Origin of the sequence: Streptomyces sp. NPDC014991 (genome assembly GCF_043080665.1) — a bacterium.
GTDB lineage: Bacteria > Actinomycetota > Actinomycetes > Streptomycetales > Streptomycetaceae > Streptomyces.
In genome coordinates, this window is record NZ_JBIBVY010000019.1 from 56,908 (window position 1) to 157,543 (window position 100,636).

The 100,636-nt window shown below is 69.7% G+C and carries 85 protein-coding genes and 16 pseudogenes (1 of these 101 cut by a window edge); 52 read left to right on the top strand and 49 right to left on the bottom strand.

All coding sequences use genetic code 11. The annotated features are described in order from the left end of the window. Positions 1–125: pseudogene (gene tpg, locus ACF1BE_RS26350) on the bottom strand (telomere-protecting terminal protein Tpg); its annotated part reaches 138 nt to the left of the window's first position; the annotation flags it as partial. 393 nt (positions 126–518) lie between these two features. On the opposite strand from tpg, the gene ACF1BE_RS26355 reads away from it, so the two are divergent. Further along, a complete protein-coding gene (locus tag ACF1BE_RS26355; RefSeq protein WP_392201497.1) occupies positions 519–731 on the top strand; it encodes a cold-shock protein in 213 nt (70 codons plus the stop codon). A gap of 365 nt (positions 732–1,096) precedes the next feature. Here the strand turns inward: ACF1BE_RS26355 and ACF1BE_RS26360 are convergent, their stop codons facing one another. The 4 genes and pseudogenes from ACF1BE_RS26360 to ACF1BE_RS26375 all read right to left on the bottom strand — a co-directional run. Continuing rightward, on the bottom strand, positions 1,097–1,246 hold the full coding sequence (locus tag ACF1BE_RS26360; RefSeq protein WP_392201498.1) for a hypothetical protein: 150 nt from the start codon (positions 1,244–1,246) through the stop codon (positions 1,097–1,099). A gap of 470 nt (positions 1,247–1,716) precedes the next feature. Then, a pseudogene (locus ACF1BE_RS26365) lies at positions 1,717–1,869 on the bottom strand (SDR family oxidoreductase); the annotation flags it as partial. A gap of 876 nt (positions 1,870–2,745) precedes the next feature. Then, a complete protein-coding gene (gene coaD / locus ACF1BE_RS26370; RefSeq protein ID WP_392201499.1) occupies positions 2,746–3,174 on the bottom strand; it encodes a pantetheine-phosphate adenylyltransferase in 429 nt (142 codons plus the stop codon). 1,379 nt (positions 3,175–4,553) lie between these two features. Then, positions 4,554–4,961 (bottom strand): annotated as a pseudogene (locus ACF1BE_RS26375) (transposase); the annotation flags it as partial. 292 nt (positions 4,962–5,253) lie between these two features. Between ACF1BE_RS26375 and ACF1BE_RS26380 the strand changes: the two are divergent. The 3 genes from ACF1BE_RS26380 to ACF1BE_RS26390 are packed head-to-tail and all read left to right on the top strand — an operon-like array spanning position 5,254 to position 9,558. Continuing rightward, a complete protein-coding gene (locus tag ACF1BE_RS26380) occupies positions 5,254–5,604 on the top strand; it encodes a hypothetical protein (RefSeq protein WP_392201500.1) in 351 nt (116 codons plus the stop codon). Between the two features lie 4 nt (positions 5,605–5,608). Continuing rightward, positions 5,609–8,185 carry a substrate-binding domain-containing protein gene (locus ACF1BE_RS26385; RefSeq protein ID WP_392201501.1) on the top strand — a complete coding sequence of 859 codons (2,577 nt, stop codon included), beginning with the start codon at positions 5,609–5,611 and terminating at the stop codon, positions 8,183–8,185. Next, complete coding sequence (locus ACF1BE_RS26390; RefSeq protein ID WP_392201502.1) at positions 8,185–9,558, top strand: extracellular solute-binding protein; 1,374 nt, start codon at positions 8,185–8,187, stop codon at positions 9,556–9,558. The genes ACF1BE_RS26385 and ACF1BE_RS26390 overlap by 1 nt, the downstream gene beginning before the upstream one ends. Positions 9,559–9,572: 14 nt before the next feature. On the opposite strand, the pseudogene ACF1BE_RS26395 reads toward ACF1BE_RS26390, so the two are convergent. Both ACF1BE_RS26395 and ACF1BE_RS26400 read right to left on the bottom strand, forming a co-directional pair. Further along, a pseudogene (locus ACF1BE_RS26395) lies at positions 9,573–10,307 on the bottom strand (ADP-ribosylglycohydrolase family protein); the annotation flags it as partial. A gap of 12 nt (positions 10,308–10,319) precedes the next feature. Further along, the gene (locus ACF1BE_RS26400) at positions 10,320–10,463 is read right to left on the bottom strand and encodes a hypothetical protein (RefSeq protein WP_392201503.1); all 144 of its coding nucleotides are present in this window, start codon (positions 10,461–10,463) and stop codon (positions 10,320–10,322) included. Positions 10,464–10,667: 204 nt separating this feature from the next. Between ACF1BE_RS26400 and ACF1BE_RS26405 the strand changes: the two genes are divergently transcribed. Beyond that, a complete protein-coding gene (locus ACF1BE_RS26405) occupies positions 10,668–11,486 on the top strand; it encodes a maleylpyruvate isomerase family mycothiol-dependent enzyme (protein ID WP_392201504.1) in 819 nt (272 codons plus the stop codon). 654 nt (positions 11,487–12,140) lie between these two features. Here the strand turns inward: ACF1BE_RS26405 and ACF1BE_RS26410 are convergent. Then, positions 12,141–12,349: pseudogene (locus tag ACF1BE_RS26410) on the bottom strand (cold-shock protein). 799 nt (positions 12,350–13,148) lie between these two features. On the opposite strand from ACF1BE_RS26410, the gene ACF1BE_RS26415 reads away from it, so the two are divergent. Beyond that, positions 13,149–13,427 carry a GlsB/YeaQ/YmgE family stress response membrane protein gene (locus tag ACF1BE_RS26415; protein ID WP_373910058.1) on the top strand — a complete coding sequence of 93 codons (279 nt, stop codon included), beginning with the start codon at positions 13,149–13,151 and terminating at the stop codon, positions 13,425–13,427. 789 nt (positions 13,428–14,216) lie between these two features. On the opposite strand, the gene ACF1BE_RS26420 is transcribed toward ACF1BE_RS26415, so the two are convergent. Continuing rightward, on the bottom strand, positions 14,217–14,822 hold the full coding sequence (locus tag ACF1BE_RS26420; RefSeq protein WP_392201505.1) for a dihydrofolate reductase family protein: 606 nt from the start codon (positions 14,820–14,822) through the stop codon (positions 14,217–14,219). A 122-nt stretch (positions 14,823–14,944) separates the two neighbouring features. After that, positions 14,945–15,904 carry a helix-turn-helix domain-containing protein gene (locus tag ACF1BE_RS26425; RefSeq protein ID WP_392201506.1) on the bottom strand — a complete coding sequence of 320 codons (960 nt, stop codon included), beginning with the start codon at positions 15,902–15,904 and terminating at the stop codon, positions 14,945–14,947. A gap of 255 nt (positions 15,905–16,159) precedes the next feature. Between ACF1BE_RS26425 and ACF1BE_RS26430 the strand changes: the two genes are divergently transcribed. The 3 genes and pseudogenes from ACF1BE_RS26430 to ACF1BE_RS26440 all read left to right on the top strand — a co-directional run bounded on the left by ACF1BE_RS26430 (position 16,160) and on the right by ACF1BE_RS26440 (position 19,083). Continuing rightward, positions 16,160–16,711, top strand: coding sequence for a nitroreductase/quinone reductase family protein (locus ACF1BE_RS26430; protein WP_392201507.1), 552 nt, complete (start codon positions 16,160–16,162; stop codon positions 16,709–16,711). 236 nt (positions 16,712–16,947) lie between these two features. Next, positions 16,948–17,929, top strand: a pseudogene (locus ACF1BE_RS26435) (aldo/keto reductase). A gap of 188 nt (positions 17,930–18,117) precedes the next feature. Further along, positions 18,118–19,083 carry a MerR family transcriptional regulator gene (locus tag ACF1BE_RS26440; RefSeq protein ID WP_392201508.1) on the top strand — a complete coding sequence of 322 codons (966 nt, stop codon included), beginning with the start codon at positions 18,118–18,120 and terminating at the stop codon, positions 19,081–19,083. 49 nt (positions 19,084–19,132) lie between these two features. Here the strand turns inward: ACF1BE_RS26440 and ACF1BE_RS26445 are convergent, their stop codons facing one another. Further along, the gene (locus ACF1BE_RS26445; protein WP_392201509.1) at positions 19,133–19,786 is read right to left on the bottom strand and encodes a hypothetical protein; all 654 of its coding nucleotides are present in this window, start codon (positions 19,784–19,786) and stop codon (positions 19,133–19,135) included. Positions 19,787–19,868: 82 nt separating this feature from the next. On the opposite strand from ACF1BE_RS26445, the gene ACF1BE_RS26450 reads away from it, so the two are divergent. Both ACF1BE_RS26450 and ACF1BE_RS26455 read left to right on the top strand, forming a co-directional pair. Beyond that, positions 19,869–20,888: a hypothetical protein gene (locus tag ACF1BE_RS26450; protein ID WP_392201510.1), complete on the top strand. Its 1,020-nt coding sequence runs from the start codon at positions 19,869–19,871 to the stop codon at positions 20,886–20,888. Between the two features lie 387 nt (positions 20,889–21,275). Further along, a complete protein-coding gene (locus tag ACF1BE_RS26455; protein WP_392201578.1) occupies positions 21,276–23,597 on the top strand; it encodes a GH92 family glycosyl hydrolase in 2,322 nt (773 codons plus the stop codon). Between the two features lie 132 nt (positions 23,598–23,729). On the opposite strand, the gene ACF1BE_RS26460 is transcribed toward ACF1BE_RS26455, so the two are convergent. After that, positions 23,730–23,987 (bottom strand): hypothetical protein, encoded by a 258-nt coding sequence (locus tag ACF1BE_RS26460; RefSeq protein WP_392201511.1) that lies wholly within the window; start codon positions 23,985–23,987, stop codon positions 23,730–23,732. Between the two features lie 539 nt (positions 23,988–24,526). Between ACF1BE_RS26460 and ACF1BE_RS26465 the strand changes: the two genes are divergently transcribed. Both ACF1BE_RS26465 and ACF1BE_RS26470 read left to right on the top strand, forming a co-directional pair. After that, on the top strand, positions 24,527–26,020 hold the full coding sequence (locus ACF1BE_RS26465; RefSeq protein ID WP_392201512.1) for an alpha/beta hydrolase: 1,494 nt from the start codon (positions 24,527–24,529) through the stop codon (positions 26,018–26,020). A 55-nt stretch (positions 26,021–26,075) separates the two neighbouring features. Further along, a pseudogene (locus tag ACF1BE_RS26470) lies at positions 26,076–26,390 on the top strand (hypothetical protein); the annotation flags it as partial. A 130-nt stretch (positions 26,391–26,520) separates the two neighbouring features. Here the strand turns inward: ACF1BE_RS26470 and ACF1BE_RS26475 are convergent. Together ACF1BE_RS26475 and ACF1BE_RS26480 are read right to left on the bottom strand one after the other, a co-directional pair. Beyond that, on the bottom strand, positions 26,521–27,387 hold the full coding sequence (locus ACF1BE_RS26475; protein WP_392201513.1) for an LLM class F420-dependent oxidoreductase: 867 nt from the start codon (positions 27,385–27,387) through the stop codon (positions 26,521–26,523). Positions 27,388–28,790: 1,403 nt separating this feature from the next. After that, on the bottom strand, positions 28,791–29,585 hold the full coding sequence (locus ACF1BE_RS26480) for an oxidoreductase (protein WP_392201514.1): 795 nt from the start codon (positions 29,583–29,585) through the stop codon (positions 28,791–28,793). A 153-nt stretch (positions 29,586–29,738) separates the two neighbouring features. Between ACF1BE_RS26480 and ACF1BE_RS26485 the strand changes: the two genes are divergently transcribed. Continuing rightward, complete coding sequence (locus tag ACF1BE_RS26485) at positions 29,739–29,870, top strand: hypothetical protein (RefSeq protein WP_392201515.1); 132 nt, start codon at positions 29,739–29,741, stop codon at positions 29,868–29,870. Between the two features lie 237 nt (positions 29,871–30,107). Next, positions 30,108–30,350 carry a hypothetical protein gene (locus ACF1BE_RS26490; RefSeq protein WP_392201516.1) on the top strand — a complete coding sequence of 81 codons (243 nt, stop codon included), beginning with the start codon at positions 30,108–30,110 and terminating at the stop codon, positions 30,348–30,350. On the opposite strand, the gene ACF1BE_RS26495 is transcribed toward ACF1BE_RS26490, so the two are convergent. Together ACF1BE_RS26495 and ACF1BE_RS26500 are read right to left on the bottom strand one after the other, a co-directional pair. Further along, positions 30,347–33,433: a GDSL-type esterase/lipase family protein gene (locus ACF1BE_RS26495; protein WP_392201517.1), complete on the bottom strand. Its 3,087-nt coding sequence runs from the start codon at positions 33,431–33,433 to the stop codon at positions 30,347–30,349. The two genes, ACF1BE_RS26490 and ACF1BE_RS26495, sit on opposite strands and share 4 nt — an antisense overlap. A 560-nt stretch (positions 33,434–33,993) precedes the next feature. Further along, a pseudogene (locus tag ACF1BE_RS26500) lies at positions 33,994–34,272 on the bottom strand (hypothetical protein); the annotation flags it as partial. On the opposite strand from ACF1BE_RS26500, the pseudogene ACF1BE_RS26505 reads away from it, so the two are divergent. Then, a pseudogene (locus ACF1BE_RS26505) lies at positions 34,260–34,916 on the top strand (transposase); the annotation flags it as partial. The pseudogenes ACF1BE_RS26500 and ACF1BE_RS26505 overlap by 13 nt on opposite strands. Before the next feature lie 63 nt (positions 34,917–34,979). Here the strand turns inward: ACF1BE_RS26505 and ACF1BE_RS26510 are convergent. From ACF1BE_RS26510 to ACF1BE_RS26525, 4 genes are all read right to left on the bottom strand, one after another. Further along, entirely contained in the window at positions 34,980–36,434 is a 1,455-nt protein-coding gene (locus ACF1BE_RS26510; protein WP_392201518.1) for an RNB domain-containing ribonuclease, read from the bottom strand. A gap of 702 nt (positions 36,435–37,136) precedes the next feature. Beyond that, entirely contained in the window at positions 37,137–37,454 is a 318-nt protein-coding gene (locus ACF1BE_RS26515; RefSeq protein ID WP_392201519.1) for a hypothetical protein, read from the bottom strand. Then, a complete protein-coding gene (locus ACF1BE_RS26520; RefSeq protein ID WP_392201520.1) occupies positions 37,451–38,224 on the bottom strand; it encodes a heavy metal-responsive transcriptional regulator in 774 nt (257 codons plus the stop codon). Before ACF1BE_RS26520 ends, ACF1BE_RS26515 begins: the two co-directional genes overlap by 4 nt. A gap of 396 nt (positions 38,225–38,620) precedes the next feature. Then, the gene (locus ACF1BE_RS26525) at positions 38,621–39,148 is read right to left on the bottom strand and encodes an RNA-binding S4 domain-containing protein (protein WP_392201521.1); all 528 of its coding nucleotides are present in this window, start codon (positions 39,146–39,148) and stop codon (positions 38,621–38,623) included. Positions 39,149–39,371: 223 nt separating this feature from the next. Between ACF1BE_RS26525 and ACF1BE_RS26530 the strand changes: the two are divergent. From ACF1BE_RS26530 to ACF1BE_RS26555, 6 genes and pseudogenes are all read left to right on the top strand, one after another. Continuing rightward, positions 39,372–39,682: pseudogene (locus ACF1BE_RS26530) on the top strand (FAD-dependent oxidoreductase); the annotation flags it as partial. A 594-nt stretch (positions 39,683–40,276) separates the two neighbouring features. Next, on the top strand, positions 40,277–41,167 hold the full coding sequence (locus ACF1BE_RS26535; protein WP_392201522.1) for a glycoside hydrolase family 19 protein: 891 nt from the start codon (positions 40,277–40,279) through the stop codon (positions 41,165–41,167). A 62-nt stretch (positions 41,168–41,229) separates the two neighbouring features. Next, positions 41,230–41,550 (top strand): Helicase associated domain protein, encoded by a 321-nt coding sequence (locus tag ACF1BE_RS26540; protein ID WP_392201523.1) that lies wholly within the window; start codon positions 41,230–41,232, stop codon positions 41,548–41,550. Between the two features lie 53 nt (positions 41,551–41,603). Beyond that, a complete protein-coding gene (locus tag ACF1BE_RS26545; protein WP_392201524.1) occupies positions 41,604–42,437 on the top strand; it encodes a helicase associated domain-containing protein in 834 nt (277 codons plus the stop codon). Beyond that, positions 42,352–42,642 carry a hypothetical protein gene (locus ACF1BE_RS26550; protein WP_392201525.1) on the top strand — a complete coding sequence of 97 codons (291 nt, stop codon included), beginning with the start codon at positions 42,352–42,354 and terminating at the stop codon, positions 42,640–42,642. Before ACF1BE_RS26545 ends, ACF1BE_RS26550 begins: the two co-directional genes overlap by 86 nt. A gap of 298 nt (positions 42,643–42,940) precedes the next feature. After that, positions 42,941–43,198 (top strand): hypothetical protein, encoded by a 258-nt coding sequence (locus ACF1BE_RS26555; RefSeq protein ID WP_392201526.1) that lies wholly within the window; start codon positions 42,941–42,943, stop codon positions 43,196–43,198. Between the two features lie 57 nt (positions 43,199–43,255). On the opposite strand, the gene ACF1BE_RS26560 is transcribed toward ACF1BE_RS26555, so the two are convergent. From ACF1BE_RS26560 to ACF1BE_RS26570, 3 genes are all read right to left on the bottom strand, one after another. Beyond that, complete coding sequence (locus tag ACF1BE_RS26560) at positions 43,256–43,420, bottom strand: hypothetical protein (RefSeq protein ID WP_392201527.1); 165 nt, start codon at positions 43,418–43,420, stop codon at positions 43,256–43,258. A 109-nt stretch (positions 43,421–43,529) separates the two neighbouring features. Further along, positions 43,530–43,790, bottom strand: a complete 261-nt coding sequence (locus tag ACF1BE_RS26565; RefSeq protein ID WP_392201528.1) for a hypothetical protein — start codon at positions 43,788–43,790, stop codon at positions 43,530–43,532. Positions 43,791–44,200: 410 nt separating this feature from the next. Further along, on the bottom strand, positions 44,201–45,256 hold the full coding sequence (locus tag ACF1BE_RS26570) for a DUF6424 family protein (RefSeq protein WP_392201529.1): 1,056 nt from the start codon (positions 45,254–45,256) through the stop codon (positions 44,201–44,203). A 540-nt stretch (positions 45,257–45,796) separates the two neighbouring features. On the opposite strand from ACF1BE_RS26570, the gene ACF1BE_RS26575 reads away from it, so the two are divergent. The 6 genes and pseudogenes from ACF1BE_RS26575 to ACF1BE_RS26600 all read left to right on the top strand — a co-directional run bounded on the left by ACF1BE_RS26575 (position 45,797) and on the right by ACF1BE_RS26600 (position 48,533). Further along, positions 45,797–46,135, top strand: coding sequence for a lasso peptide biosynthesis B2 protein (locus ACF1BE_RS26575; RefSeq protein ID WP_392201530.1), 339 nt, complete (start codon positions 45,797–45,799; stop codon positions 46,133–46,135). Position 46,136: 1 nt separating this feature from the next. Continuing rightward, complete coding sequence (locus ACF1BE_RS26580) at positions 46,137–46,352, top strand: hypothetical protein (RefSeq protein WP_392201531.1); 216 nt, start codon at positions 46,137–46,139, stop codon at positions 46,350–46,352. A gap of 293 nt (positions 46,353–46,645) precedes the next feature. Continuing rightward, positions 46,646–47,107: pseudogene (locus tag ACF1BE_RS26585) on the top strand (asparagine synthase-related protein); the annotation flags it as partial. A gap of 109 nt (positions 47,108–47,216) precedes the next feature. Beyond that, on the top strand, positions 47,217–47,342 hold the full coding sequence (locus tag ACF1BE_RS26590; protein WP_392201579.1) for an SDR family oxidoreductase: 126 nt from the start codon (positions 47,217–47,219) through the stop codon (positions 47,340–47,342). Between the two features lie 149 nt (positions 47,343–47,491). After that, positions 47,492–47,884, top strand: a complete 393-nt coding sequence (locus tag ACF1BE_RS26595) for an ester cyclase (protein ID WP_392201532.1) — start codon at positions 47,492–47,494, stop codon at positions 47,882–47,884. Between the two features lie 85 nt (positions 47,885–47,969). Further along, a complete protein-coding gene (locus tag ACF1BE_RS26600) occupies positions 47,970–48,533 on the top strand; it encodes an SDR family NAD(P)-dependent oxidoreductase (RefSeq protein ID WP_392201533.1) in 564 nt (187 codons plus the stop codon). A gap of 471 nt (positions 48,534–49,004) precedes the next feature. On the opposite strand, the gene ACF1BE_RS26605 is transcribed toward ACF1BE_RS26600, so the two are convergent. The 6 genes and pseudogenes from ACF1BE_RS26605 to ACF1BE_RS26630 all read right to left on the bottom strand — a co-directional run bounded on the left by ACF1BE_RS26605 (position 49,005) and on the right by ACF1BE_RS26630 (position 54,294). Beyond that, entirely contained in the window at positions 49,005–49,472 is a 468-nt protein-coding gene (locus ACF1BE_RS26605) for a hypothetical protein (RefSeq protein WP_392201534.1), read from the bottom strand. Positions 49,473–50,028: 556 nt separating this feature from the next. Continuing rightward, on the bottom strand, positions 50,029–51,018 hold the full coding sequence (locus ACF1BE_RS26610) for an ornithine cyclodeaminase family protein (protein WP_392201535.1): 990 nt from the start codon (positions 51,016–51,018) through the stop codon (positions 50,029–50,031). 107 nt (positions 51,019–51,125) lie between these two features. Further along, a pseudogene (locus tag ACF1BE_RS26615) lies at positions 51,126–51,284 on the bottom strand (IS5/IS1182 family transposase); the annotation flags it as partial. Between the two features lie 637 nt (positions 51,285–51,921). Next, entirely contained in the window at positions 51,922–52,149 is a 228-nt protein-coding gene (locus tag ACF1BE_RS26620) for a hypothetical protein (protein ID WP_392201536.1), read from the bottom strand. 32 nt (positions 52,150–52,181) lie between these two features. Beyond that, the gene (locus tag ACF1BE_RS26625; protein ID WP_392201537.1) at positions 52,182–53,051 is read right to left on the bottom strand and encodes a hypothetical protein; all 870 of its coding nucleotides are present in this window, start codon (positions 53,049–53,051) and stop codon (positions 52,182–52,184) included. A gap of 292 nt (positions 53,052–53,343) precedes the next feature. Next, on the bottom strand, positions 53,344–54,294 hold the full coding sequence (locus ACF1BE_RS26630; RefSeq protein ID WP_392201538.1) for a hypothetical protein: 951 nt from the start codon (positions 54,292–54,294) through the stop codon (positions 53,344–53,346). 134 nt (positions 54,295–54,428) lie between these two features. On the opposite strand from ACF1BE_RS26630, the gene ACF1BE_RS26635 reads away from it, so the two are divergent. Further along, positions 54,429–54,665 carry a hypothetical protein gene (locus ACF1BE_RS26635; RefSeq protein WP_392201539.1) on the top strand — a complete coding sequence of 79 codons (237 nt, stop codon included), beginning with the start codon at positions 54,429–54,431 and terminating at the stop codon, positions 54,663–54,665. A gap of 175 nt (positions 54,666–54,840) precedes the next feature. On the opposite strand, the pseudogene ACF1BE_RS26640 reads toward ACF1BE_RS26635, so the two are convergent. After that, positions 54,841–55,043 (bottom strand): annotated as a pseudogene (locus ACF1BE_RS26640) (LysR substrate-binding domain-containing protein); the annotation flags it as partial. A 397-nt stretch (positions 55,044–55,440) separates the two neighbouring features. On the opposite strand from ACF1BE_RS26640, the gene ACF1BE_RS26645 reads away from it, so the two are divergent. Then, positions 55,441–56,004 carry a hypothetical protein gene (locus ACF1BE_RS26645; protein ID WP_392201580.1) on the top strand — a complete coding sequence of 188 codons (564 nt, stop codon included), beginning with the start codon at positions 55,441–55,443 and terminating at the stop codon, positions 56,002–56,004. Positions 56,005–56,084: 80 nt separating this feature from the next. Here the strand turns inward: ACF1BE_RS26645 and ACF1BE_RS26650 are convergent. Continuing rightward, positions 56,085–56,284: pseudogene (locus ACF1BE_RS26650) on the bottom strand (transposase family protein); the annotation flags it as partial. A 686-nt stretch (positions 56,285–56,970) separates the two neighbouring features. Here ACF1BE_RS26650 and ACF1BE_RS26655 point away from each other — a divergent pair. Next, the gene (locus ACF1BE_RS26655) at positions 56,971–58,218 is read left to right on the top strand and encodes an ROK family transcriptional regulator (protein WP_392201540.1); all 1,248 of its coding nucleotides are present in this window, start codon (positions 56,971–56,973) and stop codon (positions 58,216–58,218) included. 78 nt (positions 58,219–58,296) lie between these two features. Here the strand turns inward: ACF1BE_RS26655 and ACF1BE_RS26660 are convergent, their stop codons facing one another. After that, complete coding sequence (locus ACF1BE_RS26660; RefSeq protein WP_392201541.1) at positions 58,297–58,425, bottom strand: hypothetical protein; 129 nt, start codon at positions 58,423–58,425, stop codon at positions 58,297–58,299. Between the two features lie 174 nt (positions 58,426–58,599). Between ACF1BE_RS26660 and ACF1BE_RS26665 the strand changes: the two genes are divergently transcribed. Genes ACF1BE_RS26665 through ACF1BE_RS26675 form a run of 3 tightly spaced genes read left to right on the top strand, consistent with a single transcriptional unit; the run spans position 58,600 to position 61,555 of the window. After that, positions 58,600–58,800, top strand: a complete 201-nt coding sequence (locus ACF1BE_RS26665; RefSeq protein ID WP_392201542.1) for a lasso RiPP family leader peptide-containing protein — start codon at positions 58,600–58,602, stop codon at positions 58,798–58,800. Between the two features lie 17 nt (positions 58,801–58,817). Beyond that, positions 58,818–60,698 (top strand): albusnodin/ikarugamycin family macrolactam cyclase, encoded by a 1,881-nt coding sequence (locus tag ACF1BE_RS26670; RefSeq protein WP_392201543.1) that lies wholly within the window; start codon positions 58,818–58,820, stop codon positions 60,696–60,698. After that, complete coding sequence (locus ACF1BE_RS26675; RefSeq protein ID WP_392201544.1) at positions 60,695–61,555, top strand: lasso peptide biosynthesis B2 protein; 861 nt, start codon at positions 60,695–60,697, stop codon at positions 61,553–61,555. The genes ACF1BE_RS26670 and ACF1BE_RS26675 overlap by 4 nt, the downstream gene beginning before the upstream one ends. Before the next feature lie 180 nt (positions 61,556–61,735). Here ACF1BE_RS26675 and ACF1BE_RS26680 read toward each other — a convergent pair whose 3' ends face one another. Together ACF1BE_RS26680 and ACF1BE_RS26685 are read right to left on the bottom strand one after the other, a co-directional pair. Continuing rightward, a complete protein-coding gene (locus ACF1BE_RS26680) occupies positions 61,736–61,894 on the bottom strand; it encodes a hypothetical protein (RefSeq protein ID WP_392201545.1) in 159 nt (52 codons plus the stop codon). A gap of 442 nt (positions 61,895–62,336) precedes the next feature. After that, positions 62,337–62,624: a hypothetical protein gene (locus ACF1BE_RS26685; RefSeq protein WP_392201546.1), complete on the bottom strand. Its 288-nt coding sequence runs from the start codon at positions 62,622–62,624 to the stop codon at positions 62,337–62,339. 436 nt (positions 62,625–63,060) lie between these two features. Here ACF1BE_RS26685 and ACF1BE_RS26690 point away from each other — a divergent pair, with 436 nt between their 5' ends. The 3 genes from ACF1BE_RS26690 (at position 63,061) to ACF1BE_RS26700 (ending at position 67,044) form a co-directional block, all read left to right on the top strand. Further along, positions 63,061–63,588: a DUF488 family protein gene (locus tag ACF1BE_RS26690; protein WP_392201547.1), complete on the top strand. Its 528-nt coding sequence runs from the start codon at positions 63,061–63,063 to the stop codon at positions 63,586–63,588. Between the two features lie 718 nt (positions 63,589–64,306). Continuing rightward, entirely contained in the window at positions 64,307–64,834 is a 528-nt protein-coding gene (locus ACF1BE_RS26695) for a DUF4232 domain-containing protein (protein WP_392201548.1), read from the top strand. A gap of 284 nt (positions 64,835–65,118) precedes the next feature. Then, positions 65,119–67,044 carry a trypsin-like serine protease gene (locus tag ACF1BE_RS26700; RefSeq protein ID WP_392201549.1) on the top strand — a complete coding sequence of 642 codons (1,926 nt, stop codon included), beginning with the start codon at positions 65,119–65,121 and terminating at the stop codon, positions 67,042–67,044. A gap of 480 nt (positions 67,045–67,524) precedes the next feature. Here ACF1BE_RS26700 and ACF1BE_RS26705 read toward each other — a convergent pair whose 3' ends face one another. Further along, complete coding sequence (locus ACF1BE_RS26705) at positions 67,525–68,379, bottom strand: endonuclease/exonuclease/phosphatase family protein (protein ID WP_392201550.1); 855 nt, start codon at positions 68,377–68,379, stop codon at positions 67,525–67,527. Positions 68,380–68,451: 72 nt separating this feature from the next. Beyond that, positions 68,452–68,738: pseudogene (locus ACF1BE_RS26710) on the bottom strand (alpha/beta hydrolase); the annotation flags it as partial. A 340-nt stretch (positions 68,739–69,078) separates the two neighbouring features. Between ACF1BE_RS26710 and ACF1BE_RS26715 the strand changes: the two are divergent. After that, positions 69,079–69,894: a class I SAM-dependent methyltransferase gene (locus ACF1BE_RS26715; RefSeq protein ID WP_392201581.1), complete on the top strand. Its 816-nt coding sequence runs from the start codon at positions 69,079–69,081 to the stop codon at positions 69,892–69,894. A 616-nt stretch (positions 69,895–70,510) separates the two neighbouring features. On the opposite strand, the gene ACF1BE_RS26720 is transcribed toward ACF1BE_RS26715, so the two are convergent. The 3 genes from ACF1BE_RS26720 to ACF1BE_RS26730 form a co-directional block, all read right to left on the bottom strand. After that, the gene (locus ACF1BE_RS26720) at positions 70,511–71,209 is read right to left on the bottom strand and encodes a hypothetical protein (RefSeq protein ID WP_392201551.1); all 699 of its coding nucleotides are present in this window, start codon (positions 71,207–71,209) and stop codon (positions 70,511–70,513) included. Between the two features lie 13 nt (positions 71,210–71,222). Further along, positions 71,223–76,157, bottom strand: coding sequence for a ricin-type beta-trefoil lectin domain protein (locus ACF1BE_RS26725; protein ID WP_392201552.1), 4,935 nt, complete (start codon positions 76,155–76,157; stop codon positions 71,223–71,225). 317 nt (positions 76,158–76,474) lie between these two features. Next, complete coding sequence (locus tag ACF1BE_RS26730; protein ID WP_392201553.1) at positions 76,475–76,603, bottom strand: hypothetical protein; 129 nt, start codon at positions 76,601–76,603, stop codon at positions 76,475–76,477. A gap of 255 nt (positions 76,604–76,858) precedes the next feature. Here ACF1BE_RS26730 and ACF1BE_RS26735 point away from each other — a divergent pair, with 255 nt between their 5' ends. Beyond that, complete coding sequence (locus ACF1BE_RS26735) at positions 76,859–78,391, top strand: gamma-glutamyltransferase (RefSeq protein WP_392201554.1); 1,533 nt, start codon at positions 76,859–76,861, stop codon at positions 78,389–78,391. A 140-nt stretch (positions 78,392–78,531) separates the two neighbouring features. On the opposite strand, the gene ACF1BE_RS26740 is transcribed toward ACF1BE_RS26735, so the two are convergent. Together ACF1BE_RS26740 and ACF1BE_RS26745 are read right to left on the bottom strand one after the other, a co-directional pair. Continuing rightward, positions 78,532–78,876: an EF-hand domain-containing protein gene (locus tag ACF1BE_RS26740; protein WP_392201555.1), complete on the bottom strand. Its 345-nt coding sequence runs from the start codon at positions 78,874–78,876 to the stop codon at positions 78,532–78,534. Between the two features lie 508 nt (positions 78,877–79,384). After that, positions 79,385–79,744 (bottom strand): excisionase, encoded by a 360-nt coding sequence (locus ACF1BE_RS26745; protein ID WP_392201556.1) that lies wholly within the window; start codon positions 79,742–79,744, stop codon positions 79,385–79,387. Between the two features lie 173 nt (positions 79,745–79,917). On the opposite strand from ACF1BE_RS26745, the gene ACF1BE_RS26750 reads away from it, so the two are divergent. The 6 genes from ACF1BE_RS26750 (at position 79,918) to ACF1BE_RS26775 (ending at position 84,835) form a co-directional block, all read left to right on the top strand. Further along, a complete protein-coding gene (locus ACF1BE_RS26750; protein ID WP_392201557.1) occupies positions 79,918–80,784 on the top strand; it encodes a Clp protease N-terminal domain-containing protein in 867 nt (288 codons plus the stop codon). A gap of 466 nt (positions 80,785–81,250) precedes the next feature. After that, positions 81,251–82,051 (top strand): hypothetical protein, encoded by an 801-nt coding sequence (locus tag ACF1BE_RS26755; RefSeq protein WP_392201558.1) that lies wholly within the window; start codon positions 81,251–81,253, stop codon positions 82,049–82,051. Positions 82,052–82,693: 642 nt separating this feature from the next. Beyond that, positions 82,694–83,080, top strand: coding sequence for a sortase-dependent protein (locus ACF1BE_RS26760; protein ID WP_392201559.1), 387 nt, complete (start codon positions 82,694–82,696; stop codon positions 83,078–83,080). Then, positions 83,077–83,730, top strand: a complete 654-nt coding sequence (locus tag ACF1BE_RS26765; protein WP_392201560.1) for a class F sortase — start codon at positions 83,077–83,079, stop codon at positions 83,728–83,730. The genes ACF1BE_RS26760 and ACF1BE_RS26765 overlap by 4 nt, the downstream gene beginning before the upstream one ends. 132 nt (positions 83,731–83,862) lie before the next feature. Further along, entirely contained in the window at positions 83,863–84,354 is a 492-nt protein-coding gene (locus ACF1BE_RS26770) for an RNA polymerase sigma factor (protein WP_392201561.1), read from the top strand. Next, positions 84,338–84,835, top strand: coding sequence for a hypothetical protein (locus tag ACF1BE_RS26775; protein ID WP_392201562.1), 498 nt, complete (start codon positions 84,338–84,340; stop codon positions 84,833–84,835). Before ACF1BE_RS26770 ends, ACF1BE_RS26775 begins: the two co-directional genes overlap by 17 nt. 88 nt (positions 84,836–84,923) lie before the next feature. Here the strand turns inward: ACF1BE_RS26775 and ACF1BE_RS26780 are convergent, their stop codons facing one another. The 4 genes from ACF1BE_RS26780 to ACF1BE_RS26795 form a co-directional block, all read right to left on the bottom strand. Further along, positions 84,924–85,184, bottom strand: a complete 261-nt coding sequence (locus ACF1BE_RS26780) for a DUF4440 domain-containing protein (protein WP_392201563.1) — start codon at positions 85,182–85,184, stop codon at positions 84,924–84,926. Between the two features lie 114 nt (positions 85,185–85,298). Then, entirely contained in the window at positions 85,299–86,099 is an 801-nt protein-coding gene (locus ACF1BE_RS26785; RefSeq protein ID WP_392201564.1) for an inositol monophosphatase family protein, read from the bottom strand. Between the two features lie 190 nt (positions 86,100–86,289). Next, on the bottom strand, positions 86,290–87,156 hold the full coding sequence (locus tag ACF1BE_RS26790) for a hypothetical protein (protein WP_392201565.1): 867 nt from the start codon (positions 87,154–87,156) through the stop codon (positions 86,290–86,292). Positions 87,157–87,625: 469 nt separating this feature from the next. After that, entirely contained in the window at positions 87,626–87,862 is a 237-nt protein-coding gene (locus tag ACF1BE_RS26795; protein ID WP_392201566.1) for a hypothetical protein, read from the bottom strand. A gap of 731 nt (positions 87,863–88,593) precedes the next feature. Here ACF1BE_RS26795 and ACF1BE_RS26800 point away from each other — a divergent pair. Both ACF1BE_RS26800 and ACF1BE_RS26805 read left to right on the top strand, forming a co-directional pair. Then, positions 88,594–89,835: an Ig-like domain-containing protein gene (locus tag ACF1BE_RS26800; protein ID WP_392201567.1), complete on the top strand. Its 1,242-nt coding sequence runs from the start codon at positions 88,594–88,596 to the stop codon at positions 89,833–89,835. A gap of 305 nt (positions 89,836–90,140) precedes the next feature. Next, a complete protein-coding gene (locus ACF1BE_RS26805; protein ID WP_392201568.1) occupies positions 90,141–90,590 on the top strand; it encodes a hypothetical protein in 450 nt (149 codons plus the stop codon). A 324-nt stretch (positions 90,591–90,914) separates the two neighbouring features. Here the strand turns inward: ACF1BE_RS26805 and ACF1BE_RS26810 are convergent, their stop codons facing one another. After that, entirely contained in the window at positions 90,915–91,496 is a 582-nt protein-coding gene (locus tag ACF1BE_RS26810) for a bacteriocin fulvocin C-related protein (RefSeq protein ID WP_392201569.1), read from the bottom strand. A 430-nt stretch (positions 91,497–91,926) separates the two neighbouring features. Continuing rightward, positions 91,927–92,091, bottom strand: a pseudogene (locus tag ACF1BE_RS26815) (FG-GAP repeat protein); the annotation flags it as partial. Positions 92,092–92,580: 489 nt separating this feature from the next. Here ACF1BE_RS26815 and ACF1BE_RS26820 point away from each other — a divergent pair. Next, a complete protein-coding gene (locus ACF1BE_RS26820) occupies positions 92,581–93,753 on the top strand; it encodes a peptidase M6 (protein ID WP_392201570.1) in 1,173 nt (390 codons plus the stop codon). Positions 93,754–94,048: 295 nt separating this feature from the next. On the opposite strand, the gene ACF1BE_RS26825 is transcribed toward ACF1BE_RS26820, so the two are convergent. Next, positions 94,049–95,464: an FAD-dependent monooxygenase gene (locus tag ACF1BE_RS26825; RefSeq protein WP_392201571.1), complete on the bottom strand. Its 1,416-nt coding sequence runs from the start codon at positions 95,462–95,464 to the stop codon at positions 94,049–94,051. 76 nt (positions 95,465–95,540) lie between these two features. Between ACF1BE_RS26825 and ACF1BE_RS26830 the strand changes: the two genes are divergently transcribed. After that, positions 95,541–96,191 carry a TetR/AcrR family transcriptional regulator C-terminal domain-containing protein gene (locus ACF1BE_RS26830; RefSeq protein ID WP_392201572.1) on the top strand — a complete coding sequence of 217 codons (651 nt, stop codon included), beginning with the start codon at positions 95,541–95,543 and terminating at the stop codon, positions 96,189–96,191. Here ACF1BE_RS26830 and ACF1BE_RS26835 read toward each other — a convergent pair. Further along, a complete protein-coding gene (locus tag ACF1BE_RS26835) occupies positions 96,184–96,312 on the bottom strand; it encodes a hypothetical protein (RefSeq protein WP_392201573.1) in 129 nt (42 codons plus the stop codon). The two genes, ACF1BE_RS26830 and ACF1BE_RS26835, sit on opposite strands and share 8 nt — an antisense overlap. 332 nt (positions 96,313–96,644) lie before the next feature. On the opposite strand from ACF1BE_RS26835, the gene ACF1BE_RS26840 reads away from it, so the two are divergent. The 3 genes from ACF1BE_RS26840 to ACF1BE_RS26850 all read left to right on the top strand — a co-directional run bounded on the left by ACF1BE_RS26840 (position 96,645) and on the right by ACF1BE_RS26850 (position 100,476). Then, positions 96,645–97,280, top strand: a complete 636-nt coding sequence (locus ACF1BE_RS26840; RefSeq protein WP_392201574.1) for a LysE family translocator — start codon at positions 96,645–96,647, stop codon at positions 97,278–97,280. A 348-nt stretch (positions 97,281–97,628) separates the two neighbouring features. Then, positions 97,629–97,802: a CsbD family protein gene (locus tag ACF1BE_RS26845; protein ID WP_392201575.1), complete on the top strand. Its 174-nt coding sequence runs from the start codon at positions 97,629–97,631 to the stop codon at positions 97,800–97,802. 457 nt (positions 97,803–98,259) lie between these two features. Then, positions 98,260–100,476: a glycoside hydrolase family 9 protein gene (locus ACF1BE_RS26850; RefSeq protein ID WP_392201582.1), complete on the top strand. Its 2,217-nt coding sequence runs from the start codon at positions 98,260–98,262 to the stop codon at positions 100,474–100,476. Positions 100,477–100,636 lie beyond the last annotated feature (160 nt).

Sequence of the window (100,636 nt, forward strand, 5' to 3'; positions counted from 1 at the left end):
GTCCTGGGCGTCGAAGAGGCGGGCTGCGTGCTGCGAGCCAGGGCGATGGTGAGGTGGCGGATGCGGGCGTCATCGCTGCTGCCGGGCGCGGCGGTGAAGCCGAAGCGAGCGCGGATGTCGACCACTGTGAGCAGCCGCTCCCACGGCAGCCGGTCAACCGCATGCCGGCCAGAGAGCGGCAGCCACGTGGTCACCTCGTGACAGCAGACCAACCCGCGTCCACAGCACATGACCAGGCAATCAACAAGCGAACGAGGCTGACGCACAACCGCTGCCACCAGCACGCCCACTCGACCCCCGTGCCACCCGCTCCGGCGGACTGAGCGGTGCCGGCCTCTCGTCTGTGCGGGTGTTCTCTGACAGATGACCTTGACCGTTTGTCAGGTGAGTTTGACCGCTTGGTTCCGATAACTTCCGGCTGTCGTGCCTATCCCGGATCCCTATCCAACAGTCGGCGATGATCAGCTCGCCGGGGTGTCACGCACGTCCGGCTACAACACGCGATTCGAGGAGTAGGCATGGCCGAGCGGCAGAACGGCACCGTGAAGTGGTTCAACGACGAGAAGGGGTTCGGCTTCATCACCCCGGAATCCGGTCCGGACCTCTTCGTGCACTTCAGAGCGATCCAAGGGGCCGGTTTCAAGAGTCTCAAAGAAGGTCAGAAGGTGACCTTTGTCGTTGTGCAGGGGCAGAAGGGTGCACAGGCAGACGAGGTCCTCCCCGAGGGCTGACAGGGCATCAAGATCGCTTGACAGACGGTCAAGATTGACTGTCAGAGGGCAGCGGGCCCCGGGCGCTCGTCGGCGAGCCGGGCCCGGTGGCTTGCAATTTCCAGTGCTGACCGCCTCGCTCAGCTCCGCTTCCTGGAACGCGTCCAGGAGCGGACCTCGCGCGCACCCGCCGGTGGATCGCGGACGAGGAGCGCCGCCAGGTCGAGCGGCGCCAAGGCGAGCAGCGCCGGCCCCCGGTGCCGGACTGGCTCGCGCAGTACGGCTTGAGCCGCCGCACCGTGGACCTGGTCCACGGCGGTCACTGCTGGGCGGCGGCACAGAGCGGCCGGACCCGGTGTACGTCGGTCATCGCGGTGCCCTCCTGCTCAGGCGGTCGGGTAGCGGTCGGCGCGCGGGGTGTTCTCGGTGAGCCAGCGGCGCAAGCTGTGCGTACCCCCGCGTGCGGTGCGGTCGTGGCGCTCCTTGACCGTGGTGTGGTGCTGGCCCAGTCCCTCACCCAGGTCCCGCCACGACACGACGCCGCCGGCGCTGTCGGGCCTTCGTCGGCAACCAGTTCTCCGGCGGCCATGTCTCCTTCGCCCGCGCGAGGTTCCAGGGCAGCACGGTCGACTACTCCAGCGCAGTCTTCTCCGGCAGCACGGTCTCCTTCGAAAGCGGACGCACCGCTCGACGGTGCGCTGTGAGATGCCGCGGGTGGACGCCTGCTGGACGGCTCGCTCGAGGCCGTCTCCGATGAGACCCATGGGGCTCTCCGTCCGTGATCGACGTACGGGGCTGTGGCGGCCGTTCAGGGCGCTTGTGGGCGCGTGCAGGGGCGCGATTCATGACATGAAGCAGTCTCGTGACCTGTTGGTTTTGTGGCTGTCTCGTAGCTCGGCCGGAGGGCCCGTCTCACCATCGTGTCATTTCCTTTTACGGTGGGGGCGAGGTGACCTCGCCCCCACCGTCGTAGGAGTCAAGCCGCCGTCACCGGCGCCTTCCCCGTTCAGAGTGTCCTGACCGTGCCGCCGTCGATGACGTGATCGGTGCCGGTGATGTATGCGACGTCAGACAGAAGGAACACGATCAACGCCGCCCCTTCTTCGGGTTCGGTGATCCGACCGGTGGTGATGTCGAAGGCGTCCGGGATCCGCTCAAGCCCTTGACGCGGTGCCGGACGCGGCGAAGACAACCAGGTCCCACACGTCGTAGACAGTGCCGACAAGCACGCCATGAATGCTCAGCGGTCGGCCGCCGGAGCGGCTGGGCGGGGCGACGGTCACAGGCGGCTGGACCCTCATGCCGAGCAGGATCGGGGGAAGCGGGCCCGTGTGCCATCACGCTGACCCGACACCCTGCCCGTGGACGGAACTTGCATGACTGACCAGCCGAAGCAGGTCGGCGGCGGACGCCGCACGACCAAGCTCGCCGAGCTCACCGACGACGTCCTGTTATGAGGCAAAGAGAAGAAAACACCCGGCTCGGCCACGATGTGACGGGCCGCGGTACCCACCGAGCAGCGCACCCCCACCACCAACGCTGCCGACAGCACCGAGGAACAGTCGCTACAACTATGCGGTGTGCAGAACAAGCCGACCACCGACATCACCCGACGAATCCCTGCACAGTCCCGGTAACACCACCGCCCCAACCGCGGCACCCAGGAAACGCGCCCCGCCGCCGGACGCCGCGTGCTCGGGGCCGGTCCCGCCACGCCGGGGGATGACCACGACGGTGACGGGCACGGTGACACCGGGCGGTGACCGGCGCTGCCGCTGCCCGGAGTCCCGCAGGGCCGAAACCTGCGGGCGCTTGCCCTCGCGATGCCCGGAGCCGCGGAGCGTCGGCCGGCCGGTGCCCGCGTTGGCGAGCGCGACACCGAGGGTGAGGCGCTTTTACCCATGGCGGGACCGCCCGCGACGACGATGACGTTGCCCGGCCGCATCTTGAGCACGGTGCGCGCGGCCCACCACATAGGGCACGGCCTTAGGAACCCTCGCTGTCGCCCCCACCTGCGGGAAGCAGCTCGCTCAAATCATCGTTCGGGACACGGTCCTATTTGACTCATCCCGGTGACGAGGGTGGATGAGATGTGGGCCAGGGCGGGGTCAGCAGCGATGAAGCACGTTTCGACTCCTGCCAGCTCGCGGTTCATGCGGGCCATCGGCATTTCGTAATCCAGGTCGCGAACGCCGCGGACTCCGCGGACGACGACGTCGATTCCGACTCGGCGGCAGTAGTCGACCAGCAGGCCGCCGGTGTAGGAGTCAACCGTGACGTTGCTCAGATCAGTTGATGCCGCGCGGAGCCGGTCCAGCCGTTCCGTGATGGGAAAGCGGCCGGTCTTGTTCGGATTGAACATCACGCACACGACGACCTCGTCGAACAGGAGGGCAGCGCGCCGGAGTACGTCCTGGTGCCCCTGAGTGACCGGGTCGAAGGATCCTGGGAAGAGGGCTCGCATGATCAGAAAGAGTAACAAGCGGTCGCTCCCGGTAGTGAAGTGCCAGGGCAGCCAGCCCCGCACCCTATCGCCAGTCCTGCGCTCTTCAGCGGTGCCGCTAGCCGGTGGCCACGTAGTCGCCGCTCACCCAGCCCCGCCGCCCGTCGGGGAAACCGGCGTACCGGCCGGCTACGACTCCCCCGTACGCCCGCCACACGTCATCGGACGTGATGCCCCAGCACTCGGCGTAGAAGTCGGTGTTCTTCGCCAGGACGGCCAGGGAACGCTAGCTGGTGCCCTTGCCCACACGCAGGTGCACAGGGGCGGTGGTGTGCAGTGACGCTTCGGCCCCGCGGTGTTGCACGCCCGGGGCTTGGATGATGCGGAGGCCACGGGGGCCGACGAGATCGTCACCACGGTGGCGAGGACAGCGGCCGTCACAGCGGCCACACCGATGAGTCGTCGGATCACGCCCCGCCAACTCCCACCCGGGGCACCGATCGGCCTGCGCGGCTTCTACCGCATGTACGTGCTGCCCGGACTACTCCTGCCGCACACACCGACACCATCAACCTCTCCCGGCCAGTTCACCCTGGGCCCAACCGTCCGCCTCCAGCCGTTCTACGACAACCTCTACGAGACGCTCATGGAACAGCTCACGGAAAACCCGGGCTGTCCAGCATCCCCAGGACTTCATCCAGACGCCCGGCCGGGTGGGCCGCAAGACGGTTCACAGGGACTGTGCGCGGCTGGACCGCAGCCGTGTCACCGGCCTTCAGTGGTGGTGGAGCCGGATGAAAGGCGTCGGCCCAGTGTCTGTCCCCCTCAGGGTTGGCAGCATCAGCTTCGGCGCCTCCCAGTCGAGTGGGCACGCCTTCAGGTGAACACCCACTCCGGCCACCTACGAGCACCCCCATAGTCCGCCGGGAATACACGTTCGGCTGACGTCGGGCCAGGGGTGCGCGCCTGTTGACGAGGAGTGACAGCGCGACCAAATCCTTCGAAGAGCTCATCGGGGTCATGGATCGCGTAGAGACAGATGGGGGCAACGCGCTGTTTCCTTCCTATGCGTCCCCACGTTCACCTCCCGATCCCGAGCCATGGGTAGACCGGCAAGAAAGCCGGGCGCAGCGAGGGCGATGCCAGTCACATGCAGTGGGCGAGCCATCGATTTGCAGGCCGGCGCATCCGGCCTCGCCGAGGACTGTCGTCCCCGGGGCCGCACAGGGTTGGTGCAGGCACTGCCAACGCCCGTACCGGGGGCCGCGCGACGCGAAGTCGCCTTCGACCGAGTCAAGGGGTGCGCCAAGACGTCACGATCGCGCCGTCGGCGCCACCGCGAGGCGCGTGCGCCGCAGGCGCACACCCGATCGACCACCGCTAGAAGTTGTCTTCACATGTCAAGCCCACATCAGAAGCGAGGCGAGGGTGACGGCTGCCTGGTAGGACTCGGCGGTCTTGTCGTAGCGGGTGGCCATGCCACGCCATTGCTTCAGGCGGTTGAAGCAGCGTTCGACGACGTTGCGCCGCTTGTAGAGCTGCGCGTCGAAGGCAGGCGGACGTCCGCCGAGGAAGCCGCGCCGGAGCCGGTTGCGGACCTGATCAGCCCGCGGGACGGTGTGGGCGATGCCTCGCCACCTGAGCCAGGTCCGGACGGCCCGGGAGCTGTGTCCCTTGCCGGCCAAGGCGTGGTCCGGCCTGACGCGAGGCCGGCCCGGTCCGGTGCGCGGCACCCGTATCACTTCCACGACTGCAGTGAACTGAGTGCAGTCGTTGACGTTCCCGCCGGTCACGGCAAAGGCGAGCGGACGTGGACCAGGGCGGCGGGTTTGAGGCGGTGTTCCTCGACCCGGTGGGGCAGCCGGTGCAGCAGCGGTGGGCGGATACCGCCATGACCGTGGCGCTCGGAAACTTGCCGCCGATGTCGGCGTTCCCGGCCGTGCCGGTCAGGCGCTGGGGCCCGGCCGGCGCAAGGGCGCCCTGGACCGGTTACGGAAACAGCTGCTTCACTTGCCGGCGCAGCCGCTCAAATCCTGAAGCAACCCTCCCAGAACCACAACGACGGTGCCCTAATGGTGAGTTGGGGCTAAGGGGGACGGTGTGGCCGATCAGGAGATCCGGGTACGGCTGGACGGGACCGCGGACACGCGGGATGTGGGCGCCCTGAAGGCATGGCTCGCACGCGAGGAACCACTCGAAGAACGGGTGCGTGCGGGCGAGTTGCGTATCGGTGAGGGGCAGCCCAGCGAGCCGGAGCCGGGCACGCCGATGGGCATGGGCTCCGAGATCGTCGTGGTGCTGGTCGGCTCCGCGGCCGGACCCGTCTTCAACCAGCTGGTCCAGGACATCAGACGTGCCGTGGAGGCGTGGCGGAGCAACCGGCGCGAAGTCGAGCGCGGGGAATCGCCCGAGGTCCGCGTGGACGTGGTGACTCCCGACCACGACGGGTGACCCGATGGCCGCCTACGACCCGCGCGGTAAGGTGAACCGGGCGCTGCTGGTCGGCGTCTCCGAGTACGACCTCACCGTGCCGCCGCACGGCGTGCCCGGCGATCTGCCGGCCGTCAAACACAACCTCAACCGGCTGCGTGACGTACTGCCCCGCGGCCGGATCTTCGGCGAGGACGAGATCCGGGTGCTGCGGTCGCCCTCCCTGGACCGCTTCAATCGGGTGCTGCGCACCACCGCCGACGAGGCCGACGGCCTGCTGCTGGTCTACTTCGCCGGCCACGGCGCGATCCCCAGCGCGGGCGACGAACTTTTCCTGCAGATGCGCAACGCGAGCGTGGTCGCGGGCGGGCAGGCGGTCTTCGCGGGCGCGGAGATGTTCACCACCGTGCTGACGGTGCTCGCCGCGGGCCGGGCCGAGCGGATCGTGGTGATCCTGGACTGCTGCTTCGCGGGCAATGCTGGCTGGATCTGGGAGAACTTCCGGGACAAGCGGCGCGTACTGCTCCAGATGAGCGTGCAGGCCAACCACCTCATCGACGCGGGCGACGGCTCTGCCCCGACCCCCTTCACCCAGCAGCTCGTCGACCTGCTGGACCGGGACGGCGAGGTGTGGTTCGGGGAGCTGGCCGGTGCGCTGCGGCGGCGGATGGGCGCGGCCGGCCACCACACCGTGCGCGGTGACCCCTGGGAGCCGCGCGGGCGGGCCGAGCCCGACGAGGACGTCCTGCTGTCGGCGCGGGCGGTGCCGCCCCCGCTCCGTGCCGCGGTGCCCGCACCCGGTGCCGCGCCCGGTCGTTCACCGCGACGGCGCTGGGCGGCCCTGCTCGCCCTGTTACGCCGGGTCGCCGGTGCGGTCGCCGGCCGGCTCCGCCGGTGGTGGCCCGGCCGGGGAACCGCGGCCCGCCTCGCCCTGGTGCTGGCGCTCGCCGCCATCGGCCTCGGCTCGTACGGCATCTACACCCTCGCCGCCGGCAGCCGCTCCTGCGCCCCGCCGCTCGAACTGCGTGTCCTGACCGACCCTGACTTGGAGTCCACCGTCCGTACGGCGGCTGACGCCTATCTGACATCGGACGCCAACACCACCGGCGACGGCTGCCGGCGCAGCGGCATCACCTTCTACAGCGCGGGCTCCGCCGCCGCGGTCACCGCGCTGCACCGGCAGTCGTCGCAGTGGCGCGACCCCCTCGACGAGGACACCGATCCGCAGCGGGACGTCGGACCGCAGCCCGACATCTGGATCCCCGCCTCGGCCGCCGACGCCGGCCGGGTGACCGACGGCCAGGACCCCCACTCCGTCGTCACGCTGACCCCGGACACCGGGCCGCTGGCCTACTCGCCGCTCGTGCTCGCCGTGCCGCAGCGCATCGCCGCCGCCGAGCCCGCCCGCACCGACCAGGGACTGTCCGACCTGATCAAGGACCTGCGCAGCCGCCACCGCGACGCCGCAGTGCGCCGCCCCGACCCGGAGTTCACCGACGCGGCGCTGCTCGCCACGGTGGGTCTCTACCAGCACTCCGACACCGCCGGCACCGGCGAGGAACTGGTCCGCGAGCCGGGCCCGCCCTCGCCGACCGCGGCCGACCTGCTGTGCACGCTGCCCGACGACGACGCCGTCGACAACCGCACCGCCGCCCTGGTCCCGGAGTTCCTGCTCAAGACAGGCGTCGGCTGCGACCGTACGACCCGCAGCCCGCGGATCGCCGAGTACCCCGACGACACCTCCGGCGTCGAGCCGACCTATGTGCGGGTCGGCTGGCGGGACGCCGACCGGGACGCGCAGGCCCGGGACACGGCGGCCGAGGACTTCCACGGGTGGCTGACCGGGAGCGGGGGCCGGGCCGTGTTCGCGGCGGACGGCTTCCGCACGCCCACCGGTGACCGCGGCCTGCTGGACCCCCGCTCCCCCGGGCCCGGCGTGCAGCCCACGCCGGGGATGCTGCCCGCGCCCCTCGCGCACAAGTCGCTGGACGACACGCTCGCCTCCTACCGGAGCGCCAACGGGGCCGGCCGGGTGTTGTTCCTGCTGGACAACTCCGGTTCCATGGGCGCACTCTGGCAGGGACCGAGCGGTGGCCCCGGCCTGCTGAAGCAGTCCCTGGGCGGCCTCTCCGAACAGGACGACGAGTACGGGGTGTGGACCGTCTCCGGCCTGGCCGCCGGCGACTCCCACAGACAGCTGCTGGACTTCGCCTCGCACAAGCGTGCGGCCGCCGAAGGCGCCATCGAGCACGGGGCGAGGATCAGGGACGCGGAGGCCGACCCGGCCGCCGCGCTGCTCGCCGCGCTCGACGACATGGCGCACCGCAGCGCCGACGACCAGCGGCCCCGGCTGATCGTCTACGTCACCGACGACGAGGACGACAACCGGCTGGCCGGCGCCCGGCTGGACGCCGTGGTGAAGAAGGCGCGCGCGGTGAAGGTGCCGGTGGCGATGGTGTCGCTGGTGGGCGGCGGCTGCGGCCGGGACAAGCCTGACGAACAGGTGTCCGACGCCAGCGGCGGGCGCTGTCTGGACGCCGACACGGATCTCGGCGCGGGGCTGCACGACGAGGTCGCGCGCACCGGCACGGGGGAGGACTGATGACCCAACGACAGCGAGGGCAACGACGGCGGTGGGCGGCGCTGGCGGCGCTGGTACTGGTCGCCGGCTGCGGCGGCGGGCACACCGTGCGGCAGCCCTCCGACGAGCGGGAGTCCGGCGAGATCGTGGTGGCGAGCGGGCGGGACGTCACCGGCAAGGGCGGCATCCGCGAGCAGCTGATCGACGCCTGGAACCAGCGGCAGCAGCGGACCGGCTCGCCCTACCGGGCCCGGCTGGTCGAACTGCCCGGCAACGCCGACGAACAGCGCAGCCAGCTGCTCGGCGCCCTGCAGTCCTGCAGCGCCGACTACGACGTGGTCAATCTGGACGTGACGTGGGTGCCGGAGTTCGCCGCCGCCGGCCTCATCCGCGCGCTGCCCGCCGACACGATCGACGACGACGTCATCAAGTCCGTTGCCGGAACGGCGAGTTGGCGCGGCGAAGTGTATTCGGTGCCATTCAACAGCGATGTGGGGCTGCTCTACTACCGGCCCGATTTGCTGAAGCGGGCCGGGGTGCAGCAGACCGACCTGAGCAAGGGCATCGACTGGGAGCAGCTGCAGACCCTCAGCAGTGACGTGAGCAAGGAGCTGCCCGCGGTGAAGGGCTGGACGACGCAGCTCTCGGCCTACGAGGGCCGTACCGTCAACGCGGTCGAGGCGTTCGCCTCCGCCGTCCCGGAGTTCGAGCTGACCGACGGTGACGGCCACTACGACGGCTCCGAGGGGGAGTTGAAGGACGGCATCGCCGAACTGCGCTCCCGCACGAGGGCGTACACCCTTCCCGGGGCCTTCCACTCCGACGAGACGAGTTCGCTCGGCGACTTCGCGGACGGCAAGACGGAGTTCCTGCGGCACTGGCCCTCCGCCTACCGCACCCTCTACCAGTCGTTCACCACCCACCAATTGGGGGTCGCGCCGCTGCCCGGGCGGGCGGTGCTCGGCGGGCAGAACCTGGCGGTCACCAGCTCCTCCGAACGGGCCGGCAAGGCCGCCGACTTGATCGCCTACCTCACCGGATCGGGCAGCGAACGCTGCCTGCTGGACGCCGGGTTCGCGGCGACCCGGACCTCGGCCTACCAGGACGACCGTGTGACCTGCCCGGCCGGCGGCGCCCCGACGCCGTCCGCCTCGGCCACCGGCGAGAGCGCCGACCGGATGCCGCGCGACTCCGCCGGGCGTCCCGCGTACGCCCGCCACATTCTGATGCCGGCGCTGCGCAGGGCGGTCCAGCGCCCGCGCACCCCGCTCTACGGCGCCTTCACGCAGACGTTCAGCGCGCAACTCGGCACGCTGTTCGCGGAGAACGCGCCGAGCAACGCGGAGCTCGCGAAGCGGCTGGACGCGGCGCTGCGGAAGGCGCTGCCCGGCTGACCGGCCCGTACCGCTCAGTCCGTGAGGCAAGCCAGCGCGCCCGAGACCAGCGTCCGTACGCCCGGCGCGACCGTCGACAGGTCGGGGGCGAAGCGGGGACTGTGGTTGCTATCGCCACGCCCGGCGACCGTGAACCACAGACCCTCGTGCAGGTCGTCGAGGTGCCCCGCCGCACACCACAGAGCGTAGGGGACGGTGTCGGGCCCGGACATCCGGTAGCCGGAGCCCAGGACCTCCGCGGCGTGCCGGACCGAGATGCGCTCCGGCATCCGGGCCGCGACCCGCACTGCCGATCGGACGTCGCTGTCGGGGAGCCGTTCAGCGACTGCCTGGAGGAAGTCCAGCCGGGCCGGGGTGTGCCCGCCCCGGCTACGGGTTGCCAGCGCTGCGGCGAGAGCGACCGCCACCGCCGCGGCGACCGCCTCTGGGTGGTGGTGCGAGACCGCAGCCTGGCGGGCGGCTTGCTCGGCGACCACGTCGAGGTCAGCGGCGTGCCAAGCGCCGAGCGGAGCGGCGCGCATGGCGGCGCCTTTGCCCCAGGAGCCCTGGCCACCGAACTGTCCGGCGACCACCTGCCGCCAGGGCTCGCCCGCGCCGATGCGACGGAGCACGTCATGCATCGAGGCTCCGTAGCCGCGGTGCGTGTCGTCGGCATAGGCCGCCGCGAAGCGCAGGGCGAGACGGTCCTGGTCAACGGTGCCGCCACTCTCGGCGAGTTCCCGGACGAGAACGAGTGCTTGGGCAGTGTCGTCGCTCCACCGTCACAGCGCTTCGGGGGGCAGCGTCCGCGCCTCCAGGGCTGCCTGACCGTCCCGGCGCAGGATGCCGAACCAACGGTCACCGAAGGCGTCACTGAAGGCGCGCCCGTGCAACGAGTCCAGCACAGCGGTAGGCGTGTTGATCACCGGGGCAGTATCACAGCGGGACGGCGCCCCTGCATCCCGATTCTGACGCGCACGTGCGACAAGCACCGAACGGTGTGTCGTGCTTTCTCGGGCTGACCTGCCCCTGCGTCGCTCTGCTGCAGCCGGGTGGACGATGCATCCGAGGCCGACTTGCCTTTGAGTGCACTCCAGCCGCCACACTGATCGTCACCGGAATCCGTACCCGTGACAGAACGGCGGCAGCAGATGGCGACGACCAGCAAGGCGGGGCATCCCCTGCCGTACGACACCTACCGTGAGGAGATCGAGCGGGAGACCCGCCGGTTCGCCGACGCGGTGCGCGGCGCCGGCCCCGCGGGTGCCGTGGCCTCCTGCCCCGACTGGACACTGGCCGAGCTCACCCGGCACGTGGGCTCGGTGCAACGCTGGTTCTGCACTCTGCTGTCCCGGCGTGTGCAGGAGTTTCCCCGCAGCCGGGACGTGGAGCTGGGGCTGCCCGACGACCCGCGGGACTACCCCGACTGGGTGGCGGCGGGAGTGCCCGACGTGGCGGCCGTGCTGCGGGACACGGACCCCGACGCGCCGATGTGGACATGGGGCGAGGACCGGCATGCGCGGTTCTGGGCGCGCCGGATGCTGTTCGAGACGCTGGTGCACCGGGTGGACGCGGAGTGTGCCGTCGGCCGGGAGCCGGACGTCGACCCGGTGTTGGCAGCGGACGGAGTTGACGAGTTCTTGGTGAACCTGCCATACGCGGGGCTTTTCGCGCCTGGGGTGACGAAGCTGCGCGGCGACGGCGAGACAATCGCGTTCGGGTGCACTGATGCGGCTGGTGAGGAATGGCGGGTGCGGCTGGAGCCGGTCGGTATCCGGCTGCTGTCCGGCGGGGTTGCCGAGTCCGGGCCGGACACTGCGGCGGTACGGGGGCAGGCGGCGGATCTTCTGCTGCTGCTCTACGGCCGACGGTCGTACCAGGAGACGGTCTTCGACGTCTCGGGGGACGCCACGGTCCTCGACCGCTGGTTCGACCACACGGCCTTTTGATCCGGACGGCCTGCCGGAACGCCGTACGGGTGCCCTGCGCGGTCACCGCGCGGCGGTACTCGTCCGGCCGGTGGGCCGGGGCGGTGCCGAAGACACTCAGGCGGCGGGTGCCGCGATGTCGTCCTGCAGTCGATCGCCGCTGAAGGTCAGCAGGTCGTCGTGGAGGCGTCCCAGGAAGTCGCAGGGTGGCAGGGAGCATCAGGAGTCAGGTGGTGCTCCGACCTGGTTGCGGGGGGAGGGACCGCAGCGGGCGGGTGCGCCGGTGGCCGGCGGGTGCGCCGGTGGCCGTTGGCGCAGATCCCGATTCAGGCCGCCGACCAACCTGGGCCATGCCGAACACCAACCGCCCGCCCCAGCACCGCCACACAACAAACGACCACTGAACTGCCCCAATCACAGCAGAGATGGCACAACCTGATCGACGCAACGCGGCTACCTGAAGCCCTGCGGATCAGAGCGCCGCCCCGGAAGCAGCACGCCTCGGCACGGCTTGCCCGTGACTCCAGACCAACCGATCAGCCCAGACCGAAACACCCGCTCCTGATCACACACCGCTTCTTGACGCGGTAGCTGTACGCCATTGCATGCGGTGCCTCCTGACGACGGGCGGGGACGTCTTGGTGCAGGCCGTCGCCGACGCCGAGCGCGGTGGGCTCAACCCTCCGCGATGACCTCATCCCGCCTGCATGCCCTCCTGGCCCTGCACCGCGACGGAGGTCACCCTCTGGCCTTCCCATGGGCCTTCGAAGGCGTCGCTCTCGATCGACCTGAAGTACGAAGAGGTCGGGGCCGCTTTCGGGGGTGAGGAAGCTGAACCCCGTAATGCGGTTGATAGTGACCCGCCGACCTTGTCGGGGACCGATTCCGCGGGCGGACTGCATGGCCAGGCGTTGGTCAAGCTTCGGTGGCACACCCTCGAGGTTCGCTGACACAGGACAGCGGCTGAACAAGCGCTCCAACGTCTGCTGCCGCATGGTCACCGGTCCGGACGCGGGCAGCCCTCAGGTCGGTCCGGGCGGTGCGCAGCCCGTAGCCCAGGTGCGCGGCGACGTCCTCGGCGCTCGCGACCGGCTCCCGCTCGAGCAGAGCTGCAACGGCATATGCCCTCAGGACTATAACGGCCCAGTGCGCGCGGTCACGGTGGGCGCCCGTTCGCTCGCTGACTCCACGGCCGTGACGGCGGGCTGCGCGGCGAGCAGGGCGGCGGCGTGCGGCATGATCTACTCACGCGGCAGGCCGTCCCGGGCGCCGGGCGGGCGGCCTCCACCGTGGCCACGACCTGTCCTGGCCGGCCAGGACAGGGAACGCTGCGCGGGGCCAGTACTCAGTCCGTGGACAGTTGCTACCCGCGGGCCTGGACCCTCTGCGAGATCAGGAGCGGATCCTGCCAATAGCTGGGCCACAACCTGGACGCCACGCCCACCGGAGCCGCCCGCCCCGTGCGGTCCAGCAGATCCGCCCCGTGGTCCAGTGCGCGAACGGGCGAGGCATCAGCACAGGTGGGGACGACGAAGGCGGAACTCCGCACGTTCCCATCCAGCCCCTCCCCTCACGGATCAGGAGTCGGCCGGGTTGCGACTGGAGAAGACGTTTACTCGGGCGCGTTCGGTGCAGACGATGAGCCAACACAGCCTTTATATGACGAGGAAGCGGAGACACACCATGGGCATCATCGCGTGGATCATCATCGGCCTGCTCGCCGGCGCCATCGCCAAGGCCCTGATGCCGGGCAAGGACCCCGGCGGCATCATCGTCACCATGCTCATCGGTATCGCCGGCGGCCTGCTCGGCGGCTGGCTCGGCAAGGTGATCTTCGGCGTCGACTCCATTGACGGGTTCTTCAACCTCTCCACCTGGATCGCCGCAATCGTCGGCTCTCTCATCCTGCTGCTCCTCTACCGCCTCGTCATCGGAAACCGGCACTCGCACCGCCACGCATGACCCACTGAAGACCACGCCTCCCACGCAGCTGAACGGCTCCCCCTGCTCGCAGGACGGGAGCCGTCGGCATGTACGCCGGCCCCGCTTCAGACGGGCTGAGAGCAACCGCATCTGGGTATCGCCGGCTGCTGGCATCGGGGTGGGCGGCGGTGAAGGCGGGGGCGCGGCGGTGCGGAATCCGCAGCTGTACGCCACCCACGGGGGCCGGCCGGCGGCGTACTCGAACAGAGAGCCCCCACGCGCGCACCGCCGGGTGGGAGCCCAGCAGGTCACCAGCCCACCTTCCCACCCGCACCGTCGCCGGCGAGGTCGGCGTCTGCGGAGGCCGGGGCCGCCTCGTCCGGCCATCCGGGGGCGGTGGCGGGGCGGCGGAGCGAGTGAGGGGCTCGGCAAGGTGGCGCAGGTGAGCAAGGACGGCCGGCGGGCCCGCGGCGAGGTCGGCGCGGGAGCACCGCTCGTGCATGGTCCAGCCGATGGTGCGCCGGGAACCATCCCCCGCGGACATAGGGAGCACGCGGCGGGCAACTTGTTCCGGGCCCGGCATCCCCGAGGGCGCGGGGAGCGGAACGACGCCGGGGGTGAAGAGATGCGGCCACCTCCGCCTGAGTGGCTGATCCAGCACGCTCGACCGCACGAACCTCGATGCCGTGCACATCGGTGGAGTGCTGGGCAGCGGCCAAGTACGGCCGGTGCCGTCCGGTCACGCGGCAGCAGGCGCTGGAGGCAGTGCGACAGCAGGTGCCCCGCTTGCGTCCACTGCCGGCCGGACACGGCCCTCGGCATCCTCGACTAGTAGCTGTCGTAGCTGGGCTTACCGGTCGGCCGGTAGACGCCGACGACGGTGCCGCCCTTCGTCGTCGAGACGCTGACCGGTTCCAGAGCGGTGGGAATCGCTCCGTCGGCGAACAGCCGCTTGCCGGTGCCGATGATCACCGGATGGATGGTCAGCCGGTACTCGTCGACGAGGTCGTGCCGCATGAGGGTCTGGGCGAGGTCGCCGCTGCCGACGACGTTGATGTTGCCGCCGTCGGACGCCTTCAGCTTGCGTACGGCATCGACGATGTCGCCCTCCAGCAGCTTGGAGTTCTGCCACTCGACGGACGTCAGGGTCCGAGACGCCACGTACTTGTGCATGCTGTTCATCCGATCGGTGAACGGGTTGCCGGGATCGGCGGTCGGCCAGTACGACGCGAAGATCTCGTACGTCTTACGGCCGAGCAGCATCGCGTCGGAGGTCTCGTACCAACCGGTGATCGCCGCGCCGACCTCGTCGTCGGCCACCGGTTTCTGCCAGCCGCCGTGCTCGAAGCCGCTCCCAGCGTCCTCGTCCGGACCACCCGGCGCCTGCATGACGCCGTCCAGCGTCAGGAACGTGCAAACGATGATCTCGCGCATGGTGCGCTCCCTTCCTCGGCGGGTAGACCGCACAACCGCCAAAAACTCATCGACGAAGACTTCCGCGGCGCCGGGCCGCAGTGACCGGCTGCCGGGCGACTGCTCCCTGCGTGGCTCGTCGGTCAGCCGGGTGTCTCGCCCGAGTCGGCGGGCTGGGAGTCGTCGGCCGGCGCGGACCGCTGGATGTCGTCGTTGGCCGCGGCCCAGCTGGCCAGCAGGTTCAGGGCGTCCTGCGAGGGTGAGTCGGGCTCAGCGGTGTAGGTGAGGAGGAACTGGCTGGGGCCGTCCGGGAGCGGGAAGGTTTCGAAAGGCAGGTCGAGGTCGCCGACGACCGGATGGTGGGGGAGCTTCACGCCGGTGGTGTGCATGCGGACGTTGTGGGCCGCCCAGCGGCGGCGGAATTCCCCGCTGCGGGTCGACAGCTCCCCGATCAGGTCCGTCAGCCGTCGGTCGTAGAGGTCGCGGCCGGCCTCGGCGCGCAGCATGGCGACCGTGTCGCTGGCGACTTCGTCCCAGTGGCGGAAGAACTCGGTCGCGTGCGAGCTGAGGAAGACGAACCGAGCGTTGTTCGGCGGCCGTACCGGGTCGGCGTAGACGGGAGAGAACAGGGCGCGCCCGAGGTGATTGGCGGCCAGGATGTCTCCGCGTCCGCTGAGGATGAACGCGGGGGTGCCGGCCATTGAGTCGAGAACTCGCTGCACCGCGGGCCGTACGCGTTGCTGGGCCGGGCGGCGGCGTGGCGGACGGGTCGTGCCGGCGCCGCGCAGAAGGTCGAGCAGGTGGATTCGTTCGGCCTCGTCGAGCTGCAGTGCTTGCGCGATGCCTTCGATGACGCTCTCGGAGACGCCGGTGGCGTTGCCGCGCTCCAGCCGTGTGTAGTACTCGCTGGAGATGCCCGCGAGGAGGGCGACCTCCTCGCGGCGCAGCCCGGTGACCCGTCGGCGCTCCTCGCCGTACAGGGGCAGTCCGGCCTGCTCGGGGGTGACCTTGGCCCGTCGAGTGCCGAGGAATTCCCGGATCTCCGCGCGGAAATCATCGCGGAAGTCGCGATTTGTGCCGCTGGGGTCGTTTCTGCCTGCCATGCGCTTCGCTCTACGAGCGCATCCGCCGGGTTGGGGTTCCCTGTCAGTGCCCCCCTCATCAGGGACTCCCACCCCCGCGTGACAGCCGGTCTTGTTGGTGGTGCACCGCCCACGGCGGTGTGAACCGTCCGGACAGACGGCGCTCGTGCCGCCGGTCCGAGCCGTCCCAGTTCCCTCTGCGGCGCTGTCGGCGCTGCAGGCATCACCCCCGCACACAACGGGTGCCGGATCACGGCGCCTGAAAAGGACACCCCCATGAGCAAGGTCATTCTCGTCACCGGTGCCGGACGCGGTCTGGGCACGGACATCGCCCGCGAGGCCCTCGCCGCCGGCCACCGGGTCGTCGCCACCGGCCGCCGTCCCGAAGAGGTCGAGGAGACCCTCGGCGGGCCGCGCGACAATCTGCTGGTCACCAGGCTCGACGTCACCATTCTGGAGGACGCCGAGAACGAGAGGCTCCGGGACCTGCCCGTCGTCATCCTGACCACCCTGGGCGCGAAGAGCGGCAAGATCCGCAAGACACCGGTCATGCGGGTGGAGCACGACGGCTCCTACGCCGTCATCGCCTCCATGGCGGGAGCCCCCACCCACCCGGTCTGGTACCACAACGCGGTGGCCGACCCCCGGGTGGAGCTCCAGGACGGCCCGATCCGCCAGGACATGCTGGCCCGCGAGGTGGCCGGGGACGAGAAGGCCGTGTGGTGGGCTCGAGCCGTCGAGGCGTTCCCGGACTATGCCGAGTACCAGAAGAACACGGACCGTGAGATCCCGGTCCTCGTTCTGGAGCCGGCGGCCCACGAGCATTGACGCGGCGCGGCCGGTTCAGCCCGCGGATCCCCCTACCGCGTACGACGACACCCACGCCTGAGCACCATGCCCCGGCCCAGGCCGGAAGCCGCCGGGTGCACCTACGGCGCTGACCCGCTACCAGGCAACGACGCCCGTGCAGCGGCACACGGAGCACCGAAGCATGGCCCACCATCCGGTGGCGCACCCCCCGATCATGACCGACCGGCCTGACGGCCGTGACGAAGGAGTATCTGATGAAGCACGTATCACTGGGCGGGCTCGATGTCTCCCGCATCGGCCTGGGAGCCATGACCACGGCCGGCACCTACACCACGGGCGGGGGCCTCGATGACGCCGAGTCGATCCGCACGATCCACCGGGCGCTGGACCTCGGGGTCACCCACATCGACATCGCTGAGATCTACGGCCCCTTCCACAGCGAGGGCATCGTCGGCAAGGCCATCAAGGGCCGCCGCGACGACGTCGTCGTGGCGACGAAGTTCGGTCTCGTCTCCCACGCCGGCGACGGCCCCGGCGTCATCGACAGCAGCGCCCACAACGTGAAGACCGCGGTGGAAGGCTCGCTCCTGCGGCTCGGCACCGACCACATCGACCTCTATTACCAGCACCGCGTCGACCCGAACACCCCCATCGAGGAGACCGTCGGCGCGCTGGCCGAGCTGGTCACCGAAGGCAAGGTGCGCCACATCGGCCTCTCCGAGGCCGGCCCCGAGACGATCCGCCGGGCACACGCCGTGCATCCGGTGTCCGCACTGCAGACCGAATACTCCCTGTGGACCCGGGACGTCGAGGCCGAGATCCTCCCGCTGCTGCGCGAGCTCGGCATCGGATTCGCGCCCTACTCACCGCTCGGCCGCGGCCTGCTGACCCGGGCAGATCCGCACCGCCGACGACTTCGCCGACGACGACTGGCGCAAGACCAACCCGCGCTTCACCGGCGAGAACTTCCAGCGCAACCTGCGCATCGTCGACGAGGTGCAGGCCATCGGCGCCGAGATCGGCGCCACCCCGGCCCAGACCGCGCTGGCGTGGTTGCTGACCCGCGGAGACGACATCGCCCCCATCCCCGGAACCCGGCGGGTCACGCGCGTCGAAGAGAACACCGCCGCCGACGGCATCGAACTCAGCGCCGCTCAGCTCGACCGCCTGAACAACCTCACACCGGCCGCGGGCGAACGCCACGACGAGGCCAACATGGCCACCATCGACCGATGATCTGACGCGATCCGGTGTGGATCCGGCCGCGTACCGCTGCTTATTGATCTTGCTCAGCAATCGGTCACTTCCTGAACGTCCTGCCCGACCTCCATCGACCGGTCTCGCCTCTGTTCCCGCATGGTGTTCAGCGTTCGAGTCGGCCGGCTGTCGACCCTCGACTTGGTGGAGGGCTCAGAGTTCTGGGTGTGGAGAGCGAGATGCGCAGTATTGGTGAGATGGCCCGGGACAGTGGACTGAGTGTGAGCGCCCTGCGGTTCTACGACGGTGCCGGCTTGCTGGTCCCGGCCTGGGTGGATCCGGTGAGCGGCTACCGCTGGTACGGCCCCGAGCAGCTTGAGGAGTCCCGGTTGCTGGCCCGGCTGCGCCGGGCGGGTATGCCGTTGGCGGACATCCGGCTGGTACTGGCCGGCTGGTCCAGTTCGGACACCGACCTGGTGCGGAAGCTGCTTCAGGCATGTCGCCGTCTTGAACTGGAGCTGTCCGATGCCCGCAGTGAGTTCTCCACGCTCCGAGCGCTCCTCGAATGCAGGGAGAATCCGATGACTACGCTCCGCACCGCCACCGTCCGGCTGGCTGTCTCCGCGCCTGAGCTGGCCGCCGCGTTGGACACGGTCCGCTTCGCCGCCAGTGCCGATCCGGAGCTGCCGATGCTCGGCGGTGTCCTGTTCGACATCGAGGGTGAGGCGCTCCACGAGGTGGCCACCGACCGGTACCGGATGGCTGTCGCGCAAGCGGGTACCACCAGGTATGGCGGGCCCCGTGTGCAGGTCATCGTGCCATCCCCGCTCGCCGACGCGATGCGGGCGCTGTTGAGCGACGACGCATCCGTCCAGCTCACTGTGGACGGCGACCGCGTGGCCTTCGTGGTTCTCGGGCTCGGCTCCTGCGGTGCGGGGGCCGGGCAACGTGGCCGCAGCGAGCACGAGGGGAGCTCCATGCATCGAGGGAACCATCCACCGGGCCGTCGCGGTCACCGGGATAAGACGTGCCCGATACCTCGGCCTCCAGAAGACCTACCTGGAGCATGCCTTCTCCGCCGTCGTGCTCAACCTCATTTCGGCTTATGCCTGGTGGAGCGGCCACCCGCTCGACCGCACCCGCGTCAGTCACCTTGCCCGCCTCGACCTTTCCCATGCCGCGTGACCGAATAAGCCAGCAGGATCGTCACCAGCCGCAAACTGCAGTGATCTTGCGACGGCTTCACCCGTGTGGGTGGGTCCTGGGCCGTACGGCTGCGGTGGGTGAAGCTCTGCGAGGATGATCGGCAATCGTGGCCCGTAGGAGACATGCCGCCCCTGTCCGGTACGCGACCAGTGCACCCGCTCGAAACCGGCGGCCGGACCCTCTCCCTGCAACGGCACGTGCCTGGGGTGAGTTGGTCATCAGGACCGGGGTGACCAGGGTGACGCCGAAGTTCTTCTTCATGCCCACGATCAACTCGGCGGAGGCGTAACCGGAGTCGAGGAAGTGCTCGGCGGGCAGGAGATCGCGAGCGGCGAGCATGTGATGGACCGGATCGGTCATTTCCGCGTCGGTCACTGGGGCGTCGGTGGTCGCGATGCTGATGATCAAGCGCGGCGGCGGTCCGTCAGCTCCAGGGATCAGCGCCTGGCAGCCGACAGCAGGGTCCTGGTTATCGGGACCGTCACAGGACTCGCTGATGTGGATCTTGTAGCCGGTCCACCAGGAGCCTTGCTTGAGGCCGTAGCGCGCGTGACCAACGAGCCGCCACCCCGCTGGGCACGGAATTCGGCCCGGCAGGATCGACACCAGCCGCAGTCTGATGCCGCTGTGACGGAGTGTGCGGGTATGGCGCAGCCGGGATAGCAGATGCTGGCCTCGATGCTCGGCCACCCGTCATGCTGTAGGGATGTTCCGACGTGGACGGCGAGCGCGGCAGGGCGGACGAGTCGAGAACCGGGTCGTGGCGGCCCGCATGAACAAGTTCTACGACTCGCTTCGGAAGGAAGACAAGTCGTCTGCCCAAGACGTCGCCCGCGAGTACGGTCGCGAGGTCGAGGCCCACTACCGGCGCCTCCTGAGAGCGAAGACTGTTGCTGCCTCCCCGTATTACGTCGGGCTCTCCTCAGACGTGGGGAGCTTCACACACGTCACCAAGCGGGTAACCCTGGTCACGGACACGATGCTGTTGTCCGACCATGGTGTCGGAACGGTGCACCAAGTGGGAATCCACACAGCTACCAACGCCCATGACTACACCGACGTAGCATGGCGCTTGGGGATGGTGACCGCAGATCTTGTCGAGCTGGGTCAGTGGCTCCTGGATGCTGAGCCTCTACTGCGCAAGGGGCTGGTCTGGTACGGGCCCGTGTTCGTGCAAGGGGAGTCAGTGGAGGTGCGTCCTGGGCCGGGGTGGTCGGACAATATTCCGGGGCTTCCTTCGCTCACTGACCGGTCCATCGAATTTCTAGTGGAGCACGGCCGAGCCGTGGATGTATCGAGGACAAAGCCCCTGGCCAGCAGGGTGGTCCGGCCGGTCCTCGAGATTGACCTCCCCTTCATCGACGGGCTCAGCCTCAGCGACTTCGCCCAAGTCACCAGTGAGGAGTTCGACTCCTGCCGTCAGTACCGCGACTTTATGCGGTCCCGGCTCCTCGAACTCGATGACGCCCTGGAAGCGGTGGATTCCCAGGTAGCCCTGGAGCGGGTCGCGCTCTCCATGCGTGACGAGCTGAACGCCGCTACCGCTGAACTGAGGAGCGCGGCCCGGTCCCGAGCCCTCAGCCGTTCCGGTGCCGTCCTGGGTACGACGAGCGCTCTCCTTGCCGCAGTCCGGCCCGAGGCCCTCCAAGGCGCCCTTGCCGCCAGTGCGACGATCGCAGCCGGAGCCACCGGCCTGTGGCCGACCGTCCAGGCGTTCGCTGACATCAATTCCGAACGCACGCACGGCAAGTGGCACTACGTATGGGTCCTGCAGAGGAAGGCCGCCCCCTGAGGCCGCCGACCGGCCCAGCCGGCTAATCGCCACCGCTGACCCGCCTACGTCATCGCCCATACCGGGCTCCGGGAAGAGCCCGAGACCGGCTGATCGTGGCGCGTCACTCACCGGGCCGTTTGCGGCTGGTATCGATTCTGCTGCCCCGACCAACGAGCCGCCAGCACCACCGGGCACGGCATGAGCCAGCAGGATCGGTGACAGCATTCTTACCGGCACCCCAAACACCGTCGCAGTATCAAGAGCACCTCTCAGGCCGGAGGGTGCGCGTGAGGGTGCGCCGTTTCGTGCGCTACGTCTTGACGGCCCGTCAGCATTCACGAAGACTGATCCAGCCCTGACAACGTTGTCGAAAGGCGCATGATGAAACGACGCACCAGCCGCCGCATGAGCGTGTGGGCGGTGGCCGTTCTGCTGGGCACGGGACTCGCGGCGCCGACGGCGCACGCCGCGGTCGACGGGCCACGGCGAGAGGACCGGGTGACCGATCTGGTCAATCCGTTCATCGGTACGGAGAACGAGGGAAACACCTACCCGGGCGCGGCCGTGCCGTTCGGCATGGTCCAGTTCTCGCCGGACACCGGGCACAACACCGGCTACGACTACTCGCAGGACCACATACGCGGCTTCTCCATGGTCCATCTGTCCGGCGTCGGCTGTGGCCTGGGCGGCGACCTGCCGGTGCTGCCCACGACCGGGGACATCACCAGCACGGACAACGCCGAATACGCCGCGGGATACAGCCACGACGACGAGGCGGGCTCGCCCGGCTACTACAGGGTCGGCCTGGGCAACGGCGTCAAGGCCGAGCTGACCGCCACCAGGCGCACCGCCGTGCAGCGCTACACGTTTCCGGCCACCGACAAGGCCAACGTGCTCATCAACGCCGGACAGTCACTGCACAAGACGCTCCACACCGAGGTTGAGATCCTCGACAACCGGACCGTACGGACGGTCATCACCGGCAGCGGCTTCTGCCAGGACACCGAACCGTACACGGTCTATACGATCACGCGGTTCGACCGGCCGTTCACGACGTCCGGTACCTGGAAGGGCGCCGAAATCACCGACGGCTCGACGAGTTCGCAGGCGGACGCCGAGCGCGACGGCGCCTTCGTACGCTTCGACACCACCAAGGACCGTACGGTTGAAGCGACCACCGCGCTGTCGTACGTCGACGCAGGAGGGGCGGCACTCAATCTGCGTGCCGAGGGCGGCCGCTCCTTCGACACAGTGCGCCGGGCCGCGCGGGACGCCTGGGAGGAACGGCTCGACGACGTACGGACCCGTGGCGGCAGCACGACACTGCGGCGGACGTTCTACTCCTCGCTGTACCGCTCGTTCCTCGCACCGAACATCGGCAGCGACGTCGATGGGCGTTACACCGGCTGGGACCAGCGGATTCACCGTGCCAAGGATTTCACGTACTACCAGAACTGGTCGCTGTGGGACACCTACCGGACCCAGACCCAGTTGCTGTCCCTGCTGGCGCCACACGAAGCACGTGACATGGCGCTGTCCGTGATCCGCATCGACAAGGACAGCGGCTGGCTGCCCAAGTGGGGATACGGCACGGTCGAGACCAACATCATGACCGGTGACCCCGTCACCCCCTTCCTGACCAACGCCTACCAGCAGGGGCTGTTGAAGGGCCACGAAGAGGACGCCTACCGGGCGCTGAAGCGGAACGCCGACGGTGTCCCGCCCGCCGACTCCGCCCCCGTCGGCCGCGAGGCCAACAAGGAGTACCTCGCCGACGGCTTCGCCCCCTACGTCAAGGGACGGCCGCACGCCAAGCCCGGTGACTCCGACTACGACCACGGCGCCTCGGCCACGCTGGAGTACGCCTTGTCCGACGCCATGCTCGGCCAGATGGCCAAGGAGCTGGGTCATCGTGCGGACGCGCAGCGGTACACCGAGCGGGCACGCAACTACAAGAAGATCCACGACCGCTCGACCGGGTTCTTCCGCGCGCGCGATGCCTCGGGTGCCTTCACCGGACCGGCGGACCCGGCCCGCAGCGAGGGCTTCCACGAGGGAACTGCCTGGCAGTACCAGTGGCTTGTACCCCAGGATCTGCCCGGCATGATCGACCTGATCGGAGGCAAGGACGCGGCCAATCAGCGGCTCGACTCCTTCTTCGCCTACGACCGGCTGGTGGCCGACCCCGCGAAGACCGCCCGCGAGGTGTGGGTCAATGGGCCGTACGACTACTACAACGCAGACAAGTACAACCCGCAGAACGAACCGGATCTGATAGCGCCGTACACCTATCTGTCGACCGGGCAGCCGTGGAAGACCACCGACGTGGTGCATGCCGCACTGACCCTGTTCACCGACTCGCCGACCGGTATGACCGGCAATGACGATCTGGGCACCATGTCGGCCTGGAACGTGCTGTCGTCCATCGGCCTCTTCCCCGTTCAGCCCGGCACCGACACATGGGGCTTGTCCACCCCCGTCTTCGAACGCGTCGACGTCACGCTCGACCCCCACTACTACCCGCAGGGCGGACTGACCGTGCGGGCACCGGGCGCCTCGGACTCCCAGCGCTACATCCAGTCCGCCCGGGTGGACGGCACCGCGTACGGCAAGACGTACCTGACCACCGGGCAAGTCCGCCGGCTACGAGAGGTGTCCTTCCAGATAGGCTCGGCACCCTCCTCCTGGGGCACCGGCACGGACGCGGCACCTCCCGCTCTGAAGTGACCCCGGACTCCGCCTCGCCGGCCCCGTGCCACGGAAAGGCTGCGTCCATACGCCTGATTCGAGGTGGGGTGCATCACGTGCCGACGGCGTCCCTCCACGGGATCATCCCGTGGAGGGACGCCGTCCATGCCGCTACGGCCGCTCGACCAGGCACTTGACGAAGTCCACGACGAACTCGCCGTACTGGAGAGCCGATCCGATGGCCTCCAGCCTCGTGTACTGCTCGGAGGACAGCGAGGCGCCCGGGGCACACCTGATCGTTCTCGGCAGGACCCGGAACGCGACGTCCGGCGTGCAGCGGTTCGCGCAGTCGGTAAGCGCGGCGCGCACCTCGGGCGGCAGGAACCGCGCGGCCTCGATCGCGGCGACGACCGCGTCGAGGCAGGTCATGGCGTCATCGATGTCCGCCCCCGTGAGCGGACGTACTTCCGCGCTCGCCGCCAGCCGCGCGTCACACAGCCGGACGAACGTACGCGTCCACCCGGCTCACCCCCCCCGTGGCCGCAAGCCTGGCATGTACTGCGCTCCGGCGTACCACAGCACCTCCAGGGCCGGCGACGGAAGGTTCCCGAGAACCCTCGCGTCACGGCGTACCCCCAAGGCCTCCTCATCATCTGGCTGCGCGAGGTGTCCGACGACGACGCCGGCGGCCGTGTCCCCGTCGTGGGTCCAGTCCTGATGGAAGAAACCCCTCACCCAGGACACACCGAAGTCGAAGGGCGTGAAGCGCGGCGTCCTGCCCTGCCTCCAGCCCCGCCTCTGATCCCATTTTTCGCTCTGCGCCCCGGTCGCCCCTGATCGGTCCCCGACCCGACCCGGAAATGCCCCTGACAGGGGCGCCACACGGGCGACAGTGCACCTAACGTAGCGATGGTGCCCCGGCCGGGTCCGCACGCTTGGCACAACCGCTCTCTTCATGAGGAGGATCGATGCCGTCAAGGGACAGATCCGCACTGCGGCGCATCGCCGCGCGGGGCACGGTCATGGTCTCGGGAGCCGCCATGGCCACCATGGTCGTCGTCACCAGCCTCTCCGCCGCTCCCACGGTCCACGCATCGCCGTCTGCCACAGGGGCCCTGCAGTGGGCGCCGTGTGACGACCCGGCAAAGCCGGGAGCCCTGTGCGCCACTCTTTCGGTGCCGGTCGACTGGGCCCACCCGGCCGGGCCGAGACTCGACCTGGCCGTGGCTCGCCGCAAGGCCACCGACCCCGGCGCACGCGTCGGCTCGATGGTGTTCGGCCCCGGCGGGCCGGGCGACTCGGGTGTGGAGATGGTGGTGCGCCGTATCAGCCGGTTCAGCCCCGAGGTCCGCCGCAGGTTCGACATCGTCAGCTTCGACCCGCGCGGCGTGGGCAACAGCAACCCGGTGACCTGCTCCAGCGACCTGCTTGCCGAGCGGCCGTCACCGGAGCTGAAGAGCCAGGCGGACTTCGACGCCACCATGGCGTACAACAAGCGGCTCCGAGCCGACTGCCGGGCCCGTACCGGCCCCGTGTTCGACCACCTCGACACCGCCCAGACGGTCCGGGACCTTGACGCCCTCCGAGCCGCCCTCGGCGAGCGGAAACTGACCTTCCACGGCAGCTCGTACGGCACGCTGCTCGGCGCACAGTACGCCGAGACCTACCCGCGCCGCGTGCGCGCGATGGTGCTGGAGAGCGTCATGGACCACAGCGTCCCGACCACCCGTGACTTCCTGCGGTCCGAGGCGGCCACGGCACAGGATTCATTCCAGGAGTTCGTGAAGTGGTGCGACGGTGCCGCGGACTGCGCGCTGCGCGGCCGCGACGTCCGCGCCGTCTGGCAGAGTCTGTTGGCCAGGGCCCGGCGCGGGGAGCTGGAGGACCCGGCGAAGCCGGGCACCTCGCTGTCGACTTCGGACCTGGTCAACAAGATCGCGTTCCGGACGTTCTACCAGGTCGACTATGTGGGCCTGGCCACGGCGATCGCGGGCATGAACGCCGGCAAACCGCTGCCCGCGTCGCCGACGTCGACAGCGCCGCTTCCTCCGGCCACCCCGGTCTTCTGCTCGGACTGGCACCTGCCAGTGCGCGACTACCGGGAGTACGCCTCCCTCGTCACCATGATGAACAAGACCGCGCCGGACCTGCCTTACCTGCTGCCGATACACATGGCAGCGGCGTGTCTGGGCGCGCCGACCGCCAACCCGCAGCACCGGCTGGACGCATACGGTGCCCCGCCGATCCTGGTCTCCAACGCGCTGCACGACCCCGCCACCGGCTACCCGTGGGCGGTCTCGGTGGCCCGGCAGCTCGGCCGCAGCGGCGTGCTCCTCACCTACGAGGGCCACGGCCACGGCAGCGTCACCAGCGGCCCGTGTATGGAGGACGCCGTGGACAGCTATCTGTCCGACCTGGCAGTCCCGGCACGGGGCACCAGCTGCCCCGCCGTGCCGTTCTGACAGCTTGCCGATCCGGATTCGCCACCGTCAGGACCTGGATCGGCAAGATTGATCCCGGGGCATCCGTGCGGTCATCCCTCAGCCGTCCGCCCAAGTTGGCCACCGCCTGCGGCGAGGCCACCTCGGTGGCCGTCCGCCCGGTCTCGACAGCGAGGCATACAAGCCGCGGAACACCGTCGAGCGGTGTATCAACCGCCTCAAGCAGTGGCGCGGCCTGGCCACACGAACCGACAAGCTCGCGATCACCTACCAGGCCGCACTCCACCTCGCGGGCATCCTCAACTGGACCCGACGCCGACCGACGCTGACCGAAGAGACACAACCTAGCCATGGCGTGCCGGGCGGCCCACTCCGAGGGCCACGACGGTGAGGGTGCTTCGGGCGCCGGTCATATCCAGCGCCGGTCCCGCGCGGTCTCCTCGCGACCCCACCAGCCATGCTGGACCGACCGGCCGCCGGGTGCGAGCAACAGATGGTAGCGGCCGGGACTGGTCACCCCGTCAGGCGAGCAGGGAGGCGAGCCTGCGCCATTCCTCCCTGGGCAGGATGCCGTCCGTGCCGTCCGTGACCACCTGCAGGGCCACGTGGTCCGCGCCCGCCTCATGGAAGGCGGTGACGCGCTCGCGAATCCGGGTTTCGCCGCCCCAGGCGAAGACCGCGTCGATGAGACGGTCGCTGCCGCCGCCGGCGACATCGGCCTCCGTGAAGCCCAGGCGCAGGAAGTTGCTCGTGTAGTTGGGGAGTTCCAGATAGCGGGCCAGGTAGGCGCGGGCCGTCTCCCGGGCGCGGGCCGGGTCGGTCTCCAGGACCACCTTGAACTCCGGTGCGAGCAGCGGCCCTTCGCCCAGGATCTCGCGGGCCCGGGCGGTGTGTTCGGGCGTGACCAGGTACGGGACCGCGCCGGCCGCGCGGTCGCCGGACAGGGCCAGCATCCTGGGACCCAGCGCGGCCAGCACCCGGCGGCCGGCGGGTACGCCCGCTGTGTCGAGCTCGTCGAGGTAGTCGGTCATCGCCGTGTACGGGCGCTGGTAGTTTTTCACCAGCGGGCCGTGGCTGACGCCGAGCCCCAGCACGAAGCGGCCGGGATGGGCCGTCTCGATCTCGGCGAAACCGGCCGCCGTCGTGGCGCTGTCCTGCTGCCACACGCTCTGGATGCTGGTGCCGACCGTGATGCGCCGGGTCGCCCCGATGAGCGGGGCTGCGTGGTCCACGGTGCTGTTGCCGCCCAGCCAGACGGCGCCGTACCCGAGTTCCTCCAGCTCGGCCGCGGCCTCGTTCAGTTCACCGCGCCGGTCCGCATCCTCCGAGCGCAGCTCGCCGCTCCAGACGCCGTACCGGCCGACGCTCTCCTTCAGTGAGGTGGTCATCGGATGGGATCCCTCCGGTGGTGGGCTGTGCCGTGATCATCACGTCTTTCGCCCTTGCCAACCAGAAGGCATGCCGGGTGATTCCCGCTCTTGCCTCACCCGGCCGAACGGCCGAGGAGTCGTTCGGCAGGACGGGGGCCCATACTCGCCATCGGTGTGGTGAAGACCGGCGGTGACAGCGATGACAATGCCGAGCTGGGCGTGGAAGAGGTGAGAAACTCCGCCAGCCGATGATGCGCAGGCTGCCTACCGTTACGGAAGCAGGCGGGGCCCGGCCTGCGGCCGCGATCCGGCGCGTGATCTGGTTGCTCGCAAACGGTCTCGGGTGGACGCCTCAATTCGACTACCGTCCACGCCTGATCGTCGCGGCGGGTGCAGGGCGGGAGGGGGCGCGGCACATAGGCCATCGGTCTCGGACGCGGCCGGCCGTACCCACCGCGGGAGTGCGGGCCTGGTAGGCGATGGCGAGTTCGGCGGTCCGCATGGCCGGGCCACGCTACTGCTCGGGCGGTTGATCCACCGTTCGACGGCGGCCGGCCGTGCCGGAGTGGTTCGCCGAGGTCGCGGGTGACATCGAGCGGCCACGCAGCGGTGATGCGCACCGCATGCTGCTGCGGACTGAGCCAGAGGCGCCTTCTGTACGTGGTTCGTCCGCGGCATGTACGCCTTAGCTCCACTAGGCGCCACAGGAATCCTGGCTGCCGCCAGCAGTGCATCCTGGGCTCTTCATCCGTCCCGGCCGCGCTCCGCGCGGTCTGCAACAGCCGCTGGACATCGACCTCGGCACCACCTACACCAGGCCTCACGTACGGCGGTCCCGGGGCGGTTCCGGACCAGGAGCCGCCCCGGGACGCACAGGCACGCCTACCGGTCCGAAGCGGGACGGGTGATGGAAACGCCCCCTCCGCGCCCTGGGACAGGGACGATGCAGCCGCATCCCAGGCCAGCTGCTCGGGCGACGGCCGGGTGTCGACAGCGCCCTTCAGCCGGGCGAAGGTGCGGCTCGGCCCACGATGGCGGCACTCTCGACCGCGGTGGCCAGGCCGATGACACGGCCAGCGGGCCTGGGTCCTGACGGGATGACCGGCACCCCTGACCCCGGGTGATCCGGGGCGGCAGCAACCGGCCGTCGCGACGCTTGGGTACCACCGTCGGAACCGGTGCAGCGGCGCAGACAGCGGTCTGGGGGATGTTCTCCTCGCCGGGGCGGGTGACCTTCTGTCCCGCGTCTGCGCAGCAGCGCAGGGCGGGGCTTCACGGCGTCCAGGCCCTTCCGTAGGATGCGAAAACGCCTCGTCCCCGGCAATGACTCCATGATGCGGGCGGGCAAGTCCTCCAAGAAGGCCGCGCTTCCCTCGGCTCCAACAGGATTGACCTCCGGCTTCGGTTCGCTCGAGCCGGTATCAGGTGGTCTTGATCTGGCCTCCATCGATGACGTACTCGGCACCGGTGATATTGCCGGCACGCGGGGAGGCCAGGAAGACGACGAGGTCGGCCACCTCCTGGGGTTCGGTGATGCGTCCGGTGGAGATGCCCATCTGCTGGGGCACGACCTGATCCAGTGCCTCCTGTGCCGTGCCGCCTGAGCTGGCCGCAACGCTGTCGGCGAAGGCGCCGGGGGCAGTCCAGAACGGGGTGCGTACGGGGCCGGGAGCGACGGCGTTGACGCGGACGCCAAGGGGAGCGAACTCCTCCGACAGGGCTTTGGTGAGGTTGCTCAGGGCGGCTTTGGCCGCTGAATAGTCCACCACCATGGGAAAGGGCAGCCGGGCGTTGACCGAGCTGATGTTGACGATCGCCCCTTCGCCGTGGGCCAGCAAGAGTGGCAACGACGCACGGCTGGTACGCACCGCGCTCAGGAATGTCATGTCGAGAGCATGCAGCCACGCTGCGTCATCGATGTCGAGGAAGCTGGAACGCGGGCTGGTGGCACCGACATTGTTGACCAGCACGTCGATCCGGCCATACCGGTCTGCCGCCGTCTGGACCAGCGTGTCGGCACCGGCGGCGTCGGCCAGGTCGACGGGGTGGAAGGTGACTTCGTACCGCTGACGTAGGGCTGCCAACTCAGCTGTTTCCGTGCGGCTGCCGACAACCACGCGCGCGCCCTCACGGCCGAGTGCCTCGGTGACGGCCAGGCCGATGCCCTTGCTGCCTCCCGTGACAACGGCGACCTTGCCCGTCAGGTTCAGCTCCACCGGATCTCCTCCTGCGTCACGCATCCCACCTCACCAAATGCAGCCATATCGGTTCTATTGAGTGAGTATTGCCCCTCGGTTCAAGGCGACACCATCGCCACGCGGCCTTGGCTGAGGTTTTCCGGGTACCTGCTCCGGCTCTTCGGCGCGGACGTGCTGCTGAGCACACTCGTCGCGGACGCTCAGCGTCACGAGCCCGTCCTCCAGGACCCGGTCCGCGACCTCCTCCCCTGGGTTGCCCGGAAGCGGGACACCGACGTGCTCGGCGTCCTCCTCACGGCCTGACGTGGGTCGGCGGCCCCGAGGGCGACACCATCGGCCTGTCGCATGTCACGCACCCCGATCCCCGGATGCGCAGCTGGGTGCCCGAGCTGCTGGACGGCGGCGACGGTGTGCTGCGCCCGGAGGCCCTGGCCGCCGTTCTCACCCTGGCCCGCGACCCGGACCCCGACGTACGCGACCGCACCTGCCACTGGTTGTCGGACTACCGGGGGTCCCGGGCCGGAGATCGGGGAGGTGCTGGTGGAACTCACCCACAACGAGCGGCAGCGCACACGCGCGTACGCGGTCGCGGCGCCGGCGTACCGCGATGACCCGCGCTGCGTGGAAGCCGAACAGCGCATCGGCCCTCTGGAGCCCGGCATGGACACCGACACCCTGTCCCTGCCGGCAGTCTGGCGCTACCAGCGGCGTCAGGAGGAACGCAAGGGCGACGGCTGTTCGAACCCGACCGGCCACCCGAGCGGAAAGAGAACAGCCAGTTAGTCGAAGGTGATGGTGTCGCTGAGGGCGATCGGGCCCTCGCCCGACTTGTTCCATGCCGAGATCATGACGACGTATTCACCCGGTGGCATCTTCGGGATGATGGTGATGTCCGAGGTTCCGGAGACGCTGAAGCTCCGGGTGATCGCCAGCGGCGCGGACTTGTCCCACATGTACACGGCGTAGGCGGTGATCCCGTCACTGTACTTCCCGGTGGGCGGATCCCAGGTCAAAACCCCGCCGTTGCTGCCGGCGGTGGCCTTTACGTTCCTGGGATACCCGGGTGTGGTCGGGCGGGCGGTGCCGCGGGTGGTGTCCGACCAGTCCGACAGGACGGTGTCCCCGGAGGCCGCGCGGACCCGTAGTTCGTAGGTGTGTCCCTCGTAGATCTGGCCGTAGTACTGGCGGCTCATGTCCCACCGGTTGGTCACGGGGTAGGCCCAGTTCCACTCCCCGTTCGGGTTCGCGGTGGTGTCGCGCCACTGCACCTGGTAGCCGTGCGCACCGAACACCTTGCCCCAGGTGAGGGTGACACCCTGCTGGGTGCCGTCGAAGGTGACGTCAGTCGGGGTGGCGAGGAACCGCGCGTCGACGTCAACAGGGTTTGGGGGCGGTCCGGTGCCGATGCGGAACTCGTCGTGCAGGGTCGATGCGAAGGCGCGCGCGATGCGGTACTCCCCGAGGTTGTTGGGGTGCAGTCCGTCGTAGGTGGTGTCGCAGGAGGTGGCGGAAGGGTCGCAGCCCATGGCCTTGTCGAGATCGGCGAGGGCCACCGGCGAGGCGTCGGTGCTCCACTCCTTCACCTTGTCGGCGAGCGCGGCGTTGTAGGCGCGGGTGCGCTCTCCGAGTTGCGGGTTGGCGCTGCCCAGGGTGGTGCGCTGGGGCACGTTGGCAAGGACCAGCCGTATGTCGGGATTGGCCTTGCGGGCGTTGTCGATGAACTCCTTCATCGTTCCGGTCAGGTCGGCGCCGGCGCCGGTCCACCCGATGTCGTTGAAGCCCAGTTCGACCAGCAGTGTGTCCGGGAGCTGCCGCTCGGCCTTCAGGTCTTCCATGACCGAGGTGATGGTGGGGACGTCCTGTTCCAGCCGGCGGCCCCACATCGCGTAGTGCTCGGCGCCGCTCTTGAGGAAGGCGGGACTGACGTCCCGCGCGTAGGCGCCGTCCGAGGTCGCGGGCTGGGGTTCCGACGGCGGCTTGCCGTCGTAGGGAGGAGGCGGCTGGGGTGCCTTGGGTTCGTCGGGAGCCACGGTTCCGTGCAGCGGCCCGACGAACTCGGCCTTCCAGTTCTGCGTGCGGGCCCACTGCCACAAGCGGTAGCGCCAGGTGTGGTCGCCCTCGAAGCCGTTACTGATCGAGTCACCGACCACCATCACCCGCTGGGGCGGGCCGCTCGTGTTCCCGTCCGAGGGATCTGTCCCGTGGACGCCGCTGCCGTCCACCACCATGTCGGCGGGGTTCATCACGACGGCGTCGGGATCGACGATGGTGCCGTCCTGCCACAGCTTGGTCAGCTCGGCCGCGTAGCCGTTGGTCATGGTTTTGTAGCCGTCCGCGTTGGGCACCCCGTCGGCGGACTCCCCGGTGTCCACCTGGCCGGCGTCGCGCCCGAAGTCGAGCGGGACCTGCCGGATCCGGTGCCCCCCTTGAAGCTGGGAGGCGATGACCGCGCTCGCCCTCGACATGTAGGAGTCGGTTCCGGTGTACATCTCCTCCCGGACGGCTGTTGTCCCGGACGGGACCGGGTCACCCACCAGCACGGTCGTGTTGGGCAGGACGATGTAGACCCGGTCGAGCAGCTTGCGCAGCTGGTCCGCCTCCTGGCCGGCCGTCGGCCCGTTCCTCTTCTCCAGGTCGTTGGCGACGTCCACCTGCAGCAGGACGACGTTGGGCTTGTACGTGCGCAGATCACCGTCCAGGTGCCGGCGCAGTTCGTCGACACCTGCGCCGGGGAATGCTTCTTCCTGGTTGTCGTCGTCCGCGACGTTCCCCCTGCTCAGGGCGCCGACATAGTCGAAGGTGGGAGTGTCCGCGTTCGCCGCCGCCACCGCCCTCGTCGAACCGGCAGCTACCGCGGCCTTCGCCGGACCGGCCGGCCGGGACCAGAACTGGGTGCACCCGTCCCTGTAGGACTGCACCACACACCGGTCCAGTGGGCCGCGCATGCCCGCGTAGTCGAAAGGATTCTGCGCCACGTTGTGGCCGTCGATCGCGTATCCACCGACCGGCATCGTGGCCAAATGCGTCCGGTCGGCGTCCTGTCGGCCGGTCTGGGGGACCAAGTGCACCGGATCATGATCGGAGCCGCCCTGGTTGGGCTGCACCCTCGCCTCGAAGCTGCCGCGACCGGTGCTCGTGACGGCGAAGTCGAGTTCCCGTTGCTCCCCGTCCGGGCTGCGGTGGGTGGGCCGGCCGCTGGCCAGGATGCGGGGCGTGCGGCCGTCCGGCGTCGTGATGACGTCCTGGTACATGCGGCCGACCAGGGTGTTGGGGCTGGTGTTGAAGTCCGCGCCCACCGTCCAGTTGCGACGCGGGTCATCGCCCTCGACGGCTTCCCCGATGCGGGCGAGCATGCCGATGGCGTCGCCGCCGCCGCCGCTGAGCGCGTGGAAGCTGAAGTACCAGTCATCGCCCAGTCGGATGCCGATGGCGGGCCGGCCGTAGGCTCCGCCGTGCGGGTTGGCCACTACCATGGCCGCGTCGACCGGGGTTCTCGACATCACGATGGTGTTCACCCGGCCGCCCGGCATCAGCGGGTCATGGGTTTGGAGGAAGACCATGTACCAGTCCGACGGCCGTTGGCTCGTGCGCCATCGGGCGTAGGTGACCAGTTGGTCGTTCTCGGTGCCCGGCGGATTGGGCAGCAGATCGGCGCCGTTGGGCACATCCGCGCCCGCCTCCTGGAGCATGACGACCTCGGACCGGGCACCGGTAAGGATGCGCGGAAGGTAATCCGTCCAAAGGCTCCTGCCCTGCGAGGTCGCTCCCTGCATGTTCCAGGTGAGGAAGGGAGTCTGATCGAGAGGCGCCGCATGGGCCCGGCCGACGGCCAGGACGGTGAACGGCGCCACCAGAAGCGCGACCAACAGGGCCTGGATCACGCAAAAGGCGACGGAGCGGACACGCGGTCTCTGAAGCCCCGGATCATCGGACAACTGTGCCGGTAACGCGGCACTCGCCCGGTATGCCGAACGCGGGAAGGTATATGAGGCCATCGGTGGGCGCGTCTCCACTCTGTCGTAGTCATGCCAGATGTGCGGTGCATTGGCCCGCAGCCCCGTAGAACGATCCCGTCGGCCAACCCTTTCACCGGATCAGTATGCGGCCGCCTCAGTGACGTAACGTCAGACGGTGGCCCCGGCCGACTGCCTGCATGGGACACCTTCGGGTTGTAGCGAGTGCAGCACCGGACTTCCTGGTGTCAGGCGCGTCCCGACACGTCAGCGTCTGGTGGCCTCATCAGATGGCCGACTGGACGGGAGCGGAGACGGCGGCAGTGAGGGCGACGGCGGGCAGAACAAACCGGCGCCGCCTGCTGCACCGCCCCGGGGCCAGTCGCCGACCTGCGCAGCGGCCTTGCGCTAAGGACTGTCCCGCAAAGATCTTGGCTCCGAGTATGGAGCAGCTCGAAGAGCCGGCGAGGTGCTCAGCCGGTGGTTCGTGAGGTGGCCAGGGAGTGGGCGAAGTCGGCGAGTGCGCGGAAGTCGTTCTCCCGTAGGCCGGTCCGGGGGTTGACGTGGTGCAGGAGCCCTTGGTGGCGGGCGGTCATGTACGTCTGATCCAGCTCGCTCTGCTCGTCGTCCACCCAGGCGAAAGGACGGCCGTTGGCGTAGTTCACCGACGGTCCGGTCTTCCAGTGGACTCCATCAGGGCGTTCTTGGAGCAGGGCGTCGCCGAAGTCGACGAAGGGTGGTCCACCGAGGCCGGCCGTGGAGCCTGCCGCCGGAGGACCGGGTGTTGCTGGTCACGGCCTATTGGCCTACCGATCTGACGTTGAGGCAGCTCGCTCCGCTGTTTGGCGTCTCGAAGTCCACGGCTGGCCGAGTCGTCAACCACCTCGGCCCCCTGCTCGCGCTCCGTCCCCACAAGCGATTCGCCAAGGACACCGTTCTCATCGTGGACGGCACCCTGATCCCCACCCGCGACCACACCATCGCCGGGCGATCGAAGGACTACCGGTATTCCACCAACCATCAGGTCGTCATCGACGCAGACACCCGCCTGGTCGTCGTGGTCGGCCGACCGCTCGCCGGGAACCGCAACGACTGCAAGGCATGGGAGGAGTCCGGTGCCAAGGCTGCCGTCGGCAAGACCTTCACGATCGCCGACGGCGGCTACCCGGGAACCGGACTCGTCATCCCGCACCGTCGCGACCGCGGCCAGACCGAACTCCCAGCCTGGAAAGAAGACCACAACAGGACCCACAAAAGGGTCCGAGCCCGTGTCGAGCACGTCTTCGCCTGCATAAAGACCTGGAAGATCCTCCGCGACTGCCGCCTCAAAAGCGATGGCGTCCACCACGCCATGCTCGGCATCGCCCGGATGCACAACCTCGCCCTCGCCGGATAGGTCGCAGGTGACACGATGGCCCGCTATGCCCGAGGCGGCTCCAAGATCTTTACGGGACACCCCTCAGGGCACGGTGAAGAGGACTTTGTCCTCGTCCGCGGCGGGGTCCGCCTGCTTGAGCCTGGCCCTGATGCTGGATCCGAGCTGGAGATCCAGGCCGTTGGTCGAGACGACCTTGGCCAGCACGGCGGGGTCGGCCAGGAACACTTTGCCCTCGCGCGGCCTGCCGCGCTCCGCGTCGGTGTCGATGACCGCGGCGTCGAACACCTCGCCCACGCGGTCCTTGAGCACCGCGGCCTCGGCCAGCTCCACGGTCTGCCGGTCCGCCAGGCCGCCCTTCCCCCGTGCCGTGTCGCACGGGAGGCAGGACAGGGCGTCGAGCACCCAGTTCGGCGGGGCCTTGTCCGCACACGCCATCACGCACAGCTCACCGGTGTACCGATCGACCAGGCGCCGCAGCGGAGCCGTGCAATGGGTGTACGGGGCCGCGATCGCTGCGTGCATCGTGTACGCCGGCTTCTGGTTGTCGCGGAAGACGGTGTACTCCGCCTTGAGCATCGTGCTCGTGGCCTCGATGAGGAAGGCCATGTGCTGCTGGTTCTGGGGATCGAGCTTGCGGACCAGCGTGGCGTACGAGATGCCGGGCCGCCAGACGATGCCCAAGGCCTTCGCGATGTCGTGCAGGCGCTTGATCACGTTCTGATCGGCCTGCTCCTTCTGGGTCCGCAGGATGCCGGTACCCGTGTCGAGCATGATCTGGGCGGCGGACATCCCGGTCATGAGGGAGATCTGCTCGTTCCAGCCCTCGACCGGCAGCGTCGCCACGTAGCGCAGCCGGAACGATCCGTCCTCGAGGGTGACCTCCTGGTCCGGCAGATTCACCGAGATGCCACCGCGCGCGATTTCGACGGCCTCCCGCAGCTCGCCGATCTCTCGCAGCAGGGCGAGGGACTCCTCCGCCGTGCCGTTCTCGATGGCCTGCTGGGCGCCGGCGTAGTCGAGCTGGGCCCGACTTCGAATCATGGCCCGGCTCACGGACGAGTCGGTCAGATTGCCATGGGCGTCGAGGTCGTGCTGCCACAACAGGGCGGGGCGGTCCTTGTTCGGCAGCAGGCTGGCCGCGTCCTCGGAGAGGGCGGGTGGGTGCAGGGGCACCTTGAGGTCGGGGAAGTACAGCGTTTCGATCCTGTCGTGCGCCTCGATGTCCAGAGGGCTGCCCGCCCTGACGAAGGTCGCCACGTCCGCGATGGCGTAGTACACGCGGTAGCCGCCACCGGGTCGCCGTTCCAGGTGCATGGCCTGGTCGAGGTCCTTCGAGGTCGGCGGATCGATCGTGAAGAACGGCAGGTGGGTGGCATCCTTGTCGGGCAAGCGCGCCTCACCCGCGGCCTTGTCGGCCGCTTTGAGTACGCGCTTGGGGAAGCTCAGGGGGACCTTCAGCTCCGCGCGGAGTTCCTCCAGCGCGGTGCGCAGAGCGTCCTGGGCCTCGGCAGACATGTGCATCGGGTGGCGTCGCATGCCCCGAGCGTAGGGCGGCGGTCACGAACCGGCACGGCGAGCGGGGCCGGGCGGCGGAGGGGACCGGGGCGACGGCGGCCGCGCGGGGAGGGGACATCGCCGGAGGGCGCGCGACGACAGCCACGGCACCTCGCCACGCTGTCGGATCGCCTGAATACGCCCGGTATGAGGACGACCCTCCGCCTTGCGATGCACCGCATCTGACGCCGCGCGCTGATCCACCGGGGATGATGGGACAGCCCTTAGGCGGCCCCATGTGAATGCTGCCCTACAGCAACGACATCGCCTGCTGCCATCCGACGACCACCACCAGGAGCAGCACCACATCCACGCCGCAGGCCCTCGCCTCACACCTGACAGGCTCACAGCACACCCTGCCCGCGCGGGAAGACAGGGTGTGTGACTCATAGCAGGAGCCGGGTTTCTGTGGGCGGCGGTCAGAGGACGGTGCCATGCAGGGCTCGGCGGTCCCCGGGCGTCGCGTAGCGAGGGACGGCGAGGCCGTGCTCGAAGGGCTCGCCGATCCGCTCGCACAGCAGCGCCAGGACGTCGGCACATTCGGGGTCAGGCCTCGATCGGTGCGGTCAGCCAATCCCGCGCCAGCGCGGCGGACCGGCCGGCCACCGGATTCGAGCAGGACGTGGCGGCCGCGCGTTCCATCCTCACAGGCCCTCGCGCTCGACCTGATCCGGGGCTCCCCGCTCAGTGAGCAGCCTTGCTGCCGTCCGTGTCCGGGGGCAGGCCGACGGTCGGCATGCCGAGGTCGGCCCTCGCCGGGACCGTACGGCAGGAAGCCGTCCGGCGCCGCCGCACCACCAGGGCTGCGAATCCGGCAGCGACGGCCAGCACCGCCAGGACGGGCACCCACAGAGCTCCGATCGCGGAAGTGACACCGATGCCACCGAGGACGGCCAGGAACGGGCCCGCGCAGCACACCGCGCAAGCGGCGAGCGCGGCAGCGCCGGCTCCGAGAGCACCCCAGGGCCGGGACGGACGGGAATCGGGGGACGAAGTGGTCATGCGGTCGCTCCGAAGAGGTCGGCCAGCAGCCCGGCGGCGGACTCGGGCGCCCGCACCTCCAGCTGGAGAGCGGTCGGGGTCAGGTGCAGGGTGAAGTCGAAGAACGCGCAGCAGCCCTGCTCCGCCGCGGCGAGGGCCGCGACCTCACCGGCGAGCTCGGCGCCGGTGGGGAAGGACAGGCGTACGCCGTCGTCGATCTCCTCGCGCTGCTCGGCCTTGCCGACCAGCTGCTGCCACTGCCCGGTGCGCTCACCCAGCTCGGCTCCGCCAAGCGTGCAGGCCACCGGTGTGTCCCGCCACGGCTCGCTGGCCTGCCCCTGACGGGTCGGCGACAGCGTGATCGGCACGGGCCCGGCCGCCGGTGTGCTGGTCATGGCGCATCCGCAGTCGGGACCGCACGCCCCTGCGGGCGCCGGGCCCGACAGCTCGGCATGGACACTGGCCAGGTGGGCGGAGAACGCGCGCAGCTCAGCGATCCGACCGTCCGTCTCCGAGATCCGGTCGACGACCAGCGCCAGCATCCGCGTCCGAACGGACGCGCACACCCCTTCCTCGCGAACCTCCAGCAGCTCCCGGATCTCCTCCAGGGCCAGGCCCAACAGCTTGGCCGAGGAGATGAACACCAGACGCTCCACCGCATCCTCGCCGTACACCCGATACCCGGACGGTGTCCGGTCAGCAGGCAGCAGCCCGGCGTCCTCGTAGAAGCGCAGCGTTGTCGCCGGTACGCCAGAGCGCTCGGCCAGCTGCGAGATGCGGTAGCTCGTCATGCCCCGACCGTAAACCTTCGACCCGACTTGAAGGTCAAGCCAGCTTCTTCGGCCACTTCGGCGAGCTGGTCACTGACCGCCTATGCACAAGGGTGCTGGTGGCTCAGGATCACGGCGTGCGTGTGGACGGCGCGCGGGACGTGGGGGATGAGCTTTGCCGGGTCGTCGCCGGGGTCGAGGCATTGGCGAAGTGTGGGTATTCGAGGGTTGCGTATTCGCCCGCCCGCAGGGGTGAGCAGCCCTGTAGCTCCGCCCGCTCACAGAGATGTCAGCTCTGTTCACCCGGCGTCTGGTGCCTACTGGTACGCCGATCCTGCTGGATGAAGCGATGCGCCCACCGTCGAATCGCCCATCACGGTCACCGACGTCGCCGGCACGCTCCCGCCGAGTTGTCCGTCACCGTCGACGCCCGTTCGGGTCGCTGGTGCCACGGCGCCCATCGGAGCCCTTCGCACCCCCGGCACTGTCGGGACCGCTCGGTCCGGCGGAGAAGGCGAAGAAAGTGGGGCTGCCCGCCGCAAGACCACGGAGGCGGTCCAGCTCGCGCCGGTCCCGCTTGGTGGGGCGTCCGGTCCCCCGGTCACGCAGGCCGGCGGGGGCGACGGCGTCCCGGGCCGGAGGCGGTGGGGACTTGTCGATGTAGCACTGGGCGGCCACGGTCGCTCCGACCCGCTTGCTGATCAGGTGCTTGACGATCACGACGAGTTCCCGGTCCCCATGTCGCAGCCGTACCTTGTCACCCACGCGCAGGCAGCGGGCGGGCTTCACCCGCTTTCCGTTCACGTGAACGTGCCCGCCCCGGCAGGCGGCGGCGCCGAGGGACCGGGTCTTGATGAGGCGGACGGCCCAGATCCAGCTGTCGACGCGGACGGCCTCGCCGTCGGCGGACCCGGCGGCGACGGCAGCAACGATTTGGGGATCCAACGGCTGTGCCGCGCAGGCTGAGCCAGTGCCGGCCGGCTCGCCGGCTCGCCCTTCGCCCGTTCCGCGGCCTACCTTCTCGTCCCCAACTCCGGAAGCCATGACCCAACCCTAACGCGCCGGGGCCGCCCGGATGCCAGGTCCGCTCCTGCCATCCGTAGTGGGGATCAGCGGACTCGTCAACTGGTGCCAGGCCCTGCTGGAGCGGTCCACACACCCGTCCCCCAACGCCCTGCCGGTGGGGCACGGCTGGACCGTGTCGCGGGTGTGACGCTGCTCGGTGACGCCGCCCACCTGATGTCCCCCTTCGCCGGGGAGGGCGCCAACCTCGCCATGTTCGACAGCGCCGAACTCGCCCTGGCCATCGCCGCACATCCCGGCGACACCGAAGCCGCTCTGGCCGCGTACGAGGAGGCCCTCTTCCCGCGCAGCGAGGCGTCCGCCGCCGAGTCCGCCGCCAACCTGGACACAATGGTCGGCGAGCGGGGCCTGGAGCAGATGGTCGCGTCCTTCACCTCCGGCCCGGCAGCCCCGTGAGGCCCGCCCCGGCGGCCACCACCAAACCCACCCGCCTCAGCCAATCCGGGAGGAATCCAGGACGATGTCCCCTGGGCGCTTCATCCCGCTACGGCCCGGCCTGGACCTCGGAGTGCGCGAGGCCGGCACGGGCGGCGCCGGACCTTCCGCGTCGAGGCGATGCCCGCCGAGATCCGCCGGGTCGCCGCCCGACCGGTAGCCGCAAGATCAGCGGCCGCTCGTTCGCCCGCTGGGCGCTCCGCGGCTGGCAGCCAGGGGGTATGCGACGGGACCGGTCCGCTGGGGACCGGTCCCGGCCGGTACAGACCCGGCGTCAGCGGGTCTGCGGAGTCCGTGCGTTGCTTCGGTTTGCGGCCAATGGCGTGTCTAGGCCCGAGCGTCGGGATGCCTCGCCCGTACCGGCGCGATCGATCTTTCCCCGCCAACGTTGTCAGCAGTATTGGTCTATACCTTGACCGGAACACACCAAGTCGTCGAACATGGCTCCCACACCCCCCGCCCAGGCGCCCGGAAGGCATGACCGCCCACTGGGACGGCGTACGCAAGGCACTGCCTCGCCCCCGGTGCAGCCTGGCCCGGCAAAGGAGTTGCTCAATGTCGAAGCGCCGCCTGTCCGCACTCATGGCCGCGATCGTGATCGGAGCCACCGCTCCGGCGCTGCTGCCGGCCACCGGCGCCTCTGCCGCGTCCTGCTCCAGCTACCCGAGCTGGACGGCTGGCAAGGCCTACGTCACCGGGGACATCGTCCGCTACACCGACGGCAAGACGTACATCGCCGAACACGACAACCCGGGTTACGACCCCACCATCAGCACCTGGTACTGGGACCCGTACGCCTGCGACAGTGGCCCGACCAACCCCTCCGGCAGCTTCGTCGTGAGCGAGGCGCAGTTCAACCAGATGTTCCCCAACCGGAACTCCTTCTACACCTACAGCGGTCTCAAGGCCGCGCTCAGCGCCTACCCGGGCTTCGCGAACACCGGCAGCGACACCGTCAAGAAGCAGGAGGCCGCGGCCTTCCTCGCCAACGTCAGTCACGAGACCGGCGGCCTGGTCTACGTGGTGGAGCAGAACACCGCCAACTACCCGCACTACTGCGACTGGAGCCAGCCGTACGGCTGCCCGGCCGGTCAGTCCGCATACTACGGGCGCGGGCCCATCCAGCTCAGCTGGAACTTCAACTACAAGGCCGCGGGCGACGCGCTCGGCATCGACCTGCTCCACAACCCGAACCTGGTGCAGACCGACGCTTCGGTCGCCTGGAAGACGGGGCTCTGGTACTGGAACACCCAGACGGGACCGGGCTCGATGACTCCGCACAACGCGATGGTCAACGGTGCCGGATTCGGCCAGACCATCCGCAGCATCAACGGCTCCCTGGAGTGCGACGGCAAGAACCCCGCGCAGGTGCAGAGCCGCGTGGACGCCTATCAGCGGTTCGTGCAGATCCTGGGCACCTCCGCGGGCGCCAACCTCTACTGCTGACGCGCGGCACGCGCCCCGGGCGGGCCACCGAGCCCGCCCGGGGCGCGTGCCGGTCCGCGACGATGCCGGACCGGCCGGTGTGGCAGTGGCTGTACAACCTGCGCCGCCCTGGTGCGCTGGAGAGCCACCCCGAGTGGAAGACGGCGCTGGAGGCCGTGGACGAGGACTGGCACCCGAAATGGCTTGCGGAGTGGCAGCGGCACTCTGCCGCGCTGCGTGAGCTGGTGGCCGACGAAGAGGGCCAGGCGAAGGTCCTGCCCGGGTTCACGGTCCACGGCATGGACCTCGGGAAGTGGCTGGCCCGGCAGCGGCGGGCGGCGGCCGGCGCGTTCTTCAACCAGATGCCTACCGCCGCGCCCTGGCCCTGCACACCGCCCTGGTGAAGGCATCGGCCGAGGAGGGTTGCCGCCGCACGCTGGGTCTTCCACCACATGGTGTGAATGAGGCCGAAGCGGTCGCGGCCGGCCTCCCCGACGTCGCCGCGCAGCTGCACGCCAGCGACCCTGAGCTGTACCCGGCCACGATCTGGGCGGACTGGCTGTGCGGCGACCACAAGACGCTCCACCGCCGACGGCCCCTTGGGGAGTTCGCCGCCGGGATCGCCACGGACGGCAATGCCGAGATCGAGCGACGGCGTGCTGAGGGGCTACCGGTGGAGTCGTCGGCCGGGGCGCTGTCGGACGAGCGGCGTGAGCAGCTGGAGGAGATCGGCGCGTCCTGGTGCCCGAGTCGGCCGGTGACGTGGCAACGGTGCTTCCACCTGGCACGGATGCACCTGGACTCCGGCGAAGCGCTGCCCACCGCGACGGGCGAGGTCCTGCGCCAGGGCGAGAATCTGGGGCGGTGGGTGCAGTCAGTGCGGCTCGGGTGGGATCAACTCACGACCGTGCAGCAGTGGATGTGCGAGCAGGTCCTCGGGATCGAGCCCGCGACCGAGGACGAGAAGCCGCCCCCGCGCCGCACGCAGGCCGACAAGTGGGCGATGAACTACGAGGCCGCCAAGCAGTTCTACGAGCGCGAGGGCCACCTTCAGGTCCCGAGGAAGCACGTCGAGCGGATCGTCGGCGAGGACCAGGAGGAGCGGGAGCACAAGCTGGGTGCCTGGATCGGGAATCAGCGGAGCAGGGCCGCGACGCTGACGCCCGAGCGGATGGAGCAGCTGTCCGCGATCGGGATGCGGTGTCGTGACGGCCTTCGTCTTCACCGCGGTCATCACGCTCGCGGCCGGCTATCTGCTCGGGCGGCTGCGCCCGTGGCAGCGGGCGGGTGACTGGGCGGCCGATCAGGTCCACTTCACCGGGACGTGGGTACGGGGCGGCTCCGGCCGCCAGGCCGTCGTCGTCCTGGTCCACGTCGTCACCGCGCCGCGCACCAGCTTGCGCATCATGCGCGCCCCGAATACCGAGACGCGGGCGCCGGCGCCCGTACGCGATCCGGACTGGATCGCCCACCGCTCCCGGGGAGGGCACAAGTAGACGGTAGGTCTCCGCCTCCCTTACTGGCGTTCGCCTGAGTCCTCTCACTGTCCCGCTCGCTCAGCCGAACTCACTACGGGGCAGTACCGATGACCACCCGCCAGGCACCCAGGGCAACACCCGCGCCGGTCGCCGCTACGCTGAACACACCACCCTGGGCTCGGGCACAGCGGACACCAGTGGTGGTGTCGTCCGCGTGGGGGGTGGTGTGCGCCTCGCGCTCGGTGGTTCTGCTGCTCTCTGCCTGAGAGCGTCCCTGCGGGGCTTCTCTGTTCCTCCGCCTCATAGGAGACTCCCGATGGCTCGGGACCCTCACCCGCACTCCCCCGTACCCGCCCGACCCGAACCGCCCGGCCCGCCCAGCACACGGCTGCCGTCGGAGGCCCCGCTGCTGTCGGTGCACGCCACCGTGGTGTTTCTGGCGGCCGTCATCATCGGCCTCGTCATGGGCGGCATCATGTTCCTCCACGACAAGTCCGTGCCCGCGGCGGCCGTCGCGACGGGCCTGGTGGCGGCTGGAGGCAGCGTTCCCGTGCTGCACAAGCTGATCGGCTGACCGGCGGCGGGCGCCGGGTGCACCGGCTGCGCCCAGCCCCCCCGCCTCTCTCGAACGTCAGGCGGCGTGGAACTCGTGAGCGTGGCCACCGCGGCACTCCACCGACTGCGGGTCGTCCAAGATGGCCTCGGGTTCGGCAACGCCGGCGCCCTCGAGGAACACGACCAGGTCGTGGTCGCTGTAGGCGGTGCCGAGGATTTCGTCCCGGCCGCTGCTGTGCACGGTGACTCTACCGGCCGCCCGAGAGCGAGGGCTGCACGACGATCGGCGCGCTGGTCACGCCTTCCAGCGTGCCCCGGGCCGGTCCGCTGGGCCAGTCGGCCCCGGGGCGTCAGGGAGTGTCGCCTGACCAGTCCCAGCGGGTTCCGCTCACCGGGGCGCGGGTCGTACGGGGCCCGACCGGGACTACGCCGAACTGCCCGGGCTCGGTCATCAGCGCGACACCGGTCTGGATCTCGTCGGCTGCCCAGCCGGTGATGTCGAGCAGCAGTCCGCCGGCGCGGCCGACCAGTTCGGCGTAGTCCCGGTCGGGCAGCGGGCCCGGGTGGTCGTGGTCGGTGCCAGGGCCGCAGGAGGGTCCTGCGTCGCCCACCGCTGGGTCGCCTGCCGAGGTCGGCGGACGACGTAGCCCGCGAGGCGGCGCATTCCAACCGCGCCGGAGAGCACCGCCGTTGGAACCGTGGTGAGCCGTCATGCCGTGTTCTTGCGCGGCGCCCCGCAAGGCGGCGATAGCCTCACACCGGCTCCGCGCCAAGCCAATCGCCGCGCTCGTCGAGGATGAGGACACGGCCGTGGGCGTCGGACGCCGCCAAGAGGGCAGCCAGCACGAGGGGGACCAAGAACCTCTCCCGCGCGGTCTTGGCGAGGCATCGTACGGCAGGAGCCGTCAGGACACCCTGATCGAGTGGAACCGGGGTCGACGGTGCCCTGCCGGAGCATCCGCGCCCGGCATCGCGCGGCCTGGAAGATCGGCGTTAGCCCGGCGACTGACCGGGACCCCCGCTAGCCGGAGCTCCGGCCGGTGCGCCGTGGTGCGCGGGAGGACAGCGGGCCGGCCGCGGTGCGCCGGCCGGGGGCGATCTGCTGGGCGAAGGCCTGCAGGGCCACATCGCTGTTCGCCGGCAGGACGGCCATGAGCCCCCGGTCCTGGGCCTCGGCGATCGTGGGGGCGGCGGCACTTCCCTCCGGGACGAAGGCCAGGCGGACGTGCCCGTCACCGGAGCCGCGGCGGTCCACCGGAGCGACGGCGCCGTGGGTGCCGTCGGGCAGGGTCACCCAGAGCTGGAAGTCGTCGTACCGGACGAAGTCCGCCCCCTTCACAGGCCAGGGATAGTGGTGTTCACCGGCCACGCTCGGAAGAATGCCCTGGTGGTTGGCGTGGCTCAGGGGCACGCACGCATTGAACAGGGAGTCGGTCCACGCCTCGACGCCGTCGGCGTCCTTGATCGGCGTACGCAACAGGTCTTCGGCGCGCTTGTAGCCGAATTCCGCCAGCGCGGGCAGCGTGAGCGGGAAGGCGTCGACCAGTTCGGCGGCGTCCTGCCGGAGCCGGTCCACCTTCTCGGGGTCCGCGCAGAACTGCATGCTCCACTCGATGCCGACCCGGGCGCGGTACATGCACCACCCGCGGGATCCCTTGACCCACAGACTGCCGCCGTGGTGCATCTCCCAGCGCTCGGAATTCTTCACCCCCTTGTCGTCCACGGGCCTCGGTCCGTATGGCAGGTCGGCATCGTCCATGGCGTGGAGGATCTTGTGGGCTGTCTCTTTGGCGGCCCGGAAATGTGACGATTCAAAGCGTTTCGGGTGCTCGACGAGGCGGATCTTCCACGGATGGTTCTCCGATTCGATGCCGCCCGGCCGAGGTTCGGGGTGGCCCATGGCTGACCTCCTTGGCTCGGCCTCACGGGCCGGCCGCCGGCTCGCGGGGCGGAATCCCTGTGCTTCCATCGTGCTCCGCGAACCGGCCGGTCGCGACCTGGGCGGCGATGGCTGTGCACAAGCCGCTGACGTGTACGGCTCTTTGACGTTGACCGACCTTGTACGGCGGGCGGTCATGGAAGGCCGGCCCGATCGGCGCGGCAGTCCGGTTGCGGGGCATTCCGGGCGGAGTAGCCTGGAGTTGATCGGTCCTGTCCTGCCTGGTTCTGGAGGTGGGCGATGTTTCTCCGGATTGCTGCGGCGTCGTAAGCCGCACCGGCTGGTCCTTCTCGGCAACGGCCGTCTGATCCGGGGCTTCAGCGGCGGACTCTACGACGGCCACGGTTACCTGTCCTGACACCTTGCGCAGTGGAATACCTGAGAGGATGTGCGGTGGCAGAGGACGCCGACGCCATGGCAGCCATGGCAAGGATCCTGTCACCGCACTGCCATGTCACCGGGATGTCCGACGGAGCACTGATCGCGGACTGGAAACGGACGCGTTTTCTCGGGATGACAGCGGCGGACCTCCAAAAGTTCACCGGGGGGAGCCCGGAGGAACGCGCCGAGCTCGTCACCGCTCTCCTGCGGGCCGGGTGCGCGACGGACCGCCGGAAGAGGCACGCGGACGCCGCCGTCGGGCTTTGGTTGCGAGGAGTGCACCTGCTGATCCGGAGCGTGGGATTCGGACGTGCTGTTCGGCTGCTGTCCCTGGTTGCCCCGGAATACGCCCGCGCGGACCTCCCCTTGGCGGTGGAGGTCGGACGGCTGAAGCGAGCGGTGCGGTCGCACAGCCGCAGCAGCTGGCTGGTCAACGGCGACTGCAAGTCCGAGGCGGTGACGGCCTTCGTCCTGCTGCGGCGGTGCGGCCGCCAGGCCGTACTCCACGTCGGTGTGCGCGAGCACCCTTTCGCCCTGCGCGCCTGGACGTCCTCGGGCGGACTGTGCATCCCCGACGCCGATCCGCGAGGGCACGCCTTCACCCCCGTGCTGTCGATCGGCCGCGGGGGACCGTGACATGGAGAAACTTCGCCTTGACTGGGCCGACGGCGCCCCGAGGCTCCGCACCACCGCCGCCCTGGCACGTCAAGGACTCGTGACGACGGTCTCCTCACCGGCCGGCACCGCGGCCGTCGTCGGCTGGGTCGGCTCGACCCGCGACCGGGTGGCGGGTGCCCACGGCCTGCTCGACGCCTTCGGCCGTCCGGGAACCGCCCCGCAGATCTCGACGTGAGCACCTCCGCCCGCAGCCTGGGCAGTGCCACACAGCTCCACACCCGCTACTTCTGCCGGTACCTCAGGGGCAACCTGGCACAACCCCACACGGACCGCACCCCGTTCGCCGGGGTGCACCGTGTCCTCGGCGGCGAGGTGGTGGAGCTCTCCCGCACCGGACAACTGCGCGGTCGTACGCCGCGACGCGCCCGTCCCGCCACCGACCCGCTTACGTCCACGGCCGAGGAATCCCGCCTCGATGAGGCCGCGCGGCAGTTGCGCCTGGCGCTGGAGAACGCCGTCGGACGCCGTATGGGCACGACGACGGCCTGCCATGTCTCAGGCGGCACCGACTCCACCGGCGTCGCGCTGCTCGCCGCACGTCTCCTCGCCGCGGGACACGGCGGCCCCGAGGAGCTGATCCTGCTCGCCGGGCGCTTCTCCCGCGGAGAGCCGGCCGCGGAGCAGCCGTACCTCGACCTCGCGCTGGAGGAGATCCGCCGGCAGACCCCCGCGGCCCGCCCGGTGATCGTCGACGCCGACGACGTGGCCGACTTCGACGACTTCCCGCACCACGCGGGAGACTCGGACGAGCCCCACGCGCACGCCTTCCGCGCCCCGCTCTGGAGCCGGCTCCACGCCGCGGCGGCGGAACGGGGCTGTGACACCCTCTTGACCGGCTGCGAGGCCGATCCGATCGCGGACGCCAACCCCTTCCACCTGCACCGGCTCGCACGCACGGGCCGGTTCCGGCAGATGACCCGGCAGGCACGCGCCTGGGCCGCGGGAAGCGAGCGGGGCCTGCGGGACGTCGTCCACGCCTACCGCACTGTCGGGGCTCACCCCCGACCCGGAGCGGTTCAAGCAGCATCTGGCGACGCGTGTGCCGCTGGGCCGGCTCGGGCGGCCGGAGGAGATCGCCGCCGCCGTGATCTTCCTCGCCTGCGGGCAGAGCAGCTTCATCACCGGTTCGAGCCTGTACGTCGACGGCGGCCTGAACCAGATCTGAAAGGCGGGAGGCACAGTGATCAGTAGTGGCTGATCGGCGGACATCCTCCTCAGCGATGCCCGGCACGGCGAGGCCGTGGAGGGCGTCGTGTCTCCTTCGCATGTGGTCGCGGTCCCGGTCCGGAACTGCCCCACGGAAGGGTCGTCTTCATGTCCGACAGCGATCTGCGCGCGTTCTACCTGCGCTATATCGAGGCGCTCAACGCCCACAAGTTCGATGCGATGGACGACTTCATCGACGACCGGACCACCCTGAACGGTGAGCCGGCCACCCGGGAAGACCTCATCGCGGTTCAGAAGGCTGACGTGGACGCGGTTCCGAGCCTCCGCTGGGAACTCGAGGAACTGCTGTCCGACGGTGACCGTCTGGCCGCGCGTCTGGTCAACGCGGGTACTCCGGTGAAGGAATGGCTCGGTGTTGCTCCCACCGGCGCCTCGTTCACGATCGTCGAGTACGCCATCTCTCAGGTCCGCAACGGACGGTTCGTGCATATGACCGCCCTGCACGACGCCGGTGAACTCCTCCGGCAGCTGACCGGCTGACCCCCGCAATCAGCACCCGTACCCCGAAGAACAGTCCGGACATCACCCACGGCCCACTCGGGCCGGACAACCCGCGAGGGCACGCATGACCATCACATTGATCACTGGGGCCAATAAGGGCATCGGCTTCGAGACAGCCAGACAGCTCTCGGCGTGGGGCCACGTCGTCTACATCGGCGCTCGTGACGTCGAGCGAGGTGAGAAGGCCGCGGCGGCACTCGGCGCCCGATTCGTGCAGCTCGACGTGACCGACGACGCATCGGTGAGAGCCGCGCTGGCGGCGATCGACTCGGCCGAGGGCCGCCTCGACGTCCTGGTGAACAACGCGGGCGTCCTGGGCGACGGAGCGACCGACGGTCCCACGGCTCTGCGGGCCTTCGACACCAACGCGGTGGGAGTCGTGCGCGTGACGGAGGCAGCACTTCCCCTGCTGCGTAAGTCCTCGAACCCCATCGTGGTCACCGTCTCGAGCAGTGCCGGGTCCTTCTGGGCGGTGACCAATCCGGACCGGCCGGAGTTCGACTTGCCGTTGGCCCGGCCGTACCGGCACCGCAGGGCCGCCCTGGAGCGCCTCTGCGCCGAGCACCGGCTCACCGCACCGTGGGCGCTGTGCCCGTCGACCACCGATCCGGCCACCGTGCGCCAGTGACTGACCAGCTGGACAGCGGCGGGTCTCGAAGGCGTGGTCCGCCAGGAGCTGGAGAGCGCCTGGAGCCGTCCGTGCGCGGCCGGCGCAAGCACGGGGTCCGCGAGACCGAGGACGCCGTTGTCGGCACGGTCACCGGTCCCGGGCGGCTTCCACAACGCGGTAGGCGCGCGGCGAGGTCGAAAACGGCGTCCACCCGGACCCGCTGGGCGACCGCGCTGATGTCCCTGCCCCCACCCGGCTACGAAGCATCACCACTCGCGTACTGGCAGCGGTAGCCGGCGCTCGGCGGTAACCAGGTGCTGGGGTCCTGGTCGGGCTTGGCGCGCTCCGAGGCAGCCGAGACGACGATCGGCGCGCGGCCGTCACCGAGGGCGTCGGCGTGGGCCCCGCGTTCCTTCGCCGTCCAGGCCCGCGCCGCAGTCCCCGGCCTCGGCGAGCGAGACCAGGATGCAACTCGGCGATCAGTTCGTATCAGCGGGACCGATGGCCAAGGAGTTCGATCAGCCCCACCGGCAGGAACGCGGGCCGGTGGGGCCGACCGACCTGGTACGGCACGAAGCCCAGCGAGGACGCGACCATGACCTCTTCGGCCGTTTCCGCCTCGTAGACGACGCGGCACCGACCCGACTCGGCCCTTGCGCGCTGCCAGAGGATCGGAGCCGGCTTACGCTCGGTCTCGGCGCGCGGTGTGAGGACGCGATTCCCGAAATCCTCCCAGGCGAAAGGGACCGGACCCCGCCACGTCGCGTCGACCTCCTCCTTCAGTTTGGCGGCCCGCTCGGCGTCGGTCGTACCCCACGAAGACGGAACATTGGTGATCAGTCCGACTCTGATGTGACGTTCACGCAGCGAGCGCAGATACGAAGCCGCGCCACGCTGATAGGAAGTGCTGCCGTCCTCTGCGGTGTGCAACAGGGTTTCGCCCAGGTCGAAATACACAACCGGACAACCGTTTTCATGGCCCCCACGGACAGCGGCAGCCCTCGCCCCGCCCCCAGGCGCAGCCCCACTCGCCGTAGCGCCGAACACGACCGACACCACGGCCACACCCAACACAAAGCTCTTACGGACCAAACTCCTGGAAGCAGACCTGTCCATGCGTCATTGCCCTTCCGCGCCGGGGACCTAGTACGGTATCCGGCCCGCGCGTCAGCGGTGGGACGAACGCATCATCCGCCGAGATGCCGTCCATGTGAGTGCTCAGGTCCGACCAGCAGCCGATGGTCCCCGCTCCGGTCACAGTCGCCATCGCCAATCCAGCATGCGCAGTCGCTGATCATCCGGGTCGCGATCATGTCGACGCCGCCATGGCCGGCGACATCACCGCGTACGCCGTCCGGGCGCGCCATCCCGTTGCGGATCTGCCGACCGTAGGGTCCGGGGCCTGCCGGCATACACGCGAATGTGCTCGACCGTGTACGGGTGAATGTGCTCAACGGATGGACCGGGCGTTGCGATCCATCCGCCGTGGACCGCGTGCCGCCTGGTAGCAGCATCACCGCAGCGTGATCTCCTCGCCGATTGACTGCTCGCGGGCGGAGGCGATGACCAGGGCCGTGGCCGCGGCGTCCTGCGCTGCCACGCCGACCGACTTGTAGAGGGTGATCTGGTCCGGTGTGGTGCGCCCCGGTTTGCTGCCGGCAATGAGTTCACCCAGTTCGGCGTGTACGTGTTCGGCTGTGATGAGGCCGTCGCGGATCGGCATGAGCAGGTCGTTGCTGCCCGCAGGAAGCGGGGCAAGCACGGCCTGGCGCGATTCGACGCACACCAGTGCCTCGGCGACCGTGGAGTCGTCGATCTCGCGGCCGGCGGGGTTGTATCCCACGGACGTGATGTGCACCCCGGGTGTCAGCCAGGAACGGCGGATCACGGGTTCGACGGCGTGCGTCGTCGCGGCGGCGATGTCCGCGCCGTCGAGCGCCTCGGCGTAGCTGGACACGGCCTGGACTTCGCGCTCCAGTACGGCGGAGAGTTCCGCGGCCAGGCCAGCGGCTTTCGCCGGATTGCGTCCCGCGACGCGGATCTGCCGGATCGGGCGGACCCGGCAGATCGCGTGGGCGTGGGACCGGGCCTGCACGCCGGTGCCCAGCACTGCCAGCACGGTCGCGTCCTCGCGGGCCAGCAGTCGCGCTGACAACGCGGAGCAGGCGCCGGTCCGGGCTGCGGTGATGGCCGTACCGTCCAGCAGCGCGGCGGGCTCGCCCGTGTCCGGATCGAACGCCACGATCAGCGCCTGATGTGTAGGCAAGCGTGCCCCGTCGTTGTGCGGGAAGAGTGACACCAGCTTGGTCATGAGCACCCCGGCCGACGGCAGGAAGCCCGGCATGGCCGCCAGGAATCCATCTCGTTCGGGCACCAGGGCGGCGACGCGGTCGGGTACCGAGGCGCGGCCCGCACTGAGGTCTGCCATCGCCGGCGCCATGGCATCGATCAGCGAGTCCACGTCGAGCAGGGCCTCGACCTGCGAGCGGCCCAGAACAAGCATGCTTCTCCATCTCCTGATGCCGGTTGTCCGGCCAGCGACCGTACAGCCAAAGCGTCGATCGCAGGGCCCCATTGCCCCGGCTATGACACGCCGTCCTGGGGCCGGGCAGGGCCACCTTTCGGCACCCGGATGCGGGCCGGCACCGTTTCGAAGGCGGGCGCGTCACCGGCCTGGCCTGCTGTGGCGGTCAGGGCCAGAGGCCGTGCACGGTCGTCCGTGGCCAGGTGGATCTTGGTGCTCAACCCGCCGCTGGAGCGTCCGAGCGTGTGATCGGCCGGCTCGTTGCGGCCTGCGGCTCCAGTTACGAGTGCTCCGGCGTGGTGGTGGGCCCGGACCAAGGTTATGTCGACCGACACGATCCGGCCGATGTGGTCGGGCGGGGTGCGCCGGGACGACGAGGCGGTGCGGGTGGGCAGAGCTCGGCCGGGCGTCGGCGACGCGGGCCGCAGGCCGCGCCGCGAAGGGATGGGCGGGATGACGTGCACCATTGGCTTCGTGCCGAGGCTGTCATGCAAGATCGCGCCGGAGACGCCCAGTGACAGAGGCAGCCCGTCCGGTTCGTGATCTGGTGGATTCTCGATCCGCTCTGCCACGCTCGGTCGGATTCGGTCCGGTCGATGGCCCCCTTTCGCCGCCAGTTCGTCGAGGATGACCCGGTGCAGTCCGGCTCGGCTCACTCCCAGTTGTGCGGTGAGAAGCGGGGTGTCCGGCTCGCTGGGGACCATCGTCTTCGCATCGCTCCACTACTTCGGCAGCCTCTGCATCAAGGCGTACTGCGAGACTATGTTCTTCCTGCTCCTGATCGGTGGTTGGGTCTCGTTCCTGGCGTTCGGCTGGCTGGCACTCCGAGCGGGAACACGGTGGTGCCCGGCAGCCGGCCCGTACCATCGTGAACGAAGGAACTCAGGTGGACTCGTCATCCGATCCGGAAGCCTTCTCGGTACGTTTCTCTTTGGCCTCGGACTCAGCCTTGAGCTCGTGCATCCGACGGTGAACAGCCTCCCGCAGACTCTCGGCGTGAGGCCCGGTCGACGCAGGAGCACCGGTCGAAGCACCGCCAGTGGCGAGCTTGTCGACTACTTCCTGAAGCTCGTCGATACGATCCCTGTCAGATTTCTCGTCACTCACCATGAGGGGTCCTCCGTCCCGACCGGAGCATTGTCCTACTCGCCCTCTTCCCAGGTGCCCTCGATGACGGGCTGGGACTGCAGTTCCTCGATGCGGCTGCTCCAGCGATCAGCCCGGGCGGCGGTGGTTTCCTTCACCGACGCGGTCAGCGTGCGGGCGACGGCGAAGCGGTCCGACTGTGGGCCGCTGGCGGCGATGCGCGAGATCGTCTGGGTGCGGGAGTCGATGGCCGAGCGAAGGCTGCCGGCGCGGGCGGTCAGGCGCCCCAGGTCACGGAACTGGGGTTGGGGGGTGTCGAACCAGACCTGCTGGAACCAGTGGTCGCTGACCGGGTCGTGCCAGCTGATGTAGCCGCCGGGGAGGATTTTGCGGGGGCCGTCCAGCTTGCCGGTGAAGCTGTAGCGCACTCCGGGTGCGGCGACCGGGTCGTAGAAGTGCGGGGTGAAGAAGTCCGAGACCAGCATGCCGTTGACGGTGTAGCCGTTTTCCGGGGCCTCTGACGGGTCGGCGACCTCGACTAGGAATTCCACCACCCCCTGGTCAGGGTTGGGCGACTGTCCCGCGACGAGCCGGTTGCCACTGGGGTCGCCGAGCATCTCGAGCAGTTCGTGGCTGGCGGTCAGTGACCAGCTGTCGCTGTACTCGATCAAGGAGAAGGGCTGCCCGTTGTGGTCGAGGTGGACGCCGGCGGCTCCGGGCTGCTGGATGTCGTCCTTGACGATCATGGGCCAGTAGCCGGGGGGCACATCGCGGAGGGTGTCGAAGGCGTCGACGGTGGCGTGGACGTTCCAGATGGGCTCGAAATCCCGCAGCGCCTGTTTCTGCAGGGCGGCGGCCACCCGGGTGAGCTGGGACGGAGTGATGTGCCCGGTCTGGGATACCAGGGCCAGGTTGTGGATGAGCATGTCGGGCTCCTGTTCTGGGAGATGGATGCCCGGTGCCGCGCGCCGGGCGGAAACGGACGAATCGTCAGGTCAAAGGCTGCGACAGGCGTGTGCCGTAACCGGCGGGCAGGTTGTTTTCATCGGCTAGGACGGACAGGACGGTGGTGTCGACGGGGGCGGTCAGGCCGTCCAGGGCGACGGGGGCCAGAGGCGCCGCAGCGGCGGTGAGACCTACTTCGGGTCCGGCCGGGTGGGTACGGCCGGCGGCGAACAGGGGCGGACGGGGCGCAGTTCGCCGCCGGTGGGTGCGAGCTCATTCAGGGAGCTGCCAGCGCACACTCCCGTGCGTGCCGCCGGTCACGGGGACGGCTGATGGGCCCGCGCGGCCACGGAGGGTAGATCGCTCGGCGCTGTGGGCAGCCGCTTGCTCGACTCGGCCAACGACAGTCCCGCTACGATCGGGTCGGCGTTCGGGTCGCGGAGAGGCACGCCGCGCTCGACCGGCGCCCCAGGTGGCATCTTTTCCACCACGGTGTGCGGGAAGAGGGCCGTGAGGAGCTCGCGGTTGCCGTAGCGGGCCACGCCGTCGATGACGACCAGCCGGATGTCGGTGTCCGCTGCCTGGACCAGGACCGTGCAGGGGTCGTCGGCATTGCCGGCGGTGACGATCGGGTCGGCCCTGCAGCCCGGGTGGCAGCGAGCCCACCGCCAGCTCCCAGCGCAGGATTCGGGACGCATCCCGGATGGCCATGGCCACCAGGTCGCGGTCGCTCAGGTCGGCTTCGTCAGCATCGGCGGCCGGGCGGGCGGCCTTGAGCTCGCCCAGCAGCCCCTTGCTGACGGAGATGGACCAGTCCGAGCCCAGCCCGATGAGCATCCCGGCCGGGCGGGCGACGGCGATGTCGGCGCTCTCCCCGTACAGCAGCAGGTTCGACACCGGCGGCCACACCATCGACTCGCCGTGGCCCGCCAGGGTGCGGAAGTCTTCGCCGGTCAGCGCGGTGCAGTGAATGCCGGCCGGGTTCTCGTTGATCGCCCACCGTTCATCGCTGGGCTTGAGGGCCAGGAAGTGCTTGGGCGCCGCCTGGCCGGTGCCTTCCGCCAGGTGCAGCAGGAGCCGGTGCGGCTGCTTGAGGCGGGCCGCGATACGGCCCGCGTCGACGTACAGGATGCCGTCGTCGATACCGGTGGTGCGGCCGTCCGGGGTGACCAGGCGGCCCCGAAGGGCGATACGCGTCGTCGGCTCGTCTTCTGCACGCGGCATGCGGCGTCCCCTTCGCCCGACCTCTTCCGAGGCTCGTCGACCGGTGAACGCCACCTAACAAGCAGCAAATCGTGAAGTCACCCACCGGCTACCATGCGTCACCAATGATCGCTCGCATGGCGTAGGAGCCGTGAATGCGTCCATTCGACCCTGGCTACACCCAAGACCCCTACGCCGCCCTGGTCGGCGACTACCCGGGCTCGGACATCGACCCGGCCAAGAACTTCCGTGTCGAATGGCCGATCTTCCACCGCGGCCGACTCGATGGCAGTGCCCGCGTCCTCGTCGTGGGCCAGGATTCCGCCGCTCACGAGGCGATCACGCGCCGCATCCTGGTCGGCACCGCCGGCCGCCGCTTCCAGCGTTTCTGAAATGACATCTGTGGAGCGTGGATGGACAACTGCGTGTTCGCTGCCGCGTGCCCGTGTGCGCCCCGTATGGACGAGTTCTCGATCCGGCCGGAGGTGCCGGTGCAGGGATGCTGGACCCCGACCGTGCAAGTGCCGTTCTTCACGTCGCCGGCCTCGCCTACGACCGCGGCGCATCGTCACTCACCGCATCGGCGTACCAGGATGCCCTGCACAGCAGCCGGATGCCCGGATAGCGGTCGTGGAAGGCGCGCAGCACGTCCGGCAGCAGTCCCGTGCACAGGCTCGGGGTCGCCCCCTCAGGCACAGTTGCACCAGCTCCTGCACTTCGTACCGGGCGGTGTCCGCGTCGGCGAGGATGCGCCGGGCCCTGGGCAGCAGCTCCGTTTTTGTCAGGGCAGTATCGATGCTTCGAGCAAGGGCCCCGGTCGTGCTGGGGGACATGCGATCGTGCGCGGCCTTGGCGGCGGTTCAGGCGGTGGAAGTGATCGCTCGGGTGACGGCCGTGATCGCCGGGGCTGGGTGGCCGGAGAGGCGCGCCACGAGCACGAGATCACCGGCGCCCCCGTGGTGAGGGGCGGCGTCAGGTACGGGTGCCGGACGGACCGCGCGACCGACCGCTGCGTGTACGCGCTGGTCACGGAGAGGGGGGCCGGCACGGGCCCGCACGACGCAAGACGGGCCGCTCGGCCCTCGGCGGGGCGGGTGTGACGGCCATGAGTAGGGTGGCGGCATGTACATGCGGGGGCGAGGACTCAGATTCACAGCGGTGTCGGCGATGGTCGTGCTGGCCCTGACCGGATTCTCGTCGGGCCGTGGCCACGGGAGCCGCGGCCATCACAGCGGTGGCGGGGGTGGTTGCAGCAGCTCCAGCCAGGACCACGACAGTTCGTCGACGTCGGGCTACGGTGGCTCGCACGGCAGCGGCTCGTCCAGCAGCCAGCCGTACGGCAGCGACGCGCACGATACCGGGACGAGTGCCGGCGGCAGCTACGGCAGTACGTACCGTTCGCGGCCCACCGGCCGTTCCACGCCCAGGGCGTCCTCCTCCGGCGATACCGCCCGGCCGAAGAAGGACGGCACCGCCGTGCTCATACACTGCGCGAGCACGGACGACCCGTACGCGACGGTCGAGGTCAGGAATCCGAACGGACGTGACGGCATCTTCACCGTGAGGGTCAGCTTCAAGGACGAGCACGGCTTCACCATGATCGACACCTCCGATCAGGTGTCGGTGTCCGCGAAGGACAAAGCAACCGTCCGCGTGCCCGTTGCCAGCGCGGGGCGCGTGGACCAGATCGATCACTGCGAAGTCGCTCCACGGGCCACGGCCGACCGGTGACGGGCCGCGGAGCTCACCGCGTCCGGAAACCGCCTGGGCGCCGCGCGGGTGAAGCACCGGTAGTTCTTCGACTGCTCGGCGATGATGCGGTCGGCCGCCGACCTCGACACCCCGAACAGGGGCGCCAATTGGCCCAGGGTGAGGTTCGTGCGCCGGTAAGCGGCGACCGGCAATACTCGATCCTCCAGCGGCGGGCTCCAGGGCCGGCCCTTACGGACCGGGTCGGCGCCCTCGCGCTCGCAGCGCGGTGACCAGCTTGCCGAACTGCCTGAGGGTTCAGCCCGGTGAACGGGGCTGTCCAGGACGACTCCGACGCCGTGGCACACCAGCCACGGCGAGATCATTTCAGTTGCTGTCGCCCATTGCTGAGGCCAACCTTGTGTGCTCGGTCAACGAGGAGGACATGTGGGGCTCGTTCTGTTTCCAGGAGACGACGACACCAGGAGCCCGGACGTCTCTTGGTCTACACCGGCTTCGGAGTGTTCCGGAGGTGGCCGGCACAGGCCGAGGGGTTCGCACTGGACGAGATGCACGGCTTCGGCGGACACCGCCCGTGGAACGACGTCTTCACCCCCCTGGCACCACTCCTCGATCATCCCGATGATGACGGCCCCGACCTCACGCCAGCCCAGTGCGCCGCGATCCTGCCTGCGGAGCGAGAAGAACCGTGGGGAGCATCCCGTTCACACGTGCGCCGTGGTGTGGGCGGAGCACACGGCTGCGTGATGCTGCAGGTGCAAGTGGTGCGCCCTATCGGTCAATCAGATGGGTTTCTCTGACCCCGAATGACGTTTTCGGTCAACTTCAATCCGCGTCGTTGATCGTGTTCGGATGCCGGACTCCGGATTGCTGCATTGATCGTCATGCCAACCGAAGCCGCCTGTCCTTCAATTCGAAGCGCCACCTGCTACGGTCGGTAGGAGAAGCGGCCAGTCTGCGGGCGCATGCGATGCCAAGGGGGGCGTCATGGCTGACATTCGCGAGTTCTTCAACGGGTTAGCCGGCTCGCCGAAACGTAATGAGAACCGCCGGAAGGTACTCCTTGCCATCGCGATCAAGGCCGACACCCAGGTCGGTATCGCCCGCCGCACCCTCCTTTCTCAGGCGACGGTGTCCACCGCGGTCCGGGAACTCGAAAAGGAACGCATGGTGGCCAGTGCCCGGGCGGACGGCGGGCGCGCCGGCAAGGTGTGCCTCGTACCCACGGAACTGGTCGGCGTGGGCGTGCATCTCGGGTTCAACCACGTCACGGTAGTCGCGCGCCGGCTCGACAAGGACTTCGACACGGTGTCCGTCCGTGTCGACTCGGAGGGGGTGGCCCGGGGGTGGAACCGTGCCAGACCTGCCGTGCAGGACATGATCCGTGACGCTGTCAGGGAGACCGGATGTACCTTGCGTGATGTTTTCTCGCTCGGCATCGCCGTACCTCGGATGATCGATCCCCGCACGAACGAGTTCACGCCGCCCGTCCTCCATCCCTGGCGGCCCGGCGACAGTCCTGCGCGGGATCTGGAGAGCTGGTTGGGCGTCCCCGCGTCCATCGACAATGACGCCAACCTCGGAGCGCTGGCCGAGCAGACGTACAGCCAGCGGGAACACGCCGAGACCGTGGTCTACGTGAAGGTGTCCACCGGCGTCGGAGCCGGGATCATCGTCCACAACAGCCTGCTGCGCGGGCGCGGTGGGATGGCCGGGGAGATCGGTCACCTCACCCTGGAACCCGATGGTGCGATGTGCCAGTGCGGCGGGCGCGGCTGTCTGGAGACCGCGATCGGTGCCGAAGCGCTGGTGCAGCGGGTGCGGCAGGCCCGGCCCAGGGCAGGCGCTGCGGACTTCGAGCACTTGGAGGATGTCATCCGTGCCGCCAAGGAGCACGACCCGGTCTGCACGCGGGTGATCAAGGATGCGGGGCGGACGCTCGGTACCGTCCTCGCCCAGCTGTGCAATCTGTTCAATCCCGATGTCGTGGTGGTGGGCGGCCAGCTGACCGAGTGCGAGCTGCTGCTGGAAGGATGCAGGGAGTCGCTGCACCGCTTCGCACTCCCCGGTGCAGTGGCCGAGAGTTCCGGCTTCGTCCTGGAACTGAGCGAACTGAAGACGAGGGCCGAGGCACAGGGTGCCCTCGTCCTCGGACTACGCGGCCAGGAGAGCCCGAGGACTACGCGTGCCCCGGCCCAGGAAGATCGCGCCGACGCAGGCTTCGGAATGCCGTAGGAGCGCCGGTCGCACGGCCTGTGACGGGTGAGACGCGGCATTCGAACGCGGTTGGGTGTCTGTCCGGGACTCCTTTCTTCAAAACAAACGGTCGATGGTCGATCCGCCGCCACAGCCGCTTTGATTGCGTGGGCCGGATTCATCGAACTGCACGACCGGTGCGCTGCGGACCAGGAAGTGGATCACGCCCGCGCCGTTCGCCGGCATGCGCGGTGAGGAGAAAGCTCCAGCTCAGCCGATGCAGCGACGGCTTTCCGGATCTCGGCTGCACCATCAGTGCACGTGGTTACACTGCGGGATGCACCGAGGTGGCCAAAAAGGTCGCTTTCGATGTCCCGTTATTCTGACCAGGCAGCCGTGCCCTTGACCCGAGGCGGCCCGATGACCTATGACGCATTTTCCGAGTACCTGTCCGACCATGCGGTCGATGAAGGGAAGGGAACTCTTCCGGATGGGCCACCCCTGAGCGAGGACATCCCTTATGTGTCCCCCGTGCTCATCGATCTGGGACACGTGCGCGACGTGACGTTGGGTAGTTCCCCCAACGGCAATGCCGATGCCAACTCCCAGTACTACTGGTAGGAGTCGTGGTGGTCGTCATGCCCGTCAACCATGGCGCGGCCGGCCCGGCACCGGACAGCGGGATACTCACGCCCCGCCTTCCCTCCGGTCCGGCCATCGCCGGCGTCCTGCCGCCGGGCCCCCGGTTACCGGCCCCGGCGACACAGGTGTGGCCCGCCGATCCCCGGCTGTGGTCGTGGGGGCCCTGGCACTCCGGTGAGGTCCGCACCGCGGCCCATGCGCAGGTCCGGGTCGTCGCGGTCGGCCAATGCCTTGCCGACTCCACGCGGATGCGGGAGGACCTGAAGCGCTCGGCAGGCGACGGCGACTGGGAGAGACTGACCCGATGGCCAGGGGCCTATCTGCTGCTGGTGCTGGAGCAGGGCGGGTGCTTCACCGCCTACGCCGACCCGGCCGGTCAGTTTCCGCTCTACTACGCACGGCACAACGGCCGTACGGTGATCTCCACACGCGCCACCACAGTGGCCGTCTTGACGGGACGGGAAGAAAGTCCGGACACACTGGCGCTCGCGGCGCACATCGTCTGTCCCGCGGTACCCGAACTCGTCGGGACGCGGACGAGCTTCGCGGGCGTGCACCGGCTGGGCCCCGGCGAAGCACTGCGCGTCGATTCCGCCACAGACACCCTCACCCGGTCGGCCTATGCCTCACTCACACCCGACGGTGACGCCTGCATGGAGGACATCGCGGCCCGTCTGCGCACCTCCCTGAAGCAGGCCGTCGCCGTGCGTGCCCGCGACGCCGCCCGAATCACCTGCGACTTCAGCGGGGGCATGGACTCCACCTCGCTGGCGTTCCTCGCCGCGGACGTGGTGGACCCGTTGGACGCCTTCGTCTATCACCACCGCGCAGCCCCGGCGGGAGACCTGCAGCACGCTCAGCGCCACGCCCGGGAGGCAAGCGCCATCCGGCTGCGCCTCACCCAGGGCGGTATCGCTTCACTGCCGTACGCCACTCTGAGCGCGCGGTACCCGGCCGACCAGCCCGATCCGTCCACCGCGGTCGTCGCCCGGCTCCGGTTGCGCCTGACGCACATCGCCAGCCGCGGCGGAGGAGTCCACCTGACGGGTGAGGGCGGCGACGCCCTGCTGACCGCGCCGCCCTCATACCTCGGCGAGGTGGCGGGGTACCGGACCGTGCGTCGGCTCACCCATGACGCCCTCGCCCTCGGCAGACTGCGCCGCGTGTCTCCCGCCAGGGTCGCCTACCAGGCGGTGCGCTTGGCCCGTACCCCACTCGACCGGGCGCTGCACGACCTGGCCGCTCGTCTGGAGCGGCCGCTTCCGCACCCTCCGCAGTGGCTGGACGCCATCGGCTGGTGGCCGGCCCCCGGGCCCGAGGCCTCGTGGCTGACCCCGAGGGCCCGTCGTGAGCTCGCCGAACTGGCTGCCGAGCGGGCCAGGCAAGTACGCGGCGACGAGCCGGGTCCGGGTACGCGCGCAGCCCTGTGCGAGCTGCGCAGCTCAGCGAGCCTGCACAGCCAACTCGTCGATGTGGCGAGGCCCTTCGGCGTGTGGCCGCAAGCACCCTTCCTGGACGGTGACGTCGTCCGGGCGTGTATGAGCCCGCCGACGCCCTGGAAGGCGGACCCCTTCAGCGTCAAGCCACTGCTGGGGGCGGCACTCGCCGGTGCGGTACCCGACGTCGTTCTGAGCCGACGTACCAAGGGCGCCTACGCGGCCGAGGACTACCTGGGCGTCCGCCGAGCCGCAGCGGACCTCCGCGTACGCCTCGCCCGGTCGCCGCTCGCCGACCTGGGCATCGTGGAGCCGGCGCGGGTGATCGCCGCTCTCGACGGGGCCGTGCACGGCCTTGCGGCTCCCTTTCCCGCACTCAACCGCCTCCTTGGAGTGGATGTGTGGCTGGGCGGACGTCGCGCGGCCGGGGAGGCACGATGACCCGGCTGCACGTACCCGATCACGTTCGCGAGAGTCCGGGTGCCCACGGCGGCGCCGTGCTGCTGGACGCCCGCTCGGGTCACTGCTTCGCCCTGAACCCCGTGGCAGGACTGCTGTGGCAGGAGTGGCGCCGCAGCCGGGATTTCGAGACCGGCGTCCGCGTGACGGCGCGTCAGTTCCCTGAGCCCTGCCAAGACCTGATCCGGCGAGACGCGCGCCGGCTCGCCGACGCCCTCCTCGACCGCGGCCTCCTCGCCACCTGTCCCACGAGCGGGCCGCCGGCCCCGGCCGCCGGTGACAGGTCCGTGACTTCCTCCCGGCACGGGCCGGGCCCCGACCACGGTGCGGGCACGAGCGTGCGCGGACCGGTGGACCGCGCGCCTGCTCCAGTCGGTGAGAGGCGCACTGCCGGCGGAGCGGAGGTGGACATGGCGGCCGATCTCCCGGCGGATCCGTCCCGCGAGGGCCGCTCGCCCGTCCGGCGCACCCTGCCCGTTGGGCTGCTCGGTCTTCTGGTCGCTCTCGTGCTCATCCGGCTGCCCTTCCGCACCCTCCTGCGGGTCGTGCGGTGGACGTTGCACCGTTGGTGCCGGCAGGAGGCCACCGCGGCACAGGCGGCGGCGGCTCTCGCCACGGTACGGCAGGCCGCCGCCCGTTACCCCGGACGCGCCGCCTGCCTCGAGACGTCCCTGGCCTCGCTGGTGCTGTTGGCCCTGAGCAGACGCCGGGTCACGTGGTGCATCGGCACGGCCGCCGACCCGTGCCGGTTCCACGCCTGGATCCAGGCCCAGGACGTTCCGATCACGGCTGCCGACGAGCACGGCATCGAGGCTTTCCGCGGTGTGCTGACCGTCTGACTTCTTCAAATCTCGACTTCTCTGATCACAGCGACGGGTATTACCGGGCAGTTTCAAGATGGAATGCCGAGCCGATGCGGATATGGCCTTCACCTGCCGTCAGTCCTGCGCTAGCCTGACATGGCGGAAGGGCGGTCGCCTGCTTCGGCAACCGCCCTCCGCGAGGGATCGTCACATCCCTCAGATGCGCTCGAACAGCGCGTCAACCGGTGCCGTCCCCCCGTGCGCCTGCGCCAGCACGCTCCAGAGCACGAGGACGACGACGATGATGACCATCCGCACCTGCTCCTGTTGCAGTGAGACCGAGCAGCGGGTGGTCATCGTCATCTTGACACCCATGATTCCGTCACCTCTTTCCCGGGGCACTTCCCTCCTTGCGTAATCCAGTGTTCTCCGCAACCTGTATGAAATCAATCGCACTTACTGGTACTTATGACGGGTTTACAGACTCCGTCCACCGCAACGTTGTTGTGACCGGGCATTCAATTCGCAGGTATCGGCACGGCGGTGCCGCCCGCGAAGTGGGGAATCGGAACGGGCGGATGACTTTCAGGCGGCTCCCGCTCCGGACGGCGCCACACAGGGCGGGCGGGGTACCGGCGGATCACACCTGCGGCCGAGCGCCGTCGTCACTGGGGCGGCCTGGGCGTGCCGTGGGCGCCAATTCGAAGGCGGGGCACCACCCGACACCCCCGCCGGGGCCTGAATGGACCACCAGGTGGTCCCGTTGGAACGCGTGCGAGAACTCCGCGTACCACTTTTCCATCCAATGTGATGTGCATCACATTTGCCGGATCATGCTTGCCGGCTCCGTATCGCGCGTCACTGGTCGCCCACCAGTAACCCGCGAACGCTCCGGGTTGTTCCGCAACTGCTGGTCACGGCGTTGCTTGGTCTTGTAGTAGCTGGTGCGATCACGGTGTTGGAGCCGTGAAGGGGAGCAGAGACAAGCGCTCAAGACGTCGATGCTGGTCTGCCGCAGCTTCTCGTCGGGGGCGTCGTCGGCAAGGCCGGCCAGGGCGTGGACGCCGCCGCGAAGCATGTCGAAGAGCGTCTTGGCGTGGAGCATCGCGGTGTGGTCGTGACGGAGGAAAACCTCCTTCCCATTGCCGATGGCGGCGAAGCCTACGGCTTCTTGCTCAACGCGCTACGTGCCCTCGCCGGGACCGGGCGGCCGTCTCGTCCCCTGCTCCGGGACGATGGTGGTGCAACCGTCCCGGTCGGCGTCGGCCCAGGGCTTGAAAGCGGTGCGCTCGTAGGCGGTGTGGTCCTCGGTTCGGACAGGCAGCAGGTGGTGGCGGCCCGGAAGTAGCTCACGTGCGGGGGTCCTGTCAGCACCCGGCCTGCCCCCCAGGCCGGCGGTCAGGCCGCTCCCCTGCCGGTCGAGGGTTCCTCGCCCGGCCCGCCAAGTGGCCCAAGCGCTGCCCGCGCGGGTCGGCGCTGCGCCAGTTGATGGGGTACGTGTGTCAGGAGCAGAGGATCCCCGACGAAGGCGTGCCGGCAGGATGACCAACCGTATCTGTACCGTCGGGCATTCGACGCGCGACTTCGACGAGGTGACGGAGATGCTGCGGGCCCATGACGTGACCTTCCTGGTCGACGTCCGCTCGTTCCCGTCGTCCCGGAAGTACCCGCAGTGGAACCGGTCCGCCATCGAGCAGTCCCTGCCGCCCGACATCGGATACCGCTGGATCCGCCGTCTCGGCGGCCGCCGGTACACTCCCGTGGGCGTGCCGAGCGAGAACGGCGCGTGGCGGGTGAAGGCCTTCCGCGACTACGCCGACTACATGGCCGGCGAGGAGTTCGCGACGGGTCTCGACGACCTTCTGCAGCTGGCCGAGCACGAACGGCCAGCGATCATGTGCAGCGAGGCGGTGCCCTGGCGCTGCCACCGGCGGCTCATCACCGACGCCCTGCTCGTCGCCGGCGCGGAGGTGGTGCACATCATGTCCCCCACGACGTCTGAGCCCGCCGTGCTGAACGAGCACGCACAGGTCCGCGACGGGCACCTGGTCTATCCACCGCCCCCGTGACGGAGCACTCGGGGCAGCGCCGGCGGCTCCGATGGCGCTCCGCTCACCGCTCGGCCATGGCGGCGCTCCTCGTGTGCGGTGGGCCGCGTCGTGGCTGCTCGTGCGGAGGCCGGCGCGGCGTACTGCGGTGGATCACGGTGCGGATCAGCCGGTAGGTGCGCTCAGCCGGGGGTATCGTGTCAGGCCTTCCGTCGCGTCGTTCGCAACCCCAACTCGCGCGTCCTCGCGAGCACTCGACCCGGCCTCATGCCAGTTGAAGCCCCTGGCGCTGGGCCCGGCAGCGCCCGGCTGTGGCGGCTCGCGACCGGCCCGCACCACGTGCGTATCGCTGCCGACCGATCGGGGGATCCCTCTCGCTGCCGCATGGGGCGGGTCAGGGGCTTGCGACTCGCGTGGCGAGCCGACCCGTCATGACCGATCGAGCAGGCCCGCGTCCACATGACCGGCACCGGACGCTTCCCCGACGGACGCGGTCCCGGTTGTCACCGCGTGCCCGAGACCAGCGACAGCCACGCGGCCGTGTGCTTTCCCAGCCGCGCGGACCGGATCCAGCCGACACCGATACCGCTCCACTCGTCATGCCCCGGCGGTTCAGGGCAGGTGACCTCGCTGACCAGTGTCTTCTGGAACCTCTTCCGCATTGCCCGCATCTAGTTGTGCGGTGAGGTAGGAGCGGTGGCACTGGGCCCCGCAGGATGTCCTCACCAGGGGGATCCTCATGGCACGGCGGACGCTGGCAGTCTCCACTCTCGGCCTGGTGGTACTGCTGGGGACCGCGGCCTGCGGCAACGATCAGGGCTCGTCCGACGCTCGTCCCGCCGCGTGCCGAACGTCCCAGCTCGGTTGGAAGATGACCCGTCTGCCCGGCAAGCAGCGGAACACGCCGGTGGCCACGCTCAGCGCCGAGAACAAGGGATCGAAGGCCTGCGTCTTCGACGGTTACCCGAGCATCGACGTGTACATCGGCAAGGGGCCGTCGGCCGACGGGAAGCCGAAGAAGGGGGCCACGCCGGTTCACGTACAGCTGAACCCGGACCGCACTGTCGAGTTCCCGCTCTTCTACGAGGCGACGGCCGTCCGCGGCGACGGTTGCGAGGTCTCGGCCGAGTACGACCCCAGCATCACCGTGGTGCCCCCGCACACCAAGGACGGTTCCCTCATCAAGATGACGGATGCGAAGGGCCGGCATGTGCGGGCGCAGGTCTGCGGCACCGACATTGAGCTGGGCTCGCCCCAACTGCGTTGAGGAGCGTATGTAGTGATGATCAGCTCGTGAATTAGCGAGTGGACGTGTACGGCGGCCGTGCGATCACGGCCGCTGCGACCGCTGACCACAGTCGGTCGACAGCCGCCGCACGGCGGCACGGGGGAATGTACCGGGGGGGTACGCCGTGAGCGCGGCGCAGGCCGTCGGCGGAGATCACGCGTCGGAGCCCACGGCAGCGGCTTGCCGCCGTCTGTCGCGCGGCAGTGGCCTGCCTTCGCATCCTCGTGCCGCCGTCCAGCCTGCCTCAGTAGGAGAAACCAGAAGTGCTCGATACACGTATACGTCTCGGGGCTGTCACGGCACTGAGCGCCGCGCTGCTGCTGGGCAACGCCGCGGCGGCCCAGGCCGATACCGCGGCCCCTGTTCCAGGCAGACCGGCGCCGAGTGCGCCGACCCAGCCCACCGCCGCAGTGACACCGCACAGCGCCCGCCCCACGCGGACGCTCTCGGCCAGTCCTGAGGCCGAGCCCTCGGCCTCGCCCGCACCGGTGCCGACCGCCGACGACGACTGGACGGCCCAGGAGGCCATTCGCTTCTGGACGCCCGAGCGCATGGCCGCGGCCACCGACCCCTCGGGCCGCACCGCCCCGCCGAAGAGCTTGGCGGCGGCCCGGCAGCAGGGTGCCGCCACCGGCATCACGGCCCAGCACTTCAAGGGCATCAAGTCCGTCGGCACGCTCTTCAGCACCAGTGCCGGCCTGAAGGGCCACCGCTGTTCGGCCAGTGTCGTGCACAGCGGGGGGCACAACCTGATTCTCACCGCCGGGCACTGTGTCGGCACCAAATCCATGTTCGTACCCATGTACGACCACACCAAGAGCGCGGCCCAGCAGCCGAACGGGGTCTGGGCTGTCGACAAGTGGTTCCGTGACAAGCGGTACGCCTCGGACAAGAGCAAGAACTCCGACATGGACTACGCCTTCGCGAGCCTGAAGCGCAACGGCAGTAAGAACGTCCAGGACGTCGTGGGCGCCAACACGCTCGCCCGTACGCCCGGCTACGCCAACAGGGTGACCGTCATCGGCTACCCGAAGATCGCGCACAACCCGCAGGACCAGGCGGTGCGCTGCCCCAGCCTCTCCACGACCGCGCTGTCCGGCTACTACCAGATGCAGATCAACTGCGCGGGCATGTGGGGCGGGGTGTCCGGCGGGCCGTGGTTCTCCCATCTCGACGCCTCCGGCAACACCGGCACGATCATCGGCAATGTCGGCGGCTTCATGCAGGGCGGCCCGGACGTACCGGAGAGCGACCACCGGTACAACGAGATCAGCTACAGCCCGCTGTACGGCGACCGCTTCTTCAAGCTGTATGCCGACGCCCAGCAGGGCCGCAACCCCGACTACGGCCCCTACCGGCAGCCGCGGCTGCCCTACACCATGGGAGCCGGTTCGACGTGGAAGCACGCCAAGCTGACGGCTTCCGGTGACTTCAACGGCAATGGCCACAGCGACATGATCGTGGTGTGGGACGACGGTGAGACCACGCTGTACAACAGTGACGGCAAGGGTCAGTTCACCGGCGAGCGGCGGCTGCTGGGCAAGAACGACACCTGGAAGCACGCGGTGACCATCACCGCGGGCGACTTCACCGGCTCCAACCGGTTCGACCTGCTGGTGCGCTGGACCGACGGCGAGGTGACGCTGTACGGCGACGTCGGCACCAAAGGCCTGAACTGGGCCGGCAACCAGATGATCAAGCCCAACGATCTCTGGAAGGACGCGACCCAGATCGCGGCGGGCCGCTTCGGTTCCTCCCAGTACGTCACCGACCTGATCGTGCGCTGGACCGACGGTGAAGTCACCCTCTACACCAACGTCAGTGCCGGCACCTTCGGCCAGGAGCACAAGCTCAAGGGCAAGAACGACACCTGGCGGGGCGCCACCCTGCTCACCGCGGGCGAGTACTCCGGCAGCGCCAAGTGGGACCTCATGGTGCGCTGGACCGACGGCGAACTCGACAGCTACGTGAGCACCGGCACGTCGGGCCTGGGCGAGGAGCGGCGCATCCTGGACAAGAACGACCTCTGGAAGCACGACACGGTCATGACGACCGGCGAGTACAACGGCACCGGCCGTACCGACGACCTGGTCATCCGGTGGTCGGACGGCGAGACCACGATGTACACGGACACCCGCGCCACCCGTCTGGGCAGCGAGGGAACCCTGGTTCACGCCGCCTGCTGCTGACCAGGGCTGTCCACCCGATGTCCTCGGCACACGAAGGGTGCCGAGGACATCGCGCCCACCGCACGTCAGGAGATCCGGGTCACCCCCCGTACCCGCGACGTCTCCAGCCGTTCGCCCGGCGGCACGGCGGGCCCAACGGCCCCTGGTCAGCAGGCCGAGGAGCAGAACGGCCGCACCGAAGGCGGTGAGGATCCACCAGCCGGGCCGCCGCCATGACGGCGGTCCGGCACTCTCCCGCAGTCCCGTCGAACGGCGGGGCTGCGGCATGGTTTTCGCTGCGTCCAGGACGTCAGGTGCAGTACGCGGAGGGACACCATGCGTCCTGACGCTGTTTCGAGCGGAGAGACCGTTGCTGGTTCGCCCGGTACTCAGCCCGTCCGTAGAGGCCCCCGCCCGTGCGCCGTGCACGTCCTACCCCCGTCGGGCGGCTCCGTGCCTGCCGCCGTGTGCTCCTCAAGCCCGGTCGGGCCGGTCCCCGTGTCACTTGGACCGGATCAGCTGCGCCTGCACCCCGTAGTGGTCGGACAGGTAGGCCTGGCGACCGTCACCCAATGTCACCTCGTCCTGGAACACGAAGTCGGCCTCGCCGGTCAGCGTCTCCCCGGCTGCGGCCCGGACCAGTACGTGGTCCAAGGCCGGCGGCGACGGCCATCGAGGTGTGGGCCGGTAAGTCGGACGCGTGTCGCCGGCGAGGATGTCGCGCAGCCCCACCGCGGCGATGAAGTCGGCGAGTGCCGCCGAGTCGCGCGGGACATTCAGGTCACCGACCACGGCGACGGGCAGGGAGGGTTCGATGCCCGCGATCAGCTCGCTGAGCCGGGCCAGTTCGGTGCCTGTGATCCGCGTGTACCGGTTCGTGGGGGACCAGTCGTCGTCGCGGTTGGCCGACAGGTGGGTGTTCACGACGACCAGTTCACCGTCCGGGGTGGCGACGGACGCCAGCTGGGCACCCTTGCGCATGAGGAGTTCGCCGCGCACCGGGCCCGTCATCGGGTACGGCACGAACCGCCATCGGCTGATCGGCCACCGGGACAGCAGCACCAGGCCGCCCTTGAGCAGGACCGAGCCCGAGTGGGCGAAGTGCCGGTATGCGGGAGCGGCATGGCGGATCAGCCGGGCGTTGCGGCGGAACATGACCTCCTGCAGGCAGACGATGTCGTAATCGGACCGGTCGAGCGCCGCGCCGAGGGCACGCAGCCGAGCCGGGACATCGCCGGTGAAGAGGGTGTTCATGGTCAGCAGTCGTAGGGCCTTCACGGACTTATCACCTTCCGTCCGGTGGCCCGTCGGGCCGTGCGTGGAGCCGCTCACGGCGTTGATCGTACTGTCGCCCATGCCGCGAAGGGTCGACGAGCGGCAGGCCGGCCGACATCAGCTACCGTCTGCCGCCGGCCTGACGGCCTGGCCTCACTTCGGATGCCGGGTGAAGAACCGGGCCGCGGCCTCCCCCGCGAACTGCGGGACGCCGGTGTGCCCGCCGAGATGTGCGTGCGGGGACTTCTCCTCGAAGTCGAAGGCGTCGAAAAGGTCCAGGGCCGCCTGTCGGTCGTTCCCTTCGTCGTCCCACTGCAGCAGGACGTGCAATGGAGGGTGACCTGCTGGGCCTCCTCGAACATGGCGCGAGGCACGAAACTCCCGGCGAACAGGACGGCAGCCGAGATGCGCGGCTCGACCACCGCCAGCCGGATGCCGATGCGGGTGTCCAGAGGATGCCGGGGATCTCACCGAGGGTGAATTCGCGTTCGAGGACGCCGTCATCGAGGCGCTGCTCGGAAGTGAAACGCATGGTCGTGCCTTTCGGGAGTGCACTGGAACGGCGCTCCCGGGCGACCTGTCTGTCGCCCGACCGGGACCCTGGTCGCCTACGCAGGCTGATGGTTGATCTTCTCCGGTGGTTTCAGGGGTCGTAGGTGGCCAGTGCGCGCATCACCGGCTGGCCGCGCCTGAAGCCGGCTCCACTCATCAGGCCCCCTGAAATCGATCATCTAGGCTGGCGCGGTGACTGATGAGCAGGAGCGGGTGCAGCCGTCGGAAGTGTGGGCCACGGCGGTGGGGGTGGCCAGAGTTCGGGCGCTGGAGACCCAGCGGGAGAACGCGCTGTTCCGCGACCCACTCGCACAGGCCTTCGCCGCTGCCGGCGGCCTGTGGCCCTCCTCGGCGCCACTGCCCGATGACGAGGCCGCGCGACGCCGCCGGCTGGCCGTGTCGTTCTCCATCGTCATCAGGACGAAGTTCCTCGACGACCTGTTGCAGCAGGCCTCCGCGTCCGGGGTCCGGCAGGTCGTGCTGCTCGGCGCCGGCATGGACAGCCGGGCCTTCCGGATGGGCTGGCCCGAGGGCACCCGGCTGTTCGAGGTCGACACCGCCGCCCCACTGGACTTCAAGGCTTCGGTGCTCCGCCAGGAGCGGGCCGTCGCGCGCTGCGAGCGGATCACCGTCTCGGTGGATCTGCGTGAGGACTGGCCAGGCGCGCTGGCCGCCGCCGGGCACGACCCGGCCGTGCCGACCGCGTGGATCGCCGAAGGACTACTGATCTATCTGCCCGAGGACGCGGTGGAGCTACTGCTGGCCCGGATCAGCACGCAGTCGGCGGCGGGCAGTCGGATGGGGCTGACGTTGGGCTCGCGCGGTGTGATCGAGCGCTTCGGCGCGGACGCCGTGCCGGGATCGGCGGCGTCCATGTGGGTCTCGGAGATGCCCGACGACCCGGTTGGCTGGCTGGCCGGGCACGGCTGGGAGGCCGACAGTCACACCCTGCGCGAGCGCGCTGCCGCCTACGGCCGCCCGATCAACACCCCGCCGCAGCGCGAGGAGCAGCCCGGCGGACTGATCTCGGCGGTCCGCCGATAGAGCGCCTCCCGGCTCCCTGAGTACCCCGCGTGGTCGGCGTGGGCGAGTACGCCCAGCGCGAGGTCCGTGTCTACGGAACCGTGCTCGTGAACGTCGAGACACGTCGCCCGGTCGACCTCCTTCCCGCGGCGGCCCGCAGGCCCTCCAGGTCGCCGATCGATGGCATCTCTGGCACAACCTGGGCGAAGCCGCCGAGAAGTGCGTCTACCGGCACCGTGGCTGCTTGTGTCCCACGCCGGGCCAGCCTGAGGAACCGCAGGGAGACGCGAAGCCAGCTGCCTCGCCCTGGCCGACAGGGCACCGGTTCGCCGAACGCATCCGCGCCCGCAGCGCCACCGTGCCACTCCGGCACGCGGGCGCGGCCCCTGCGGGACGCAGGAGGCCCCGCCGAGACAGGGGCCGGTATGGCTCTGTCTCGGCGGGGCCTGAGTGATGCCCGTCAGACCTGTCGGCCCTAGGTCCTCTCGTTCGGATCATGCCGGGCTCGCGGCCTCTGGCACCGCGCCTCGCCGCGTTGTCGTCGGTTGCCATGGCTCCGCCATGGCGCCCTCCTCCGCCTTGCGATGCACGGCACCAGAACCCGCTCCCTGATCCGGCCTGAGCCGAACGAAAGACCCTAGCCGACGTTGAGGTTGTCGTCCACGAGGAACTCCGGGTAGCCGAGACGCTCTCCGAGGGCGGTGAACGCGTCGCAGCGGTCCTCGTCGATCGCCACGAAGTACGCCTTCATGGACCTCAGGAACAGCCGGAAACCGACGTCCGCACAGGCTCGGTCGACCACCTGCTCCAACGCCGGGACCAGGCCGGGTACCGACCCGCGGACGGCTGCTTGTTCCAGCGCGTCGGCGACGGCACCGATCTGTTCCAGCACCGCACTGCGCAGATTCGCGTCCGTCACGGGCTGCGGCGGCGACGGGAGGAATCTCGCGTCGGACCGCCGTATGCCGGTCGTCCACGCCGCTTCGATGCGGCGCAGCCACTCCCGCCCCGTCAGGTCGTGCTGCGCGGGGTCGAAGTAGCGCTTCGTGGCTCCGAGCCATACGGTGCGGAGCACCTCGTCCGGCAGGTTCGAGGCCAGCAGCCTGCGCACGTCCTCACCGATCTGGAGGACGATGGTGCGGCCGACCTCGGCGCCGGCGTCCTCCACCAGACGAAGCTGGACGTCCACCGGCCCGCTGCTCGGAACGAACCTGTCGTGGTCCTCGGCGGACAGCCACACCGGATAGCCGGACTTCATGGCCAACCAGCTCAGCCCGATGTCCACGATGAATTCCTGCCGCCCGGCGCTTTCCCGCTGTGCGTCCGTCCTTGCCATCAGTGTCACCCTCTCACTCCGGGTAGGACGTGTAGACCACGTATCTGCTCGGCTTGTGCTTGGGCGCGTACTTCAGCTGGATGACCACCTTGTTACCGGTCGCCACGCCCTGCGGACCGTCCTTGATCCACACGCGTCCGAGGGACCCTTGGTCCCGGAGCTCCCACTTGATCTCGAGCAGATCGTACCGAGAGTCGAAGGACTTGTTGTGGGACTGGTCGGAGAGCCACTTCTCCAGCCGTTTGGCGTTGCTCTTCTTCTTGATCCAGTTCTCGAAGGCGGCCTGCACGCTCTTGACGGCGGTCTCCTGGTCGTTCCACTTGGTGGCGCGCCCCTTCTTCACGGCCTCCGCAGCCATGTCCCCATCCGGCAGATTGACGTGGTCTCTGAGGGTGTGAGCCCCCTCAACGCCCTCGTCCCCCGCCAGGTTCAGGCAGTTGTGGACGAGCACCTCCCCGGACTGCCCGCCCCGCGGACGAACGTAGAAGGTGTGGAGACCGTCGATCGTGAGGTCGTAGACGCGCTGGGAGGTCACGCCGGCCCGGTCGCGCAGAGCGGTCACCGTCTGCAGGGAGCCGTCGGCCGCGCGCAGCCGTTCCCCGACGCGCAGGTCGGAGACGTGGACCCAGCCCTGTCCGTCCACGTAGACGCGGTGTCCGGCCGTGCTGGTCAGGATGCCGACACCGGCCACGGTGATGTCGACCAGGTGAGTCGTGTCATGCCGGTAGGTGTCGGTGACCGGCTCCGGTCGCCCCTGCCCGGAGGCGGGGTCGGTCGCCAGCACCAGGTCGCCGACGCGGACGTCCCAAATGGGCCTGCGCGTTCCGTCGGCCATGAGCACCTGGGTGCCGCCGGGGAAGCTGTTGCGGGTGCACGAGGTCGTGATCTCCTCGTACAGTTCGACTTCCCGCTCGATCGCGGCGACCGCCGCCGCGTCTATGCCTTCGATGGCCTTGAGTGCCTTGAACGCGTCCCGGACGCCGATACCGGTGACGAACGCGGCGTCCACGGCGCGCAGCGCTTCCGCGATGGGCCGGATGATCTTGCCCGCGAACAGGCTCGCGACGTCCAGGGACGCCCAGGCGCAGCCGCCCCAGCTTCCGCTCTCGAAGCCGGAGGTGAACTTCTGGGCGCACTTGACCCAGCTGCCGAAGAGGATGTCGATGGGATCAACACCGTCCTGCCACTCGGCGATCGTGATGTTGTGCGTGACCTGCTGGGACAGTTCGTCGGTCTTGACCTCACCGAGGTACGTCGTGGCGCCCGAAGGGCACGTGAACTTCTGGGGGTCGATGCCCTCGGCGGTGCACAGGTACAGGCTCAGAACTGCCTTGTACCGGATCTTCGAGGTGATCGTGCAGTTACCCCGGTAGGCGAGGTGGTTCCACCAGTGGTCGCAGCCGTCCGTCTTGCTGACGACCTCCGGGGTGCCGATCTTCTCGATGTGGTCGATGACATAGAAGACGTTGCCGATGGAACCGTGCTCGTCGGTGACAGTTCCGTCGCCGATCTGCTTGGCCTTGGCCGCCTTCTCGGCCCGGTCGGCCGCCTCCTGGGCTTCGGTGGCGTACTTCGCGGCGTCCTTGGCGGCCTGCTCTGCTTCGGTCGCGGCGGCGTCGGCGCGGTCGGCCGCCGCGCGGGCGTCCTTGGCGTCCTGTTCGGCCTGGGCGGCGGCGGAGCGGGCTGCTTCGGCGTCGAGTTCGGCGGCGTCTGCGGAGTCGCGGGCGTCCTTGGCGTAGCCCTCGGCGTTGCCGGCCGCCTTGTCGGCTGCCGCGGCGTCGTCGGCGGCCTGCTTGTCGTACTCGATGGTGCGGGCCAGTGACGCCTGCGCCGCCGCAGCGGCCTTCGCCGCGTCAGCCGCGTAGCCCAGGGCCTCCTTGGAGTACGTACGCGCGTCAGCTGCGTACTTGGCGGCGTTCGCCGCGTGGGTGTACGCCTCCCTGGCGTCACCCTTGGCCTGGTCGGCGAGGTTCTTCGCCGCGTCGGCCTCGGCGGCGGCGTTCTTGGCGTGCGCGTCCGCGACGGCCTGCTGCTGCTCCGCGATCGTCTTCGACGACTGCCCCGTCAGCACCACGAGACCAGCGGCCGAGTCCGTGTCCACGTACGGCGAGCCCAGCTCCACGGCGTCGTTGGCGGGAGCAGCGACCTGCTGGGCCGCCTTACCGGCGTCCACGGCGGCCTGCGCGGTGACGTGGGCGAATCCGGCGGCCTTCGCCGCGGCGGCCACGGCCTTGCCGGCCTCCGCGTTGGCGCCGTCGGCCTCGGTCTTGGCGTCCTTGGCGTGCTGCTCCGCCTCGTCGGCCAGCTTCACCGCCGTCTTCGCCTCGGACGCAGCATGCTGAGCAGCTGTGATCGCGTCCGCGGCGGCGCTGGTGGCCGTCTTGACAGCCGCATCCGCCCTCAGCTTGGCCGCCTGCGCGGCATCCGCGTCCGAGCGGGCGCGCTTCGCCGCCGCCTCCGCACGGGTGGCCGCGGCGTCCGCGTCGGCCGCCGCCTTGGTCGCGGCATCGGCCTCCGAACGGGCTCTTCCCGCCGCGGCTTCGGCGTCGTCGGCGTGCTGGTACGCCTCGTCGGCGGCGGCACGTGCGGCGTCGGCCGCGTCGCCGGACTCCAGCTTGTCGGCGTAGGACTGCTTGGCGTCGGCCTTGGCGCGAGCCGCGTCCGCCTTCTGCTCGGCGTCCCAGGCGTCGTCGCGCATGGCCTTGGCGTGGTCCTTGGCCTTGACCGCGTCGTCGCGCCGGTCGTCGGCCGTCTTCTCGGCCGCTTCGGCCTTGTCCTTGGCGTCCTTCGCCTTCGTCGCCTCGGACTCGGCGTTCTTCTTGTGCTCGGCGGCCTCGGCCCGCTTGGCCGCAGCCTTCTCCTTCTCCGCCTTGGCCGTCTTCTCCTCGGCCTCCGCGTCAAGGCGCTTGGCGTGCGCGTCGGCAGCGGCCGCCTTCGCGTCGCCCTCCGCCTTCACGGCGACGGCGAGCTTGGCCTCCGCGGTCTCCTTGTCCTTCTTGGCGTTGTCCCGGTGCACCTTGGCCGCATCCGCTGCCGCCTTGGCCTGCCACTCGGCCGCCTCGGCGGCCTTCTTGCGGAACTCCGCCTTGGACTGCGCCGCCTGCGCCAGAGCGCGCTGCGCGATGGTGGCGCTGTCCCCGGCAGCGGCACGGGTCGCCGCCTCCGCCGTCTCACCGGCCTTCTCCAGCGCCGCGAGCGCGGCAGCCGTACCCTTGGTGACCTGGTCCTTCTGCAGGCCCACCAGCAGACCACGGCCCCGCGGCGCGCCATTGGCGTCGGCGATGCCGTACGCCGCCTGAAGCGCGGTGTCCGACGCGGTCACGGCCTTCTGAGCGGTCGTCAGCTGTGCTTTGACCACGGCGAGCTGCTTCTTCGCCTCCGCCTGCGCGGCGGCGATGGCGGCCTTGGCCTTGTCCACATCGGCCTTCGCCGGTGCGCTGCCGGTGTGGGTCTTGGCCACGATCCGGAACTTCTGCGCGGCGGAGCCGTTGCACGTCGACAGCACCGCGTCCTTGCTGTTGTCGAACGTCGGCAGGTGCAGACACTTGCCGGACGCCGCGTTCACCAGCGGACCGGCGCTACGCACGTCGAACTTCCACTGCTGGGCCTTGGCGCTGCCGCAGTCCCGGATCTGGATCTTCGTGCCGTCGGCGTTGCTGCCGTTCAGCACCTCGAGGCACTTGAAGGAGTTCGGGTTGACCAGGGTGTAGCCGCCGTCGTAGGAGCCCATGCGCTGCCACTTCTGGCTCGCGCCGCCGTTGCAGGTGTACACCTGGACCGGGGTGCCGTTGGTCTTGGCCGCGCCCGCGACGTCGAGGCACTTGCCGGCAGCGCCCGGCACCTGGATCTCCAACTGGCCGTCGCCGATCCAGTTGAAGCCGCCTTCGGTGTAGTAGTCCAGCCAGCGGGTGGAATAGTCGGCGATCCAGGACTGCCCCAGCAACTTGCCCAGGGCGAACGTGCCGTCCTGCAACGCCTTGTTGGCGCTGCTGCTGGCGGAGAGGATCTGGTTGCGCTGCGTGGCCTGGGAGGTGATCTCCTGCTGCCACTCGGTGGACGCCTGCGCCACCTCCTTGCCCAGCACCCGGTCAGGGTCGATCGGGTCGTGCCATGCGCACGAGGCGAACCGGGTCTTCAGGTCCTCGACCGCGATGCGGAACTCCGGGGTGTCCGGTGCCGGCGCGGTCCTGGGGAAGCCTCCGGAGGCGAGGAAGATGCGGGCGTCGTCGGCGAACACTCGTGGAACGAAGAGCTGGTTGGGGACGATGTCGCCGGAATTCTTCTTCCAGAGCTTCCACGCCTCCTGCTCCGCGCTGGTGCCGCCGCTGGTGTACAGCGGGTCACCGAGGGCGAGGGCAGCCTTCTTCGTCTTGTCGTCCGCCTGCGGTGACGGCTCGTAGAACGGCGACAGCAAGTCGACGGACTTGAAGTACGACTGGTACAGCCAGGGAAGCAGCCCCGTCTTGTCGAAGAAGTTCTCCTTCTCGGCGGAGCCGGGGTAGTCGTCCAGGCCGCTGACGGCGGTGCTCCACGACTGGCGGGTCTCCTCCGTCTTCTTCACCCAGGCGTCGGAGTCGTCATTGTCCTTCTGCCATGCCTGGGCGAAGGCGCCGGTGCCATAGGTGCGATCCGACTTCTGGTGCAGTTGGTCCGCCGGCAGCGGCAGGGAGGCACTGGCCAGGCCGTACATGTTCGGCCCGCCTCTGCGCAGGCCGTCGGCCATCAGGCACTGGTCGAAGCGCAGTTGCTCGGCGGCCTTGGCGTCGAACCCGTCGTAGGAGTCGGCGGCCGGAGCGCTGCGTGGATCACGGCCGACAGCCGAAGCCGGCTGGACCGCTACGGTGGCGAGGAGAGCAAGGGAGGCGAGCGGGACGACCGGAGTCGCCAGACCGGCCAACCATCTGGGGTGTTTGCCTTGCTTCCGTGCAGGTCTACGCGACACGCGCATCCCTCTCTTTAGGGGGTGGCTGCTGCAGGCACTCCTGGGAGGGACACGTCAGCCCCGCGCGTGGGGCCGCACGTGGTGCAGGGCGCTCCCCCCGTGGACGCGCCGGACACTCCTGGACAGGTGGACTGGTCAGGTCCTTCCAGGAGCGGACGACACCATAGACATGCCGGTGATTCTCCGGGCAAGGGCGTTGTGACGAGGGGTAGTTACGGGCGGTAACGAGAGAGCTCATGAGAGACGCATGCGGATCCTGTGTGCGGCTTGTGAAAGTCGCTTCCCTGACCTCCCGGTGAGCCTGCGCCCATGCGCACCCTCCGTCACCGTGAGATCAAGGTCACACGGAAGGCGGCGCGTACTGCGGGGAGGGCGTCGAGCAGGTCGGCCTGGATGGCGCGGATGCCGTGCGCGGTCCGGGAGTCGGTGACAAGGCCGCGGCGAGCTGACATGTGGTCACCGCACGGGCGGCGCTTGGGCGGCGGACGGCACGCTTGCTCCGGGATCGGTTCGGCCGTCGCAGATGCCTCGAGGCAGGGGTCGCCGGAGGTGCACGCGGTCGGTGACGCGGTCGACGTTTCCTGGAAGCGTGCCGGGTCGCGGGGCTGAGGTCGCAGCGGGTCGGCACGGCTGCGCAGGCCGGATCGGTTCCTGCGCCAAGGTGCTGGTGGAGACCGGCGGCGCAACGCGCGCGAGAATAGGCGCTCGTGTCCCAGAAGAAGAAGCCCGACCAGCCGCCTCCGCTTGCCGCCGACGCCGTCGACATACCGGTCCTCTTCCGTGCCGGCCCTGGAGGACGGACCAAGGGCGAATGGCGTCGGCACGACCTGGCCGCCTGGCAGCACACCGGGTTCCCCGACGCCGACGGGTGGTACCTGCCGACGACCACGTGGAGGGAGATCCTCAAGGCCGCCGTCGATGTGGGCCGTGATCTGTCCCCGTGGCTGGATCGCCCGCACTACGCAGCGCGAGAGATCCGCGCACGGATCGCCCCCATGGACACCTACCTCGACCTCCACGACGGGCCCAAGCTCCATCCTGGCAACTCGGGCCGGCGCCTGACCTCGAACGTCGTCCTGCAGGAAGGCACCGAGTCCAGCGCCCGCGGCGCCTTCTCCTACCGCCTGGGCATGACCATGGCCGAGTGGGCCTGCCGCTCCCTGATGGGCCTGGGGCAGACCTGGCACATCGAGGACAAGTGGCCGCTGGGAATCACCGACCCCGCGCACCACACCAAGCCGGTCAAGGGCCAGAAGAACCCGCGACCGGACCTGTGGGGCCGGCACGAGGGCGAGGACCGCCACTGGCTGATCGAGGCGAAGGGAGGCGACATCCGGCCGGACCGGCTGGATCGCGGATGGGAGCAGCTGAAGGGGGGTTGCACGGTGGTTCACCCCCACGATCTCGATCACCGCCTAGTCCTGTGCGGGACGGGTCTTCTGCGTCACGCGACCTCGAGGAACGACCTGTTCGTCACGATCCGCCACGCACACCACCCGGGTGAGCAGACCGGTTCGTCCGGCACGGCACCCAGTACCTCGCCGGCCTCCCCCGGGCCTCGCTCGACGGAGGACGACCTCGACGAGGACGAGAGCGGTGTCCGCCTCCTGGACGTTGCCCGCTCCCAGATGCTGCTCTTCCTCTCCCTGCGGGCCGTATGGATCGCCTCCTCCTCGCGGCTCCGTCTCGTGCCGGTCGCCCGCAACCGCGCGGAGCGCCGGCGTGCGTCGGGCCTGCTCACTCTGACGGAGGACGACGAGGCGACCCGCCATCGCCGCGACGCCCTGCGGGAACGGCCCGGTGGGCCCTCCGACGAGCAGGCGCGGGAGGTGGGGTTGGAGGCCTTCCTGACGGCCCGCATGCCGGGCACGGAGATCTACCTCGGCATGTCCCGACGGCTCTACGCCGCCTGCGAGACGCTGTACTGGGCCGACCGGGACATCGCCGCGCGCACTCCAGGTCTGCGCGCCGAGGACCTGGGGGGTGCCGAGCCGCACGAGGGCGAGATCGATCGAAGGGTGACGGCCGCCCGGCGCGAGTACCGTGAACGACAGGAGGACGCGCGGCCCCGCCTCCAGCGCCAGGTGCGGGACGCGTTCATCGAGGCGGACGACCAGCCGTGGACGTCGCGGGTGGGTGAGAACCCGGAGTTCACCGTCTCGCCCGGCACACTGGAGTCCACAACGCCGGAGACGTATCTGGCCGTGGACGCCGCGGAGATCCTGCACCGCCGGCACTGACTCGGTACCGCGGGGACGGCCACCAGGCTGCGTCGGGCCGGCCCCGGCCGTTCGGTCCTTCAGCTGTGATGCCGTTCCGCTGCGCCCCGCTCCCCCGGTCACGGCGTGTCGGCGTATGCGCCGGGATCCGGTCGCGGTCGTCACGTGCGGAACGGCACCGGGCCGCACAGTCGGTTGCCCGGTTCGGCCGGGTCGTCGCTGATCCAGAACTGCGTCCACAGCTCGGTGAACTCAGGGCGGCTGAGGTATCCGTCCCCGTCGTGGTCGAGGTGGTCAAAGACGTCGGCGATGTCGACGTCCTCGCCGTGCCATGTGTCGACAAGCCGGCGGTGCTCGGCAGGGGAGATACGGCCGTCGCCGTTCTCATCGACGGCGTCGAAGACGGTCTCGGCGGTCACGGCAACGACATCGCGCATCGCGGGCAGCAGGTCCACCATGGCGAGAAGCCCGTCCAGGTCGACCATGCCGTCCCTGTTCGTGTCCACCCGGGCCGCGTGATGGTCCCACCAGCACAGCATGACCGAGTCCGCACGTGCGGCGAGTTCGGACCCGGGTCGCGCGCGCCCAGTTTGGCGGCGTGGAATCACGGAACAGAGCTCCCCGGTGGTGGGGCGGGAATCGTTACGCCGATGTCTGTGGGCACCGCCGGCCCGGCGCCGGAACCGCAGTGGCGGGCGTACGGGTAGCTCGCTCCGGCCGGCTGGTGAGCTCGTGTCGAGCGAATGGCCCGGATGCCGTAGGGCGCACCCGTCAGGGTGCCTCCTGTCAGGGTGCCCTGGCGGACCCGGTGGGGCCGGTCTCCGTCGTTGCCCATGGCCTTGCGGACGGCGTCCTTGGTGCGAATCACCGCTCGCGGGGTGGGGCCGCGTTCGTTCCCGAACCCGCAGTCACCCGAGCCGAGGAGAGCAATGGAGACGGCGGGAGGTCCGCGGAGAGGCGCCGGAGCCGGTTCGCGCGTAAGCGTTCCCGACGGCGCGGTGCTGCTCGCGCCGGTCACTTCCGCTCCAGGGCGGCCAGCCGCAGCTCGAGCTGGTCAACCCGGTGCCGTAGCAGGGTGACCTGGGCCTCCAGGCTGACTTCTCGTTCCGCCCTGCGCTGGATGCGCGGTGACGCGGCGGCGCGCTCGATCACCGCCTCCAGCTGGACCAGGCGCTGTGGCCCGTTGGGGCCGTCCACCAGCCGGGACCGGATCTCGCCGTTGCGGTACCAGCACCGCAGGGCCGAGCGGGAAACGCCGGTCTCGGCTTCCGCCTTGGCCAGCGTGACCCAAGGTGTTTCGTCCAGTTGCTCGAACAACTCCAGCTCGCTCTGCCAGCGCGCGAGTCGGCCCTCCCAGTCCGACGGTGGCTCCATCACACCCTCCCTCCAGCACGGTGACCCTGTCATTACCAGTGTATTGACAGGGTTGAGACCCTGAAAGCATGTCATTTGAGCGGTTCACAGTGGAAGCCCGCAAGGTGGTCGTCACGGCTCAGGAGGAGGCGAGGCAGCTCAGGCACAAGTACATCGGCACGGAGCACATCCTGTTGGGACTGCTCGACGCGCCGGACAGCACGGCGACGAAGGTTCTGCACCGGCTCGGGTACGACAAGGAGACGGCGCAGGCCGACATCGTCGCGGTGGTCGAGCCCGGCACGGAGGAGCTGAGCGGCCACATCCCGTTCGCACCGCGCGCGAAGAAGACGCTGGAACTCGCCCTGCGCGAAGCACAGCAACTGCAACACAACTCCATCGGTACGGAACACATCCTGCTGGCTCTCGTCAAGGAAGGTGAGGGCGTCGGCGCGAAGGTGCTCGCCGAGCGGATCGCTCCGATCAGCAGGATCCGTGCCGCGGTGCTGGCAGCGCTGGAGGGATCGCAGGACGTTGCGGCCGTCCCTTGGCCGGCCGGCACACCTGCCACCGAGGACACGGTTTCCACCGCCAGCGCGCTTGCCGGTGGCGCACCGGTCGGCAGCCATCACCTGCTGGAGGCGATGCTGCGGACGGAGAACAGCATGGCGGCCAGGGTGCTGCGGGAACTCGGGGTCGACCCGGACGCGGTCGCCGCCAAGATCGACGCACTGGATCCGGAGACGACCACGGACGCGAACCCGGAGGAAGCCGCCGCGCGCAAGATGGAGATCCGGCTGGTCGACGATGAGGTGCACCTGATCCTTCGGGACCCGGCAACGGTCATGACCGCCAGGAAGGTCACCGAGCTGTCCGACGGCTCGATCCATGGCGTCGGGCCGGTCACCGGAATGTTCGTCCCGCTCTGGCGGTCGACCAACCAACTGCTGTCGCACATCCAGCGCATGCTCGAACCGGAAACCGAAGAAGAGGACGAGTCCGCCGCGAGCAAGGTGGCCAAGGCCGTGCGCACGGCGCTGGTGCCCCGGCTCCGACGGTGAAACGCTGAGCAACGGGCCGAACGTACCGGTAGCGCGGGAACCACGCGGGATCACTGCGCTGCGGTACCCGTTGACCGGTGCTGTGCCTTCTGCCCGAGAAGTCCCGACAGTCGGACTCCCCGCGAGCCTGGGCACAGCACCGGGCTGGGCCCGACTTCCGGCAGTCGCACCGGTACGCCCCGTGGCGTGGTCTCCGACGTAGCAGCTCCCGCCCGCATCGGGCCCCTGCCACTGGAGGCCGACCAGATCCGCTTCACCGGGGCGTGGCTCCGGGGCGGCACCGGCCGCCGGGCCGTCGTCGTTCGTCGGCGGTCGGCGGTCGGCGGTCGGCGGTCGGCTCGATGGTGTTCGAGGTGCGCCTCGCCACCCTGGCCAGCTACGCGGAACCGTGCCCGGGTGGCGGGGGTTCGGCGGCGGAATACCGGCCCCTTCTGGGAGGGAGGTTCGCGCCTGGGACCATGAGCGGATGTCGGAGGAGTCGAACCTGATGTCAAGCCTGTGGCCGCTCGCGCCATCTGGGGCCACCGATTGGCTGCTGGAACGATGCGGCGACGGCATCACCGGGTTCATGCCTCCAGCAATGCCCGACGCGGCGTGGGTGCTCAACGCTATGTACGAGCACGAGCAAGGGCCGGCCGATGTGTCGTACCACGAGTACCACCAGGCACGGCTGGCGGACGGGAGTGTCCAGCGGCACGTGTTCACGGGCCTCGACCTCGACGCAGTGAGTGTCGCCACGGGAGGAGGGCTCGGCCGCGCCGAGCACCCGGGGCCCGGTTGGCGACGGCTGCGCTGGGCCGAGCTTGCCCGGCGGACCGGTGACCAGGTCGTGGCCGACGGGCTGATGCCCTCCTATCGTTGCTTTCCCTCGGCCAAGAAGGAGGGCAGCTGGCCGCTGGGCATCATCCCGCCGACCGAGGGGAGCCTGGACCGTGAGACCTGGAACCGGCTGATCGCCATCCTCACCCAGTACAGTCCCGCGGGCCTGGACACCCGCTGTCTGGCCTACTACAACCCGCTGATGCTTGGAGCCATCGACTTCGACAACCTCCACGTGCGTGCGGGTCGGCTCGGCGACGCCGACATCCTGTACGACGAGTCGGAGGCCGACTTCAGTCCGTCGAACCTCTGGGCCGATGACCGCTCGTGGATCCTGTGTACCGACTACGACCTGTGGGCCACCAAGATCGCCGGGCCGCCAGCACTCATCAACGCACTGCTGAACGACTGTGAGATCGAGGCGGTTCGTCTGCCTTGGGCGCACTGACGACGAGTTGCTTGGACTCTTCCCCAGCACTGAAGCGCGGGCGCATTCCTGTCCCTGACCGCTGCGGCCGGACGCCCTCTACGCTCCTGTGCATGCTGCTCCCGAGCTGCTGGAGCGGTCACCGCGCGGCGTGCGGAACTGGACGAACTGGAAGAGCAGCTGGCAGGCAGCTGGCGGAGGTACGGGCGTAGCGGGACGAATTCTCCCTCGCCGAACGAGTCCTTGAGCGGGTGAGCGTGCGGCTCACCGACGAGCGTGCGTCAGCCGCGCCACCGCGGGACTACCAGCGCTTCCTCGCCGCCGTGCGGCAGGACGCCGGTGCGGTCCAGGCCCGGCAGGTCGGCGACGTCCTGGGCACCGACGTCAGCGTCCGGGCCGAGCTGGAACCGCTGCGCGGGGCACTTCCCCGTTCATTGTGGGCGATGCCGCGCACCGCCGATCGGATGCCGGGCGTACACCGCCGGCCCCAACGAGCAAACAGGCGGGGCAGGCCCGCCCCGGCCCACCGGCAGCCGCCTCCCTGCCGCCCGTTCCGTGATTTTACCTCCTCTTTACAACCTGGGGTCGCCCCGCCTCGTCTCTCCGCTCGATCCGCAACCGCCCGCCGAACCGCGCGGGCGGCCCACGAGAGAAAGCGACCCGATGCGCCGAACCGTCCTCAGTGCCACGGCATTGGCGTGCACCGCCGTGCTGGCGGCCACCGTGCCCGCCTTCGCCGACGGGACCGCACCCTCCCCGGTCCCCTCCCAGGTCCCTTCCGCGTCCCCGTCCAAGGTGCCCAGCCCCGTCCCCAGCACCCCCGCCAGGGACGACACCGCGACCGGCCGCGACCGAAGTGCCGAACCCACCCCTGCCCCAGCTCGTGACCAGGTCGAGGCGGTCCCCAAGGGTGCGCCCGACACAGGTGTCACCGTCCCCGCCACGGACTCCGGCTCCCGGGACGGGCTGATCGGCGGCACTGCCGGCGCGGCGCTCGTCCTGGCCGGCGGCGCCGTCTTCGTCGTCCGCCGCCGGGCGACCGGGGCATGACGCCGCTCTCCAGGCGCGCGTTCGGCGGCGCGGTGCTGACCTCGCTGCTCGCCGGCTGCGGCGGCGGGACCGGCCGATCCGCGCCCGCCCGCCCGTCAGGCCTCCACGACGGCATCCCGGGCGCCGCAGGCAAGCCGTCGGGGATGCCGTCGGCCACGGCGCCGGGCACCGGCGACTCCCCGCGTCCGCTACGCCGTTCGGTACCGGTCCGGCTCCGGATCCCGGCCATCGGGGTCGACACCCCGCTGCTCAGCCTCGGGCTGGAACCGGACGGCACCGTGCAGGTCCCGCCGGTCACCGCACATGACCGGGCGGGCTGGTACCGGTACTCGCCGGTGCCGGGACAACGCGGGCCGTCGGTGATCCTCGGTCACGTCACGGTCGGCTCCTACGGCGACGGAGTCTTCCGCCACCTGGACCGGCTGCGGACCGGCGAGAGGATCGTCGCGCGCCTGGAGAACGGCACGCAGGCGGAGTTCGCCGTCACCGCCACCCGCACGGTGGCCAAGGCGGACTTCCCGACCGACGACGTCTACGGGGACGTGGACCGCCCCGAGCTGCGGCTCATCACCTGCGGCGGCCCACGCGACGGCCACGGCTACCGTGACAACGTGATCGTCTTCGCCGCCGTCAGCGCCACCACCCCCTGACGGACCGGCACCCCGCGACGGCCGCCGGGCCGGCGAACGCGCCACCGCCGGCCCGGCGTCACCCTTGGCGGAGAGCCGGCCCGCCCTCAGCCCCCACACGTGCCCGCCGCGGCACCCCGACCCTGGAGAGCGTTGAAACGGTCCCGCGACAAGGCAGCGTCCGAGCTGTTCGCCGCCCTGTACCCGCGCCTCGCAGGCTGGTGCCGCCGTCTCGTCGACGACGACGAGACGGCCCACGAGATCGCCTCCGAGGCGTTCACCCGGCTCTGGGCCCGCTGGACGTCCGTGGAGGAGCCCCGCGGCTTCCTCTACGTGACCGCGGCCAACATCGTCCGCGACCACTGGCGGAAGCTGGAGCGCGAACGCCGGGCCGTACGCCGCGCCGGCACCGAGGCCTCGATCAGTCCCCACACCGAGCAGACCGACCCCTCGGTGCGCCTGCTCGTGCAGTCCCTGCCGGAACGACTGCGCGTCCCGATCCTCCTCCACTACTACGCTGACATGCCGATCCGGGAGGTGTCCGCACTGACCGGACGCAAGGAAGGAACCGTCAAGGCCGACCTTCACGCGGCCCGGGAGCTGCTCCGCGTCCACCTGAGGAGAAACCTTGACCACTCGCTTTGACGACGACCCGGAATACGCGTCCGACGACCCGCTCACGGTGATCCTGCGGCCGCCCGGTGACCACCTCGGCCCGCCGTCCGGCCGCTATGAGACGATCCGCCGCACCGCGGCCCGCCGCAAGCTGCTGCGCGCCGCAGCCGGGACCGCCCTGACGTGTGCGGCGGCGGCCCTCGTCGCGCTGCCGCTGCACCTGTCCGGCCCGGCCGCCCCCGCGACACCCGCGGTTCCGCTCGCCCCGCCGGCCCCCGCGACCGCGCCTCCACCCGCACCCGCACCGATGACGCCCGCACCGACCGCGCGGTCCTCGGACTCCGCCACGCCCAGCCCCAGCGGACGCACCGCGACCGATGCACCCCCGAGCCGGCCGAGCCACGCGGCCACCCCCGAAACCCGTAAGAGGGCACAGTCCGGCTCGTCCCGCCCGACACCGTCGCAGGAGTCGACCCGTACGTACCCCACCCCGGGTCACGTCGCTCGATGAGATCCAGCTGCCTCGGGACGCTGGAGGACCCGGTCCCGGGTCCGGTAAGGGGACCGGCCGCGGGTAACCGGCGGCACGCTGCCCGTTCTCAGCCGGCCGGCGTGCCCGCGTGGAAGTGCATCCGCCAGCCGGTATCCGTCAGACGTCCCAGGGAACTGCGCCGGACCCGGCGCCCCTGGTGGTCGGTGAAGTACGTCAGGTGAACCAGACCGGGAGCCAGCTCGCCCCCGGAGACCTCACCGACCTGGACGGGCGACTCCGGCGACACCGAGCCGCCACTGGTCACCGTGGAGACCGACCCCACGTACCACCGGCGCCCGGACGCCTTCGTACCCAGGGGGTGCGCCACTTCCAGGCTGTTACCGAGTGGCGACGACACCTTATGGGGCGTGAACCGCCGCAAGAAGGGTGCCCTCCAAATCGCGGCCTGACCCAGCCCGCCGAAACCCATGAGGTCACGGCACTAGCTTCGGTTGCGCATCATCGACATCAGCAGCCCGTGGGTCTCCTCGTCAGCGGCGGCCACAAGCCCACGGCCCGCCTCACCAATCGGGGCACCGTCGATCCCGGTGACAACACAGCCGGCAGCCCGGCACAAAGCGATGCCGGCCGCGAAATGCACGCTCCTGGACAGGTCGCCGCCATCGGTGACATACGCGGCGCGCTTGCCCGCGGCGACCCAGGCCAGCGCCAGTGTCGTGGATACGACGCGCGGCCGGAAACGTTCGACGAACTCAGGGTGCGCCAGCAGATCCACGGCCCGCAATCCGGGCGCACTCGGGAATGGCGGATCCAGATTGACGTCCACCAATCGGGTAGCGGGCGTGGGCGTCAGTGGTGCGTCGTCAGCACCGTCATGCCGCACCCAAGCGGTGTCCCCGTCGGTGAAGAACACCTCGCCGCTGAACGGGTCGGCGACCGCCGCCGCCCCATCGCGCAACGCCACGTTGACGGCAACCAGCATGTTGCCGACGGCATAGTTCAGCGTTCCACACAGGGGATCCACCAACCACTGGCGCACAGCGTCGGCGGCACCCTGCGACCCGCCTTCCTCACCGAGGACCGCATCATCGGGCCGTGCGGCACGGATGACATCGAGGATCGCCTTCTCTGCCTCCACGTCGGCGGCGGTGGCAAAGTCCCCGGCACCCTTGTCGATGCGGTCGAGCCGCTGGCCGTACAGGCGGCGGACCACGTCCGCACCAGCCCGGGCCCCGGCTGTCGCGACTGCAGCGTCGTCGGAGCTCTCGTACGAGTTGATCACGTCGTGCAGACTATCGAGGCGAAGCTACCGGCCCCGGCGAATCCTGCCGGTCAGACGCTAGAGAGGGTACGAGCCCATTCGACGCACCGGGGAACGGCATGGCGGCGCGGGCTGTGGGTTGCCGCTCGCGCGACATCCGGCTCGCACCGTCGCAGGACGCCGACAGGAGCGCCCGTAGGTGGACCGCTCCCTACGACCTGGGCTCTGCGGTGCGGCGCTCCTGCACCTGCGCGTAGGCCATCAGGCCGATCAGAACGACGAGCAGGACGGCTGACGAGCCCGCGGTACCGAGCTCCAGGCCGCCCTTGGTGACCGGCTTGGTGAGGAAGTCGCCCGCGGTGGCACCGAGGGGGCGGGTGAGGACGAAGGCGATCCAGAACAGCAGCACGTTCGGCACCGCGCGCACCTTCATCAACGCGACGAGCGCAGCGAGCACCCCGGTCACCAGCAGCGCGCCGCCCAGGTAGCCGAGGCCGGAACTGTCGGACAGGAAGTCACCCATCGACGTGCCCAGGGTGTTGGAGACGAGGATCGCCGACCAGAACAAGGCTTCTCCCCTGAAGGTGACGATGTCGCGGATCCGGAACGTCATCCCGCTCACCTTCCAGGCCAGGAAGATCGCCAGGAGCATCGAGATCAGGATCGCCGCGCCGGCCGGGTAGCCCAGACCGAGGCCCTGCGGACCCCGGCCGAGCGACTTGGCGCCGTTCGAGAGGAACTCGGCGCTGGCGTCGCGGTTCATGAAGTCGGACATCGTGGTGCCGGCCATGCTGGTGGACAGGATCACCGTCCAGTAGAAGAACGGGTTGTAGCGGCTGGACCGCAGCTGGACCGCCAGCGTCACCACGAAGATCAGGAACAACGCGATCGTGGTGAGGAAGTAGCCGAGCTCCAAGGTCTGCGAGAAGAGGTCGCCCGCCGTCTCGCCCAGGGTCGTCGCGGCGATCTTCATGATCCAGAACGCCAGGGTGACCTCGGGCAGCTTTTTCATCACCGACTCGGTCGTAGTCGACGTGCTCGCCACGTCGAGGTCGGTGAGGACCTCCTGCTTCTCCAAGAGAACTGCTCCCATCCGGTCGAACGGCAGAGCGCTCGCCCCGGAACGGTGACGAGCGCCCCGTGGAATGAGTCGGCCGTCAGGTGCGGCCGGGAACCGCCCACCCTGACAGAAATGGCCTGAGCGGTTCCTGAACGCCACTGTTCCCACAGCTCAGGCTGCGTGCACCCTTGCTTGCTCCGACTCGTCGACATCCGTTCGGGTGACGGAGAGGTAGACCACCAGGCCGAGGACGACCGCCAGAACAGGGCGCTGGTCACTACGGCGCCCAGGCCGAAGCCGCCCTCACCGGTGGGCTGGGGGAGATGGTCGCCGATCGAGGCGCCGAGGGCCGTGACGGCTGCAGCCTTACCTTCGGATCGTGTGGCTGACGAGATGAAGATGACGGCGAGGTGGAGTCCGGCAGGTTGTAGGCGCAACCCTTGTCATCACCTCGCGCTCTTGGTCGACCGAGACGCCCGGTAACCGGTCACGCCGCCTGGACGACCCCCCGGGCGCGGGCCAGCTGCCGTAGCTCGAAGCGCGCCACCGGCACCGAGGGGACGGTCTCCCAGTACGGGTGCCACCAAAGCCGCACGGACAAGCGCAGCAGACGGCGGCGCAAGGCAGTGGTGTCACGGCGGTGGGGTGCGGCGAGCGCTGCATAGGTGGCGTTCCAGTCGGCTTGCATCCGCACCAGGTCGTCGGGGAAGTCGGTCACGTCCATACAGATATTAGATCGCGTGTTCGAATTTTCTGTCACGTCGGACCGCCGCCCGTCCGACCAGCCGTGGTCGGGGGTGCGGGGGAAGGTGTGGTGGGCCGTGCGGCCACTCCGCCGACCATGACGGCTCGGCTGCGTTCGGCAGCAGCCCCCGGGCGGATGAGCTCCGCGAGCTGCCGGACCGCCTCGGTCAGCGGAAGCACGAGAGCCGAGAGCCGCGCACGGCCACCGCCACCGCGCAGCGGATGCCCGGCGGCCTCGGCGCCGAGCGCGAGCGGGAGGCGGGGCCGTACATCGGGCACGGAGCCGGGCGGCGGGCATGCTGGAGGCGCCGCAGGGCCCGGGTGCTGCGTAGACCCCCGAATGTCCGGCACGGCGACGGCGCCGTATGCCGCGAAGCCGCACCGGCGGTCCGAGGGGAATCGGACGCATCGACTCCTGCCACCTCGCCGGGAGGCCGCCGAGCGACGCCGGCTGACTGACTGGGAGATGCCCCGGTGAAGCCACTGCGGTTGTGGCTCCACCGTGCTCACGGTCCGGCGCCTGAGCGTGCTCCCGCCTCGCCTCTCGGCGCCGCGGGGGTCACGCAACTGGTCACGCCGAACGACACGTGTCCTTTCGCACACTATGCCTACTTCTGGACCTACGTGTGCCTATAAATGATTAGAAGCTTGTTCGCACTCGTCGGCGATCAGCTCACCGGTACACACAGACCAGCGGCATGGGAGAAGCGTTTGATCACGGTACGTAAACGACGCACCAGGCTGACAGCTGCGGCCGGCATACTCGGCGGCGCACTCGCAGTCACGGTCCTCGCCGGTACCAGCAGCGCTGCGACCAGCCCCATCGAGGCAGGAAATCCGCCGAAACCGCAGGCGGGGGTGGATCACGCGGCTGCTCAGGACGCGTCCGAGGCCCGTATAAAGATCACGCCCGGGCACGGTGCCCATAATGTCGGGGTCGAGGAACCCGTCGAAGTCACCGTCGGCAAGGGCAAGCTCACCAAGGTGACCATGACCGACATCGCGACCGGCGCCGAGATCCCGGGCACCCGATCCACGGACGGCACCTCCTGGAAGCTGAGCGGCCGGCTGGAGCGGGCCACCAGGTACCAGCTCACCGCAGAGGCCGAGGACACCAAGGGCCGGTCCGCCACCGAAAACGCCACGATCACCACGGTCTCCCCGGCCAACGACTTCCTCGGCCACGTCTCCCCCGAAGACGGCTCGACTGTCGGCGTGGGCATGCCGGTGACGGTCACCTTCGACAAGGCGATCGGCGACAAGGCCGCCGTGGAGTCGGAGATCCAGGTCAGCTCCAGCAGCGGCCAGCGGGCCGTCGGTCACTGGTTCAACGACGCACGTCTTGACTTCCGCCCTGAGAAGTACTGGAAACCGGGTTCGACCGTCACCGTCGAGCTCAACGTCCACGGCATCAGGAAGACGGTCACGTTCCAGATCGGCCGGAGTCAGATCAGCACCGTCGACGCCAAGACGAAGCAGATGACCGTCGTACGGGGCGGCAAGACGATCAGGACCATCCCGATCTCGTCCGGTAGCCCCGAGCACCCGACGTACAACGGCCGGATGGTCGTCTCCGAGAAGTTCGGGCACGTCCATATGAACGGTGCGAGCGTCGGTCTCACGGAGAAGGACGGCAAGCCCGCCTACGACCTCAAGGCCGTACCGCACGCCATGCGCCTGACCGACTCGGGCACGTTCATCCACGGCAACTACTGGGGTGCCGACTCGCTCTTCGGCAAGGTCAACACCAGCCACGGCTGTGTGGGCCTGAAGGACGTCAGGGGCGGCGACGACAGCAAGCAGCCCGCCGCGTGGTTCTTCGATCACTCGATGATCGGTGACGTCGTGATCGTCAAGAACTCGCAGGACAAGACCACGCTTGCCCCGGACAACGGCCTCAGTGACTGGAACATGCCGTGGAGCGAGTGGATCGCCGGTAGCGCGACCCGCTGACACCCCGCCGACACGGACGCATCGGCTGGTGATGAAGGCGGCGAGCTGTTCATCGGCGTCGGGTCCGAGAGCCAGCAGGCAGACGGCGCGCCCGGCCCGGCAGCCGGTGACCGCCCACACCGCGAGCCGCCCCGCGGTACGAGCCGGCACCATGCGGCCCGCCCCGCCCGGCGCACTGCGCGTACGGCCGCTGCCCCGCGAGACACAGCAGGATCAGTACGCTGGCGCAACAGCTACGTCACAGCCGGGGTCCGACCGATGCCCCCCGGGACATACAGCCGCACAGCCCCGTTATGGTCGTGTACATGCAGGCAAAGCAGCCGTACCAGGCCTCCGTCCCGCCGTCCCCGCCCACGCCGCCCACCGTGCCGGCCGGCAGCCGGCGTCCGCTGGTGGCCGCTCTACTGGTCGGACTGCTCGTGGGCGGCGGAGGCGTGGGCATGACCTGGGCGCTGACCGGTGGCACGTCGGGCGCGGGCAGCAGCGCCGTGGACGACGCCCGAGGCGCGTGCGAGGCGCTGGACGGCGTGGACGAGTCGAAGCTCTCGACGAAAGGCAAGACAGGCGAGCAGGTGCTGTACCGCTTCGCGGGCGCCTTCGACCTGGCCACGGCCGCCGCCGCGGGCGACTCCTCGTACAAGCCGCTCGCACGGGCCATCACCCGGGCGCAGAACCGCCACCGCCTGGTTTTCGAGGTCGACGCCGTGGTGAAGAAGGAGCTCGCCAAGGCGCGCAGCATCTGCACCGACCTCTGACCCTGCGTGTTCCTCCTTCCGGCGCGTCGCCCCAAGGCCGGCAGCACAGCCCGGGGCGCCCCTGACTGTCATGACACTGGGCCGCGTCCATGTCGACTACCGCCCCCGGCGCGCGTGGTTCGAGGCCGGGAAAGCTCCGGGCGTCTGCAGAGAGCGTTCGCGCGGAGCAGACGCCGCAGGCCGACCACCCCGACCCCGCACCGAACTCGCCCAGCGCCCCCTGGGGTTCGCCGAACGAACTCCGCTGACTCACCCCGGAGCCGTTCCACCTCCCCGAGGCTCATACCGGAGAGGATGCCACCACCAGCGGGGATCACCCAGCTGCTAGTTGATGCAGAGTCCGTTGCACACGTACTGCCAGAAGGCCCCGCAGCCGCGGTACATGTGGCAGCCGCTCTGGCCGTACTGGCAGTGGGTGGCGTTCGTGCACTGGTCGTCTTCGTCCGTGCACGTGCACGCGCCGCCCGCGGGGCGCGCCGTCGACTCGGCGGTCTCGGCCGGCCCGAGGGTGCCCAGCAGCGCACTGCGGCCGTCCGGGCCGAACGTCTCGGATGCGGATCGGCTCAGCCGCTTCAGTTCGGCCGAGGTCGCCGTCCTGTTGTCGTCAGCGAAGTGGTCGGGTGAGGAGGCCCAGGCGACGGCCCTGTCGTAGACGGCACGCTGTTCCGGGTTCATCCCTGGCCGGGTGGCACGGTAGTGCTCCAGGTGTGCGAGCCACATCCGGCTGCGCGTCTGCGCGGACAGCTCGCCGTAGATGGCTCGGCGGTAGACGAGCGGATAGGCCACCAGGTCCCCGTACGTCTGCGGGAGGTTCTTCCTGTTCCGCTGTGCCCAGGTGAGCGCGGTCTTGCAGGAGTCCTCCGCGAACGCCGGTGTCCTGCCGAGGAGGACGATCCCGGCAGCCACCGCCGCGCCGGTTCCCAGGCGCAGGAACTGCGACCGTCCCGCTGCTCACCCCCACCGCGGGGTCGATGTACACCGCGCCGCCGGTCAGGTCGCTCAGCCGGACGGTGACGAGCACCTCTTCCGGGGAGCCCCCGTGGTCGAAATCGCCCAGCGCGACGCTTCCGACGGAAGCGGTGTCCCGGTTCTCCACGGCCGAGCCGTAGGTGCCGCTTCGGCTGAACGGCCCCAGGAAGCGCATCGACCCCTCGTACCCGGCGACGAGGACCTCAGGCTTCACGCCGGGGCCGGTGCTCTGCGCTGCAACGTCGAGGCCGTAACAACTGCCTGAGGTGGTCGCGGGCAGGTCGGTGCCGGACGTCTGGCCCTTCTTGACTCCCCAAAGGACCGTCACCGTGCCGGCGTCCCTGCCGTGCGCGGTGTCCTCGTACGGGGCGGGGACCACCAGATCCGCATAGCCGTCCCGGTTCAGGTCGGCCGTCGCGGCGGCGCCACCGAAGCCGTCGGCCGTCTCGGCCGTGCCGGGCACCCCCGCGGTGTTCGCCAGCACGAGGAACTGACGCCCCGGCTCCGGATCACACTCCAGTCTGATCCCCATGAGGTGCTGTACGTCGGCTTCGACGGCCCGGCCGCACTCGGCGAACTCTCCATCCAGCTGACCGTCCGGGACGGGGCCCGTACCGATTCCGCCTCCGAGTCGATGGCACCACCATGTCACCCTCGTCACCGGCGCCCATGCCTTCCTCACCCTGCGACGGCTCGCACATACTTCCCGCCGACCCTGCGTGCGGGTGAGTTCTGCCTTTCGTCTGGGTGCAGCGCGGTCATTTCGGACAGGCTGGAAGCGCTGCAGTACCAGCGCGGTGCGAGGACACGTGAGGGTCGACGTCAAAAGCACCCACGTGCTTCTCAGCAACGCCGTCCGCCGGCCGACGCGTTCGACACGACCTGCCTCCCCTGTACCCGGCCGACGCCGGTGTGGTCTTACATATGTCGCATCATCCGCCGGAGACCGCAGCCGGACCGAGACCGAAGTCCCCCCCCCACGCGCCGAAACGGGTATTCCATGCGCTTTCCGATCCGCCGAATGCTCCGCCCGCGGCCCTGGTCCGTCTTCAGTGCCGTGGTGATCCTGCTCGCCCTGGCTGTCGTCCCTGCCCAGCGCGCTCACGCTGTCAACGGGAGCACCTCGCCGTGTGCGCTGCAGGGACAGGGAACCGCGCTCAACGAGGGCCAGAACACCGACTACACCCAGTACCTGAATCCGATCGGCACCAAGAACATCGGCGTGGTGTACGTGGACTTCCCCGACACAACCGGCGCCGGAGATGTCGCGGACTACTACAACCTCCTGTCCCCGGCCGCCAACTGGGTGTGGGACGCCTCGTACGGCAGGACCTGGCTGAAGATGCGGACGGCGTCGAACCGGTGGGTACGGATGCCCTCCGCCTCCGACACCTACGGCTTTCCCGTCCCCTCCTACAAGCAGCACTCGCGGTACGTGACCGACGCGCTGCGGGCCGCGGCCGCCGCCGGAGCCGACCTGTCCGGGTACGACATGTTCTACATCGTCTCGACCGCCCACTCCCAGGTCTCCCGCTCCACCGCGTGGTTCGGGACCCCCACTGCTCCGGTCGTCGTCAACGGGACGACGATCCGCTGGGCGGTGACGTTCGGCACGGACATGTGGCACTGGGGCCACAAAGTGGCTGCCCACGAGACCGCCCACGCCTTCGGAGCACCCGATCTGTACGCCTTCGGCGGCGATCCCTACCCGTTCACCCGCGGCTGGGACCTCATGGGCTACCTGGCCGGCCGGGGTCCGCAGTACTTCGGCTGGACTTCGTGGAAGTTCGGCTGGACCGGTGACGATCAGGTCGTGTGCGTCTGGCAGCCCAGAACCCAGAACACCGCCACCCTGAACGGTGTGGAGTACACCGGCGGCACCAAGCTGCTGGTGGTCACGACCGGCCCGACCACCGCCTATGTCGCCGAGGCCCGCCGGAAGGCGTACAACGACTCCGCCGCCTGTTCCTCCGGCGTCATCGTCTACAGGGTCGACACCTCCGTGGCGAACGGCCAGGGACCGATCCGGGTGGTGCCCAACCCGAACGCCGCGGCACCACCGGCAGGCTGCGACCCGCTGGACATGGCCACCTGGCAGCCCGGCCAGACCTTCTACGACCGTGGCGCCAACGTCCAGTTCACCGTCCGATCCGCGGACGCGCAGAACAGCACGGTGAACGCCGTCAAGTGGTGACCTGTCACCCCTGTCCGGGTGCCAGGGCCGCACAGGCACCCCAGCACCGTCGCCCGCCGCTGAACATGCAGTCAGTGATGTAGGGGCGTAGAGGCGTAGAGGCAGCGGTAGCCGGCGGCAGTCATGTGGCCGGGTCTGACCAGGTAGAGGCGCCGGGGTCCCAGCCGCCGGAAGCGGCTGGCGGCGACCGCCACGTCGGCGGCGGCGCGCGGTGCCTCGGGTTCGCGGGTGAAGCTGCACTCGCCGGCGTCATGATGCCCCGCATGAGTTCCCGCGCCCGAGAGGGCGTTGCGCCCTAGGCTGCCAGAAAGGCTCCGGTTCGTTCCGCGTACTGCCGCACGCCCTCGGCCGTCTCACCCGCCCAGCCGACGTATCCGTCCGGCCGGACCAGAAAGACGCCCGGGCCGTACGACGCCGGAGCGGCGTGCAGGGATCGGAGGCCCGGCACCGACGCGCCGAGCAGCGTCCAGTGCGGGCCCCGGAACGTGTCGAAGAGGCGTACGCCGTCCACCGTGCCGTCCGGGGCACGGTCGCCCGCACGAACCCCGGACGGAGCCGTGCGCGTGTCCAGGCTGAGCGACGAATCCCGGTATCCGACCCCCAGTTGGACCGTCGACTTGCCGCGCTGTACCTCGCCGCGGTGCACCCCCGTCGACAGGTCCAGCATGGCGGCGGCGTTCGCTCGCCGCTCCTCCTCGTAGCTGTTCAGCAGTGTCTCCGGCGCCCCGCCCCGCAGCACCGCGCCCAGCTTCCAGCCCAGGTTGTAGGCGTCCTGGACACTGGTGTTCAGGCCCTGCGCCCCGGCCGGCGAGTGCACGTGCGCCGCGTCACCCGCGAGGAACACCCGGCCCGCCCGGAAGCGGTCCGCCAGGGCGGCGCGCGGCCGGAAGTCGGACGCCCAGCGCACCTCGGTCACGTCCTCGGCGTTCAGGTGGGTGTACCGGGCCACCAGCTTGCGGATGCCGTCGGGGGACACGTCGGGTTCCGAACCCTCCGGCAGGCGCGCCTGGAGCTGGAAGTCCTCCGTGCCGGCCAGCGGGCACAGCCCGAGGGCGCTGCCGTCGTCCTGCGGGAAGGCGTGCCAGTGGTTCCGGTCCAGGCCGTCCAGCCGCAGGTCCGCGACGACGAACGGTGCCGGGTCGACGGCCTCCCCTGTCAAGTCGATGCCCAGGGCCCGCCGGACCGCTGAGCGTCCGCCGTCGCACGCGACCACGTACCGTGCGCGGACCGTCGTACCGTCGGCGAACCGCACGCTCGCGCCGTCCGCGTCCTGCGTCAGTCCGGTCACCTCCCGTCCGAAGGCGACCGGCCCTCCCCCACGCTCGGCTTGGTTCGCGCGGGACGACCGCCACCATGCGGTCAGCCGCGTGTGCAGCACCTCCTGCGTCCGCCACTGCGGGATCATCCGCGGCTCGGTGTACGGCGTGCCCTCGTCGGCCTCGATCTTCTCGAACATCGACTGCTCGCCGACCCGTGCGCCGTCCTTCCAGATCATCCGGTTCGGGTAGGGGCCGCTCGCCGCCAGGACGGCGTCCAGCACGCCGAGGTCGTCGAGGACCTCCAGGGTGCGCGGCTGGAGCCCCTTGCCGCGCGATCCGGGGAAGAGCCCGGGCGCGCGTTCCACCACCAGGGCGTCCACCCCTCGCCGGGCCAGGTCGATGCCGAGGGTGAGACCCGTCGGACCCGCGCCCACGATCAGGACATCCATCATGATTCCTCCTTAACATTGTTAAGTCCGGGTACCAGAAGAGTGCCCTTAACGCCGTTAAGCTGTCAAGCTGTACGGCGTGAGTACGGAACGACGGGCGCCCCTGGACCGCAACCGGGTCGTGGACACCGCGCTGCGACTGCTGAACGAGGCCGGGCTGGAAGGGCTCACCCTGCGCGCCATCGCCAGGGAACTGGACGTCAAGGCGCCCGCGCTCTACTGGCACTTCAAGGACAAGCAGGCCCTGCTGGACGAGATGGCGACCGAGATGTACCGGCGGATGGTCGCCGGTACCGCCCTCGACCCCGCCGACACCTGGCGTGAGCGGCTGCTGAAGATCAACCGCGGACTGCGGACCGCGCTGCTCGGCTACCGCGACGGCGCCAAGGTCTTCAGCGGCTCACGCTTCACGGGCACGGGCCACGCCCCCGAGCTGGAAGCCAACCTACGGCTGCTGACGGAGGCCGGACTGACCCTCGCCCAAGCGATCGACGCGGGGCGGACGGCGCACATGTACACCCTCGGTTTCGTCACCGAGGAACAAGGTGTGCAGCCGCTGCCGGGCGAGCGCCGGGAGGGGTACGACATCGATGAACGCGCCCGGCGCCTGTCCGGCTTCCCGCTCGCGGCGGAGGCCGGGAAGCTGCTCTTCGACGACTACGACCGGCAGTTCGAAGAGGGGCTGGCGCTGCTCGTCGCCGGGATCGGGGCACGGTACGGGATCAGCTGAGGGGACCGCCGGCCGACAATGAGGCGAACTCCCGGGACAGCGCGGGCGTGCGCTTCAGCGCCTTCTTCAGCCGCAGGCCGAACGGTTCCTCCACCAGCCGGTGGAACAGCCGGGCCAGCACCCGGCATGCCGGTTCGCCTTGACCAGGGACGTCCCACGGGAAGCTGCCCGGCAGGCCGCCGCAGCCTCGCCTGATCCCTCACCCCAGCCGGGTCACCGCGACGGCCACATGCCCCTTCGCTGCTCCGGTCGCCGGATGCCGCGCTGCAAGCTCGCAAGGGACTGCTGCTCGGCAGGCACCGCCGAGGAACCGGAAGGAATCCCGGCTGAGAGACCGAGCACGGCGAGTCCCTGAGCACGAGCGACTGGCGATGAAATGCTGCTCCCAGCACAGCCCACCGCAATCGCCGAAACACCGGAGAAGCTGGACTCGTGATGCGTACTCTGTGGGGGGTGATCGGACCAGAGCGTTTGACTGTGTTCCTGACCGTTGTGACGGTGCTGATCGCCGTGCCGGGGCCGAGCGTCCTGTTCGTGGTGAGCCGTGGAGTGGCGCTGGGCCGAAAGGCCGCCGTGTCGACGGCGGTGGGGAACGAAGCGGGGTTGCTCGTTCAGGTGGTGCTGGTGGCGTTCGGGTTGGGGGAGGTCCTTGCCCGCTCCCTGCTCGCCTTCTCGGTTCTGAAGTTCGCCGGTGCGCTCTATCTCGTCCATCTCGGTGTTCACGCCTGGCGCCGACGCAATTCGCTGATGGTGAAGGATCAGACCGCGTCGGCGTCGGACCGTCCGGCGCGGATTCTCCGGGAGGGCTTCATCGTCGGGGTGAGCAATCCCAAGGGACTGCTGATCTTCGGTGCGGTGCTGCCGCAGTTCGTCGACGCGTCGGCGGGAAACGCACAGGTGCAACTGCTGCTGCTGGGCCTTGTCTGCGTCCTGATCGCGTTGGTCTCCGACGCGGCATGGGGCCTCCTCGCTGGAACTGCCCGCAACTGGCTGGCCGGTTCACCACGGCGGCTCTCCTGGATCGGCGGGACGTCGGGCGTCGTGATGGTCGGCCTGGGGATCCGGCTCGCGTTCAGCGGCCGGAAATGAATCGGGCCAGGACAGGAATGAGCCTGCCCGCCTCTGCGGCTCGGGCGCCCAGGATGTCGCCGGTCGGACAGCTGCTGGTGTTGCGGTTCCGCCGGGGGTGAAGGCGGTGAACAAGGTGCCGGCCGACGCCGGCGGGATTCAACCGGTCTCCGCAGCCGCTCCTCCCACCGCCGTGACGTCCACTACCGGTTCAAGCAGAGGCCGCGTAGCGGTGTTCTTCCTTCGGGCTCCAGCTCAGCTCGACGGCCCGGACACGACTGGGTTGTCGTACCCGTGGGTTTGCCACTACCGCGACGGGTCATGCGCACATCCAGTACCTCAGACCGGCAAGCGAGGAAGGTGAGCGACATGGCCGCCGGCGAGAAGGCCAGGGCCAAGGCCGAACAGGCAGTGGGCAAAGCCGCCCAGGCAGCCGGACACGCCGTGGGCAACCGCAAGTCGGTCGCCAAGGGCCGTGCCGCCGAGGCCGCGGGTGACGCCCGCGAGGCCAAGGAGACGCTGAAGAGCACCGGCCGGCACTGACAGACACGAGGCAGCGCGTCGGGGGCGGTCCCGCGATCGGGGCCGCCCCCGACACACGCCCTCCCCCGTCCCACATCACTGGATGGAAAGCCCCCGCGCTACGGGCCGGTGCCGCCCCGCCGTTCACGAAGTGATCGCGCTGCGCACCGGCGCGCCGGCGCCGCGTCCGTCGCCGACCCGGCCCGCAGTTCTCCCTCGTCCCCCTCCACCGCCCCAGCCCGGTCCGCCGGGCGGTCCCCGTGCGTACGAACGCGGGCGCGGGCGCTTGGCCGCCGTTGTCGCCGTATTCGTTGACAGCGTGCGCACGGGCCACGAAACTGGCCTGCGATCCGGTTGGGAGCGCTCCCATGTCCATGGCGAGGCGTCAGGCCGGACACCGGATTCACCGCCTGCTCGTCCGCCGTTTCGCGAGGAGCTTCCAGACGTGATCAGACGCCGACTGTCCGCACTGGCCGTGATGGCTCTCGCCGCGGCCACGCTGACCGCCGTCCCGGTAGGCATGGCCACCGCGGACGAGGTCGAACAGGTCAAGAACGGTTCGTTCGCCACGGGCACGGACCCGTGGTGGACGACCGGCAACGTCACCGGGGAACTGTCCGACGGGCAGCTGTGCGCGAACGTGCCCGGTGGCACGACCAACCGCTGGGATGCAGCGATCGGGCAGAACGACATCGCCCTCGTGAAGGGAGAGTCGTACAGGCTCAGCTTCAAGGCCTCAGGTTCACCGGAGGGGCACGTCCCGCGGGTGATCGTCGGGCTGTCGGTGTCGCCGTACGACACGTATTACGAGGTGAGCCCGCAGGTGAGCGTCTCGGGCAACACCTATGCGTACACCTTCACCGCGCCCGTCGACACCGCGCAGGGCCAGGTCGGGTTCCAGGTCGGCGGGAGCGCCGATCCCTGGCGCTTCTGCATGGACGACGTGTCGCTGGTCGGCGGCGTACCGCCCGAGGTGTACGAACCGGACACCGGCCCGCGGGTGCGCGTCAACCAGGTCGCCTACCTGCCCGCGGGCCCCAAGAACGCGACTCTGGTCACCACCGCCACCGAGCGGCTGCCCTGGCAGTTGAAGAACGGCGTGGGGGCGACCGTCGCCCACGGGCGCACGGTGCCGCGCGGGGTGGACGCTTCCTCCGGCCAGCACGTGCAGTCGATCGACTTCAGCTCCTACCGCAAGCGGGGCACGGGCTTCACGCTGGTCGCCGACGGTGAGACCAGTCGTCCGTTCGACATCAGCCCGGTCCCGTACGGGCAATTGCGGGCCGACGCGCTGAAGTACTACTACACCCAGCGCAGCGGCATCGAGATCCGCGACGCGCTGCGCCCGGGGTACGCGCGACCCGCGGGCCACGTCGGCACCTCCCCGAACGAGGGCGACGTCGACGTGCCGTGCCAGCCAGGCGTGTGCGACTACCGGCTCGACGTCAGCGGCGGTTGGTACGACGCAGGCGACCACGGCAAGTACGTCGTCAACGGTGGTGTCGCCACCTGGCAGTTGCTGAACGAGTACGAGCGCTCCCGGGGGGCCCGCACCGGGCAGCCGGGGAAGCTCGGTGACGGCGCGCTGGCCATTCCGGAGAGCGGCAACAAGGTGCCGGACATCCTGGACGAGGCGCGTTGGGAGCTGGAGTTCCTGCTCAAGATGCAGGTGCCGCAGGGCGAGCCGCTCGCGGGCATGGCCCACCACAAGATCCACGACGCGAACTGGACCGGGCTGCCGCTGCTGCCCAGCGACGACCCGCAGCAACGCGAGCTGCACCCGCCGTCCACCCAGGCGACCCTGAACCTGGCCGCCACGGCCGCACAGGCCGCACGGCTCTACCGCCCCTACGACCGCGCGTTCGCCTCCCGGGCGCTCAAGGCCGCCGAGTCGGCATGGGCCGCCGCGGAGGCCCACCCCGCGATGTATGCGTCAGACAGCGACGGGATCGGCGGCGGCGCCTACTCCGACAGCGACGCGAACGACGAGTTCTACTGGGCGGCGGCCGAGCTCTACCTCACGACCGGTGAGAAGCAGTTCGCCGACCACCTCCTGGCCTCCCCGCTGCACACCGCGGACGTCTTCGGCGCCACCGGTTTCGACTGGGGCCGGACGGCCGCCCTGGGCCGGCTCGACCTCGCGACCGTCCCCAACCGGCTGCCCGGCCGCGACCAGGTGCGCCGGTCCGTGGTCAAGGCCGCCGACGCCTACCTGGCGACCCTCGACGCGCACCCCTACGGCCTGCCGTACGCGCCCACCGGCAACTCGTACGACTGGGGTTCCAACAGCCAGATCCTCAACAACGCGCTGGTGATCGCCGACGCGTACGACATCACCGGGCGCGCCGCCTACCGTGACGGCGCGGTGCAGAGCATGGACTACATCCTGGGCCGCAACGCGCTCAACCAGTCGTACGTGACCGGTTACGGCGAGGTCGCCTCGCACAACGAGCACAGCCGCTGGTACGCCCACGAGCTGGACCCGGCTCTCCCGAACCCGCCGAAGGGGACGCTCGCGGGAGGGGCGAACTCCAGCATCCAGGACCCCTACGCCCAGGGGAAGCTCCAGGGCTGCGTAGGACAGTTCTGCTACATCGACGACATCCAGTCCTGGTCCACGAACGAGACCGCCATCAACTGGAACGCGGCACTCGCCTGGATGGCGGCTTTCGTCGCGGACCAGGGGAACAGCTAGGCCCTCTCGTTCGGATCATGCCGGGCTCGCGGGCCTGATCCGAACGAAAGACCCTAGCCTCCCCGAACCGGCCGGGGGGGGGGGGGGCCCCCACCCCCCCCCCCCCCCCCGGGGGCGCCCCCCCCCCCCCCCCCGCCCCCGCCCGGGGGGGGGGGGCGCC

What these genes read in the sequence shown, in the direction of transcription:
- ACF1BE_RS26355 (WP_392201497.1), top strand. Translation starts at nt 519, where the DNA reads ATGGCCGAGCGGCAGAACGGCACCGTGAAGTGGTTCAACGACGAGAAG.
- coaD (WP_392201499.1), bottom strand. Translation starts at nt 3,174, where the DNA reads ATGCGAGCCCTCTTCCCAGGATCCTTCGACCCGGTCACTCAGGGGCAC.
- ACF1BE_RS26385 (WP_392201501.1), top strand. Translation starts at nt 5,609, where the DNA reads ATGGCCGCCTACGACCCGCGCGGTAAGGTGAACCGGGCGCTGCTGGTC.
- ACF1BE_RS26390 (WP_392201502.1), top strand. Translation starts at nt 8,185, where the DNA reads ATGACCCAACGACAGCGAGGGCAACGACGGCGGTGGGCGGCGCTGGCG.
- ACF1BE_RS26415 (WP_373910058.1), top strand. Translation starts at nt 13,149, where the DNA reads ATGGGCATCATCGCGTGGATCATCATCGGCCTGCTCGCCGGCGCCATC.
- ACF1BE_RS26420 (WP_392201505.1), bottom strand. Translation starts at nt 14,822, where the DNA reads ATGCGCGAGATCATCGTTTGCACGTTCCTGACGCTGGACGGCGTCATG.
- ACF1BE_RS26425 (WP_392201506.1), bottom strand. Translation starts at nt 15,904, where the DNA reads ATGGCAGGCAGAAACGACCCCAGCGGCACAAATCGCGACTTCCGCGAT.
- ACF1BE_RS26430 (WP_392201507.1), top strand. Translation starts at nt 16,160, where the DNA reads ATGAGCAAGGTCATTCTCGTCACCGGTGCCGGACGCGGTCTGGGCACG.
- ACF1BE_RS26450 (WP_392201510.1), top strand. Translation starts at nt 19,869, where the DNA reads ATGAACAAGTTCTACGACTCGCTTCGGAAGGAAGACAAGTCGTCTGCC.
- ACF1BE_RS26455 (WP_392201578.1), top strand. Translation starts at nt 21,276, where the DNA reads ATGAGCGTGTGGGCGGTGGCCGTTCTGCTGGGCACGGGACTCGCGGCG.
- ACF1BE_RS26460 (WP_392201511.1), bottom strand. Translation starts at nt 23,987, where the DNA reads ATGACCTGCCTCGACGCGGTCGTCGCCGCGATCGAGGCCGCGCGGTTC.
- ACF1BE_RS26465 (WP_392201512.1), top strand. Translation starts at nt 24,527, where the DNA reads ATGCCGTCAAGGGACAGATCCGCACTGCGGCGCATCGCCGCGCGGGGC.
- ACF1BE_RS26475 (WP_392201513.1), bottom strand. Translation starts at nt 27,387, where the DNA reads ATGACCACCTCACTGAAGGAGAGCGTCGGCCGGTACGGCGTCTGGAGC.
- ACF1BE_RS26510 (WP_392201518.1), bottom strand. Translation starts at nt 36,434, where the DNA reads ATGCGACGCCACCCGATGCACATGTCTGCCGAGGCCCAGGACGCTCTG.
- ACF1BE_RS26515 (WP_392201519.1), bottom strand. Translation starts at nt 37,454, where the DNA reads ATGACCACTTCGTCCCCCGATTCCCGTCCGTCCCGGCCCTGGGGTGCT.
- ACF1BE_RS26520 (WP_392201520.1), bottom strand. Translation starts at nt 38,224, where the DNA reads ATGACGAGCTACCGCATCTCGCAGCTGGCCGAGCGCTCTGGCGTACCG.
- ACF1BE_RS26535 (WP_392201522.1), top strand. Translation starts at nt 40,277, where the DNA reads ATGTCGAAGCGCCGCCTGTCCGCACTCATGGCCGCGATCGTGATCGGA.
- ACF1BE_RS26540 (WP_392201523.1), top strand. Translation starts at nt 41,230, where the DNA reads ATGCCGGACCGGCCGGTGTGGCAGTGGCTGTACAACCTGCGCCGCCCT.
- ACF1BE_RS26555 (WP_392201526.1), top strand. Translation starts at nt 42,941, where the DNA reads ATGGCTCGGGACCCTCACCCGCACTCCCCCGTACCCGCCCGACCCGAA.
- ACF1BE_RS26570 (WP_392201529.1), bottom strand. Translation starts at nt 45,256, where the DNA reads ATGACCGCCCGCCGTACAAGGTCGGTCAACGTCAAAGAGCCGTACACG.
- ACF1BE_RS26580 (WP_392201531.1), top strand. Translation starts at nt 46,137, where the DNA reads ATGGAGAAACTTCGCCTTGACTGGGCCGACGGCGCCCCGAGGCTCCGC.
- ACF1BE_RS26595 (WP_392201532.1), top strand. Translation starts at nt 47,492, where the DNA reads ATGTCCGACAGCGATCTGCGCGCGTTCTACCTGCGCTATATCGAGGCG.
- ACF1BE_RS26600 (WP_392201533.1), top strand. Translation starts at nt 47,970, where the DNA reads ATGACCATCACATTGATCACTGGGGCCAATAAGGGCATCGGCTTCGAG.
- ACF1BE_RS26610 (WP_392201535.1), bottom strand. Translation starts at nt 51,018, where the DNA reads ATGCTTGTTCTGGGCCGCTCGCAGGTCGAGGCCCTGCTCGACGTGGAC.
- ACF1BE_RS26620 (WP_392201536.1), bottom strand. Translation starts at nt 52,149, where the DNA reads ATGGTGAGTGACGAGAAATCTGACAGGGATCGTATCGACGAGCTTCAG.
- ACF1BE_RS26625 (WP_392201537.1), bottom strand. Translation starts at nt 53,051, where the DNA reads ATGCTCATCCACAACCTGGCCCTGGTATCCCAGACCGGGCACATCACT.
- ACF1BE_RS26630 (WP_392201538.1), bottom strand. Translation starts at nt 54,294, where the DNA reads ATGCCGCGTGCAGAAGACGAGCCGACGACGCGTATCGCCCTTCGGGGC.
- ACF1BE_RS26635 (WP_392201539.1), top strand. Translation starts at nt 54,429, where the DNA reads ATGCGTCCATTCGACCCTGGCTACACCCAAGACCCCTACGCCGCCCTG.
- ACF1BE_RS26645 (WP_392201580.1), top strand. Translation starts at nt 55,441, where the DNA reads ATGGTCGTGCTGGCCCTGACCGGATTCTCGTCGGGCCGTGGCCACGGG.
- ACF1BE_RS26655 (WP_392201540.1), top strand. Translation starts at nt 56,971, where the DNA reads ATGGCTGACATTCGCGAGTTCTTCAACGGGTTAGCCGGCTCGCCGAAA.
- ACF1BE_RS26660 (WP_392201541.1), bottom strand. Translation starts at nt 58,425, where the DNA reads ATGCCGGCGAACGGCGCGGGCGTGATCCACTTCCTGGTCCGCAGCGCA.
- ACF1BE_RS26665 (WP_392201542.1), top strand. Translation starts at nt 58,600, where the DNA reads ATGACCTATGACGCATTTTCCGAGTACCTGTCCGACCATGCGGTCGAT.
- ACF1BE_RS26670 (WP_392201543.1), top strand. Translation starts at nt 58,818, where the DNA reads ATGCCCGTCAACCATGGCGCGGCCGGCCCGGCACCGGACAGCGGGATA.
- ACF1BE_RS26675 (WP_392201544.1), top strand. Translation starts at nt 60,695, where the DNA reads ATGACCCGGCTGCACGTACCCGATCACGTTCGCGAGAGTCCGGGTGCC.
- ACF1BE_RS26680 (WP_392201545.1), bottom strand. Translation starts at nt 61,894, where the DNA reads ATGGGTGTCAAGATGACGATGACCACCCGCTGCTCGGTCTCACTGCAA.
- ACF1BE_RS26685 (WP_392201546.1), bottom strand. Translation starts at nt 62,624, where the DNA reads ATGCTCCACGCCAAGACGCTCTTCGACATGCTTCGCGGCGGCGTCCAC.
- ACF1BE_RS26690 (WP_392201547.1), top strand. Translation starts at nt 63,061, where the DNA reads ATGACCAACCGTATCTGTACCGTCGGGCATTCGACGCGCGACTTCGAC.
- ACF1BE_RS26695 (WP_392201548.1), top strand. Translation starts at nt 64,307, where the DNA reads ATGGCACGGCGGACGCTGGCAGTCTCCACTCTCGGCCTGGTGGTACTG.
- ACF1BE_RS26705 (WP_392201550.1), bottom strand. Translation starts at nt 68,379, where the DNA reads ATGGGCGACAGTACGATCAACGCCGTGAGCGGCTCCACGCACGGCCCG.
- ACF1BE_RS26720 (WP_392201551.1), bottom strand. Translation starts at nt 71,209, where the DNA reads ATGGCAAGGACGGACGCACAGCGGGAAAGCGCCGGGCGGCAGGAATTC.
- ACF1BE_RS26725 (WP_392201552.1), bottom strand. Translation starts at nt 76,157, where the DNA reads ATGCGCGTGTCGCGTAGACCTGCACGGAAGCAAGGCAAACACCCCAGA.
- ACF1BE_RS26730 (WP_392201553.1), bottom strand. Translation starts at nt 76,603, where the DNA reads ATGTCAGCTCGCCGCGGCCTTGTCACCGACTCCCGGACCGCGCACGGC.
- ACF1BE_RS26745 (WP_392201556.1), bottom strand. Translation starts at nt 79,744, where the DNA reads ATGGAGCCACCGTCGGACTGGGAGGGCCGACTCGCGCGCTGGCAGAGC.
- ACF1BE_RS26755 (WP_392201558.1), top strand. Translation starts at nt 81,251, where the DNA reads ATGTCGGAGGAGTCGAACCTGATGTCAAGCCTGTGGCCGCTCGCGCCA.
- ACF1BE_RS26760 (WP_392201559.1), top strand. Translation starts at nt 82,694, where the DNA reads ATGCGCCGAACCGTCCTCAGTGCCACGGCATTGGCGTGCACCGCCGTG.
- ACF1BE_RS26765 (WP_392201560.1), top strand. Translation starts at nt 83,077, where the DNA reads ATGACGCCGCTCTCCAGGCGCGCGTTCGGCGGCGCGGTGCTGACCTCG.
- ACF1BE_RS26795 (WP_392201566.1), bottom strand. Translation starts at nt 87,862, where the DNA reads ATGGACGTGACCGACTTCCCCGACGACCTGGTGCGGATGCAAGCCGAC.
- ACF1BE_RS26805 (WP_392201568.1), top strand. Translation starts at nt 90,141, where the DNA reads ATGCAGGCAAAGCAGCCGTACCAGGCCTCCGTCCCGCCGTCCCCGCCC.
- ACF1BE_RS26820 (WP_392201570.1), top strand. Translation starts at nt 92,581, where the DNA reads ATGCTCCGCCCGCGGCCCTGGTCCGTCTTCAGTGCCGTGGTGATCCTG.
- ACF1BE_RS26825 (WP_392201571.1), bottom strand. Translation starts at nt 95,464, where the DNA reads ATGATGGATGTCCTGATCGTGGGCGCGGGTCCGACGGGTCTCACCCTC.
- ACF1BE_RS26845 (WP_392201575.1), top strand. Translation starts at nt 97,629, where the DNA reads ATGGCCGCCGGCGAGAAGGCCAGGGCCAAGGCCGAACAGGCAGTGGGC.
- ACF1BE_RS26850 (WP_392201582.1), top strand. Translation starts at nt 98,260, where the DNA reads ATGGCTCTCGCCGCGGCCACGCTGACCGCCGTCCCGGTAGGCATGGCC.